Annotated in this window: 96 protein-coding genes, 1 tRNA gene, 1 pseudogene and 2 riboswitches (1 of these 100 running past the window's edge); of the genes and pseudogenes, 54 read left to right on the top strand and 44 right to left on the bottom strand. The window is 69.1% G+C overall.

Annotated features, from left to right (window positions below):
• Positions 1–3 precede the first annotated feature (3 nt).
• Complete coding sequence (gene thiS / locus LVB77_RS17720) at positions 4–204, bottom strand: sulfur carrier protein ThiS (protein ID WP_055903698.1); 201 nt, start codon at positions 202–204, stop codon at positions 4–6.
• A gap of 214 nt (positions 205–418) precedes the next feature.
• Here thiS and LVB77_RS17715 point away from each other — a divergent pair, with 214 nt between their 5' ends.
• From LVB77_RS17715 to LVB77_RS17680, 8 genes are all read left to right on the top strand, one after another.
• Positions 419–2233, top strand: a complete 1815-nt coding sequence (locus LVB77_RS17715) for an autotransporter domain-containing protein (protein WP_232907385.1) — start codon at positions 419–421, stop codon at positions 2231–2233.
• Between the two features lie 85 nt (positions 2234–2318).
• A tRNA-Gly gene (locus tag LVB77_RS17710) sits at positions 2319–2389 on the top strand.
• A 184-nt stretch (positions 2390–2573) separates the two neighbouring features.
• Entirely contained in the window at positions 2574–2927 is a 354-nt protein-coding gene (locus LVB77_RS17705) for a hypothetical protein (protein ID WP_232907384.1), read from the top strand.
• A gap of 963 nt (positions 2928–3890) precedes the next feature.
• Complete coding sequence (locus LVB77_RS17700) at positions 3891–5540, top strand: peptidoglycan-binding protein (protein WP_232907383.1); 1650 nt, start codon at positions 3891–3893, stop codon at positions 5538–5540.
• Positions 5541–5866: 326 nt separating this feature from the next.
• On the top strand, positions 5867–6280 hold the full coding sequence (locus tag LVB77_RS17695; protein WP_232907382.1) for a RimK/LysX family protein: 414 nt from the start codon (positions 5867–5869) through the stop codon (positions 6278–6280).
• On the top strand, positions 6277–7185 hold the full coding sequence (gene rimK / locus LVB77_RS17690; RefSeq protein ID WP_232907381.1) for a 30S ribosomal protein S6--L-glutamate ligase: 909 nt from the start codon (positions 6277–6279) through the stop codon (positions 7183–7185). The genes LVB77_RS17695 and rimK overlap by 4 nt, the downstream gene beginning before the upstream one ends.
• A gap of 490 nt (positions 7186–7675) precedes the next feature.
• Positions 7676–8356: a response regulator transcription factor gene (locus LVB77_RS17685; protein ID WP_056179494.1), complete on the top strand. Its 681-nt coding sequence runs from the start codon at positions 7676–7678 to the stop codon at positions 8354–8356.
• Between the two features lie 4 nt (positions 8357–8360).
• Positions 8361–9707, top strand: a complete 1347-nt coding sequence (locus LVB77_RS17680) for a HAMP domain-containing sensor histidine kinase (RefSeq protein WP_232907380.1) — start codon at positions 8361–8363, stop codon at positions 9705–9707.
• 88 nt (positions 9708–9795) lie between these two features.
• On the opposite strand, the gene LVB77_RS17675 is transcribed toward LVB77_RS17680, so the two are convergent.
• The 3 genes from LVB77_RS17675 to metF all read right to left on the bottom strand — a co-directional run bounded on the left by LVB77_RS17675 (position 9796) and on the right by metF (position 12429).
• Complete coding sequence (locus LVB77_RS17675) at positions 9796–10710, bottom strand: branched-chain amino acid transaminase (protein ID WP_232907379.1); 915 nt, start codon at positions 10708–10710, stop codon at positions 9796–9798.
• A gap of 91 nt (positions 10711–10801) precedes the next feature.
• Positions 10802–11443, bottom strand: coding sequence for a hypothetical protein (locus tag LVB77_RS17670; RefSeq protein WP_232907378.1), 642 nt, complete (start codon positions 11441–11443; stop codon positions 10802–10804).
• Positions 11444–11604: 161 nt separating this feature from the next.
• Entirely contained in the window at positions 11605–12429 is an 825-nt protein-coding gene (gene metF, locus LVB77_RS17665; RefSeq protein ID WP_232910343.1) for a methylenetetrahydrofolate reductase [NAD(P)H], read from the bottom strand.
• Positions 12430–12570: 141 nt separating this feature from the next.
• Between metF and LVB77_RS17660 the strand changes: the two genes are divergently transcribed.
• Positions 12571–13254 (top strand): GNAT family N-acetyltransferase, encoded by a 684-nt coding sequence (locus LVB77_RS17660; protein ID WP_232907377.1) that lies wholly within the window; start codon positions 12571–12573, stop codon positions 13252–13254.
• 348 nt (positions 13255–13602) lie between these two features.
• Here the strand turns inward: LVB77_RS17660 and ahcY are convergent, their stop codons facing one another.
• Positions 13603–15033, bottom strand: coding sequence for an adenosylhomocysteinase (gene ahcY, locus LVB77_RS17655; RefSeq protein ID WP_232907376.1), 1431 nt, complete (start codon positions 15031–15033; stop codon positions 13603–13605).
• A 70-nt stretch (positions 15034–15103) separates the two neighbouring features.
• Positions 15104–15185: riboswitch (S-adenosyl-L-homocysteine riboswitch) on the bottom strand.
• Between the two features lie 159 nt (positions 15186–15344).
• Here ahcY and LVB77_RS17650 point away from each other — a divergent pair.
• Entirely contained in the window at positions 15345–17873 is a 2529-nt protein-coding gene (locus tag LVB77_RS17650) for a prolyl oligopeptidase family serine peptidase (protein WP_232907375.1), read from the top strand.
• Positions 17874–17921: 48 nt separating this feature from the next.
• Here LVB77_RS17650 and bchE read toward each other — a convergent pair whose 3' ends face one another.
• The 3 genes from bchE to metK all read right to left on the bottom strand — a co-directional run bounded on the left by bchE (position 17922) and on the right by metK (position 21253).
• Positions 17922–19475: a magnesium-protoporphyrin IX monomethyl ester anaerobic oxidative cyclase gene (gene bchE, locus LVB77_RS17645; protein ID WP_232907374.1), complete on the bottom strand. Its 1554-nt coding sequence runs from the start codon at positions 19473–19475 to the stop codon at positions 17922–17924.
• Between the two features lie 21 nt (positions 19476–19496).
• On the bottom strand, positions 19497–19727 hold the full coding sequence (locus LVB77_RS17640; RefSeq protein ID WP_232907373.1) for a DUF3955 domain-containing protein: 231 nt from the start codon (positions 19725–19727) through the stop codon (positions 19497–19499).
• Between the two features lie 302 nt (positions 19728–20029).
• Positions 20030–21253, bottom strand: a complete 1224-nt coding sequence (metK, locus tag LVB77_RS17635) for a methionine adenosyltransferase (RefSeq protein ID WP_232907372.1) — start codon at positions 21251–21253, stop codon at positions 20030–20032.
• A 203-nt stretch (positions 21254–21456) separates the two neighbouring features.
• On the opposite strand from metK, the gene LVB77_RS17630 reads away from it, so the two are divergent.
• Together LVB77_RS17630 and LVB77_RS17625 are read left to right on the top strand one after the other, a co-directional pair.
• A complete protein-coding gene (locus tag LVB77_RS17630) occupies positions 21457–23217 on the top strand; it encodes a GNAT family N-acyltransferase (RefSeq protein ID WP_232907371.1) in 1761 nt (586 codons plus the stop codon).
• Positions 23214–24038, top strand: a complete 825-nt coding sequence (locus LVB77_RS17625) for a UDP-2,3-diacylglucosamine diphosphatase (protein ID WP_232907370.1) — start codon at positions 23214–23216, stop codon at positions 24036–24038. The genes LVB77_RS17630 and LVB77_RS17625 overlap by 4 nt, the downstream gene beginning before the upstream one ends.
• Positions 24039–24345: 307 nt before the next feature.
• On the opposite strand, the gene LVB77_RS17620 is transcribed toward LVB77_RS17625, so the two are convergent.
• Entirely contained in the window at positions 24346–24651 is a 306-nt protein-coding gene (locus LVB77_RS17620; RefSeq protein WP_232907369.1) for a hypothetical protein, read from the bottom strand.
• A gap of 560 nt (positions 24652–25211) precedes the next feature.
• Here LVB77_RS17620 and LVB77_RS17615 point away from each other — a divergent pair.
• The 7 genes from LVB77_RS17615 to LVB77_RS17585 all read left to right on the top strand — a co-directional run bounded on the left by LVB77_RS17615 (position 25212) and on the right by LVB77_RS17585 (position 33413).
• The gene (locus LVB77_RS17615) at positions 25212–27137 is read left to right on the top strand and encodes a TonB-dependent receptor (protein WP_232907368.1); all 1926 of its coding nucleotides are present in this window, start codon (positions 25212–25214) and stop codon (positions 27135–27137) included.
• On the top strand, positions 27134–27856 hold the full coding sequence (locus LVB77_RS17610; protein ID WP_232907367.1) for a VTT domain-containing protein: 723 nt from the start codon (positions 27134–27136) through the stop codon (positions 27854–27856). The genes LVB77_RS17615 and LVB77_RS17610 overlap by 4 nt, the downstream gene beginning before the upstream one ends.
• On the top strand, positions 27853–28857 hold the full coding sequence (locus LVB77_RS17605; RefSeq protein WP_232907366.1) for a hypothetical protein: 1005 nt from the start codon (positions 27853–27855) through the stop codon (positions 28855–28857). Before LVB77_RS17610 ends, LVB77_RS17605 begins: the two co-directional genes overlap by 4 nt.
• 64 nt (positions 28858–28921) lie before the next feature.
• The gene (locus LVB77_RS17600) at positions 28922–30862 is read left to right on the top strand and encodes a hypothetical protein (RefSeq protein ID WP_232907365.1); all 1941 of its coding nucleotides are present in this window, start codon (positions 28922–28924) and stop codon (positions 30860–30862) included.
• Complete coding sequence (locus LVB77_RS17595; RefSeq protein ID WP_232907364.1) at positions 30859–31899, top strand: ferritin-like protein; 1041 nt, start codon at positions 30859–30861, stop codon at positions 31897–31899. Before LVB77_RS17600 ends, LVB77_RS17595 begins: the two co-directional genes overlap by 4 nt.
• Positions 31896–32282, top strand: a complete 387-nt coding sequence (locus tag LVB77_RS17590) for a VOC family protein (RefSeq protein WP_232907363.1) — start codon at positions 31896–31898, stop codon at positions 32280–32282. Before LVB77_RS17595 ends, LVB77_RS17590 begins: the two co-directional genes overlap by 4 nt.
• A gap of 78 nt (positions 32283–32360) precedes the next feature.
• The gene (locus LVB77_RS17585) at positions 32361–33413 is read left to right on the top strand and encodes a metal-dependent hydrolase (RefSeq protein ID WP_232907362.1); all 1053 of its coding nucleotides are present in this window, start codon (positions 32361–32363) and stop codon (positions 33411–33413) included.
• 12 nt (positions 33414–33425) lie between these two features.
• Here the strand turns inward: LVB77_RS17585 and dusB are convergent, their stop codons facing one another.
• The 8 genes from dusB to LVB77_RS17545 all read right to left on the bottom strand — a co-directional run bounded on the left by dusB (position 33426) and on the right by LVB77_RS17545 (position 42895).
• The gene (gene dusB, locus LVB77_RS17580) at positions 33426–34424 is read right to left on the bottom strand and encodes a tRNA dihydrouridine synthase DusB (RefSeq protein ID WP_232907361.1); all 999 of its coding nucleotides are present in this window, start codon (positions 34422–34424) and stop codon (positions 33426–33428) included.
• Between the two features lie 88 nt (positions 34425–34512).
• Positions 34513–34848, bottom strand: a complete 336-nt coding sequence (locus LVB77_RS17575) for a YegP family protein (protein WP_232907360.1) — start codon at positions 34846–34848, stop codon at positions 34513–34515.
• A 92-nt stretch (positions 34849–34940) separates the two neighbouring features.
• Positions 34941–36035, bottom strand: coding sequence for a PepSY-associated TM helix domain-containing protein (locus tag LVB77_RS17570; protein WP_232907359.1), 1095 nt, complete (start codon positions 36033–36035; stop codon positions 34941–34943).
• A 27-nt stretch (positions 36036–36062) separates the two neighbouring features.
• A complete protein-coding gene (locus LVB77_RS17565) occupies positions 36063–38186 on the bottom strand; it encodes a TonB-dependent receptor (RefSeq protein WP_232907358.1) in 2124 nt (707 codons plus the stop codon).
• Positions 38187–38678: 492 nt separating this feature from the next.
• Positions 38679–39647: a ribokinase gene (locus LVB77_RS17560; protein WP_232907357.1), complete on the bottom strand. Its 969-nt coding sequence runs from the start codon at positions 39645–39647 to the stop codon at positions 38679–38681.
• A gap of 1 nt (position 39648) precedes the next feature.
• Positions 39649–40947: a nucleoside transporter C-terminal domain-containing protein gene (locus LVB77_RS17555; RefSeq protein WP_232907356.1), complete on the bottom strand. Its 1299-nt coding sequence runs from the start codon at positions 40945–40947 to the stop codon at positions 39649–39651.
• A gap of 138 nt (positions 40948–41085) precedes the next feature.
• Positions 41086–42222, bottom strand: coding sequence for a GGDEF domain-containing protein (locus tag LVB77_RS17550; RefSeq protein WP_232907355.1), 1137 nt, complete (start codon positions 42220–42222; stop codon positions 41086–41088).
• Positions 42223–42304: 82 nt separating this feature from the next.
• Positions 42305–42895, bottom strand: a complete 591-nt coding sequence (locus LVB77_RS17545) for a TMEM165/GDT1 family protein (RefSeq protein ID WP_232907354.1) — start codon at positions 42893–42895, stop codon at positions 42305–42307.
• A gap of 537 nt (positions 42896–43432) precedes the next feature.
• Between LVB77_RS17545 and LVB77_RS17540 the strand changes: the two genes are divergently transcribed.
• The 5 genes and pseudogenes from LVB77_RS17540 (at position 43433) to LVB77_RS17520 (ending at position 48983) form a co-directional block, all read left to right on the top strand.
• The gene (locus LVB77_RS17540; protein ID WP_232907353.1) at positions 43433–44401 is read left to right on the top strand and encodes an aldo/keto reductase; all 969 of its coding nucleotides are present in this window, start codon (positions 43433–43435) and stop codon (positions 44399–44401) included.
• Between the two features lie 319 nt (positions 44402–44720).
• Positions 44721–44825, top strand: a pseudogene (locus LVB77_RS17535) (hemin uptake protein HemP); the annotation flags it as partial.
• 244 nt (positions 44826–45069) lie between these two features.
• A complete protein-coding gene (locus LVB77_RS17530; protein WP_232907352.1) occupies positions 45070–47382 on the top strand; it encodes a TonB-dependent hemoglobin/transferrin/lactoferrin family receptor in 2313 nt (770 codons plus the stop codon).
• A 23-nt stretch (positions 47383–47405) separates the two neighbouring features.
• Positions 47406–48011, top strand: a complete 606-nt coding sequence (locus LVB77_RS17525; RefSeq protein WP_232907351.1) for a Hemin transport protein — start codon at positions 47406–47408, stop codon at positions 48009–48011.
• A 21-nt stretch (positions 48012–48032) separates the two neighbouring features.
• Positions 48033–48983, top strand: a complete 951-nt coding sequence (locus LVB77_RS17520) for a DUF6607 family protein (RefSeq protein ID WP_232907350.1) — start codon at positions 48033–48035, stop codon at positions 48981–48983.
• 85 nt (positions 48984–49068) lie between these two features.
• Here LVB77_RS17520 and LVB77_RS17510 read toward each other — a convergent pair whose 3' ends face one another.
• The 3 genes from LVB77_RS17510 to LVB77_RS17500 are packed head-to-tail and all read right to left on the bottom strand — an operon-like array spanning position 49069 to position 51901.
• Positions 49069–50400 (bottom strand): PDZ domain-containing protein, encoded by a 1332-nt coding sequence (locus LVB77_RS17510; protein ID WP_305068901.1) that lies wholly within the window; start codon positions 50398–50400, stop codon positions 49069–49071.
• Between the two features lie 57 nt (positions 50401–50457).
• Positions 50458–51312 carry a hypothetical protein gene (locus tag LVB77_RS17505; RefSeq protein ID WP_232907349.1) on the bottom strand — a complete coding sequence of 285 codons (855 nt, stop codon included), beginning with the start codon at positions 51310–51312 and terminating at the stop codon, positions 50458–50460.
• Positions 51305–51901 (bottom strand): sigma-70 family RNA polymerase sigma factor, encoded by a 597-nt coding sequence (locus LVB77_RS17500; protein ID WP_232907348.1) that lies wholly within the window; start codon positions 51899–51901, stop codon positions 51305–51307. The genes LVB77_RS17505 and LVB77_RS17500 overlap by 8 nt, the downstream gene beginning before the upstream one ends.
• Positions 51902–51986: 85 nt before the next feature.
• On the opposite strand from LVB77_RS17500, the gene LVB77_RS17495 reads away from it, so the two are divergent.
• The 6 genes from LVB77_RS17495 to gcvH all read left to right on the top strand — a co-directional run bounded on the left by LVB77_RS17495 (position 51987) and on the right by gcvH (position 56464).
• Positions 51987–52940, top strand: a complete 954-nt coding sequence (locus LVB77_RS17495; protein WP_232907347.1) for an SPFH domain-containing protein — start codon at positions 51987–51989, stop codon at positions 52938–52940.
• Positions 52941–52949: 9 nt separating this feature from the next.
• On the top strand, positions 52950–53384 hold the full coding sequence (locus tag LVB77_RS17490) for an NfeD family protein (RefSeq protein WP_232910341.1): 435 nt from the start codon (positions 52950–52952) through the stop codon (positions 53382–53384).
• Between the two features lie 31 nt (positions 53385–53415).
• On the top strand, positions 53416–53988 hold the full coding sequence (locus LVB77_RS17485) for a hypothetical protein (protein WP_232907346.1): 573 nt from the start codon (positions 53416–53418) through the stop codon (positions 53986–53988).
• Between the two features lie 217 nt (positions 53989–54205).
• A complete protein-coding gene (gene gcvT / locus LVB77_RS17480; RefSeq protein WP_232907345.1) occupies positions 54206–55342 on the top strand; it encodes a glycine cleavage system aminomethyltransferase GcvT in 1137 nt (378 codons plus the stop codon).
• An 8-nt stretch (positions 55343–55350) separates the two neighbouring features.
• Entirely contained in the window at positions 55351–55971 is a 621-nt protein-coding gene (locus LVB77_RS17475) for a 2-hydroxychromene-2-carboxylate isomerase (protein WP_232907344.1), read from the top strand.
• A gap of 97 nt (positions 55972–56068) precedes the next feature.
• Entirely contained in the window at positions 56069–56464 is a 396-nt protein-coding gene (gene gcvH / locus LVB77_RS17470) for a glycine cleavage system protein GcvH (RefSeq protein ID WP_232907343.1), read from the top strand.
• 658 nt (positions 56465–57122) lie between these two features.
• On the opposite strand, the gene LVB77_RS17465 is transcribed toward gcvH, so the two are convergent.
• Entirely contained in the window at positions 57123–57692 is a 570-nt protein-coding gene (locus tag LVB77_RS17465; RefSeq protein WP_232907342.1) for a hypothetical protein, read from the bottom strand.
• A 342-nt stretch (positions 57693–58034) separates the two neighbouring features.
• On the opposite strand from LVB77_RS17465, the gene LVB77_RS17460 reads away from it, so the two are divergent.
• Positions 58035–58460, top strand: a complete 426-nt coding sequence (locus tag LVB77_RS17460; protein ID WP_232910433.1) for a hypothetical protein — start codon at positions 58035–58037, stop codon at positions 58458–58460.
• 1060 nt (positions 58461–59520) lie between these two features.
• On the opposite strand, the gene LVB77_RS17455 is transcribed toward LVB77_RS17460, so the two are convergent.
• The gene (locus LVB77_RS17455; protein WP_232907341.1) at positions 59521–60918 is read right to left on the bottom strand and encodes a serine hydrolase domain-containing protein; all 1398 of its coding nucleotides are present in this window, start codon (positions 60916–60918) and stop codon (positions 59521–59523) included.
• A 71-nt stretch (positions 60919–60989) separates the two neighbouring features.
• Here LVB77_RS17455 and LVB77_RS17450 point away from each other — a divergent pair, with 71 nt between their 5' ends.
• The 3 genes from LVB77_RS17450 (at position 60990) to LVB77_RS17440 (ending at position 64717) form a co-directional block, all read left to right on the top strand.
• Positions 60990–61583 carry a LemA family protein gene (locus tag LVB77_RS17450; protein ID WP_232907340.1) on the top strand — a complete coding sequence of 198 codons (594 nt, stop codon included), beginning with the start codon at positions 60990–60992 and terminating at the stop codon, positions 61581–61583.
• Positions 61584–61719: 136 nt separating this feature from the next.
• Positions 61720–63615 (top strand): M48 family metallopeptidase, encoded by a 1896-nt coding sequence (locus tag LVB77_RS17445; protein WP_232907339.1) that lies wholly within the window; start codon positions 61720–61722, stop codon positions 63613–63615.
• A gap of 826 nt (positions 63616–64441) precedes the next feature.
• Entirely contained in the window at positions 64442–64717 is a 276-nt protein-coding gene (locus LVB77_RS17440; RefSeq protein WP_232907338.1) for a hypothetical protein, read from the top strand.
• Between the two features lie 163 nt (positions 64718–64880).
• Here LVB77_RS17440 and LVB77_RS17435 read toward each other — a convergent pair whose 3' ends face one another.
• Positions 64881–66464, bottom strand: a complete 1584-nt coding sequence (locus LVB77_RS17435) for a choline dehydrogenase (RefSeq protein ID WP_232907337.1) — start codon at positions 66462–66464, stop codon at positions 64881–64883.
• A gap of 271 nt (positions 66465–66735) precedes the next feature.
• Between LVB77_RS17435 and LVB77_RS17430 the strand changes: the two genes are divergently transcribed.
• From LVB77_RS17430 to LVB77_RS17415, 4 genes are all read left to right on the top strand, one after another.
• On the top strand, positions 66736–68052 hold the full coding sequence (locus LVB77_RS17430) for an MFS transporter (protein WP_232910339.1): 1317 nt from the start codon (positions 66736–66738) through the stop codon (positions 68050–68052).
• Positions 68049–69191, top strand: coding sequence for an NAD-dependent epimerase/dehydratase family protein (locus LVB77_RS17425; RefSeq protein ID WP_232907336.1), 1143 nt, complete (start codon positions 68049–68051; stop codon positions 69189–69191). The genes LVB77_RS17430 and LVB77_RS17425 overlap by 4 nt, the downstream gene beginning before the upstream one ends.
• A 13-nt stretch (positions 69192–69204) precedes the next feature.
• A complete protein-coding gene (locus LVB77_RS17420; protein ID WP_232907335.1) occupies positions 69205–70092 on the top strand; it encodes a metallophosphoesterase in 888 nt (295 codons plus the stop codon).
• A 90-nt stretch (positions 70093–70182) separates the two neighbouring features.
• Positions 70183–70782 (top strand): DUF922 domain-containing protein, encoded by a 600-nt coding sequence (locus tag LVB77_RS17415; protein WP_232907334.1) that lies wholly within the window; start codon positions 70183–70185, stop codon positions 70780–70782.
• Between the two features lie 87 nt (positions 70783–70869).
• Here LVB77_RS17415 and trmY read toward each other — a convergent pair whose 3' ends face one another.
• Both trmY and LVB77_RS17405 read right to left on the bottom strand, forming a co-directional pair.
• Complete coding sequence (trmY, locus tag LVB77_RS17410) at positions 70870–71580, bottom strand: tRNA (pseudouridine(54)-N(1))-methyltransferase TrmY (protein ID WP_232907333.1); 711 nt, start codon at positions 71578–71580, stop codon at positions 70870–70872.
• Between the two features lie 20 nt (positions 71581–71600).
• Complete coding sequence (locus tag LVB77_RS17405) at positions 71601–71750, bottom strand: hypothetical protein (RefSeq protein ID WP_232907332.1); 150 nt, start codon at positions 71748–71750, stop codon at positions 71601–71603.
• Between the two features lie 96 nt (positions 71751–71846).
• Between LVB77_RS17405 and LVB77_RS17400 the strand changes: the two genes are divergently transcribed.
• A complete protein-coding gene (locus LVB77_RS17400; RefSeq protein ID WP_232907331.1) occupies positions 71847–72200 on the top strand; it encodes a DUF1304 domain-containing protein in 354 nt (117 codons plus the stop codon).
• A gap of 61 nt (positions 72201–72261) precedes the next feature.
• Here LVB77_RS17400 and LVB77_RS17395 read toward each other — a convergent pair whose 3' ends face one another.
• From LVB77_RS17395 to LVB77_RS17385, 3 genes are all read right to left on the bottom strand, one after another.
• A complete protein-coding gene (locus LVB77_RS17395; protein WP_232907330.1) occupies positions 72262–72639 on the bottom strand; it encodes a hypothetical protein in 378 nt (125 codons plus the stop codon).
• A 25-nt stretch (positions 72640–72664) separates the two neighbouring features.
• Complete coding sequence (locus LVB77_RS17390; RefSeq protein WP_232907329.1) at positions 72665–73135, bottom strand: hotdog fold domain-containing protein; 471 nt, start codon at positions 73133–73135, stop codon at positions 72665–72667.
• A 280-nt stretch (positions 73136–73415) separates the two neighbouring features.
• Positions 73416–75896, bottom strand: coding sequence for an acyl-CoA dehydrogenase (locus tag LVB77_RS17385; protein ID WP_232907328.1), 2481 nt, complete (start codon positions 75894–75896; stop codon positions 73416–73418).
• 226 nt (positions 75897–76122) lie between these two features.
• Here LVB77_RS17385 and LVB77_RS17380 point away from each other — a divergent pair, with 226 nt between their 5' ends.
• The 7 genes from LVB77_RS17380 to LVB77_RS17350 are packed head-to-tail and all read left to right on the top strand — an operon-like array spanning position 76123 to position 82816.
• Positions 76123–76713 carry a TetR/AcrR family transcriptional regulator gene (locus LVB77_RS17380; protein WP_232907327.1) on the top strand — a complete coding sequence of 197 codons (591 nt, stop codon included), beginning with the start codon at positions 76123–76125 and terminating at the stop codon, positions 76711–76713.
• A 28-nt stretch (positions 76714–76741) separates the two neighbouring features.
• Positions 76742–78544, top strand: a complete 1803-nt coding sequence (locus LVB77_RS17375) for a phosphoenolpyruvate carboxykinase (GTP) (RefSeq protein ID WP_232907326.1) — start codon at positions 76742–76744, stop codon at positions 78542–78544.
• Between the two features lie 7 nt (positions 78545–78551).
• The gene (locus LVB77_RS17370) at positions 78552–79145 is read left to right on the top strand and encodes a 2OG-Fe(II) oxygenase (protein WP_232907325.1); all 594 of its coding nucleotides are present in this window, start codon (positions 78552–78554) and stop codon (positions 79143–79145) included.
• The gene (locus LVB77_RS17365) at positions 79142–80704 is read left to right on the top strand and encodes a sulfotransferase (protein WP_232907324.1); all 1563 of its coding nucleotides are present in this window, start codon (positions 79142–79144) and stop codon (positions 80702–80704) included. The genes LVB77_RS17370 and LVB77_RS17365 overlap by 4 nt, the downstream gene beginning before the upstream one ends.
• A 60-nt stretch (positions 80705–80764) precedes the next feature.
• A complete protein-coding gene (locus LVB77_RS17360; protein WP_232907323.1) occupies positions 80765–81349 on the top strand; it encodes a sigma-70 family RNA polymerase sigma factor in 585 nt (194 codons plus the stop codon).
• The gene (locus LVB77_RS17355) at positions 81346–81867 is read left to right on the top strand and encodes a hypothetical protein (protein WP_232907322.1); all 522 of its coding nucleotides are present in this window, start codon (positions 81346–81348) and stop codon (positions 81865–81867) included. The genes LVB77_RS17360 and LVB77_RS17355 overlap by 4 nt, the downstream gene beginning before the upstream one ends.
• Before the next feature lie 16 nt (positions 81868–81883).
• Positions 81884–82816, top strand: a complete 933-nt coding sequence (locus LVB77_RS17350) for a DUF4097 family beta strand repeat-containing protein (protein ID WP_232907321.1) — start codon at positions 81884–81886, stop codon at positions 82814–82816.
• A 37-nt stretch (positions 82817–82853) separates the two neighbouring features.
• Here the strand turns inward: LVB77_RS17350 and LVB77_RS17345 are convergent, their stop codons facing one another.
• The 5 genes from LVB77_RS17345 to LVB77_RS17325 form a co-directional block, all read right to left on the bottom strand.
• Positions 82854–83516: a putative 2OG-Fe(II) oxygenase gene (locus LVB77_RS17345; protein ID WP_232907320.1), complete on the bottom strand. Its 663-nt coding sequence runs from the start codon at positions 83514–83516 to the stop codon at positions 82854–82856.
• A 162-nt stretch (positions 83517–83678) separates the two neighbouring features.
• Positions 83679–86666, bottom strand: a complete 2988-nt coding sequence (locus LVB77_RS17340) for a TonB-dependent receptor (protein ID WP_232907319.1) — start codon at positions 86664–86666, stop codon at positions 83679–83681.
• A 277-nt stretch (positions 86667–86943) separates the two neighbouring features.
• A complete protein-coding gene (locus LVB77_RS17335; protein ID WP_232907318.1) occupies positions 86944–89889 on the bottom strand; it encodes a TonB-dependent receptor in 2946 nt (981 codons plus the stop codon).
• Between the two features lie 498 nt (positions 89890–90387).
• On the bottom strand, positions 90388–91206 hold the full coding sequence (locus tag LVB77_RS17330) for a hypothetical protein (protein ID WP_232910338.1): 819 nt from the start codon (positions 91204–91206) through the stop codon (positions 90388–90390).
• A 142-nt stretch (positions 91207–91348) separates the two neighbouring features.
• Entirely contained in the window at positions 91349–92293 is a 945-nt protein-coding gene (locus tag LVB77_RS17325; RefSeq protein ID WP_232907317.1) for an Hsp33 family molecular chaperone HslO, read from the bottom strand.
• Positions 92294–92409: 116 nt separating this feature from the next.
• On the opposite strand from LVB77_RS17325, the gene mtgA reads away from it, so the two are divergent.
• The 3 genes from mtgA (at position 92410) to LVB77_RS17310 (ending at position 94669) form a co-directional block, all read left to right on the top strand.
• Entirely contained in the window at positions 92410–93141 is a 732-nt protein-coding gene (gene mtgA, locus LVB77_RS17320) for a monofunctional biosynthetic peptidoglycan transglycosylase (RefSeq protein WP_232907316.1), read from the top strand.
• A gap of 99 nt (positions 93142–93240) precedes the next feature.
• Positions 93241–94281, top strand: a complete 1041-nt coding sequence (locus LVB77_RS17315) for a glycosyltransferase family 2 protein (protein WP_232907315.1) — start codon at positions 93241–93243, stop codon at positions 94279–94281.
• Positions 94241–94669 carry a CBS domain-containing protein gene (locus tag LVB77_RS17310; protein WP_232907314.1) on the top strand — a complete coding sequence of 143 codons (429 nt, stop codon included), beginning with the start codon at positions 94241–94243 and terminating at the stop codon, positions 94667–94669. The genes LVB77_RS17315 and LVB77_RS17310 overlap by 41 nt, the downstream gene beginning before the upstream one ends.
• A gap of 150 nt (positions 94670–94819) precedes the next feature.
• On the opposite strand, the gene LVB77_RS17305 is transcribed toward LVB77_RS17310, so the two are convergent.
• Both LVB77_RS17305 and LVB77_RS17300 read right to left on the bottom strand, forming a co-directional pair.
• The gene (locus tag LVB77_RS17305; RefSeq protein ID WP_232907313.1) at positions 94820–96823 is read right to left on the bottom strand and encodes an AsmA family protein; all 2004 of its coding nucleotides are present in this window, start codon (positions 96821–96823) and stop codon (positions 94820–94822) included.
• Between the two features lie 151 nt (positions 96824–96974).
• On the bottom strand, positions 96975–97667 hold the full coding sequence (locus LVB77_RS17300) for a hemolysin III family protein (RefSeq protein ID WP_232907312.1): 693 nt from the start codon (positions 97665–97667) through the stop codon (positions 96975–96977).
• A 131-nt stretch (positions 97668–97798) separates the two neighbouring features.
• Here LVB77_RS17300 and LVB77_RS17295 point away from each other — a divergent pair, with 131 nt between their 5' ends.
• Together LVB77_RS17295 and LVB77_RS17290 are read left to right on the top strand one after the other, a co-directional pair.
• Positions 97799–98422: a sulfotransferase family 2 domain-containing protein gene (locus tag LVB77_RS17295; RefSeq protein ID WP_232907311.1), complete on the top strand. Its 624-nt coding sequence runs from the start codon at positions 97799–97801 to the stop codon at positions 98420–98422.
• A gap of 28 nt (positions 98423–98450) precedes the next feature.
• On the top strand, positions 98451–99062 hold the full coding sequence (locus tag LVB77_RS17290) for an aspartyl/asparaginyl beta-hydroxylase domain-containing protein (RefSeq protein WP_232907310.1): 612 nt from the start codon (positions 98451–98453) through the stop codon (positions 99060–99062).
• A 51-nt stretch (positions 99063–99113) separates the two neighbouring features.
• Here LVB77_RS17290 and LVB77_RS17285 read toward each other — a convergent pair whose 3' ends face one another.
• The 5 genes from LVB77_RS17285 to LVB77_RS17265 all read right to left on the bottom strand — a co-directional run bounded on the left by LVB77_RS17285 (position 99114) and on the right by LVB77_RS17265 (position 103851).
• Positions 99114–99362, bottom strand: a complete 249-nt coding sequence (locus LVB77_RS17285) for a hypothetical protein (RefSeq protein WP_232907309.1) — start codon at positions 99360–99362, stop codon at positions 99114–99116.
• A gap of 133 nt (positions 99363–99495) precedes the next feature.
• Positions 99496–99984: a hypothetical protein gene (locus LVB77_RS17280; RefSeq protein WP_232907308.1), complete on the bottom strand. Its 489-nt coding sequence runs from the start codon at positions 99982–99984 to the stop codon at positions 99496–99498.
• The gene (locus LVB77_RS17275; protein ID WP_232907307.1) at positions 99984–101588 is read right to left on the bottom strand and encodes a peptide chain release factor 3; all 1605 of its coding nucleotides are present in this window, start codon (positions 101586–101588) and stop codon (positions 99984–99986) included. The genes LVB77_RS17280 and LVB77_RS17275 overlap by 1 nt, the downstream gene beginning before the upstream one ends.
• Positions 101589–101830: 242 nt before the next feature.
• Positions 101831–102754 (bottom strand): M23 family metallopeptidase, encoded by a 924-nt coding sequence (locus tag LVB77_RS17270; RefSeq protein ID WP_232907306.1) that lies wholly within the window; start codon positions 102752–102754, stop codon positions 101831–101833.
• A gap of 8 nt (positions 102755–102762) precedes the next feature.
• Positions 102763–103851, bottom strand: coding sequence for a phytase (locus LVB77_RS17265; protein ID WP_232907305.1), 1089 nt, complete (start codon positions 103849–103851; stop codon positions 102763–102765).
• A gap of 118 nt (positions 103852–103969) precedes the next feature.
• Positions 103970–104088, top strand: a riboswitch (SAM riboswitch).
• A gap of 65 nt (positions 104089–104153) precedes the next feature.
• Here LVB77_RS17265 and LVB77_RS17260 point away from each other — a divergent pair.
• The 3 genes from LVB77_RS17260 to LVB77_RS17250 are packed head-to-tail and all read left to right on the top strand — an operon-like array spanning position 104154 to position 107544.
• Entirely contained in the window at positions 104154–105209 is a 1056-nt protein-coding gene (locus tag LVB77_RS17260; RefSeq protein WP_232907304.1) for a homoserine O-succinyltransferase, read from the top strand.
• Positions 105206–106435, top strand: a complete 1230-nt coding sequence (locus LVB77_RS17255) for an O-succinylhomoserine (thiol)-lyase (protein WP_232907303.1) — start codon at positions 105206–105208, stop codon at positions 106433–106435. The genes LVB77_RS17260 and LVB77_RS17255 overlap by 4 nt, the downstream gene beginning before the upstream one ends.
• A complete protein-coding gene (locus tag LVB77_RS17250) occupies positions 106432–107544 on the top strand; it encodes a homoserine dehydrogenase (protein ID WP_232907302.1) in 1113 nt (370 codons plus the stop codon). The genes LVB77_RS17255 and LVB77_RS17250 overlap by 4 nt, the downstream gene beginning before the upstream one ends.
• A gap of 547 nt (positions 107545–108091) precedes the next feature.
• Here the strand turns inward: LVB77_RS17250 and LVB77_RS21360 are convergent.
• The 4 genes from LVB77_RS21360 to LVB77_RS17225 all read right to left on the bottom strand — a co-directional run.
• On the bottom strand, positions 108092–110146 hold the full coding sequence (locus LVB77_RS21360) for a glycosyl hydrolase family 18 protein (protein ID WP_343226209.1): 2055 nt from the start codon (positions 110144–110146) through the stop codon (positions 108092–108094).
• Positions 110147–110702: 556 nt separating this feature from the next.
• A complete protein-coding gene (locus LVB77_RS17235) occupies positions 110703–111965 on the bottom strand; it encodes a cytochrome c (RefSeq protein ID WP_232907301.1) in 1263 nt (420 codons plus the stop codon).
• Positions 111962–112519, bottom strand: coding sequence for a (2Fe-2S)-binding protein (locus LVB77_RS17230; RefSeq protein ID WP_232907300.1), 558 nt, complete (start codon positions 112517–112519; stop codon positions 111962–111964). The genes LVB77_RS17235 and LVB77_RS17230 overlap by 4 nt, the downstream gene beginning before the upstream one ends.
• Positions 112516–113546: the 3' end of a molybdopterin cofactor-binding domain-containing protein gene (locus LVB77_RS17225; RefSeq protein ID WP_232907299.1), read on the bottom strand. It continues 1828 nt past the right edge of the window; only the last 1031 of its 2859 coding nucleotides appear in the window; its start codon lies beyond the right edge, outside the window; its stop codon occupies positions 112516–112518. The genes LVB77_RS17230 and LVB77_RS17225 overlap by 4 nt, the downstream gene beginning before the upstream one ends.

Genomic DNA, 113546 nt, shown 5'->3' with positions numbered 1-113546 from the left:
GGCTCACCCACCCCCCAGCGCATGCACTATTTCCACTTTGTCCCCCGCGCCCAGCGCATGCGCGGCGTGGGCGCCGCGCGGGACGATTTCGCCGTTGACCTCGACCGCGACCCGGCGTTCGCCCAGGCCCTCGTCCAGCAGCAGTTGCGCGACCGTGGTCGCGGCCGCGATCGCGCGCGGCTCGCCATTGAGAGTGATGTCCATGCCGTCTATTGTCCCGCGCCGCTACGCGCGCGGCCAGAGCGGGGCGGTCGGCTGTGCCCGGGCTGGCCGCCGGCTGGTGGACTTTTGCCGCACTGCGCCTTGTATGTCGCAGCGCCGCATGGTTCGATGCCGAGCCATCCGCGGGCGTACTGCCGCACTGCGGCAAACGTCTCGCCCCGAACCTTCCGTCCACTCCAGATCTGCAGGGAATCCCATGATCAAACCCGTTCGCACCGTGCTCGCCGCCGCCCTGGCGCTGGCGGCCGCACCGGCTTTCGCCCAGACCTATTCGCAGACCATCTTCTTCGGCGACAGCCTGACCGACTCGGGTCACTTCCGTCCGGCGCTGGTCCAGGCCGTGGGTCCGAACGGCGCCCTGCTGGGCCGCTTCACCACCAACCCGGGCCTGGTCTGGTCGGAGTATCTGGCCGACTACTACGGCACCAACGCCACCAGCGCCAACCAGGGCGGCACCAACTACGCCGTCGGCGGCGCCCGCACCGGCACCAACACCAGCGGCGCGCTGGGCCCGATTCCGTCGCTGGCCACGCAGGCCACCAACTACCTCGCCGCCAACGGCGGCCGCGCCGACTCGCGCGCGCTGTACACCGTCTGGGGCGGCGCCAACGACCTGTTCGCGGTCGCCGGCGGCGCATCGCCGACCACCATCGGCACCGCGGTCGCCTCGCAGATCGGCGTGGTCGGCGCGCTGACCAACGCCGGCGCCAAGTACATCCTGGTCCCGACCATTCCGGACCTGGGCCTGACCCCGCAGTTCCGCGCCGGCGGCGCCGCCAATCAGGCCGCGGGCACGCAGCTGTCGACCACCTACAACAACGCCTTGTTCGGCGGCCTGGCCACGGCCGGCTATCGCGTGATCCCGCTCGACACCTTCAACCTGCTGCGCGAGATCACCGCCAACCCGGCGCCGTACGGCATCACCAATGTCACCGGCACCGCCTGCAACCCGCAGATCACCGCATCCTCGCTGACCTGCAGCCCGCTCAACTACGCCAACCCGAACGCGCCGGACACCTACGCCTTCGCCGACGGCGTGCACCCGTCCTCACGCGCGCACAAGATCCTCGGCGACTACGCGGTGTCGATCCTGGAAGCGCCGCGCCAGATCGCGCTGCTGCCGAACTCCGAATCCATGGTCGGCCGCTCGCGCGCCGACCGCGTCGCCAATCACCTGGGCGCCAAGCCCGAGGACGGCACGCGCTGGTGGGCCGACGCGCGCGGCGACTTCCAGCGCTACGGCAAGGGCGACGTCTACGACGGCAGCGGCCCCAGCATCACCGGCGTCGTCGACTGGACCAGCGGCAGCTGGGTGTTCGGCGCTTTCGCCGGCTTCGGCAAGCAGAGCATGGACTTCGGCCGCAACGGCGGCGAGTTCGACCAGAGCGACGCCACCCTCGGCGGCTTCGCCGCCTGGTACGGCGCCAATGCCTGGGTCAACGGCCAGCTGAGCTGGACCAAGGTCGACTACGACATCGACCGCCGCGTCGTACTCGGCCCGACCAGCCGCGTGCACAGCGGTTCCACCGACGGCCAGAACATCACCGCCGCGATCAACGCCGGTTGGGAGTTCGGCGACGGCGCGCTGCGTCACGGCCCGGTGATCGGCCTGGTCGCGCAGAACATCGACGTCGACGGCTACAAGGAAAGCGACGCCGCCCTGGCGACCTCGCTGGCCTACAACGATCAGAACTTCGATTCGCTGATCGGCAGCGCCGGCTGGCAGGTGAGCTACGCGATCAACGACCACCTCAAGCCCTACGCGCGTCTGACCTACGACCGCGAGTTCGAGGACGCCGACAAGGAAGTGTTCGCGCGCCTGCAGTCGATGCCCAGCACCGCGCCCTACGCCGTGCCCGGCCACGACTTCGACCAGAGCTACGGCACCTTGCTGATCGGCGCGCGCACCCAGCTGTTCGGGCTGGACGCCAACATCGGCAGCAGCGTCACCGTGGGCCAGGCCGGCGGCAACCACGCCACCGTCTTCGCCACCATCGGCGCCGGCTTCTAAGCGCCGCGACCGCACCGCACCGCGCGGGCCCGCCGGGCCCGCGCGGTTTGCCAACCCGCGTAGGCGCGCATAGACTTCGCCGCATGCGGGTGTAGTTCAATGGTAGAACTGCAGCTTCCCAAGCTGCTAGCGTGGGTTCGATTCCCATCACCCGCTCGATTCCGCCGCCGCCGCTGTTTTGACGCGGGCGGGGCGCTGGCCGCGTCGCCGGCCTCGCGAATCGCATCCCTTCACGATCGCATCGGCCTCACGGCCGTTGGCCGGGGCTTTGTGCTTCTATGCCGCGCACGGCATCCATGGCGATAATCGCCATCGGCTTCGTCACCAAGGAAGGATGGACATGAACGATCGCCTTGCACTTGCCGCAGCGCTCGCGTTCGCTGTTCTGCTGCCCGCCGTCGCGCTGGCGACCGAGAGCGTGCCTGAGGCCGCGATAGTCGTGCGGAAGGCCGCGTTCAAGCACGCCTGGCCGCTGCCTTTCGATCGGGCGACGTTGACCTGCCGGCCGAGAGGTTATGCGAACACGATCGCCACGCCGCAGGGCGTGTTCGCGCTCAATCAGGCGGCCACGACGACCGGGATTCCCGAGCTGAAGACGATGCGATTGCCGCCTCCGCATGTCGCGGACGAGGCGGCCTTGACTAAGTTCGCAGCCGCCGCGGATGCGGTCTGCGTCAAACGTTGGTCGCGGTAGGCCGCGCTACGGAAGCGAAGGGCGGGTGCACGCCCACCGCAGTCGATAAGGCGACGTTGCTGGTGCTGGCGCGGTCAGACCATCACCGGGCGAGGGTCTGATGCAGTCGCGAGGTGCGGCTCCAGCGGCTTAGGGTGCGTGAACTTTAGGTCCTGCGCGAGCGTTCGTTCCGCCGTCGGCGGCGCCGGTTCGCCCGGCTTCGATGGTCGGTGCGATATGTGTCAGTTCGGCACATAAAGAAACCAGTGCAGAAGGTAGTGGCCTGTTTTGGCCGGTCGGTGATCGGTGCAGGTGGCCGCTTTGCCTCACGATCGGCGATTTCACTGGAAGTAGGATAGTCAGCTCGAGATAAAGACGAGTCCGACAAGGAGATCGAGATGAGTTCTGGCCGGCGTGGTAGACGCGATATCGGAGTTCTACTTGCCCTGATGGGGGCGATGCTTTCCGGGTGCGGGGCGCATGCCGAGGTCGCCCGTTCTGGCGAGAAGGCAGTGCCTGCGGCGAAGCGCGAGCGGACCATCTTGCCGGATGCGTTGCGCGGCGTCTGGTACGCCGATAGCGCGGAAGGACGAACGGCGTGCCGAGCCTATCTCAGCATCGATGCTGCGACGGTCGAGCGGACGGGTATGGATCCATTAGTGGGCGCAGTAGTCGTTAGCCGGAGCATGGTCCACCGGTACTCGGAATACGGGGAAGGTAACTTCTTTCGCGTGGATCGGGCACGCAAGAATTCCGCTGGCGCATGGGCATTGAGCGGGCAAATGTTCTTCGACTCCGTTCCCAGCGACGGCGAACAAGGGGTCGTGCACTCGGAACGTTTGGAATTGACGGGGAACGGGCAGTCGTTTTCTTCGTCCGAGGCGAGGGGCGTTTTGTACTTCAAGTGCGGCGAGGTAAGGAGCGACTTGTACCGCGCTCAGTAATGTCCGTTTGGAGAAGGCCGAAGGCAGCCAGGAGGTAGCCATGCCGGAAATGCCCAGAGCGTATGTCGTCAAACAATTGGTCTCCGATCATCGCGGCATGCGGAATGAGGAGGCGCAGACTCTCGACGATTTGGTGACTCACCACCCGCATAGCAATCGCAACATCCGGATGCGCGAAGGGCAGATCGTCCAGGCCGAAGACATGCTTCCAGGATACGGTGGAGGCAATCGGTCCTACGCGTTCATCGGCGGCGAGTTCCAGGAAGTCATTGACGCGCAGTCCGACCGGTATCGCAACCTCGGGCCGAATCAGGTTCTGATGTCAAAGGACTTCATTCTCGAGGATCCGCAGCCGCCTGCCGGTCAATCGGCCAGGGCCGTCGATGTGCCGTCGCCATTGAGTGGCTACGTCAACGCAGTCAATCGCAACGCGGGCTTCGTCGAGATCATGGATCGTCAAGGTGGTGAAGTCATCGCCAGGGTCCGGCATATGTCTGCGGTTACGGTCGAGGCGGGGGAGACCGTGATCTACGGACAGTCCTTGGGCACGCAGAACAACTCGGGCTTGAACCTGCCGGCGGGGCGATCTATCCATGTGCACCTGGACATGGATACTCGTTACTACCAGCAGTACCAAAACTACATCAGTGACTTGTCGGAGGGGCGCTTACCTATACAGGCAGAGTTCCGTAGGGGCATCGGACCTAGGCCGACAGTGGACGACGGAGTCGCGCGGATAGGGGAAACGAGCGAGCGCGTTCGCGATGCGCAGGCGGCTTTGGCGGCGGACGGTTATCGAGCCGTCGGAGGACGCCCGATCGAGGCGGACGGGGTGTATCGCCCTGAGATTCAAGCGGCGGTCATCGCATTCCAGCAGGACCATGGGTTGCTGCAAACCGGCGATATCGACCTCGCGACCTGGCAGCAGGCGACCCACATCAATCGCCGCGTGCAAGGTGTCGGCGATGCTCGGCCCGAGGGAGCCGTGATAGCGGAGGGCGTCTTGGGAATGATGCGGGCAGGGCAGGGCGAGCCGCTCGCGCCTGGCGATCCACGGTATGGCCTACGCCCGCCTTCCGACCCTTCCCGCTCCGGAAGAGCGCCCCAGTGGGAGACTCACGCCGGCCACACACAGGAACGCGATCCTGGCGGGCCGCAAGCGGCATTGCCGCCGCAGCCAGGCGCGCCCGTGACGCCCGACGGCGGTGGTCGGGTGGAGCCACCGGACGATCTCGAATTGAACGTGAGGAGAGTGCCGGTTCGGCAAAGGGTGCTGATGCTGGACGATCCGTCGCACCCGAGCCACGACATGTACTTGGCCGCCTTGCGTGCGGTCGGCGAGCGGGACGCGCAACTTGGACGGCTTTCGGACGAGATCAGCCGCCAGTTGGCCGGTGGCTTGGTGGAGAAAGCGCGCGAGCGCGGTCTGGACGCGATCGGTGCGGCACGGTTCACCGCGGACGGAACCAAGGTCGGGATGACGGATACCGGGGACCTCTGCGCACCTTGGGCGAGGAAGGCGATGGGCGATGTGGCTCAGTTGGCCGGTCAGAGCCTGGCTTGCAGCAGCGAGAACGTGGCGGCCATCGATCAACGTCAGGCGCTGGAGCGCAATCACAGGCAGGACGCTCAGGCGCAGGCTACGCGCGGCCTGGAAGACCCCGCGCCGAAAGGGCCGAGGATGGTCTGATTCCCGCAACCTTCGGTTGCCGCCGCCGCAGGGTCTGCGCTAATGTGCGGCCCTTCGACGATCTGGCGCGATGGTGCGGTTTGCAGCGTCGCTGAACTGTTTAAGTGGTTGAACGAAGGGGCGGTGGGTTTGAATCCCCATCACCCGCTCCAATTCCGGCCAGGAGCCCATCGCGGTTCCGACGCCACCAGTGACGGCGGCGCCCCCGAACGGCGGCCGCTGTTTTTTCTTGAGGGCGACCTCGGCGCGGCGGAGACGCGATGGCAGCTCGTATCGTGCTCGGTTGGCGGGAATGGGTGGCGATGCCCGGGTTGGGCGTCGCGGCCTTGCGCGCGAAGATCGACAGCGGCGCGCGCAGTTCGGCGCTGCACGTGGACGCGCAATGGCGCTTCAGCGAGGGCGGCGCGCCCTGGGTCGGCTTCCGGCTCAGCCCCGGCGCGGTCGGCGCGGGCGCGGTGGAATGCTTGGTCCCGGTCCACGACGAGCGCATGGTCACCGACTCCGGCGGCAACCGCGGCGCGCGCGTGTTCGTGCGCACCGGCTTGCGTCTGGCCGGGGTCGAACGCGAAATTGAAATAAATCTCGCGGATCGTCGCGGCATGCGCTTCCCCATGCTGCTCGGCCGCACCGCGATGGCGCGGGTGTTCACGGTCGACCCGGCTCGCTCGTTCCTGCACGGCAAGGCGGGGCCTAATTCCGCCGCCCCGGCCGCCCCCTATTCGGACATCCCCACGCCATGAAGCTCGCGATCCTGTCGCGCAACACCAAGCTCTATTCGACCCGGCGTCTGGTCGAGGCCGCGCGTCAGCACGGTCACACCGTGCGGGTGCTGGACCCGCTGCGCTGTTACATGCGCATCGCCTCGGACGGGTTCGAGATGCACTACAAGGGCCGGGAGATTTCCGGCTACCACGCGGTGATCCCGCGCGTGGGCGCGTCCATCACCCGCTACGGTTCGGCGGTGCTGCGCCAGTTCGAGCTGATGGACACCTACAGCCCGAACTCCTCCGACGCGATCCTGCGCGCGCGCGACAAGCTGCGCAGCCATCAGTTGCTCGCGGCCGAGGGCATCGGCCTGCCGGCGACGGTGTTCGGCGACAACCCCGACGATACCGCCGACCTGTTGTCGATGCTGGGTCCGCCGCCGCACGTGATCAAGCTCAACGAAGGCACCCAGGGCGCGGGCGTGATGCTGACCGAAAAGCTGTCGGCCTCGCGCGGGGTGATCGAGGCGCTGCGCGGGCTGTACGCCAACTTCCTGGTGCAGGAGTTCATCGCCGAAGCCAAGGGCGCGGACCTGCGTTGCTTCGTGGTCGGCGGCAAGGTGGTCGCGGCGATGAAGCGTCAGGCGCCCAAGGGCGACTTCCGCTCCAACCTGCACCGCGGCGGCACCGCCAAGGGCGTTAAAGCGAGCGCGGCCGAGCAGGACGTGGCGATCCGCGCCGCGCGCGTGCTCGGCCTGGGCGTGGCCGGCGTCGATCTGATCCGTTCCGATCGCGGCCCGCTGGTGCTGGAGGTCAACGCTTCGCCGGGCCTGGAGGGCATCGAGGAGGCCAGCGGGGTGGACGTGGCCGGCGAGATCATCGCCTACGTCGCCAGCCGTATGAAGCGGCGTTCGGCCCGACGGGCGGCAGTCAAGAAATAGTGACGGACCGCTCATTTTCGATTTTTGCCGCGATCTGCCGCGAACGCCCTGTAACCGGCTGATTCGTCGGCCAACGCCCCCTGTCGTAGGTCCCGGGCTTTGCCAGCCGGGCCGGCGCGGACCTGAACAAATTGCGATTTCGGGTTGCTATTAACAAATAAATAACATTCGTTTTAACAGCCGTTTAATCGATTTCCGCGTAGCGTGTCCGGACCGCAGCATGCCGCTCTTCCAAGTCAGCGATCTGGTCGAAGCAGGTTACGGTAATCGGGGCAATACCCTTTTGGCCCAGGCGCGGTGGCCCCGCGCTTGGGCCTTTGTTTGCCGGCGATGGTCCGTCACGAGCAGGTGAGAAGCGCATAGCGCGGGCTCTGGCAGAATCGTGGCACTCGCTGCTTCGTCTTCATTCCGCTCCGGCGCGCGGCGCCGCCGCCGAGTTCAGGAACCTTGCCGCGGCCGCCACGGTCGAAGGCACAAACAGGAAGGTCCAATGCGCATACTCGTCATCGAAGACAACCAGGACATCGCCGCCAATCTCGGCGATTTTCTCGAGGACCGCGGCCACACCGTGGACTTCGCCGCCGACGGCATCACCGGATTGCACCTGGCGGTGGTGCACGACTTCGACGCGATCGTGCTCGATCTGAATCTGCCCGGCCTGGACGGCCTGGAGGTCTGCCGCAAGCTGCGCAACGAAGCGCGCAAGCAGACCCCGGTGCTGATGCTGACCGCGCGCGACAGCCTGGACAACAAGCTGGCCGGTTTCGACTCCGGCGCCGACGACTACCTGATCAAGCCCTTCGCGCTGCAGGAAGTGGAAGTGCGCTTGAACGCGCTGTCGCGCCGCGGCCGTGGCGTGCAGACCCGGGTGCTCAACGCCGCCGATCTGGAATACAACCTGGACACGCTGGAAGTGCGTCGCCAGGGCAAGCTGCTGCAGCTCAACCCGACCGCGCTGAAGATCCTGCAGGCGCTGATGGAAGCCTCGCCGGCGGTGGTCACGCGCCAGGAACTGGAAACCCGCGTCTGGGGCGAGGAACTGCCCGACTCCGACAGCCTGCGCGTGCACATCCACGGCCTGCGCGCGGTGGTGGACAAGCCCTTCGATACGCCGCTGATCCAGACCCGTCACGGCATCGGCTACCGCATCGCGGCGCCCGAGAACGGTTGATCGCGTGGCGACAGGGGAATCGCCCGCGCCCGAGCGGCGCAAGAAACGGGTTCGCTACCGGCGGCGCTTGCGCAGCCGCATCATCCTGTCGTTCGTGCTGCTCGGCTTCGGCCTGACCACGCTGTTCGCGTTCGCGACCAACTGGACGCGCACGCGGGTGGAGGAGCAGCTCATCGTCGACCTGATGAGCCGCAACATCGATCAGTACGCGGCGCGTTACGCCAAGAATCCCAAGAACGTCGACGTGCCCGTGCAGCAGATGTACGGGCAGGTGGTGAAGCGCGCCGACTTCGAGGCCTTGCGGGTGTCGCAGCCGGATTGGTACGACCTGCCCGACGGCCTGCACAACATCACCGGCAAGGAGGAGGACGGGGTGCCGTTCTCCTACAAGCTGGCGGTGCGTAAGACGCCCGAGGTGTGGTTCTTCCTCGCCTACGACATGACCCAGGCCACGCGCGGCGAGAAGCAGTTCAACCGCGCGATCTACGGTTCGGTGCTGGTGTTCACGGTGCTGTCGCTGCTGGTGGGCTGGTGGGCGGCCTCGCGCGTGATGAGCCCGGTGTCGGAGCTGGCGCGGCGCCTGCGCCTGTCCGGACGCAGCTCGCAATCCGAAGGCCTGGCCACGCACTTCCCCGACGACGAGGTCGGCGAGCTGGCCAAGGCCCTGGACGATTACGCCGAGCGGCTGACCGACGTGGTCCAGCGCGACCGCGAATTCAACGCCGACGTCAGCCACGAGCTGCGCACGCCGCTGGCGGTGATCCGCGGCGCGGTCGAGCTGCTGCTCACGCGTTCGGACCTGGACGAGAAGACCCGCATCCGCCTGGCCCGCATCCAGCGCGCCGAGCAGCAATGCACCGACCTGATCAGCGCCTTGCTGCTGCTGTCGCGCAACGAACGCGGGCACGGCGCCACCGATATCGCGCGCCTGTCCGAGCAGTTGCTGGACGCGCACCGCGCCCAGCTTGCCGGCAAGCCGCTGGACCTGCGCGTGGAAGGCGAACGCGGCCTGACCGTGGACGCGCCGGAAGCCGCGGTGGCGGTGGCGCTGGGCAACCTGATCGGCAATGCGGTCAAGTACACCACGCAGGGCGAGGTGATCGTGCGCCTGCATTCGCGCTCGGTGGAGGTGATCGACTCCGGCCCCGGCCTCAGCGCCGAGGACGCGGCCAAGCTGTTCGAGCGCGGCTACCGCGGCACCCATGCCGGCCATTCGCAGGGCGGCGGCATCGGCCTGTCGATCGTGCGCCGCCTGTGCGAGCTCTACGGCTGGGACGTGCGGGTCAAACCGGGCGAGGAGAAGGGCGTGGTGGCCACGCTGACCTTCGGGGCCACCGGCGCCCTGGTCTAAGTGCCGCGTCGCGGCGCGGCCGTGCGGCGACGCCATCGCTCGCCGCTTGCGGTCCCCGCCTCATCCGAAGCGGGGACGCGCATTGCGCTCAGTCGACGCGCTCGAGCCAGCCGTACTTGTCCGGCGTCTTGCCGCTGAACAGACCGAAGAACAGTTCCTGCATGCGCTGCGTGACCGGGCCGGGCTTGCCGGCGCCGACCTGGCGGCCGTCGACCGAACGGATCGGCGTGATCTCGGCGGCGGTGCCGCACATGAACAGCTCGTCGCACAGGTACAGGTACTCGCGCGGCAGGTCGCGCTCGACCACCGTGTAACCGGCGTCGCGGGCGAGGGTGATGATGGTGTTGCGGGTGATGCCGTTGAGCAGCGCGGCGCTGACCGGCGTGGTGTGCAGCGCGCCGTCGAAGATCAGGAACAGGTTCTCGCCCGCGCCTTCGGACAGCAGGCCGGTGGAGGCCAGCGCGATGCCCTCGCCGAAGCCCAGGCGACGCGCTTCGCGCGCGACCAACTGGCCGGACAGGTAATTGCCGCCGGCCTTGGCGCCGGCCGGGATGGTGTTGGGCGCGAAGCGCTGCCAGCTGGAGACGCAGGCGTCGATGCCCTGCTCGAGCACGCTGGCGCCCAGGTACTGGCCCATCTTCCAGGTCGCCACGGCCATGTCGGTCGGGGTGTCCGCGGACAGGCCGAAACCGCCCAGGCCGCGATAGGCGACCGGACGCAGGTAGTCGGTGGTGTAGTTGTTGGCCTTGAGCACGTCGCGGCAGGCCTGGTTGACCTGCTCGACCGTGTACGGCATCGGCATGTCGTAGATCTTGGCCGAGGCGAACAGACGCGTGTTGTGCTCGCTCAGGCGGAAGATCATCGGGCCGTTGGGCGTGTCGTAGCTGCGGATGCCTTCGAACACCGACGAGCCGTAATGCAGCGCATGCGACATCACGTGGGTAGTGGCTTCGGCCCAGTGCTTGATCGCGCCGTTGTGCCAGATCCATTCGGGGTAGTTCATGCCGGCTTCCGTGGGGGGAGAAACCGCTATTGTGCCCTGAAGGGGCGGCCGGACCCATCCGCACGTTTCGGCACGCCCGTGCCGCGGCGGATCAGCCCTTGATCCACCAGCAGCCGAAATGGCGGATCAGCCCGAACACGGTGTGCGAGGGCGTGCTGCCGTTGGCCAGGGTCTGCTCGACCCGCAGGGCCACGGGCAGGCGCCGCGACTGGGGCACGTACTCGGGTTCGGGCGTGTCGGGCGCCAGTTCGGAGCCGGGCTCGCCGTCGAGCACGACCGGGCTGGGGCTTTCGACGAAGGCCGGCGGCGCTGGCCGCGCTTCCGGCGCCGGCGCCGCGGGCATCACCGGCACGATATTCACCAGCGGGCGCCTGGCGACGGTCTCCAGGCGTTCCAGCACCGAGTAGCCGGTGCTGCCGGACATGCCGGTCCAGTGGTAGACCGCGGCCAGACGGTTGCCGTCGTGGGCGTCGATCGCCTGGGTCATCTGGAACACCAGGTCCTGCACGCTGCGCGCGCAGCCGCCGCGATAGCCGCCCTTGGCCGCCGCCGCGCCGGCCGGCGCGCGCGGCAGGCTGTCGGCGCTGCCGACGTCCTCGCAGCGGCGGTCGGTGTACACGGCCGCGCCGTCGGGGCCTACGCAGCGCCGGATCTGCGCCTGCGCTGGGCGCGGCCACAGCGACGCGGCGGTCAGCAGCAGGAGGAGGGCGCAAACACGGACGTACCAAGGCATCGCGGCAGCGTAGCGCCGCGGGCGATGGGCGGACAGTGCGGAGGTCGCAGTCCGTTTAGCTGGGTGTTTGCTTGGGTGCTTGAAGCGAAAAGCGAATCCCCCTCGGCCCCCCTCTGCAAAAGGGGGAAGCAGAGCAGAAGGGGACGCGACGCGGAGCGCGATCAGCTCAAGCGCGAGATCACGCTCAGCGTCGGCTTGGACAGGTTCAGCGTGTAGAAGTGCAGGCCCGGGACGCCGTTGTCGATCAGGCGCTGGCACAGCTGCGCGACCACGTCGGCGCCGAACTCGCGCAGGCTGTCGACGTCGTCGCCGTAGGCCAGCATGCGCTGCTGGATCCAGCGCGGGATTTCCGCGCCGCACAGGTCCGAGAAGCGCCGCAGCTGGCTGAAGTTGGCGATCGGCATGATGCCCGGCACGATCGGGATATCGATGCCGGCCGCGCGCACGTCGTCGACGAAACGGAAGTAGGCGTCGGCGTTGTAGAAGTACTGGGTGATCGCACCGTTGGCGCCGGCGCGGACCTTGCGCTTGAAGTTTTCCAGGTCGCTGTGGGCGTCGCGTGCCTGCGGGTGCATTTCCGGGTAGGCGGCGACTTCGATGTGGAAGTGGTCGTCGGTCTCGGCGCGGATGAACTCGACCAGTTCGTTGGCGTAGCGCAGGTCGCCGGCGCTGGCCATGCCTGAGGGCAGGTCGCCGCGCAGCGTGACCAGGCGGCGGCAGCCGATCTGGCGGTACTGGTTCAACAACTGGCGGATCTCGTCGCGGGTGCCGCCGACGCAGGACAGGTGCGGCGCGGCGTCCAGGCCGTGCGTCTCGCGCAGGCGCTGCACCGTGTCCGGCGTGTAGTTCAGGGTCGAACCGCCGGCGCCGAAGGTGCAGGAGACGTAGTGCGGCTTGCGCGCCTTGAGCTTGGCCGCGGTCTTGTCCAGCTGCGCGCGCTGCTCGTCGGTCTTGGGCGGGTAGAACTCGAAACTGATCGGCAGCATGGGCATGGCGGGCGACGGAGTGGCGTCCATGGTATCTCTTCATCGCGATGAAATAAAACGAGAGCCGGCCGGCCCTTGATCGACGGCCCGGCCGGCCCAAACCTGGCCTTAGACCCCGCTACGCGCATACGGTGAACACGCATGTCCGAACAGGTGCTCGACAACCCGATCTGGGAATCCCTGGCCAGCCGCCACCGCGCGCTGGCGCTGCGCGCCGGCGAGGCCGCGCGCTTTCCGGCCCAGGTAGCGCCGTTTCTGGGCGTGCCCGAGGCGGGTGCCGCGGTCGAGGGCGCGCTGGATGAGCTGGTACCGGCCGGCGATACCGCGCTGGTGCTGGGGCGCGCGCCCACCGTGTCCGCGCGCTGGGAACTCAAGCACCTGGCCGAGCTGGCGCAGATGATCTGCGACCGGCCGGTGGAAGCGGTGGACGGGCCCGAGATCGTGGCGCTGGACGAGCGCCGGCGCGAGGACGTGCTGGCGCTGACCGCGCTGGTGTATCCGCATTATTTCCGTCCGCGCACGCCCGAGCTGGGGCGCTACTTCGGCATCTATCAGGACGGCCGCCTGGCGGCGATGATCGGCGAGCGCATGGGCATGGACGCCTACACCGAGATCAGCGCGGTGTGCACGCATCCGGATTTCAACGGACGGGGTTATGCGCGTCGTTTGTTGGTGTTCCTGTCCAACGACAACCATGCGCGCGGACTGACGCCGTTCCTGCACGTGAGCCAGGAGAACCCGCGCGCGGTGGGGCTGTACGAGCAGAACGGTTATCGGCTGCGGCGCGAGATTCCGTTCTGGTCGCTGCGGCGCGCGGACACGTAATCGAACGATGGCGATGCGGCGCGACTTCGGCTTACCGCATCCTACGTAACTGCGGTCTACCGCATCCCACGTGGGCGCGTCGCGACCGCTTTCTGTGGGAGCGGCGTAAGCCGCGATCGCTCTACCTGCGCCGCAACCCATCGCGGCTCACGCCGCTCCCACAGAAAGCCGGGGCGGCCTGCCTCGATGCAGGAATGGCGTACGCCGCCACAACGTGGTTTTTCTGTGGCTTGCGGTCGCGGCTCGCGCCGCTCTTACAGGAAGCGACGCCGGTCGCGCCCCAAAAAAAACGGGCGCCGTAGCGCCCGTTTTCGTCTTGCATCGCAGCGGCCCGCAAGCCGCGAACGATCAGTAGCGGTAGTGATCCGGCTTGTACGGGCCGTCGGCCGACACGCCCAGGTAGGCGGCCTGGTCGTCGGTCAGACGGGTCAGCTTCACGCCGATCTTTTCCAGGTGCAGACGCGCGACTTCCTCGTCCAGCTTCTTGGGCAGGATGTAGACCTTGGCCTCGTAGCTGTCCTTGTTCGCCCACAGGTCGATCTGAGCCAGGGTCTGGTTGGAGAACGAGTTCGACATCACGAAGCTCGGGTGGCCGGTAGCGCAGCCCAGGTTGACCAGGCGGCCTTCGGCCAGCAGGAAGATCGAGTTGCCGTTCTTGAAGGTGTACTTGTCGACCTGCGGCTTGATGTTGAGCTTGGTCGCGCCCGAGGCGTTCAGCGCATCGACCTGGATCTCGTTGTCGAAGTGGCCGATGTTGCAGACGATGGCCTGATCCTTCATCTGCGACATGTGCTCGAGCGTCAGCACGTCCTTGTTGCCGGTGGTGGTGACGTAGATGTCGCCGCGGCCCAGGGTGCTCTCGACGGTGTTGACCTCGAAGCCTTCCATCGCCGCCTGCAGCGCGTTGATCGGGTCGATCTCGGTGACCACGACGCGGGCGCCGTAAGCGCGCAGCGAGTGGGCCGAGCCCTTGCCGACGTCGCCGTAGCCGCAGACCACCGCGACCTTGCCGGCCAGCATCACGTCCATCGCGCGCTTGAGGCCGTCGGCCAGCGACTCGCGGCAGCCGTAGAGGTTGTCGAACTTGGACTTGGTGACCGAGTCGTTGACGTTGATCGCGGGCACCAGCAGGGTGCCGGCTTCGGCCAGCTGGTACAGGCGGTGCACGCCGGTGGTGGTCTCTTCCGAGACGCCCTTCCAGTCCTTGACCACGTTGTGCCAGAAGCCCGGACGCTCCTTGGCGACGCGCTTGAGCAGGTTCTTGATGATCTGCTCTTCGTGCGAGGACGCCGGCTCGTCGACCCAGGTCGAACCGTTTTCGAGCTCATAGCCCTTGTGGATCAGCAGGGTCACGTCGCCGCCGTCGTCGACCACCAGCTCCGGGCCCTTGCCGCCCGGGAAGGTCAGCGCGTCGAGCGTGCAGTCCCAATACTCTTCCAGGGTTTCGCCCTTCCAGGCGAACACCGGGGTGCCGGTTGCCGCGATCGCGGCGGCGGCGTGGTCCTGGGTCGAGAAGATGTTGCACGAGGCCCAGCGCACGTCGGCGCCGAGGTCCTTCAGGGTCTCGATCAGCACCGCGGTCTGGATGGTCATGTGCAGCGAACCGGTCACGCGCACGCCCTTGAGCGACTGCGCGGCGGCGTACTTCTTGCGGATCGACATCAGGCCCGGCATCTCGTGCTCGGCGATATCGAGTTCCTTGCGGCCCCAATCGGCCAGCGAGATGTCGGCGACCTTGTAATCGCCGTCGGTGGAGAAGGTCTTGGCTACTGCGTTCATTGTGAGCTCCGATTATGAGGGTCTGCCGCGTCGAAACCGGAGGTGGAACGGGTTTCGGCGGGTGGACCGCGGACATCGGGCGCCGTTTTGCGTGTGGAATCCGCCAAGCCTGGCCGCGCTCTTGCGTCGCGGTCGCAGCGCCCCTCGGCGAACCGGCAGAATTGTACCGGTAGTCGGCCCCGGAAGCCGCTATTCTCAGCCCGGGGAGGGCTTCGATGCCCGGCCCTGTTCATCGACGGGGCGTCGCCGGTCAGGGGGATTCGGGCCGCGCAAGCTTCCGTTTCCGCCCTCACTGCATACGCGGATCGCCCATGAAGCAGCCCTACCGGCCTCGCAGCGTCGCCCTGGCCCTGATCGCCACCCTCCTGCTACCCGTCGCCGCGTTCGCGGCCGCGCCCGCCAAACCCGCCGCCCAGGCCGACAGCGGCTACCGGCTGCCGCCGCCAGCGCTGCGGGCGCTGGTCGACGCGCCGCGCCCGCCGCAACTGGGCCTGAGCCCGCGCCGCGATCTGGCGGTGATGATGCAGACGCCCAACCTGCCCGGCATCGACGTGGTCGCCCAGCCCGAGCTCAAGCTCGCCGGCGTGCGCATCAATCCGCGCAGCTATTCGCAGAGCCGCTTCAGCTTCGGCAGCGACTTGTGGCTGCTCGACATCGCCCAGCGCAAGGACATCCGCCTGCAGGGCCTGCCGCAGCCGCTGGCGGTGGCCAGCCTGCTGTGGTCGCCGGACCAGAGCCAGCTCGCGTTCAATCACGTCGATCCCAAGAGCGGCGCCAACGAGCTGTGGGTGGTGGACATCGCCACGCGCAGCGCGCGCCGCCTGCTGAGCCAGCCGCTCAACACCGTCAGCGGCCGCGGCTACAGCTGGATGCCCGACAGCCGGCGCCTGCTGGTGCTGCTGCAACCCGAGAACCAGGGCGCGCCGCCGGTGTCCGACGGCATCCCGACCGGGCCGGCCACCCAGCAGACCCAGGGCGGCGGCGCGGTGCGCCAGCTGCGCACCTTCCAGGATCTGCTCAAGAACGAGAACGACGCGCGCCTGTACGCGCATTACCTGCGTTCGCAGCCGGCGCTGGTCGATCTGAGCGGCAAGGTCGCCAAGGTCGGTCTGCCGGACCTGTTCCAGTCCCTGAATCCCTCGCCCGACGGCAAGCTGCTGCTGGCGCAGCGCGTCGAGCGGCCGTTCTCGTACGTGGTGCCGGCGTTCTACTTCCCGCGCCGCATCGAAGTGCTGGACCTGGACGGCCAGCTGGTGCACGAAGTCGCCAAGCTGCCGCTGGTGGAAGGCCTGCCCACCGGCAACGACGCCGTGCCCACCGGCGTGCGCTACACCGACTGGCGCGCCGATGCCCCGGCCACGCTGGTCTGGGTGGAGGCGCAGGACGGCGGCGATCCGTCCAGGCAGGTGGCGATCCGCGACGCGGTGCTGATGCAGGCCGCGCCGTTCGAGAAACCGCCGGTGACCCTGGCGCAGCTGGGCTCGCGCGCGCGCGACCTGGAATGGGGACGCGGCGATCTGGCCCTGATCACCGAGTCGTGGTGGAAGACGCGCCAGACCAAGCGCTGGCGCGTGGCGCCGGACGATGTCGGCCGCGAGCCGCAGCTGGTGTTCGAAGGCTCCTACGAGGACCGCTACGCCGATCCCGGCACGCCGGTCACCGAAACCGACGCGGCCGGCAAGCAGCGCCTGCTGCTGGACGGCGACAGCGTGTACCTGATCGGCGACGGCGCCTCGCCCGAAGGCGACCGTCCGTTCGTCGACAAGCTCAACCTGGCCGACAACACCAAGACCCGTCTGTTCCATTCGCAGGCGCCGTACTACGAGTCGCCGCGCGATCTGCTCGACAGCAGCGGCACGCGCGCGATCACCACCCGCGAGTCGCCGACCGAACCCAGCAACTACTACCTGCGCGACCTGTCGCAGGCCGCGGCCGAGCCGGTCGCGCTGACCCGCTTCCCGCACCCGACGCCGCAGCTCAAGGACGTCAAGAAGGAGCAGATCCGCTACAAGCGCGCCGACGGCGTCGAACTCACCGGCACGCTCTACCTGCCGCCCAAGTACGAACCCAAGCGCGACGGCCCGCTGCCGCTGCTGATGTGGGCCTATCCGCAGGAATTCAAATCCGCCAGCGCCGCCAGCCAGGTCACCGACTCGCCGTACCGCTTCAACGCGGTCGGCTACTGGGGCCCGCAGGCGTTCCTGGCGATGGGCTATGCGGTGCTCGACGACCCCTCGATGCCGATCGTGGGCGAGGGCGACAAGGAACCCAACGACACCTACCTGCAGCAGCTCACCGCCAGCGCCCAGGCCGCGGTCGACGAGGTGGTGCGGCGCGGCGTCGCCGACCGCGAGCGGATCGCGATCGGCGGCCATTCCTACGGCGCCTTCATGACCGCCAACCTGCTCGCGCACACGCGCCTGTTCAAGGCCGGCATCGCGCGCAGCGGCGCCTACAACCGCACCCTGACGCCGTTCGGTTTCCAGGCCGAGGAGCGCAACTACTGGCAGGCGCAGGACACCTACGAGACCATGTCGCCGTTCAACTTCGCCGACAAGATCAAGGATCCGATCCTGCTGATCCACGGCGAGCAGGACAACAATTCCGGCACCTTCCCGATCCAGAGCGAACGCATGTACGCCGCGATCAAGGGCCTGGGCGGCAACGCGCGCCTGGTGATGCTGCCCAACGAATCGCACGGCTACCGCGCGCGCGAATCGATCCTGCACATGCTGGCCGAGTCGAACGACTGGCTGGAGCGCTACGTCAAGAACGGCAAGGCAGAGACCACGGCGGCCCAGGCCGAGGGTAAGGGCGGCAAGAGCAAGGCCGGCAAGTAAGCGCGCCGGCAACCGCACGGAAAGGGGCGCTTCGGCGCTCCTTTTTTTTCAAGACGAGGGCGTAAGGGTGCGGATCGGAATCCGCTTGCGCTGCGGCTTCGCCAGCGCGTACTCCTGCGCCGACAGCGAGGCGCCCCAGAACTCCTCGACGCTGGGCCCCTTGCGCGTGCGTCCACCGGCGAAGAAGAACTCGAACAGTTCGCGCAGCCATACCCGTCGGCCCATGCGCACGTACCAGCGCATGCCCTTGAGCACGTCGCGGTCGGGGTGCATCAGACTGCGGTAGAGCGCGCGCGGCCGCAGCTGCACGATCGCCTCGATCGCCTTCACCCACAGCAGCACCCGCCACGGCGGCACCCGTGTGGTCGCCAGCACCTGGTGCTTGTAGTCCCACTTGCGCGCATCGGTCTGGATCACGCGCCGGTCGGCGACGCTGTCGTAGTAGGGCGTCCAGCGATGCGGGGTGACGTAAAGCAATTGGATCTGGTCGGGGTCGTAACGCAGCAGGTGGCGCAGCGAGTTCCAGTAATCGCGATCGCGTTCCTCGTCGAAGCCCACCACATAGGTCGCCATAGAGATGATCCCGTGCGCGCGCAGCAGGCGAATCGCCTCGCGGTCCTCGCTGACGCTGGCGCCCTTGCGGATCTTGCTCAGGGTGGCTTCGGAATAGCTCTCGATGCCGAGCAGGAAGCGGATCACGCCCGCGCGCTTGTACAGGTGCAGGATGTCGGCGTCGCGCACGATGTCGCCGGCGCGGGTCGAGCCGACCAGGGTCAGGTCGACGTTCTCCGCGATCAGCGCTTCCAGGAAGGCCTGCCAGGCCTTGCGCGAGCCGGTCGGCAGCTCGTCGGCGAAGTTGATCAGGCGCACGCCGTGTTCGCGGTGCAGGCGGGCCAGCTCGCGCGCGAACTTGACCGGATCGCGATGGCGCCAACGGCTCCAGAAGCCGCGCTGGCCGCAGTAGCTGCACAGGTAGGGGCAGCCGCGCGAGAACTGCACCACCACCGCCTTCATGCCGCCCCAGTAGGAGTAGCGGTCGTGATCGATCAGCTCCCAGCCGACCCGGCACTGGTCCAGGTCCAGAATCATCTCGGCCTGGCCGGTCTCCATGATGCGGCCGTCGTCGCGGCGGTAGGCCAGGCCGGGCACGCCGGCCAGGTCTTCGCCGCGCGCCAGCGCCTGCGCGAGCAGGGGCGCGGTGCGCTCGCCTTCGCCGCGCACCACGACGTCCACTGCGGGCTCGCGCTCCAGCACGTCACGCCAGTGATACGTCGGATAGACCCCGCCGTAGACGATGCGCAGCTGTGGACGCTCGTGTTTGAGACGCGCGGCGATGCGGGCGATGGTCGGGTGCGCCGAGGTCGAGCCGGAGTGGCCGACCATCAACAGGTCGGGCGCGGCCGCGAGCGCGCGCCGCACGGTCTCGTCGATCGTCAACGGGCCGAACTCGGCGTCCAGCAGTTCGACCGCGAAGCCGGCGTCGATCAGCGGCCCGCCGATGCTGAGCAGGCCCAGCGGCGGCAGCTGCTCGCGCGGGATGCGGCTGCCGATCGCGGTGTGCGGCGGGTTCAGCAGCAGGATGCGGAAATCGCAGGGGTTCATGCCGGCCGCTCCTGGCTGCGATCAGCGGCGACGGCGGGCGAGGGTGCGTAGCGCGGCGCGGGCCAGGGCGACCGCGCCGACCACCGCGCCGCTGGCGATCAGGGTCAGGCCGATCGGGATCAGCGCGAACGGTTCGTGCAGTACGCTGCTGCCGTCGATGCTGGCGCCGATCAGGCGGAACGCGATCAGGCACAAGCTGCCCAGACACAACAGCGATACGGCGACTTGCGAGGCGAGGGACGGACTGGACACGGCGGCGGGCTCCTGTGCGGCGATGGCATCAGGCTGGCCCCGGCGGGTGCGCGCAGGATGAGGCGTTTGTGAAGCGAGCGTGGCGCGTTGACAAGACGTGCGGCCCCAAGACAAGGCTCTGCTTCCTCCTTTGGAAAAAGGCGAAGACGCGCGTTTACGAACCGCAGGTTCGTGCGCGACTGAACGCCAGCGGGCTGTGCCCGCTGGCCGGAGGGATCGAGGGGGGCTTTTCATCCCCACAAACAAAAACGGAGCGCCGAAGCGCTCCGTTTTCGTGGCGACGCCCGAAGGCGCGGCGCGACTTACTTCTTGAGGCCGGCGTCCTTGCGCAGATCGTCGGCCTTGTCGGTCTTTTCCCACGAGAACGCGGTCGCGGTGTGCTTCTTGCCGGCGGCGTCGACGTAGCTGACTTCCTTGGGCTTGCGGCCGAAGTGGCCGTAGGCCGCGGTCAGCTGGTAGACCGGGTGGATCAGGTCCAGCATCTTGACGATGCCGTACGGGCGCAGGTCGAAGTGCTTGCGGATCAGCTTCTCGATCTTGTCGTCGCTGATCTTGCCGGTGCCGAAGGTGGTGACCGAGATCGAGGTCGGCTCGGCCACGCCGATGGCGTAGGAGACCTGCACTTCGCAACGGTCGGCCAGGCCGGCGGCGACGATGTTCTTGGCCACGTAGCGCGCGGCGTAGGCGGCCGAGCGGTCGACCTTGGACGGATCCTTACCCGAGAACGCGCCGCCGCCGTGACGGGCCATGCCGCCGTAGCTGTCGACGATGATCTTGCGGCCGGTCAGGCCGCAGTCGCCCACCGGGCCGCCGATCACGAAGATGCCGGTCGGGTTGATGTGGACCTTGCTCTTGGGCAGCTTTTCCAGCCACGCCTTGGGCAGCACCGGCTTGAGGATGTGCTCGTACACGCCCTCGACCAGATCCTTCTGCTTGATGCCCGGATCGTGCTGGGTCGACAGGACCACGGCGTCGAGGCCGACGACCTGGTGCTTGTCGTCGTAGCGCAGGGTGACCTGCGACTTGGCGTCCGGACGCAGCCAGGGCAGCTTGGAGTTCTTCTGCTTGCGGATCTTGGCCTGCTGCTCGACCAGACGGTGCGAGTAGTAGATCGGCGCCGGCATGAATTCCGGGGCCTCGTTGCAGGCGTAGCCGAACATCAGGCCCTGGTCGCCAGCGCCCTGTTCTTCCGGCTTCTTGCGGTCCACGCCGGCGGCGATGTCCGGCGACTGCTTGCCGAGCATGTTGATGATCGCGCAGGTGTGGCCGTCGAAGCCGACGTTGGAGTTGTTGTAGCCGATGTCGTTGATCACCTTGCGCGCCAGCGACTCGATGTCGACCCAGGCCGAGGTGGTGACTTCGCCGGCGACGATGGCCGCGCCGGTCTTGACCATGGTTTCGCAGGCCACGCGGGCGCGCTTGTCCTGGGCCAGGATGGCGTCCAGCACCGCATCGGAAATCTGGTCGGCGATCTTGTCCGGATGACCTTCGGACACGGACTCGGAGGTGAACAGGTAGCTGGACATCAGGCGAATATCCTTCGATTCGGATAAAAAGATGGCCGCCTATGATACAGGCTGGGGCGGTTCGGCGCATTGTGCCCATTTTCGGCGTTGACGGGTCGTTAAGCGGTTCCCGACGGCTGTCACATGGCTGAAGCCCCGGCGCCATCGGACTGTCGCCGGCGCCGCGCAGGCTGCGCGGCATACCGCCGCCACCGCGACGTGCCATGCTGCAACTCGAACGCCGCCTGCAAGAACGCTTCCCGCAATGGTTCCGCGGCCGCCGCGAGCGGCTGGCCCGGCCGCTGCTGCGCACCCTGGGCCGCTGGTCCAAGTTCGACGCGGTCGACGGCTTCCTGGCCGAGAACGGCCACCTGCGCGGTTTCGCCTTCGTCGGCGCCGCCCTGGAGTTCCTGCAGGCGCGCTACACGGTCGATGCGGCCGAAAAACAGCGCATCCCCGCCAGCGGCCGCCTGCTGGTGGTCGCCAACCACCCCTCCGGCGCCATCGACGCCCTGGCCCTGCTGGACCTGGTCGGCAGCGTGCGCAGCGACGTGCGCATCGTCGCCAACGACCTGCTGCAGGCGCTGGACGGCCTGGACGGGCTGCTGCTGCCGGTGCGGATCCTCGGCGGCCGGCCCAGCGCCGACAGCCTGCAGGCGATCGAGGCGGCGCTGGAGGCCGAGCAGTGCGTGATCGTGTTCCCGGCCGGCGAGGTCGCGCGGCTGGGCCTGCGCGGGGTCACCGACGGGCGCTGGCGGCGCGGGTTCCTGCGCTTCGCGCGCAAGACCGGCGCGCCGGTGCTGCCGGTACGCATCGAGGCGCGCAACTCGGCCCTGTTCTACGGCGCCTCGGCCTTGTTCAAGCCGGCTGGCACCGCCTTGCTGGCGCGCGAGATGTTCGCGCGCGGCTCGCGCCGGATCGCGCTGCGCATCGGCCGTCCGCTGCAGCTGCCCGCCGACGCCGATCCCGCCCGTCTGCTGCGCGAGGTGCGACGCGAGTTGCATGCCATCGGCACCGTGCGCGAGCGCGCGGCGCCCGAGGGGCCGGAGCCCTTGATCGAGGCGGTCGACCCGACTGCGCTGCAGATCGAGGTGGCGGCGCTGACCTCGCTGGGCCAGACCTTCGACGGCAAGCAGATCCGGGTCGGCCGGCTGCAGCCGGGCTCCAAGCTGCTGCGCGAGATCGGCCGCCTGCGCGAACTGACCTTCCGCGCGGTCGGCGAGGGCACCGGCCGGCGCCTGGACGTGGATCTGTACGACAGCTGGTACGAGCACATCGTGCTGTGGGACGCGACAGCGGCGAAGATCGCCGGCGCCTATCGGATCGCGCGCGGCGCCCAGGTGCTGGCCGAGCGCGGACTGGCCGGGCTCTACACCGCGTCCCTGTTCCGCTACGCCGACGACACCGTGCCGCGCCTGGCCCAGGGCATGGAGCTGGGCCGCAGCTTCGTCGCGCCCGACTACTGGGGCAGCCGCAGCATCGACTACCTGTGGCAGGGCATCGGCGCCTACCTGGCCCGCCACCGCAACGTGCGCTACCTCTACGGTCCGGTCTCGATCAGCGCCGCGCTGCCGCCGGCGGCACGCGAGCAGATCGTCGCCTACTACGCACGCTACTACGGCGCCGACGCGGGCGCGGCGGTGTCGCGCCAGCCGTTCGCCTACCGCGCCGCGCCGCCGCAGTTCGACGAACTCGACGCCGGCACCGCGTTCCGCGTGTTGCGCGGCAACCTGGACGCGCTGGGCGCGACCCTGCCCATGCTCTACAAGCAGTACACCGAATTGTGCGAGCCGGGCGGGGCGCGGTTTCTCGCCTTCGGCGTGGACCCGGCCTTCAGCGACGCGGTCGACGGCCTGATCGAGGTCGATCTGGAGCGCGTGCGGCCGAAGAAGCGCGAACGCTATCTGAGCGTGGTCGACCCCATGGCCGAAGCGGCCGCAGCGCGCCACGACGATGCTTCCGTCGCCAGCGAGAGCCGCGTATGAATCCGCCGATCGCGCAACTGCCGCCACGCCGCCGCGCCGTGTTCGTGTCCGACGTGCACCTGGGCGCCAAGCATTGCCACGCCGCCGAACTGGCGGAATTCCTGGGCAACCTGCGCTGCGACCGCCTCTATCTGGTCGGCGACATCGTCGATCTGTGGTGGATGGCGCAGCGGCGCATGAGCTGGGGCGCGGCGCAGTACCGGGTGATCGAGGCGCTGCACGCGTTGCGGCGCGCCGGCACCGAGCTGATCTACGTGCCGGGCAACCACGACCGCCCGATCCGTCGCTTCTGCGGTCTGGCCCTGCCGCGCATGTCGATCCGCCGCCGCAGCATCCACGTCACCGCCGACGGCCGCCGCCTGCTGGTGACGCACGGCGACGACTACGACGGCGTGACCCATTTCGGCGGATTGCAGGAGCGATTCGGCGACTGGCTGTACTACCGCATCCTGACCGGCAACCAGATGCTCAACCGGGTGCGGCGCCGTTTCGGCCTGCGCTACTGGTCGCTGTCGGAATTCCTCAAGCGCCAGAGCGGCGCGGCGGAGCGCTACATCGCGCGCTTCGTACAGGCCGGCATGGACGACGCGCGCCGGCGCGGCCTGGACGGCGTGATCTGCGGCCATATCCATCGCCCGGGCCTGATCGAGCGCGACGGCTGCGTCTACGCCAACGACGGCGATTGGGTCGAAAGCCTGACCGCGCTGGCCGAGGATCCCGACGGCACCCTGCGCCTGCTGTCGCACCACGGCGACACGCTGGCGATGCTGCCGGCGCGCGAGCCGCGCCGGCCGGACGCGCAGCTGCCGCAGGCGGCGTGAGCGCGGCCCGCGCTTCCAGACTCTCCATTCAAAGACGCAACGCCCTTGGCCTCCCCCCTTTGAAAAAGGGGGATTGAGGGGGATTTGCTCTTGCCTCCGCCTTCCAGAAACAACAGCAACAGCAAATCCTCCGCCGCCCGCTGCGCGGTCGCCCGCCCCTTTTTTCAAAGGGGGCTAAAGCCACGAGTCGTCGCCTGGTCCTCTGGCCTCAGCAGCCGGACGGCGCAACCCAAGTGGCCTCGCGCATCCGCCCACCGCCCGCCGAACCGAAGGGGAGGGAGGCCGGCGGTGGCGGATGCGTCGCGGCTTACTTGGCGGCGAGGTCGCGTTCCTGCATGCCGCTCAGCGCGAGGTGACGATCGCCTACCTGGATCGCCTTGCCGGCCATGAGGCGCTCGTAGCGCTCATCGCCGAGCGCGCGCTTGAACTTCTCCAGCGAGCGGTCGTAGCTGCGCGTGTACTCGGCGAAGGCGGTGCGGTTGCCGACGATCATCTGCACCTTGCGTTCGCTCAGGCCGGTTTCCTGCGACAGCGTGCTCACCACTTCATTGGCGTAGACCGGTGCAGCTGCGGCCATCGCGACGACGACGAACAATGCGGTTCTTGCGTTCATGACGTTCTCCGGTCGGGCCTCCTGGCCCTGTGGCTGCGACGTCGCCGCAGGCCGGTGTGGGGACTCCGGCGTTGTCATGATTCGTGTTCGCGCGCACGCGCACGAGTGCCGGAACGGCCTATGACTGACGTCACGTAGAACGCGAAACCGACGAACGGCGGCAACCTTCGCGCACACGACGGCATCGATAAGGGGATCGCTCGCCGCCACGCCGCAGCGGTCTTCGCGCGCATCGCTGCGTCCATGCGCCGCGCTTGCGAATTCGCGCGGCGCATCGCGAAGACCGCGTCGCACTGGCGGGTTCCGCAGCCTGTCCGCGCGCGAAGTCGCCGGCCGACACCCCGATCGCGGGGCCCGGCCCGCGCCTGCCGGCGCGCGCTAGGCGACATTGGCGTGTCAGCGAATTCTGTGCCAACCTCGGCTCCGCGGGAGGGTTCGCGCGCCGTAAGGCGGCGGACACGGCCATCGGGGAGCGATGACCGCCGCACAGGCAGCCAGGGGTGGCAGGAGGGCGCACAGCGCCGCCTGCGTATCGGCCAAGCGACCAAGGACGGCAGGCGATGGTTCGGAAGGATCCGGATGTCCCGACGTGTTTCGCCCGTGGCGCGCAGGCCGCGGCGACGCTGGCGCTGATGATGGCGTGCGGTCCGCTGCAGGCGGCCACCGATCCCACCGACGACATCCACACCCTGCAACGCGAGCGGGTCAGCGCGAGCGCCTTGCCGATCACCGCCGCGGCGGCCAGCCAGCACGTCACCGTATTGGAGCGCGCCGAGCTCGACGCCCTGCAAGGTTTGAGCGTCGCCGACATCCTGGCGCGTCAGGCCGGCGTGGTGGTGGATCGCGGCGCGGGCAGCGGCGGCTACGGCGCGCTGTACCTGCGCGGCGCCGATCCCAGCCATGTGGCGGTGCTGATCGATCACGTACGCCAGAACGATCCGCTGTCCTCGCGCGGCAGCGCGGTCGATCTCAATACCTTGTCCAGCGACGACATCGAGCGCATCGAGATCGTGCGCGGCAACGTCAGTGCGGTCCATGCCGAAGCGATCGCGGGACTGATCCACATCTTCACCCGGCGCGCCACGCCTGGCGCCTCGGTCGGCTTCGGCGCGGGCGGCGATGGCCTGCGCAGCGCCCGAGCGTCATGGTCCGGTGCCGCCCTGCGCGCCAGCGCCACCCAGCGCGAAGAAGAAGGCGAAGGCGGCGCGCGCAATCGCGTGCGCGCCGCCAATCTGGGTTGGGACCGCGTGCTGGGCGACCGCGTGTTGCTGCACGCGGCCGCGCGCTACAGCGACAGCGCCAACCTGGGATTTCCCGACGACAGCGGCGGCGATGCCTATGCGGCGATCCGCAGCCTGGAGAGCCGCCACAGCCGCAGCCGTCAGCTGTCGCTGCGCGGCGAATACCGTCCACACGCCGGCGGCACGGTCGATGCGCAATTGCTCGCGTTGGCGCGCGAGGGCGAGGACGATACGCCCGGGGTCGCGCCGGGTCTGCGCGATCCGTTCGGCCTGCCGCCGATGCGCAGCGTCGGCGACTATCGCCGCGACGAGGCGCAGTTGAATTGGCTGTTGCCGGCCAGTGAGCGTCTGATGCTGACCGTGGGTGCGCAGTACCGGCGCGAACGCGGCGATCTCGACAGCCGCATCGACTTCGGCGGCTTCGTGCTGCCGGCCGGCTTCGCCTTGCGCCGCGCCACGGCCAGCGCCTATGCGGAGGCGCGCTGGCAAACCGGCGCCTGGACCGCGCAGGGCGGCCTGCGCTACGAGCATCCCGATCGCGGCGATGCCGCCACCCACCCCATGGTGTCGCTGCAGCGCGCGCTGGGCGGCGACCGCGGCGAATGGGGCCTGTCGCTGGCCCGTTCCTCGAAGTTGCCCAGCTTCTATGCGCTCGCGCATCCGCTGGTCGGCAACCCCGCGCTCAAGCCCGAACGCGCCCTGCATCGCGAGCTCTACTATGCGACCGTCGCCGATGCGCCCTGGCGCCTGCGCCTGACCCTGTTCGACGCGCGCTACCGCGACCTGATCGATTTCGACGCCGGCCCGCCGCCGCAACTGGTGAACCGGGCCAGCATCCGCACGCAGGGAGTGGAATGGCGCGCGGGCCGCCGCTTCGACAACGACTGGCGGCTGGACTTCGAAGGCAGCTGGATGCGCGTGACCACGCCCGGCGACGACGACACGCGCCTGCGCTTCCGCCCGCGCGCGCAGTGGAGCGCGCAACTGGGCCTGCCCGCGGGCGAGCGTCGCGAGCTGTCGCTGGCGCTGCGCCACCTGGGCCGCCGCTACGACTCGTCCATCCCCACCGGCGAACGTGCGCTGGACGCGGTCACCACCCTGGATCTGAGTCTGCGCCAGCAATGGGGGGCGGCGCAGCTGCTGCTGGCGATCGACAACCTCGGCGACGCGCGCGGCGAGGAGACCATCGGCACCGACATGCCGGGACGCAGGCTGCGCGTGACCCTGCACTGGACGCTGCAATGAACCGCGACCTCTCGATGCCGGTACAGCGCGCGCAATGGCTGCGGCTGGGTCTGTTCGCGACTGCGTTGCTGGCCTGCGTGCTGGTGCCGTTCGCGCTGTGGGGCGACGCGCTGGATCGCGCCGCGCCGGCCTGGCTGGCCGCGCAGGATGCGCGACTGTGGCTGGCGGCGCTGGGCATCGCCTTGCTGATGGCCGACGTGGTCTTGCCCTTGCCCAGCAGCGTGATCGGCGTGCTGCTGTGTTGGACGCTGGGCCCGGTCTGGGGCGCGGTCACGGTCGCCGTCGGCGGCTGGTTGGCGTTCGCGCTGGGTTATGTGCTCGGACACGTGCTGCCCGAGGCGCGCCTGCGCCGCTGGGTCGGGGCCGCGTTGTGGGATCGCGCGCGCGGCTTGGCGCGACAGCGCGCCCTGTGGTGGATCGTGGCCGCGCGACCGCTGCCGGTGCTGGCCGAGCTCAGCGCGCTGCTGGCCGGCGTCTGGCGGGTGCCGCCGCTGGCCGCGTTCGCACACGCGGCCTGGTCGTCGTGCGTGGTCGGCGCCTTGTACGGCGCCAGCGCCTGGTTGGGCCTGGGCGAGCCGCACCCGGCCGCGATGCTGCCGGCGATGCTGGCGCTGCCGACCGCCATGTGGCTGGTCCATCGCATTCTCCTGCGCCGGCTGCTCGCCGACGCAGGCTCCGCTGTACCCCGTGAGCACGATCAAGGAGGAGTAGCGCCATGAGCAGGATCTCCGCAAGCGCAGTGTCCAGGAGCAGGACCAAGACCGGCACCGGCTTGGCCCGCATCGTCATCGCCGCCGCATCGTTCGCGGTCGTGCTGACCTTGGTGGCCGGTTCGGCGGCGGCGTCCGGTCGCAGGATCGATGCCGCGGCGAAGAAATCGCAGACGCCGGCGCAGCGCCACACCTACTACACCGGCGGCGTCCACAACGACGAGGGCTGCGTGCCGGCCTCGCGCTGCATCTACCCGCGCAAGCCGGGCGAGCCCAGCGATCCGCTGTACCCGAAGTGGTGGACCAGCGGCTGGACCATGTACCGCGTGTTCGCCAACTACGACCGGTACCCGCCGCCGTACACCTCGCCGCCGGCGGGGCTGACCGCGGCCGACTATCAGGTCTCCTACGGCGCGACCTACTACGACTCCACCTACGTGCCCGCCGACAAGGACGGCGAGGGCGCGATGATGGAGTACTACGACAAGCAGTGTTTGCCGATCTTCCCCTCGGCCAACAACTACACCTGCGCTTTCGTCTCGCTGGGCAACAAGGCCTATTTCCTGCGCTATGCCGACCGTCCGGCCGGCACGCCGCAGTGCTGCAAGTTCTCGCCCAAGAACCATCCGCCGCGTCTGGATTTCATCAAGCACCTGCCGTACGACGCCCAGCGCAGCACCCATCTGAACGGCAGCATCCAGGCCTATGCGCGCGAGGTCGGGCCGCAGAAGATCCTGTTCGGCTACGCGTTCTGGCGCGAGCCGACGTCCGACCATCCGATGGACGCGAACGCGCCGGTGTATCGCCACCCGCAGTCGTTCTATTTCTCCGGCTATCCGCTGGATCCGCCCAACGCGCCGATCGTGAGCCAGAACTACAGCAGCTTCCGCGACCAGCGCCCGGACCCGGCCACGACCTGGGACCAGGTCGCGCAGATGTGTCCGGTCGAACCGGAGTGGTGCTGCCTGTTCGAGGGCGATTGTCCGGACCAGGACGCCAAACAGAAGTAACCGTAGCCAGATCCCAGCAAGGAGCCGGCCCCGCGCGCGGGGCCGCATAGCCAGGAGCACCACCATGAGCTACCTAGACGCGCCGCGCCTGCATTTTCGCGGTTGGTTCCAGGCCGACGTCTCCACCATCAACAACGACGTCCGCACCTTCCAGAACGAATCCTTCGTGCCGGAGTACCAGCAGTACAACCAGAACGGCAGCTGGAATCCCGAAGGCACCGGCATTTTCCGCTTCCTCGATTGCGCGGTGACCGGTGGCGCCCTGGACGGCCGCGCCTTGCGCACGCCGGCCGACGATCCGGCGATCGGCATGCTGGTGGAGAACGCCGACCAGCGCGCGCCGGGCAAGCTGGTCGATCTGGACCCGCAGCAGCAGATGGTCTCGCAGATCTGGGGCATGCAGGTGCGGCTGCTGGACGCGGCGCGCAAGCAGGCGCTGAGCGGCGAGTTCAAGCCGGCGCCGTTCTGCAATCTGTGGCAGCGGCAGCAGAGCGGCGTGGCCATGGACCAGAAGCTGGCGGCCAACTACCAATCGGTGCTGGAGGCGATCGGCTGGGACGAGGCGCTGGATTCGCCGCTGTTGCGTGCGTTGCGCGACGCCACCCAGGACGGCTTGCTGTCGATCGCCTTCAATGTGTATGGCTACGGCCGCGATGCGACGATTCCGCGCTACACCCTGGGCCACGTGGTCGGCAGCATCGGCCCCTACCTACGCGGCGAGCCCAAGCATTTCGTGCTGGGCCGGCAGATGGTGGCGGTGCCCTCCAAGCAATCGCCGCTGGCGCCGCTCAACGGCGTCTACGACGCGCAAGGCAAGTTCGACGGCGCCTCGTTGACGCTGGACCTGGGCAATACCCTGCCGATCAAGAGCGCCGACACCGGCTTCGAGGACCTGGGGCCGCTGCTGATCGGCGTGGCCACGACCAATCCGACCACGGAGCTGACCGACGTGCCCGCGTCCGCGGTGACGGTGATCGGCGAGGTGCCTTATCAGACGCCGCACTGGTACGCGCAGACCGCCGGCGTGCAGAGCTACGACCTCAGCGGCAATGCGCAGGCGCGGTCGCTGCTGCCGGGCTGTCCCGTGCTGCTGCTGTCGCCGCAGGCGGACGGCAGCTACAAGGTGTTGCTGCAGGAATCGCTGGACGGCCAGTACCTGCGCGCCGACAACTTCGTGTTCCGCCTGGACGCGGGCGAGCGCGCCGACATCGAGCTGTACGCCAGCCGCTTCGGCACGCCCCTGGCCGGCGCCGCGGTCGCGCTCAGCGCCACCGAGGGCTTCATGGGCGGCTCCGGCGGCGGCGACAAGATGACGCCGCCCACGCGTCCGCATGCGGCGATTCCGGACATCGCCACGCCCGCCGACGGCGTCGCCTACGCCGCCAGCGCCAGCACCGACGGCGACGGCCGCGCGCGCGTGGAACTGAGTGCGGCGGCGGACGGGCCCGGGCGGCCGCGCGGCTACATCGCCGGCCAGCTCTACGGCATCGGCTACCAGCTCAGCGCGCAACCGGCCGGCTACGTGTCCAATCCGCTGAATTACATCAGCGTGCTGGCCTACACCAAGAGCGAGCCGCCGCCGCAGCCGACCTGGTACGAGCACATCCAACCGCTGTTCACCCAGTACGGCAACCTGTATCCGATCATGAGCCGCTACGTGGTCGACCTGCGCAGCTACAACTCGGTGTGCACCCGGCTCAAGGCCCTGCGCCTGGCGTTCTCGCTGCCGCTGCACGATCCCAACCACATGCCGGTGACGCGCGACCTCAGCGCCGGCGACCGCGCCACCATCCTGCGCTGGCTGGACACGCCCGGCCCGGACGGCCTGCCGCTGCTGGGCCATCCGCCGATGGCCGAGCCCGCGCCCAAGGCCGTCTCGTCCGCGGCGCCGGAGCCGCCCGAGATCGAACTGGCGCCGCTGCAAAGCGCCGGCAAGACCGCCTTCGTCCTGCAGTACCTCGCGCGCCGCGAGCGCGCGGGCCAAGAGCCGGGAGAGTCCTCATGATCCGCCTGCGTCCCGAGATCATCAGCGCCATCCATGCGGTCGAAGACCCGATCGACCTGCACCGCTACCTGCAATGTGCGGTGGAGCTGGAGCACAGCACCATTCCGCCCTACCTGACCGCGATGCTGTCGCTGCGCCCAGGCACCAACCTGCGCATCGCCGCGTTGATCCGCAGCATCATCGTGCAGGAGATGCTGCACATGAGCATCGCCGCCAATATCCTGATCGCCATCGGCGGCCATCCGCAGATCGACAAGCGCGGCTTCGTGCCCGATTACCCCGGCCCGCTGCCGATGGACATCGGCAACGGCCTGATCGTGGGCATCGAGGCGTTCTCCATGCCGCTGGTCAAGAACGTATTCATGGCCATCGAGGAACCGGAGCAGGAGATTCCGATCAAGCTCAGCGCGGCCGAGCAGGGCTACGCCACCATCGGCCAGTTCTACGACGCCATCCAGGAGCGCATCCGCGCGTTGGGCCCGTCGATCTTCGTGCACAAGGATGCGCCGCCGCAGGTGATCGCGCCGCGCTGGTTCGCGCCGGACAAGCTGTTCCCCATCGTCGATCCGGACTCGGCCTGCCACGCCATCGACATCATCAAGCTCGAAGGCGAGGGCACCGCGCTGGATCCCTTCCAGGCCCCGGGCGAGCCTGCGCATTTCTATACCTTCGGCTCCATCGTCGCCGGCCGCGAGCTGGTGGTCACCGCCGACGGCTACGCCTATGCCGGCACCCCGATCGAATTCGACCCGTCCGCGGTCTGGCCGCTGCGCGCCAACTGCAAGATCGCCGACTTCGCCGTCGGCAGCCAGGCGCGCACGCGCATCGAGCAGTTCGCTTACAACTACAGCGCCCTGCTCAACGCGCTGCACACGACCTTCAACGGCCATCCCGAGACGCTGGATCGCGCCATCGGCCTGATGTACGACCTGCGCGTGCTGGCGGTGGCGATGATGCAGACCGTGGCCGACGAGGCCAGCGGCCAGACCGTGGGCCCGAGCTTCGAGTACGTGAAGACCCAGGGAGGCATGCCATGAGCGATGCGGGCGTGGCCAACCGTCACCCGGTGGCGATGTTCGAGATCATCGCCCGCGACCAGGCGGCAATGCAGGCCTTCTACAGCCGTGTGTTCGGCTGGCAGTACCAGGTCGGCGACGCCGGATTCGCCTACGTGCACTTCCCCGTGCGCATGCAGCCGCTGTTGGGCGGCATCGGCCAGGCCGATGCGCGCACGCCCGGTTTCGAACCCGGCCACAACTTCTATCTGCTGGTGGACGATCTGCAGGCGACCATCGCCGCGGCGGTGGCGGCCGGTGGTCGCCAGTACATGGCGCCGGCCGATGCCGACGGTTATAGCTTCGCGATGATCCAGGATCCGGAAGGCAATCCGGTCGGGCTGATCCGGCCGTTCCAGCGCTAGCCGCCGCGGCTGGCGCAGCGCTGAATCGCGGTGCGGCGGCGCGCTCGACCGCCGCGCCGCGCGCGCTAGCATGCGCGCATGGATTCCCTCACCCAGATCGTACTCGGCGCCGCGCTCAGCGCCGCCATCGCCCCCGCCGGCCATCGCCGCGCCGCACTGCTCGCCGGCGCCGCGCTGGGCACCTTGCCGGACCTGGACGTGATTCCGGTGAACCTGCTCACCGACGATCCGGTCGCACGCATGACCTGGCACCGCAGCCTCAGCCACTCGCTGCTGGTGCTGCCGCTAGTAGCCTGGGCGCTGTGGGCCTGGTTGCGCACGCGCGGCGGTCGCGTGGCGCAGGCGCCCACGCGCTGGTTCTGGGCGATGCAGGCCGCGTTGCTCACCCATCCTATCCTCGACGCGTTCACCGTTTACGGTACCCAGCTGCTGTGGCCGCTGAGCGTGCGGCCGGTAATGTGGTCCAGCATCTTCATCATCGACCCGCTCTACACCGTGTGGCTGCTGGCCGCCTGCGTCTGGGCCTGGTTCGCGCGCGAGCGCCGCAGCGCGCAACCGGCGCTGCTGCTGGGCCTGGCATTGAGCTCGCTGTATCTGGGCGGTTCGCTGTGGGCCAAGCAGCGCGTGGACAGCGCCGCGCAGCCGGCGCTGGCGGCGATGGGCCTGGGCGACGCGCCGCGTTTCTCGGTGCCGATGCCGTTCAACATCCTGCTGTGGCGGGTGGTGGCGATGACGCCGACCGGTTACGTCGAAGGCGAGCGTTCGCTGTACGCCGACCGCGGGCCGATGCGTTTCAACGCCTATCCGTCCGACCTGGACGCCTATCGCCAGGTCGCCGCGTATCCGGCGGTCGCACGGCTGGCGTGGTTCAACCACGGCTTCATGAAGGCCGAGCAGCGCGACGGCCGGCTGGTGCTCAGCGATCTGCGCATGGGGCTGGAACCGGATTACAACTTCCGCTTCGTCGTCGCCCAACGCGGCGACGGCGGTTGGAGCGAGGTGCCCGCGCAACAGCTGCAATGGCCGTGGCAGGCGGCCGACCGACTGCCGGCGATGTGGACGCGGATCTGGCACGAACCGGCGGCACCGGCCGGCAACAGCGACGCCGCTGGCGCGACGACTGCGCCCTAGCGCATCGCAGCCTCAGGCCGCCGCGGGCAGTTCCGGCGTCACGCCTGCGATCAGGGCGTCGAAGTAGTCGCGGGTCAGGCGCAACTGCGCGTCGGCGCTTTCGGCGCGGTTGACCACAGCGCGGAAGGCCGCGTTCTCGGGCCGGTCCTTGGCGTACCAGCCCAGGTGCTTGCGCGCGATGCGCACGCCCGAGAGCTCGCCGTAGAACGCGTGCAAGTGTTCGAGATGGCCCAGCAGCCAGTCGCGGATTTCGCGCAGCGACGGTTCCGCCAGCAGCTCGCCGTGGGCGAGGTAATGGGCGATCTCGCGGAAGATCCACGGCCGCCCCTGCGCCGCGCGGCCGATCATCACCGCGTCGCAGCCGGTGCGCGCCAGCACCGCGGCGGCCTTGTGCGGCGAGTCGATGTCGCCGTTGGCCAGCACCGGGATGCGCAGCTCGGCCTTGACCGCGGCGATGGTGTCGTACTCGGCCTGGCCGGTGTACTGCTGGTCGCGGGTGCGCCCGTGCACGGCCAGGGCCTGGATGCCCGCGGCCTCGGCGATGCGCGCGATGCGCAAGGCGTTGCGCTGGTCGTGGTCCCAGCCGGTGCGGATCTTGAGCGTGACCGGCACGTCCACCGCGGCCACCACCGCCTCCAGAATGCGGCCCACCAGGGCCTCGTCGCGCATCAGCGCCGAGCCGGCCCAGGCGTTGCAGACCTTCTTGGCCGGGCAGCCCATGTTGATGTCGACGATCTGGGCGCCGTGGTCGACGTTGTGCCGCGCCGCCTCGGCCATGATCTCGGGCACCGTGCCGGCGATCTGCACGCTGATCGGCGCCGGCTCGCCGCTGTGGTCCATGCGGTGGCGCGACTTGGCGGTGGTCCAGAAACGCGCGTCGCTGGTGGTCATCTCCGACACGCACAGACCCGCGCCCAGGCGCTTGCACAGCACCCGGAACGGCTTGTCGGTGACGCCCGCCATCGGCGCGAGCACCACGCGGGGGTCGATCTGATGGGGGCCGATGCGCATGCGCGCATTGTAGCAACCGCGGATTCCGCGGCCGGCAACGCAGGGCGCCGCGGCCCGCCCGTCACGCGACGGGCCGCCGGCGCGGCGCTCAATCGGTGGTGTCGTCGACCGTCGCGCCCGGTGCGTTCAAGGTCACCGAGGCGATGCCGTTCTCGCGGCCGCTTTCGTCGGCGTACATCTGGCTGGTGCCGATCACCTGGCCGTTGGTGGCGGTGAGGTTGAAGTAGAGCTTGCCGTTGCTGGCGGTCTTGCGGTCGTAGCGCTTGGGGTCCTGGCTGTTCTTGCGCACCGACTCGATGCCGGCGGTGCACGAGGCCTTGGCCGCATAGCCTTCGCTGGTCAGGATCACCTGGCCGTTGCCGGCCTTGAGTACGAACTGGAATTCGCCGTTGGAGCGCTTGCTGATCTCGAACTTGCCGGCCATCGGGTTTCCTCCTTGGAAGGGCGGGTGCCCAGTCCAACACACTAGCCCCGACTTTGTTACCGGTCCATCGGCAGGCCGCGGCCCAGGGCGGCTCAGCGGCGCGCGGTGCGCCGGCGCCAGAACAGGAAGCCGGTGACCAGCAGGAACGCCGGGACCAGGCCGGTGAAGGCCACCAACCATTGCCAGAGGCGGCCGCCGACGAAGCCGCCGTGCAGCGGATACAGCGCTTCGCTGACGCGCGCGCCGGTGTCCTGGGCGGTGGCGTCGTGCACGCCCAGCACGGCGACGCGGTAAGGATCCAGCCAGACCACGCTGCGGCCGACCGGGTGCCATTCGCCGGCCGCGCGCATGCGGATCGAGACCAGGCCGCTGTCGGCCTTGGGCAGGCCGATGCGGCGCAACTGCGCGCCGGGCAGGCGGCCGTCGGCGGCGCGCAGCACCGCCGGCCAGTCGATCGCCGCCTCGCGCGCGGCCAGTTTCGGCGGCTTGCGCGCATCGGCGCCGTCGCCGAACGCGAACCGCAGGCTGCTGCGCGTGGCGCCGTCGTACACCATGCCCACGCCGGTCAGTACCGCCAGCAGGGTCAGCGGCAGCCACAGTACGCCGGCGCCGCGGTGCCAGCTGAACCAGCGCCGCGTCGGCGGGCCGCGGTACCAGCGCAGGCTCGCGCCCAGCGCGGCCAGCCGCGGCCACCACAGGTACAGACCGGTCAGCAGCAGGAACAGGGCGATCAGGCCGACCACGCCCAGCACCTGCTCGCCGGCCTTGCCGGTCAGCAGATGGGTGTGCCAGTCGCGCAGCCACAGCACCCAGTCGTTGCCCTTGTTGCGCACCAGCAGCAGCTCGCCGCTGGCGCCGTCGAAGTAGCGCCGTTCGCCGTTCGGGAAGTAGCCCTGCCAGACCGGCAGCTGCGCGGTCGGCAGATCGAGCGAACTCATGCCCTGCGGCTGCCAGTCGGCGACGATGCGCGCCAGCGCGGCCTCGCGCTGCGCGGACGACGGCGGCGCGCGCTCGACCAGCTCCGGCTGCGACCACGCCAGCAGCTCGCGCTGGAACGCCAGCACCGTGCCCGACAGCGCGACCAGCGCGAACACCAGGCCCACGCTCAGGCCCAGCCATAGATGCAGCCACTTCAACGCCGCGCGGACGCGGCGCTTGATCGGGTGCGGTGCCTGGCGTGACGTCATGCTGGGCTCGATGAAGGTGGCTGCGGTTTAGAAGCGGTGCGACCAGCTCGCGCTGAACACGCGCCCGCGACCGGCGACATAGGTGTCGGCGCGCGGCGTGCTCTGCGAGTAGTAAGTGACGTACTGCTCGTCGAACAGGTTCTCGATGCCCAGGCTGAGGCTGCCCACCGGCAGGGCGAAACGCGCCTGCAGGTCGACGGTGGTGGTGCCGTCGGCGCTGGCGACCTGCGCGCCGCGCAGGTCGAAGTCGCGATCCAGCGAGCGGCTGCCCTGCAGGCGCGTGGAGATCGTCGGCGTCCAGGTCTGGTCCCAGAACGCGGTCACGCGGTCGGGGCTGATATTGATGCCGGGCAGGTCGCTGTCGACGCGGTCGTCGCCGTTGCTGTCGTAGCGGCCCTTGGCGCCGGCGTAGCCCAGGCCGACGCGACCGGCTTCGGAGAACTGGAACGCCACGTTGCCTTCGATGCCGCGGATTTCGGTGCGCTCGCGCACCACGTTGTAGCTCTGAGTGGCGTTGTCGAAGGCCAGGCGCGAACCCAGGTCGCTGTCCGACCAGTACGCGGCCAGGTGCGCCAGCCAGCGGCCGTTGTCGAAATCCAGGCCGATCTCGCGGTTGTCCGACACCACCGGCGACAGATCGACCAGGTTGTCGACGCGCTGGTTGGGCGCGGTGATGCCGCGCAGCACGCGGCCGATGTCGGCGACGGTGTAGCCCTCGGAGTACGAGGCATAGAACTTCAGGGCCTCGGTCGCCTCGAACACCACACCGAAGTTCGGCAGGGTCTCGCTGGTCTTGGGAGTGCCGCCCTCGACGAAGCGGCTGCCGCCGGCGTTGGCGGGGATGGTGGTGAAGTCGTCGACCTTGAGCTTGCCGCGCTCGTAGCGCAGGCCGCCGGTCAGCATGACCTTGTCGCTGATCCACCACTCGGCCTGCACGAACGGCGACCAGGATTCGTACTGGGTTTCCGGCACCCAGTTCATGCGCGCGACCACCAGCTCCTGATAGGTCGTGTCGCGTCCCCAATCCAGGCCCAGGGTCATGCGCAGGCGCTGGTCGAACAAATTGTCGCGCGACCAGCTGAACTTGCCGCCGAGCTTTTCCGACACGTTCTGCGACTGGTCCCACCAGTGCAGATCGCGGCCGTCGCGCCAGAAATCGCCCCAGTCGGAGGCGCCGTACAAGCCGTTGAAATCGACCCAGTACAGCTGCGCCCGGAAGTAGCCGCCGGCCAGCGACTTGTCGCTGTAGTCCAGCGCCAGCGAGGTCGAGCGGTTGCGCGCGCCTTCGCCCTCGCGGCTGCCGCGCGCCGAAGTCGCGAGCTGGCCGGTGGCGAGGTTGCCGTTGACGGTGATGTAGTCGTTGTTGCCCTGCAGCTCGTAGCGGCTGGCGGTGAGCTGCAGACGGCGCTCGTCGTCGAGTTCCCAGCCCAGCTTGGCGAACAGGTTGTGGCTGCGCGCGTCCATCAGGTCGCCCTGGATGTCGTTGACCGCGATCGCGTCGCCGTTGCCGTCGTAGTACAGGCCCTCGCTGGCGTAGGAGACGCCGCCGACGAAATCGAACGCGCCGCTGCGGGTGCCGAACAGGTAGGATGCGCGGTAGCCGACGCTGTCGCTCTGGTTGGGCAGCGCGGTGCTGGCGCCGATGCTGACGTCCTGGAAGGTCTCGCCGTCCTGGCGTGGGGCGCGCTTGGTGATGATGTTGATGATGCCGCCGGACGCGCCCAGGCCCTGCAGCGCGTTGGCGCCGTGGATGACCTCGATGCGCTCGATCATGGCCGGATCGACGGTGTGGCCGTCGCGGCCGCCTTCGCGCAGCGGCGTGGACTGCGGCACGCCGTCCACCAGGTACAGCGGCTTGCGCCCGCGCAGGGTCTCGCCGCCGTTGGTGAGCTTCTGGCGCGAGGGCGAGAACGAGGGGATCAGGTTGGCCAGCACCTGCGAGATGTCCTGGGTCACCGCGAGCTGCTGGCGCAGCTGCGCCTGATCGATCACGGTGATGGTGTTGGGCAGCGCGGCCTCGGAGTTCGGCATGCGGCTGGTGCTGGCCGAGACGGTGACGCGGTCGAGGTCGGTGGCCTCGTCGGCGGCGTGGGCGACAGGCGCGGCGAGGACGGCCAGCAGGGCGCTGGCGAGCAGGTGGCGAGGGGGCATTACCGGTTCCGGGAACTGCAGGGGACCGTCATGATAATGCGAGTTATTCTCATTTAACAGCCGGGAGTGGTTCGACCAGCCAGCTTGGAGTTGGGGATGACGGTCCGGCGCTCTGCGCCGATCCGGCGGATCGCCGCCAATCCGACCCCGTCATTCCGGCGAAAGCCGGAACCCATTTTGCTTTTGAGCGCATGAAACGGCGCACTTGGCCGGCGGCAAATCGAGATGGGTTCCGGCTTTCGCCGGAATGACGGAACTGGGAGATCCAGGCGGGAGGTGGGAGATCGATCCGATCCGATCCGAGGTGTGCGCATGGGCCTCGTAGGATGCGGTGAGCCGCAGGCGAAGCGCATCGCTACGCCGGGCACCACATCGCATCGCCACGGCGTGTTGAAGCGATGGTGCGGTTGTCACCGCACCCTACGGCCGACGCGGATGTTTCCGGTCGGCCGGGTGGCGGAGCGCATTGTCGCGCCCGCAACGGATCCGCGCTCAATCCGCGCCGAAGCGCGCGCGCAGTTCGTGATCGCGCGGCATCGCCAAGGCGGCGCCGGCGCGTTCGGTGGACAGGCCGGCGTAGCGGGTGGCGTAGGCGACGTGGCCGGCGAACGCGGCGTCCGGATCGCGCGCCAGCGACGCGGCCAGGGCGCCGTTGAAGGCGTCGCCGGCGCCGGTGGTATCGAGCGCGCGCACCGGCGCGGCCGCGACCCGGTAGTACGCATCCTGGTCGCCGTGCAGGCGGCCCGGCGCATGCGAAACGAAGCAACCGGCCGAACCCAGCGTGATCACCACGCTGCCGTGCGGCAGCAGGCGCCGGCAGTCGGCGTGCAGCTCGTCGTCGGCCAGCGCGGCGAGCTTGTCGGGATCGATCACCGCGCCGGTGTGGCGCTTGAGCTGGGCGCAGAACTCGGTCTCGTTGGGCGTGACGATCTCGGCCAGCGCCCACAGTTCCGGCGTCGCCACGGCATCGGCCGGGGCGGGATTGAGCAGTGCGAGCGCGCCGGCGCCGCGCGCGTGCGCGAACGCGGCCGCGACCGAGGCCGGCGGCGATTCCAATTGCCCCAGCACCACCCGCGCCTGGGCGATGGCCTCGCGCTGTAGATCGACGAACGCGGTCGACAGCTCGGCGTTGGCGCCGGGCCCGATCACGATGGAGTTGCGGCCGTCGCGGTCGACGTAGATGCCGGCCGTGCCAGTGGGCGCGTCGCTGCGCAGGTCGCGCAGGTCGATGCCGTCGGCGGTGGCCAGCGCGCGTGCGAGCTGGCCGCCGGCGTCCTCGCCCAGCGCGCACACGAAGCTGGTGCTGGCGCCGGCGCGCGCCGAGGCGGTGGCCTGGTTGAAGCCCTTGCCGCCGGGGCCGGTGTGGTACTGGCCGGCCAGGGTCTCGCCCGGCCGCGGCAGGGCCGCGACCGACCAGACGTGGTCGACATTGAATGAACCGACGACGACGACGCGGCTCAACTCAAGCCCCGAAGTGGGTCAGCACGCCGGCGATGGTCGCGGTCATGAAGGTCGCGATCGAACCGCCAAGCACCGCGCGCAGGCCGAAGCGGGCCAGGTCGGCGCGACGTTCGGGGGCCAGGCCGCCGATGCCGCCGATCTGGATCGCGATCGAGCTGAAGTTGGCGAAGCCGCACAGCGCGTAGGTCGCGATCAGGCGGCCCTGGTCGGTAAGCACCACGCCGGCGACCTTGCCGTTGACGATATCGGCCAGGTGCGCGTACGCGACGAACTCGTTCAGCACCACCTTCTCGCCGATCAGGCCGCCGACCGTGGTGGCGTCCACCCAAGGCGTGCCGATCACCCAGGCGATCGGCGCCAGCAGGTAGCCGAACAGGGTCGACAGGTCGGTGGGCTTGCCGATCGCGGCGGCCAGGCCGGTGACGTCGCCCAGCCAGATCAGCGGATGGTTGACCAGCGCGATCAGGGCGATGAAGGCCAGCAGCATCGCGCCGATGTTCAGCGCCAGGCGCAGGCCGTCGCCGGCGCCGGCCGCGGCCGCGTCGATGACGTTGGCGGTGGTCTTCTCGACCTCCATCTTGACCGTGCCGCGGGTCAGCGGCTCGCCGACCTCGGGCACCAGAATCTTGGCGATCACCAGGGTCGCGGGTGCGGCCATGATCGAGGCCGCGAGCAGGTGCTTGGCGTAGAACGCCTGCTGCTCCGGATCGCCGCCGCCGAGCATGCCGACGTAGGCCGCCAGCACGCCGCCGGCGATGTGGGCCATGCCGCCGATCATCATCGTGATCAGCTCGGACTCGGTCATCTTCGGGATGTAGGGGCGCACGGTCAGCGGCGCCTCGGTCTGGCCGATGAACACGCTGGCGCAGACGCTGGTGGTCTCGGCGCCGGACACGCGCATGACCTTGGTGATCACCCAGGCCATGCCGCGCACGATCGCCTGCATCACGCCCAGGTGGTAGAGCACGCCCATCAGCGCGGCGAAGAAGATGATGGTCGGCAGCACCTGAAAGGCGAAGATGAAGCCGAACTTGGAGGTGTCCATCAGGCTGCCGAAGATGAACTCCGAGCCCTTGCCGACGAAGCTCAACACCTTGACGAAGCCGTGGCCGATCGAGTCGAACACGTCCTTGCCGCCGGGCACCAGCAGCACCAGGGCCGCGAATGCGATCTGCAGCGACACGCCGGTGACCACCAGCTTCCAGTCGACGCGACGCTTGTTGTTGGAGAACAGCCACGCGATGCCGACCAGCACCGCCAAGCCGAACAGGCCGAATAACACTCGGACGATAGAATCCACTCAGTTCTCCCCGTGCCTCCGGGGCACCGGCGGCTGATTATCGTTATTGGACCGCGCCGGACGCGGCCGCCGGCCTTTTGGTGGCCGGAGGCGCAGCCTAGTCCACCGGTCCGCGCCGCGGCAAGCCGCGGTGCCGGTTCAGGTATCGCGCGCGACCACGCGGTTGCGGCCCTGCTGCTTGGCCTGCTGCAGGCGGCGGTCGGCGCGGCGCAGCAGCCGCGACAGGTCCGAGCCCTCCTGCGGGTAGCCGGCCAGGCCGGCACTGAAGGTCAGGCGCAGCGGCTCGGCGCCGCGACCGGGCTCGAACGGGCGTTCGGCCAGGACCTGGCGGATCGCGTCGACCTGCTCCCAGGCCGTGCCCAGGGGCTTGCGCAGCAGCAGCACGAACTCCTCGCCGCCCAGCCGCACCAGCCATTCGGTCGAGCCGGTCTGCTCGCGCAGCACCGTGACCACGTGGCGCAGGGCGCGGTCGCCGGCGTGGTGGCCGTTGTCGTCGTTGATGCGCTTGAAATGGTCCAGGTCGATCAGGGCCAGGGTCAGGCTGCCGCCGTCGTGGCGCACCGCGTCGAACAGGCGCTGGATGCGGTGCACCAGCCAGGTCCGGTTCGGCAGCCGGGTCAGGCCGTCGGTGCCGGACATCTCGATCAGGCGCTGCATGCGGTACACGACCATGGCGGTGATCAGCGCCACCATCACCAGCAGCACCACGCGCTGGCCCTGGCCGCCGGGGGTGACCGCGCCGTAGTCGCTGGAGATCAATTGCTCGGGCGAGGACGCCAGCGCGAACACCGCCAGCACCAGCGCGCTGTACTGCACGATCGCCAGCCCGCCGGCGAACAGGGTCACGCGGCCGTCGCTGCGCAAGGCGGTGAGAATGATGGACAGCACGTAGCCGCACCACACGATCAGGCTGTTGAGCCCGGCCGGCAGGTGTTGCAGCGCCAGCGCGGTCAGCACCAGGGTAGTGGCGGTGACGTCGAAACCGGCGGTGGCGAACGGCAGCCAGCGGTAGCGCCGCGGCCGCCGCGCCAGCGCCAGCCACAACTGCGCGAACACATTGACGAAGATCGCCCCGCCCAGGCCGATCAGGGTTTCCTGGATGGTGCCGCCGCCGATCGCGTTGAGCGGCGGCAACAGCAGCAGCATCGCCGCCAGCACGGCGCGCAGCCGCGCCACCGTCAGCTCGCCGCCGGCGCCGATCTCGAGCATGATCTCGTCGGGTCGCGACAACAGCGATACCGCGATGTCGCGCAGGCGTGAGCCCGTGGCGTGCATGGTGTCTCCCCGATGAGCCCGCCGAGCATAGCGCGCGTGCGGCGGCGAGGGCAGGGCGCCCGCCGCCGCCACGCGGCCGCGCTTAGATCCCGCGCACCGCCACCCACAGCGCCAGCGCCGCGAACACCGCCGCGGCGACCATGCGCGCGGCCTTCAGCGGCAGGCGGTCGGCGAAGCGGCTGCCCAGCAGCACCACCGGCACGTTGGCCAGCAGCATGCCCAGCGTGGTGCCGGCCACCACTTCCCACAGCGGCGAATAGCGCGCCGCCAGCAGCACGGTCGCCACCTGGGTCTTGTCGCCGATCTCGGCCACGAAGAAGGCGATGGTGGTGGCGATGAAGGCGCCGCGCGCGGGCAGGCGCTCGCCTTCGCCATCGAGCTTGTCGGGCTTGAGCGTCCACAGCGCCACCGCCAGGAAGCTGCCGGCGACGATCCAGCGCAGGGTCGCCGGCTGCAGCCATTGCGCGACCAGCGCGCCCAGCCAGGCGGCCAGGGCGTGATTAAGCAGGGTCGCGACCAGGATGCCGGCGACGATGGGCCAGGGCCGGCGGAAGCGCGCGGCCAGCAACAGGGCCAGCAGCTGGGTCTTGTCGCCGATTTCCGCCAGCGCGACCGTGCCGGTCGAAAGCGCGGCGGTGGCCAGGGGCAGCGTGCCTAGCGAGGACATATCCATCAGGAACTCCGGGGCCGGGCTTCGCGCGAATGGCGAAGGCAAACGCTGCACGGCCCGACCCGGCTTTCGCCTGAGTAATCGCGCAACGCCTGCCTTCGGTCTTGCCCGTGGTCGCTGGCGCGGACGCGAGGTCGCGCGCTGGCTGCCGCTCCTGCGCCATGGCCGGTGGGCCAAGTGTGTTGACGCAGGTCCCCGCGTGCCGGGCGACCGGCGGCGGAGGGGCTACTCCCCGGAGGAGGAAGTGCGCGCATTGTACCCGCTCCGCCGCCGCGCCGCATTCGGCCCGATCCGCCCGTCTGTGGTTGCGTCATGGCCGTCTGTAGGAGCGGCGTAAGCCGCGATTGAAACTCAGTCGCGACGTGACCGCCGTCTGTGGGAGCGGCGTAAGCCGCGATTGAGACCCAGTTGCGACGCGCAGCCATCTTGGCTACGCCGCTCCCACAGACAGCGGTCACGCGGCTGACGGCCAGCCCGACCCCTCGACCACGGGCCAGCGAGTAGCATGCGAATTCGATCCGCCCCCATTCGGAGCACCTCATGCAATACCGTCGCCTGGGATCCTCGGGCCTGCAGCTGTCGGCGCTGTCGTTCGGCGCCTGGGTCACCTTCGGCACCCAGATCGGCCGCGGCGCGGCGCGCGAGCTGATCGCCACCGCCTGGGACCACGGGGTCAATTTCTTCGACAACGCCGAGGGCTACGCCAACGGCGAGGCCGAACGCGTGATGGGCGACGTGATCGCCGACCTGCGCCTGCCGCGCGACGGCTACTGCGTGTCCAGCAAGGTGATGTTCGGTTCCGCCGCCGATCCCCTGCCGACCCAGAAGGGCCTGTCGCGCAAGCACGTCACCGAGGCCTGCCACGGCGCGTTGCGCCGGCTGCGCGTCGACCATCTGGACCTGTACTACTGCCATCGCCCCGATCCCGAAGTGCCGATCGAGGAAACCGTGTGGGCGATGGACGCGCTGATCCGTCAGGGCAAGGTGCTGTATTGGGGCACCTCGGAATGGTCGGCCGCGCAGATCCGCGAAGCGCACAAGATCGCGCGCGCCCAGCACCTGCATGCGCCGACCATGGAGCAGCCGCAGTACAACCTGTTCCACCGCGAGCGCGTCGAGCTGGAATACGCGCCGCTGTACGCCGAACTCGGCCTGGGCACCACGATCTGGTCGCCGCTGGCCTCGGGCCTGCTGACCGGCAAGTACAACGACGGCGTGCCCGAGGATTCGCGCCTGAACCACGAGGACTACCGTTGGCTGCAGCGCAGCGTGCTCAGCCCCGAGCAGCGCCGGATCGAGCGCGCGCGCGCCTACACCGCGGTCGCGCGCGAGCTGGGCGCCGAGCCGGCGCCGCTGGCGATCGCGTGGTGCCTGCGTAACCCGCACGTGTCCAGCGTGATCCTGGGCGCGACCCGTCCCGAGCAGCTGCGCCAGAACCTGCAGGCGCTGGAGCTGGTCGACCGCTATGCCGAGCCGGACTGGGACCGGGTCGAGAAAGCCACTGCCTGAGCCCGAGCGGGCATCCCGCAGGGCGGGGGCGGACCAATGTATTGGGACCGAAACGCGCAGCAGCGCGGCGCGGCAGGGCAGCGCCTGCGCGTCGCCGGCGTTTCCGTCGGGCAGCGATGTAAACAGGTGTTGACTGGCAAATGAGAATCATTATCATCAAACTCGAACCCCGACCGAGTCACCTGCCATGTCCCTGCGCCAGCCGGTGTTGCAGCTCAAACCTCGTACCGATCGCTCCCTCCCCCCGGTGGTCAGCGTTGCCGTCGCCGCCGTAGCCGCCGCCCCCGCGGCGAGCGCCGCCAGCACGCTGCTGGTCGAAAGCGGCTCGCTGCTGCGCGGCGCGCGCGAAGTCCTGATCCGCCACGGCGGCGAGGTCTATCGCCTGCGCCACACCCGCAACGACAAGCTGATCCTGACCAAGTAAGGCCCGCAAGGCCGTTGCGCGACTGCGTTACGGCATGGCCGCGCCGCGTTCCCAAGGATGGGAGGCGGTGCGGCGGTGCCATGCCGGTCGCGGAGCTTTCGCATTCCGATCCAGCGCGACGCGTCAGTCGCGATGCGATGGCTCGGATGCAGCGCCAGGGACGGCGCGACACCCACACAGGTAGCCAGCTCCGCCGCACCGCGGCATGCCAGCCAGCCCGAATCCACTATTCGAGTCTGACTCCATGCATCGCGTCCACCGCACCACCGGCCTGCGCCCGTCCGTTCGCCCCTTCGTCCCCAACACCCTGGCCCTGGCGCTGTTGCTGGCCCTGCCTGCCGTCGCGCTGGCCGCGCCCGCCGACGGCGCCGCCGAATCGCCGGACGGTTCCGGCGCCGGCGCGCGCGAACTCGAGCGCATCGTCGTCACCGCCACCCGCACCGAGCGCGAACTGCAGGACGTGCCGGCGGTGGTCACCGCGATCGACCGCGAGCGCATGGACCAGGAGATGGTGCGCGACCTCAAGGATCTGTTCCGCTACGAGCCCGGCATCGGCGTGAGCAACGTGGTCGGCCGCTTCGGCATCGGCGACATCCGCATCCGCGGCCTGGGCGGCAACCGCGTGCGCGTGGAAGCCGACGGCATCTCGGTGTCCGACAGCTTCAACATCGGCAGCTTCTCCAACGCCAACCGCAACTTCGTCGACCTCGACACCCTCAAGCGCGTCGAGATCGTGCGCGGTCCGAGCAGCGCGCTGTACGGCTCCGACGCATTGGGCGGCGTGGTCTCGTTCGTGACCAAGGATCCGTCCGACTATCTGCTCGACGGCCAGGACAGCTACTTCGGTTTCAAGCTCGGCTACCAGGGCGAGAACCGCGGCCTGTTCGGCGGCGCCACCGCGGCCTTCGGCGGCGAGCGCTGGTCGGGTCTGGTCGCGGTCGGCCACCGCCAGGGCAAGGAGACCGAGAGCATGGGCACGCGCCGCAGCGAGGACGCCAGCCGCACCGCCGCCAACCCGCAGGACAGCGACGGCCGCAGCTTGCTGGCCAAGCTGGTGTTCGCGCCCAGCGAGCACCAACGTTTCAAGCTGACCGTGGAAGGCAACGAGGACCAGACCGACACCGACGTGCTCAGTTCGCGCGGCAACGCCCTGACCGTGCCCGGCGCGCCGCAGGTGCGCACGCTGTCGCTGCTGGGCGACGACCACCAGACCCGCGCGCGGGTGTCGTTCGCGCACGAGGTCGACGCGCTGGACGCGGCCTTCGCCGACTCGCTGCAGTGGCAGCTCTACCGCCAGGACAGCGAGACCACCCAGCGCACCACCGAGGAGCGCGTGACGATCGTCGGCGGCCGCCCCACCAGCCCGACCCGACGCGAGCGCGAGTTCAACTTCGACCAGCGCACGGTCGGCGCCGAGGCGACGCTGCACAAGGAATTCGCCACCGGTGCGGTCGCGCACACCCTGACCTACGGCTTCGAGTACAGCCGCAGCGACATCCGCCAGAAGCGCGACGGCCAGGCCACCAACCTGACCACCGGCGTGGTCACCAAGACCATCTCGCCGGACGTGTTCCCGGTGCGCGATTTCCCGGTCAGCCGCACCACCACCGCGGCGCTGTTCGTGCAGGACGAGATGCAGTTCGCCGACGGCGCGTTCCGCCTGGTGCCGGCGCTGCGCGTGGACCGCTACGAACTCAAGCCGGAGCTGGACCCGATCTTCGCCGGTGACAACCCGGGCGCGGCGGTGAGCCAGCTCACGGAAACCGCGGTCTCGCCGAAGCTGGGCGCGGTGTGGCATTTCGCCCAGGACTGGTCGCTGTTCGGCGGCTATCAGCACGGTTTCCGTGCGCCGCCCTACAACGACGTCAACCTGGGCTTCACCAACCTGCAGTTCGGCTACACCGCGATTCCCAATCCCAACCTCAAACCCGAGACCAGCGACGGCATCGAACTGGGCCTGCGCTACTCGGGTGAGGCGGTCTACGTGGAGGCCTCGGCCTACTACAACCGCTACGAGGACTTCATCGAGTCGCAGCGCTTCATCGGCACCAATGCGCAGGGCCTGATGGTGTTCCAGTCGCAGAACGTGTCCGAGGCGGAAATCCGCGGCGTGGAAGTGCGCGGCGGCGTCGACTTCGGCGCGCTGTCGGCCTCGCTGAGCGGCTGGTCGCTGCGCGGCGCCGCGGCCTGGTCGAAGGGCGAGGATCGCAGCACCGGCGCGGCCCTGTCCTCGATCGATCCGCTGCGCGCCTCGCTGGGCCTGGCCTACGACCGCGACAGCTGGGGCGTCGAACTCGCCGGCCGTTTCGCGCGCCGCAAGAGCGATCTGCCGCAGCCGGGCCTGTTCGCGGCGCCGGGTTACGGCGTGCTGGATCTGCTGGCGCATTTCAGCTTCGCGCCGGGCGCCACGGTCAACCTGGGCGTGTTCAATCTCGGCGACAAGAAGTACTGGGACGGCGGCGATCTGCCCAGCACCCTGGCCGGCAGCAGCATCACCCTGGACCGCTACACCGCCTCGGGCCGCAACCTGGGCGTGAGCCTGGCGGTGAACTGGTAAACATGCGCGCTGCACGACCGCCGATGCTGTCGCTCGCGGACGCGGGCCTGCCCGCGCCCGAGCGGCTGGCCGCGGTCGCGACCGTGCTGTGTCTGTACCCGAGCCGACAGCGCGACGCGCTGGCCGGCTGGTCGAACAGCGCCAGCGCGCAACGGCTGTTCGGCGAGGGGTCTGACGTGGCGCGCGAAGGCCTGCTGTTTCGCGACGCGCAGGGACGCGCGTGCTGGCGCCTGTACCTGCTGCCCGACAGCGATTTCCTGGCCTGGGACTTGGCCGTGGGCCACCTGCCGGCGGCCGCGCGCCGCGACGACGCCGGTGGCTGGGCGCGCATGCGCGGTCGCGTGCGGCGCTGGCTGCGAGGCGGCTGGACCGCGCAGGCGCTGCGGTTGCAGCTGACCTGCGACGAAGCCGGCCGCCGCATCCTGATCGCCGACGGCGCGGCGCTGTCGCCCTTGGGCCGCGAACACGCGCGCCGCATCGCCGCCTCCGAGCGCGCGCCGCTGCGCACCACGCCCGACACCTGCTGCTGCATGGCGCGCCGCGCCGCGGCGGTAGCGCACGCGCGTGCGGCCCAGTCGCTCGCCTCCCACCGACCGGGCATTCCGCTCCCGACTTCTTCAATCCGCTAGACCCACAAGAGAAACGCAACCATGAAGCACCGCCTGCTAGCCCTCGGCCTGACGCTCTCCTGCGCGGCTGCGCCAGCCTTCGCCCTCACCCCCGCCGCCGCCGACACCGCGCGCGACCGCGCCTCGATCCTGGCCATGCAGGGCGAGTACATCGTCGATTTCGCGTTCGACGAAACCGTGTTGCTGCAGCCCGGCTACGAGCGCGCGCCGGCCATGCGCAGCGGCGGCAACGAGACGGTGATCGTGGTCGAGGACACGCCGACCAAGATCGTCCTGCAGCACATCCTGGTCGACGAGAAGAGCGGCCACGTGACAAAGCACTGGCGCCAGGACTGGACCTTCGAGGCGCCGACGCGTTTCGAGTTCAGCGCCGACCAGACCTGGCAGGTGCGCGCGGTCCCGGCCGAACTCAATCGCGGCGCCTGGACGCAGTGCGTGTTCGAGGTCAGCGACGCGCCGCGCTACTGCGGCACCGGCCGCTGGGAGTACCGCAACAACGTCGCCACCTGGACCAGCGACCTGAGCTGGCGCCCGCTGCCGCGCCGCGAGTACACCAAACGCAGCGATTACAACGCGGTCGCGGCGATCAACCGCCACACCCTCACGCCCGGCGGCTGGACCCACGAACAGTTCAACACCAAGGTGCTGCGCAAGCCCGACGGCAGTCAGGTCGAGCTGGCGCGCGAGTTCGGTTTCAACGATTACCAGAAGACCAAGGACGTGGACTTCAAGCCGGCCTATACCTATTGGCAGGCCACGCGCGGTTACTGGGGCAAGGTGCGCCAGCGCTGGGATGCGTTCCTGGGCAAGGCGCCGGGCGTGCACCTGAAGACCAAGGTCGACGGCATGGCGATGATCATTCCGCTGTTCGAGCAGGCCGGCGAGCTGGAGCAGGGCAAGCCGGTCGCCGACGGCGCGATCGATGCGGTGTTCGAAAAGTGGGTGGAGGCGGCGCCGCAGGAAAAGCGCTGAGTCGCCGCGCCACGCGACGCGATTCGTCGTCGCGCGAAACGACGAACGGCGCCTCAGGGGCGCCGTTCGTTTGTGCGCATCGCGCTCAGACCAGGACCGGCGCGCTCGGCGGCTTGGGTGGGCTGGGCGGTGCGGGCGGCGGTGCGGGCGGGCTCGGCGGCGCGGGCGGTGCCGGTGCCGCGACGGGAGGCGCTGCGGGTGCCGCCGGCGGGCGCGGTGCGGCGGGTGCGCGTGGCACGGCCGGTGCGCGCGGCGCGGCCGGTGCGGCCGGCGGCGCCGGCGGCGTCGGCAGCAGCAGGCGCACGGTCTTGGGCACTTTGATGCGGGTGCTGGCTTCCTTGCGATCGCGCAGGTACGCCACCGACACCTCGCTGCCGTCGGGACGCGCGCGCAGCGCTTCCATGGTTTCGCGCGGCGTGCCGACCGGTTTGCCGTCGATGCTGCGGATCACGTCGCCGGGTTCCAGCCCGTCCAGATCGGCGCCGGCGCTGAGCACCAGCACGCCGCGTTCGGCGCCGAAGTAGCGGCCCAGGCCCGGATCGACCGTGGCCAGGTTGAGGCCGTTCCAGCGGAACGCCTCGACCAGGGTCGGCAGCGGGCAGTCCTCGTCGTGGCGACCCTGGCAGGCAGGGGAGCGCAGGCGTGCCAGATCGGTCCGGATGTGTTCGCGGATGCCGGCCATCGCCTCGTTGGCGGCGCGCGGATCGGCGTTCGCGGCGTCGATACGGAAGCGGCGCATGACCGCGTCGCGACCCGCCATCGAAACCGGACCGTCGGGACCGTCGAACATCACCACGTGCTCGCCCAGTTGCGGCGTGACCTTGACCGTGGCCTTGCGGCCGTCGCGCTCGTAGTCGATCGCCACCGCCTTCTTCACGTCCAAATCGTCGAGCGCGGCGCGGGTCGCGTCCAGGCGTGCTTCCTGGTCTCCGGCGCGCATCGTACGCCCGTCGATGGCGAGGATGCGATCGCCGCTACGCAGGCCGGCCTTGGCCGCGGCGCTGTCGGGCGTGACCGCGACGATGCGCGCGCCGGCTTCGGGGTCGGAGTCCAACACCACACCGAGCAGCGGACGGCGTTCGCTGCGGTTGATCACGAAGGTGCGTTGCGCGTCGAGCGCCGACAGGCGCGCGAGTTCGGCGGTATCGCGCGCCAGTTCGGCGTCGCCGCGATCATCCAAGGCTTGGCCGCGCGCGCCTTCCGCGCGCAGGCGCGCCAGTTCGCCGACCCTGCGCTGGGCCTGGCGCAGTTCGTCGAGCGCGGCCTTCATTTCGGCGTCGGTCTTGGCATCGGTGGCGGCGTCGCCGCGGACCACCACGGTACGGGTGCGTGCCGGTTCGTCCTGGGCGATCGCCACCGTGGCGACGGTCGCGGCGATCGCGAACGCGAGTGCGGTGATGCGGAGCTGGGCTGACATACGGACCTCTGTGGGTGACATGTGCTTGGGAATGAGGCGGAAAGCGGGGATGAGGGATCAGTCGACGCGCACCAGCGCGCCGTCGTAACGCTCGCCGTGGGCGGCGAACCAGCGTTGGGTGCTTTCGACGCCGGCCAGGTCGCGCAGCGTCTGCACGCGTTGCTCCCATAGCGAGGCGCGCTGCGCCAGCGGCAGGGCGTCCTCGCGCAGGGCGGCGTCGATCACGCCGATCCGGCTGTCCAGATCGGCGCTGATCACCGTGGTACTGGCGTTGCCGACGCGCTCGTCGCGCGCCAGCGCCACCAGCGCTTCCAACTGCGCCGACTCGCTCTGCCAGCGCGAGATCGCGGCGGCGTCGGCATCGGCCAGTGCGATGTCGTCGGTCACGACCGCCGGGGCCGGGCGGTCGATCGCGGGCTTGGCGTTGCGGCGCGCGCCCGGGCGTGAGCGGCGCGTGTCCTGGGCGAGCTTGCGCGGCGGCGCGGCCTGGCCGCGGTCCGGCGTGGCGCTGGCAAGGGAGGTCTTGGGCGCGGTCGCGAGCGGGACGGCGTCGACGCGGCGCGGCGCGTCCTTCGATGCCGGGGCATCGGTACGCGGCGCCGCGGCGACCGGCGGCTTCGTCGTTGCGACCGAGGCGACGTCCGGCGTCGCGCGGTCGCTGTCGCCCAATCGCGCGATCGGCAGCAGCGCGATCAGACCGAACACCGTGGCCGCCGCGGCCCACAGCGGCCAGCGACGACGTCGCGCGCGCTGGGCGTGGGGCGATGCCGTGCCGGCGCCGCCGCGCGCATCCAACCTCGCCGACACGCGCGACCAGCCGTCGGCGGGCGGCGTTTCGGACGGCAGCGCGGCGAACGCGGCCGACCAATCCTGTGGCGGGCGAGGGCCCTGACCGGAGCTGGCGTCAGGCATGGGTGGTCTCCGTGGTCGGTTCCAGCAGGTCGCGCAGGCGGCGGCCGCCGCGCGCTAGCTGGGATTTGGAAAAACTCGGCGTGCGCTGCATCAGCGCCGCGATCTCGTCGTGGGTATAGCCCTCGGCGTGGTACAGCCACAGCACGCTGCGGGTGGCGGCCGGCAGCTGCGCCAGCGCGCGCGCCAGCGCCGATGCGTCGGCCGCGGCCGGCGGCGGCGGCGCGACCTCGTCGGCGAGGCGATCGTCCTCCAGCACCAGGGCGTGCTCGTGGCGGCGTTGGCTGCGCAGGCGCATCAACGCCTCGTTGATCGCGATCTGGCGCAGCCAGCCCCAGAACGGGCTGTCGCCGCCGCCGCCCTGGCCGCGGAAGTCGCCGATGCGCGCCAGTACCTTGAGCATGGTGTCCTGCAGCACTTCGGCCGCCTCCTCGCGATCGCCGCCGCTGCCGCCCAGGATCCGCAGCGCCAGGGTGTAGACCGGGCGCTCGAACCAGCGGTAGATCTGTTCGAACGCGGCCCGCTCCCCGGCGCGCGCGCGGGCGAGCAGGGTGTCGGGCACATCGATCGCGAAGCTGGAGGTGGCGGGCATGTAGAGGTCTGGATGCGGCCGGGCGGCAAACCGTCGCAGCCCCCGGCTGGCCCTATACTCCGCCTATCTACAAGGAGGGGACACCATGGGACCGATTCTGGCCGTCGTGCTGCTGGTAGCCGGCGTGATCATCCTGTTCAAGACCGTGCGCATGGTGCCGCAGGGCTACGAATGGACCGTCGAGCGCTTCGGCAAATACACCCACACCATGACCCCGGGCCTGCACTTCCTGATCCCGGTGGTCTACGGCGTCGGCCGCAAGATCAACATGATGGAGCAGGTGCTGGACGTGCCGTCGCAGGACGTCATCACCAAGGACAACGCCGTGGTCAAGGTCGACGGCGTGGTGTACTTCCAGGTGCTGGACGCGGCCAAGGCCGCCTACGAGGTCGCCCAGCTCGAGGTGGCGACGCTGAACCTGGTCATGACCAACATCCGTACCTCGATCGGTTCGATGGACCTGGACGAATCGCTGTCGCGCCGCGACGAGATCAACGCCAAGGTGCTGGTCGCCGTGGACCAGGCCACCCATCCCTGGGGCCTGAAGGTCAACCGCATCGAGCTCAAGGACATCCAGCCGCCGCGCGACCTGGTCGATTCGATGGCGCGGCAGATGAAGGCCGAGCGCGAGAAGCGCGCCAACATCCTCGAAGCCGAGGGCCACCGCCAGTCCGAGATCCTGCGCGCCGAGGGCGACAAGCAGGCCGCGATCCTGGAGGCCGAAGGCAAGCGCGAGGCCGCCTACCGCGAGGCCGAGGCGCGCGAGCGACTGGCCGAGGCCGAAGCCAAGGCGACCGAGATGGTGTCCAACGCGATCGCGCAGGGCAACGTGCAGGCGATCAACTACTTCGTCGCGCAGAAGTACATCGAGGCCTTCAAGGCCCTGGCCGAGGCGCCGAACCAGAAGTTCGTGATGATGCCGATGGAATCGGCCGGCGTGATCGGTTCGCTGGGCGGCATCGCCGAGCTGGCCAAGGAAGCGATGGACCGTCAGGGCGGCCGCGCCGCGCCGCCGGTACCGCCGCGCGCGGGAGGCTGAGCGATGCGCCTGGACTGGCAGATGGTGACCTGGGCCGCGGTGGCCCTGCTGTTGTTCGCGGCCGAAGCGTTGGCGCCGGGAGCGTTCATGCTCTGGCTGGGCTTCGCGGCGGTCGCGGTGTTCGTCGGCGTGCTGGTGTTTCCGGGCATGCCGGTGCTGGCGCAGGTGGCGGCGTTCGTGGTGCTGAGCTTTCTGTCGATCCAGGTCTACCGCACCTGGTTCCGCGGCCGCGAGCGCAGCAGCGATCAGCCGGCGCTCAACCGTCGCGGCGAGCAACTGGTCGGCCGCGTGGTCGCCTTGGACCGCGGCATCGTCCAGGGCCGCGGCCGGGTGCAGATCGCCGACGCGTACTGGGAAGTGATCGGCCCGGAACTGCCGGCCGGCGCCTCGGTGCGCGTGGTCGCCAGCGAAGGCATGAGCCTGCGGGTCGAAGCGGTCGAGTAAGGCGGTCCGGCTAAGGCGGGAAGGGGATGCGATGAAGCGGCATGAAGCCCAGGGGTGGATCATCGGTCTGGCCGCGTTGGCGGCCTGGGCCTGCGCATGCCCGGCGTCGGCCACGCCGCCACCGGCAGCGGCGGCGACGCCCGCGCCCGCGCCGGCGACGGTCTGGATCGGACGCGTGGTGCCGCCGTATCCGGACGGTTTGAAGTCCAACACCGGCAGCTGCGTGGGCTCGGGCAGCGCGCCGGAACAGATCTGCGCGCGTTCGATCGGCACCCTGGACGACGCCCAGGACCGTTCGCTGAAGTTCTACGCCGGCGAGTTCGCCGGCCGCGAAGGCAACGAGCCGCGCTGGAAGATCACCGACGTGGTGCCCTATCCCAAGCTCAAGCGCGGCGAGTACGTCTCGGTGGCGACCTGCCAGCGCGACGGCGTCGACGACCCGGGGCTGATCGCGATCGTCGACACCGCGGTGGACAACGCCGCCGAGCAGGAAACCTTCGAGGCGCGGCGCTGGGCGATGCGCCTGGACCGCGACACCGGCAAGTTCGTCGAGGTGCCGCCGGCCAGCGTGCGCTGCTACAACGAAGGCTTCGGCGCCGAGTAAGGCGCCCGTCGCGCGGCCTGCTTCCTGTGGGAGCGGCGTGAGCCGCGATAGGGTTCCGCCCACGACGACAACCACAACGCGCATCGCGACCCGCGCCCGCATCGTTGGCGCGGCGTACGCAGGCATCCATGCGCCGCCGTACCGTGAGCCGGGCCGCATCGCGGCCGATCTCCATGGGATAATCCCGGGCTCCCCCTCCGTCCAGGCCCCGCAGCTCATGACCCAGAAGACCATCCTCAACGACGCCCACCGCGCACTCGGCGCCAAGATGGTCGACTTCGGCGGCTGGGATATGCCGATCAGCTACGGCTCGCAGATCGAAGAGCACCATCAGGTGCGTCGCGACGCCGGCATGTTCGACGTCAGCCACATGACCGTGGTCGATCTGCGCGGCGCGCGCACGCGCGAGTTCCTGCGCCACCTGGTCGCCAATTCGGTCGACAAGCTGCTCAAGTCCGGCAAGGCGCTGTACACCTGCATGCTCAATCCGCAGGGCGGCGTGATCGACGATCTGATCGTCTACTTCCTGGCCGAGGATTTCTTCCGCCTGGTGGTCAACGCCGCCACGCGCGAGAAGGACCTGGCCTGGATCGGCGAGCAGGCGCGCGCGTTCGACGTGCAGGTCAGCGAGCGTCCGGACTACGCGATGATCGCCGTGCAGGGCCCCAACGCGCGCGACAAGGTGTTGGGCCTGCTGCGCGAAGAAGACCGCGCGCGCATCGGCAAGCTCGGCAAGTTCGTCGCCGGCGAGGCGCAGACTCTCGACGGTACCGCCTTGTTCGTGGCCCGTACCGGTTACACCGGTGAAGACGGCTTCGAAGTGGTGGTGCCGGAGACCGGCGCGGTCGCGCTGTGGGACGCGCTGCTGGCCGCGGGCGTCAAGGCCGCCGGTCTGGGCGCCCGCGACACCCTGCGCCTGGAAGCGGGCATGAACCTGTACGGCCAGGACATGGACGACACCGTGTCTCCTTATGAGGCGGCGCTGGCCTGGACGGTCGCGCTGGACGCGGCCGCCGACGGCGCCGCGCGCGACTTCATCGGCCGTGCCGCGCTGGAGCAGCAGAAGGCCGCCGGCGCGCCGCGCCAGATGATCGGCCTGGTGATGGACGAGAAGGGCGTGCTGCGCCACGGCCAGAAGGTGCTGACCGCGCACGGCGACGGCGAGATCCTGTCGGGCACGTTCTCGCCGACGCTCAACAAGTCGATCGCGTTCGCGCGCGTGCCGGCCGGCGACATCCCGCTGGGCGCGGACGGCCAGGTGCGCGTCGATATCCGCGGCAAGGAAGTGCCGGTGCGGGTGGTCAAGTTCCCGTTCGTGCGCGACGGCCAGCCGCAGGACGGCGTGCTGGGCTGAGCACGACCATGGCCGCGCGCGTCGACTACTACTTCAGTCTGATCTCGCCCTACGCCTATCTGGGCCACGCCGCGTTCCTGGACGCGGCGCGCGCCGCCGGCGCCGAGGTGGTCTATCGGCCGCTGCGCATCTTCGAGCTGTTCGCGGCCAACGGCGGCCTGCCCCTGGGGCAGCGCGCGCCGGCGCGGCAGCGCTACCGCCTGCTCGAACTGCAGCGCTGGCGCGACAAGCGCGGGCTGCCGTTGAACCTGGCGCCCAAGCACTTCCCGCTGGACCCCGGCCTGGCCGACCGCTGCGCGATCGCGCTGGTCGCGGCCGGCGCCGAACCGTCCGACTACATGCAGGCCGCGTTCGCCGCCTTGTGGGCGCAAGACGCCGACATCGCCGATCCGGCGGTGCTGGCGGAACTGCTAACGCGTCACGGTTTCGACGCGGCCGCGGTGCTTGCCGCCGCCGATGGCGCCGACAGCGGCGCGACCTACGAGCGCAATACGCGCGACGCGATCGCCGCCGACCTGCCGGGCCTGCCCGGCTACGTGCTCGACGGCGAGCCGTTCTGGGGTCAGGACCGCATCGACGACTTGCGCGACGCCCTGCTCAGCGGCCGCGCACCCTTCCGGGTAGCGTAGGACCGCCATGTCCGCACGCACCCTCTCGCATGTTGCGTCCGCGCCGCTAAACTAGGCGCCAATCCCCCAGCCGCCCCCGCAGAGTTCGAGGCCAGCCATGAGTGAAATCCCCGGCGATCTGAAGTTCATGAAATCCCACGAGTGGGCCCGCGTCGAAGGCGACGGCAAGGTCACGGTCGGTATTTCCGACCATGCCCAAGGCCTGCTCGGCGACCTGGTCTACGTAGAGCTGCCCAACGTCGGCGACCGCGTCGAGGCCGGCACCGCCTGCGCCGTGGTCGAGTCGGTGAAGGCCGCCTCGGACGTCTACGCGCCGATCAGCGGCACCGTCACCGCGGTCAACACCGCCCTGGCCGACAAGCCGGAGACGATCAACGAAGACGCGTACGGCGAGGGCTGGATCTTCACCGTCGAGGTCGAGGAACCCGATCAGCTCAACGAGCTGCTGGCGCCGGACGATTACGCCGAGCTGCTCGAAGACGACGATCACTGATCACCGGCGTCGCCGGACCCGCGCGGTCCGCGACTCCGACGGCCGGACCCGCTGCGCGGATCCGGCTGCCCGCAACGGCCGCCTCGTGCGGCCGTTCGCTTTTCTGGCGCCGGCGCCTGAGCCTGCCTGCGGCGCGCCGCGCCGCCGCGCTAGAGCCCGCCCGCGCTGCCGCGAATCGCGGGCGCAGCCGGCGCGGCGCAGCGTCTCGAGTGCGGCGGCAGCTCGTCGTGGCCGCCGGTTCGGATGCGCGTTTCCTGCCGTCGCACCGCCGTCGTCGATGCGCGGACCGGCGACTGGCGTAGCCGGACGCGGTGCGAGACCTGGCGCCGCTGCGTCGAACATGCGGCGCGACGCCGCCGTCGTGCGCCGCGGATCGCGACCGACGGCCGACGGCCGACGACGCGCCGCTCTGTCGCCGCCGATCGCCGCTTCACCCGCTCCTCACGCGTTCAACGTCGTAGCGTCGCCGCTCCGGCCGCGCCGGCGGCGGCGCCGATGGCGGTCGGGCGCGTCGACGCGTGGTCGGACCGCGACCGACCCGACGACCGCTCGGCGGGGAAGCGGCGGCGCGCTCGCCGCGATCCGGCGCGCGAACGCGCGGGCGACCGCCGTCGTCGTCGCGGCCGTCGCCGCGCGCCTCCCGCCCATCGAAGGAAAATCACTTGTTTTCAGCCGTCGCGTGCATGCGATGCGCGCAACGGTCGCGGGCGATGCCGGTACGCGCGGGCGTGGCGGGCGACCGCATGCGACGCGAGTTCGTCTGCCGCGATCGGACCGGCGCGACGCCGTCGCGCGCGCGGTTCGCGACGCGTCGGCGGTCGCCGGCGGCGTCTGCGGCGGCGGAAAAAGTTCGCGCACTTTTGCGCAAATCGGCTTGTGCGGCGCGAAACGCGGCGCCTTCCGGCGCCGCCGCCGACGGGCGCGAACGGACGCTCGGAACGCGTTCGGGAACGCGTCGCCGCGATGCGCGCAACGCGATGCGCACGCGCGATAAAAAAAAAGAGATGCGCTGAAAGCCGCGCCAGATATAGCTTTCAGCGTGTTCGAAAAATTTTCGTGCGATGTGCGACGCGCGATCGTCGCGCGCCGTCGTCGGCGGCGACGACGATTTCCGGCGGGGGCGGCGGACGCCGCCCCGGAAAAATTTTTGCCGGAGTTGTTGACAGTGCGAAAAAGCGTGATTAGGTTTCGCCCAGCAGACGTTTCCTGCGGAAGAGAGTGAGTACAACGAACGCGACAACGCGCAGCAAAAAACGAACCTCCGCCCGGACAGTCAAAACGGTGGACGCAGGATTCGTTTCCCTCGCGAAAACGCAATCGTTCTCCTCGGCCCCGTCGGCGTCGCTCCCAATACGACCCGGTTCGCCCTGTGCGGATCGGGTTTTTGTTTGGCCGCCGTATGCGGCCGCACGCGTCCCCGCCCCCGGCGGACGCGACGAATCCGTACCGGCGCGCTCCGCGCGGCGGCGGCTGCTCGCGGGTCCGACTCCCGCGGCTCTGGTTCAACTGGGCTTTAAACCGGCAATACCCCTGATCAATCGCTGATCAACCACTGACGAGGAGCCATCACATGGCCATGAAGAAAGCTGCGAAGAAGAAACCCGCCGCCAAGAAGGCTGCCAAGAAGGTCGCCAAGAAGCCGGCCGCCAAGAAGGCTGCGAAGAAGGTAGCCAAGAAGGCCGCTAAGAAGGTCGCCAAGAAGCCGGCCAAGAAGGTCGCCAAGAAGGCCGCCAAGAAGGTCGCTAAGAAGCCGGCTAAGAAGGCCGCCAAGAAGGCTGCTAAGAAGGTAGCCAAGAAGCCGGCTAAGAAGGCCGCCAAGAAGGCGACCAAGAAGGCCGCCAAGAAGGTAGCCAAGAAGCCCGCTAAGAAGGCTGCGAAGAAGGCTGCCAAGAAGGCTGCCAAGAAGCCTGCGAAGAAGGCGAAGAAGGCCTCGAAGAAGTCGGCTCGCAAGCCGGCCGCGACGGCCCTGCCGGCAACCCCGGCTCCGCTGATCTAATAAAGTCCCGATAGCCGTAATCCCGCTCTCTCCCCGCAGCCCAGGCGGGGGGAGAGTTTTTTATTTGGGGCACCGGAATCTTCGGCCCGCGGCCGATAGGCGGCTGCGGCCGTGGGCCGGCGGCACCCGGAATGGTCCGCGCTTCGATCGACGCAGGGCCGGCATCGCGCTGTCGTCCCTATGAGCCTCGCCTCATGGGTGGGTCGGCAGGGTCGGTCCCTGGCCTGAGCATCGCGATGCAGCGACCGTGGCGCCGCCCGCCGTCGAGCGTGCGCCGATGCGGTTGTCACCGCATCCTACGAAGCCCGATCCCGCCGCCGTGCGCCCGCCGTAGGGTGTGGTGAGCCGCGGGCGAACCGCACCAACGCGTCGCTGCGGCGCCGCGCGCCGATGCGGTTGTCACCGCATCCTACGAAGCCCGATTCCGTCGCCGTGCGCCTGCCGTAGGGTGTGGTGAGCCGCGGGCGAACCGCATCAACGCGTCGCTGCGGCGCCGCGCGCCGATGCGGTTGTCACCGCATCCTACGAAGCCCGATTCCGTCGCCGTGTGCCCGCCGTAGGGGGTGGTGAGCCGCGGGCGAACCGCACCAACGCGTCGCTGCGGCGCCGCGCGCCGATGCGGTTGTCACCGCATCCTACGAAGCCCGATTCCGTCGCCGTGCGCCCGCCGTAGGGTGTGGTGAGCCGCGGGCGAACCACACCAGCGCGTCGCTGCGGCGCCGCGCGCCGATGCGGTTGTCACCGCATCCTACGAAGCCCGATTCCGTCGCCGTGTGCCCGCCGTAGGGTGTGGTGAGCCGCGGGCGAACCGCACCAACGCGTCGCTGCGGCGCCGCGCGCCGATGCGGTTGTCACCGCATCCTACGAAGCCCGATTCCGCCGCCGTGCGCCCGCCGTAGGGTGTGGTGAGCCGCGGGCGAACCGCACCAGCGCGTCGCTGCGGCGCCGCGCGCCGATGCGGTTGACACCGCATCCTACGAAGCCCGATTCCACCGCGATGCGCGCCGCGCGCCTGGGGCGCGCGGCGAGTCGGGTAAGGATTGGGAGCGCTGCGCGTCGCTTAGTGCGGCGCGGCGGTCGCGGTGGAGGCTTCGCTGCCGGGCGGATTGGCCGGATTGCGGCCGTTGTTGCCCGCGTCCACGTAGAGCGTGGGGTCGTCGAAGTCGACGTCGAGCCAGCGCTCCGGCGACAGGCCGATGGCGCGGTCGAGGATGGTCGGCAGCAGGCCGGAGGGCAGGGCGCTCTCGCTGTTCCAGAGCACGGCGATGCCGAGGTCGCGTTCGGGCAGCAGCGCGACCAGGCCGCGGTAGCCCTGCACGGCGCCGCCATGGAACACCAACTGATGGCCCGAGTAGTCGTACACGCGCCAACCCAGCGCGTAACCGGCCGAGCTCACGCGCGAACGGCGCCAGGCCGAGCCGCGGGTTTCGCCGGGCGTGTCGACCAGCGGCTGATGCAGGGTCGCCAGCAGCGGCGCCGGCAGCACGTCGGGGCGATGCCCGGTCTGCGCGAGCAGCCATTGCGCCATGTCGCTGGCGCTGGCGTTGACGCCCGCGGCCGGCGGCAGCTGGTAGTAGGTCGGCTTGGGCGTGACCGAGGTCCAGCCGCCGCGCGCGCGCACATGCGGACGCGCCCAGCGCGCGCTGGCGGTGATGCCTTCCAAGCCCAGGCTGGCGTCGTTCATGCCCAGCGGCTTGAACAAACGGCGCTGCACTTCCTGGCTGTAGAAATCGCCGGTGGCCGCGAACACCACGTCGCCGATCAGGCTGAAGGCGATGTTCTGGTAGCCGTAGCAGGTGCCCGGCTGGCAGGACATCGGCGCGTACGCGAGCTTCTGCGTGAGCGTGCGGTAATCGGTGTAGTTCTCGAGGTCGCGGTCGTAGGTGTTGTGGGTCAGGCCGACGCGGTGGCTGAGCAGGTCGGCGACGGTGATCTGTTGCGCCGCGTAGGGATCGACCATCTGGAAGCCGGGCATGTAGTCGACCAGCTTGCTGTCCCAACGCAGGGTGCCGTCGTTGACCAGCACGCCGGCCATGGTCGCGGCCACACCCTTGGACAGCGAGGCCAGGCGGAACACGGTGTGCGCATCGACCGGCTCGGCCGCGCGCACGTCGGTGATGCCGTAGCCGCGCGCGCTGAGGATGCGGCCGTTGTGCACGATCGCCATCGCCAGACCGGGCACGCGCTGATTGGCGACCAACTGTTGGGCCATGCCTTCGAACTGCTGCACGTCGAAGCCCGCGGCCAGCGGCATCACGTTGCCGCGTTGGGTGACGTAGGTCGATACCGGTTGCGGCAGGCCGTGCGCGGCTTGCGGGTTAGCCTGCGCGCCCGACGGCGGCGGGTTCCAGCGCAGCGACGTCTGCGCGGCGGAACCGAGGGTGAGGGTGAGCAATCCGGCGAGGCTGGCCACGCGCCAGAAGGTGCGTCGCGACCGTGGGTTCGGCTCGTCTTTCATCGGTCGCAGCGCCTGCGTATGCTGGGTTGCGTTCGATCATAGCGCCGATCTAAGGGGATTGGGGAACAACCATGTTCAGCATTCTGATTTTGTTGGCTTTAGTGGTGATCGTCGCAGTTTGGATCGTGGGCATTTACAACGCCCTGGTGACGTCCCGCAACGCCTATAAAAACGCCTTCGCGCAGATCGACGTGCAGCTGCAGCGGCGCTTCGACCTGATCCCCAACCTGGTCGAGACCGTCAAAGGCTATCTGGGTCATGAACGCGAGACGCTGGAAGCGGTGATCGCGGCCCGTGGCGCAGCGGTATCGGGCCTGGCTGCAGCCAAGGCCAGCCCCGGCGATCCGGCGGCGATGGAGCAGTTGGCGGCCAGCCAGGGGCAGCTGAATGGGGCGCTGGGCCGTTTGCTCGCGGTCTCCGAGGCCTATCCGGACCTCAAGGCCAACCAGAACATGATGCAGCTCACCGAGGAGCTGACCAGCACCGAGAACAAGGTCGCGTTCGCGCGTCAGGCCTACAACGACTCGGTCATGGCCTACAACAACCGGCGCGAGATCTTCCCGTCCAGCGTGATCGCCGGCCTATTCGATTTCCGCGCCGCCGCGCTGCTGGAAATTCCCGCCGACCGCGCGCAGATGCGCGAGGCGCCGAAGGTGCAGTTCTAAGGCGCGGAGATTCGGGGCGGGGAACTCGGATCGGCCGTGGCGGCGCCGGCGCGACCGGCGCGTGCGCGTGCCTCCGAATGCCGCCCGGACCTGCTGCGACGCCGACCCCGCTTTCCAATTCGGACGCCATCGACCGATGAACTTCTTCGAACACCAGGCGCAGGCCCGGCGCAGCTCGACCCGTCTGATGCTGCTGTTCGGCTTGGCCGTGCTGGGCATCGTGCTGGCCGTGGACCTGGCGGTGCTGGTGGTCGCCGGCGCGCATCCGGGCCTGCTGACCTTGGCGACGCTGGGCACGATCGCGGTGATCGTGCTGGGCTCGCTGTACCGCATCGCCAGCCTGCGCGGCGGCGGCGAATCGGTGGCGCTGCAGCTGGGCGGCGTGCCGGTACCCGAGGACACGCGCGACGCCGGCCTGCGCCGCCTGCGCAACGTGGTCGAGGAAATCGCGATCGCGTCCGGCGTGCCGGTGCCCAAGCTGTACGTGCTAGAACACGAAGCCGCGATCAACGCCTTCGCGGCGGGTTACTCGCCCTCCGACGCGGTGGTCGCGGTGACCCGCGGCGCGCTGGACCGGCTCAATCGCGACGAACTGCAAGGCGTGATCGCGCACGAGTTCAGCCACATCCTCAACGGCGACATGCGTCTGAACATCCGCCTGATCGGCGTGCTGTTCGGGATCCTGATGCTGGCCATCATCGGCCGCAAGATCCTCGAGGGCGGGCGCGGCGGCGGACGCCTGGGCAAGAGCGTGAGCGTGATCCTGATCGCGGCGCTGGTGGCGATGGTGGTGGGCTACGTCGGCATGTTCTTCGCCCGCATGATCAAGGCCAGCGTGAGCCGCAGCCGCGAGCGCCTGGCCGATGCGTCGGCGGTGCAGTTCACCCGCCAGACCGCGGGCCTGGCCGGTGCCTTGAAGAAGATCGGCGGCCTGCACGAGGGCGCCAAGCTCAACGACCGCGCCGATGCCGAGGAAGTCAGCCATATGCTATTCGGCGACGGCGTGGGCTTCGACGGCTTGTTCGCGACCCATCCGCCGCTGCTGGAGCGCATCCGCGCGCTGGAGCCGTCGTTCCGCGCCGACCAGCTCGAAGGCCTGAGCCGACGTTGGGCGATCGAACCGCCGCACGGACTGGACGAGGATCGCGCCATGGGCCTGGCCGGCCCGACGCAACCGCCGCCGTTGCCGGAGCCCGACAGCCGGCAGGCGCTGACGCCGCCGATGGTGGCGGCGCAGGTCGCGCATCCGGGCGTCGACGACTACCGCCGCGCCGACAGCATCGTCGCCACGCTGCCCGACGCGTTGCGCGCGCTGGCCGCGCAGCGCGAGGCGGTGGTGCCGCTGCTGCTGGCATTGCTGCTGGACGACGATGCGCAGATCGCCGCGCGCCAGCATTACGAGATCGCCGCGCGCCTGGGGCCGGAACTGGCCGACGAGGCGCGGCGCCTGCGCGCGCAGGCGCTGGCGGATCTGCATCCGATGCTGCGCCTGCCACTGGCTTCGCTGGCCTTCCCGGTGCTGCGCCTGCGCCCGCGTCCGCAGTTGAACGTGTTCATGGACGCGGTGCAGGCGGCGGTCAATGCCGATGGCAGGGTCTCGTTGTTCGAGTACTGTCTGGCGCGCTTGTTGACGGTGCAGGTGACCGAGTCGCTGGACCCTTCCCGGCATGCGCGTTTCGGCCGCCGCAAGCCGCAGGCGGTGGCGGCGGAGATCGCGACGTTGCTGGCGGTGGTGGCGCAGGGCGGTCATGCCGATGCGGCCACGGCGCAACGCGCGTATCTGGCCGGTCTGCAGCGGGTGCTGCCGCAGGAGCATCGGCCCTACGCGCCGCCGGCGGACGGGGTGTTGGCGTTGGATCGGGTGTGGGAGGCGTTGGACGCGTTGGATCCTCTGGCCAAGCAGCTGCTGGTGGAGGCGGTGACGGCGGCGATCAGTCACGATCAGCGGGTGGCGGTGGCCGAGGCCGAGTTGCTGCGCACGATTTGCGCGGCGCTGCATTGTCCGTTGCCGGCGATGTTGGCCAAGGCCTGAGCCTTCGCGGCCGCTCGTAGTCGCGCACGCGGTGCGTTGCTTCAGATGCTCCCTGTAGGAGCGGCGTCCCACAGGGATTTCCTTCGGTCATAAGCCGCGACCGCGAATTCCGGCTATTGCGCTTCTCCGGTTCTGATGGCCTCCAAACTACGGCGTCGCGCTTTTAGCTTCCTCTTTTTAACAAAGGAGGGCTGGGGAGGATTTGCCTTTGCTGTTGTTTCGCTTCTTCTGACCGAACGTCAAAGGCTTCCGCCTGCTGCGCATGCGGGTTACTTTCTCTTGCTGACCCAAGAGAAAGTAACCAAAGAGAAGGGTCTGAGCCCAGAGCTCCCGTGTGGCTTCGGTTCTGGCGCGGGGATTTTTCGATAGGACATCCCTGTCCTATCGAAAAACGGCGCGCGTCCTGCGCGCCGCCCTCCGGGTCTGGGGTGGTTCGTGTGGCTTCGGCTCAATGGATTTGAATGCCGGAGCAAACTCAACGGCAACGGCAACGGCAACGGCAACGGCAACGGCAGCGGCAGATGCGCTGCGTCGTGGCGCTTGTGGCTTTCTGTGGGAGCGGCGTGAGCCGCGATCGCGTCAATGCGCGGGCTGGCGCAGCAGCCATTGCGCCGAGAATCTATCCCTTGCCGCCGTAGGATGCGGTGAGCCCTGGGCGAACCGCATCGCGTTGAGCTGGCCCTTATTGCGTCGCAGCATCTGCTAGCTTGCTCGCAAGCTAGCCTGCGGAGGCCGCCGCTGCCTCCCAAAGTGGTTCGCCTTACGAAATGCATATCGGAACGGCGGGCGCTTCGTTACCGCGCAGGGACGAATCCAGCGGCTTTCAATGGAGGAGATCGCAATGAAGCGAAAGGCTAAAGCGGCGGTGCTGGCGGTGTTCGTCGGGGCGATCGGCTTGGCGGCTCCGGTTGCCGCCGAACCGACGTATGCGTGCACGGCGGAAACGGAAGGGCATATGTTCCTGGTGGCCTACGACCATCCGGTCGATCCGGGCTACTACTATCAGTGCCGTGGCGGTGCATGGCGGTTGGTCGGCATCTGCACGCCCAGCACGGGCTGTCCGTCGCCACCGGACCCGAACGGGCCGATCGTGGAGATGTAGCGGCGCGGGCCGTGGGCCGTATGGCGCAGGGCTTGGGGCACCGTATTTCCCGGTCTCTCTCCCGCGGTGGGAGAGAGACCGTGGGGCGCGCAGCGATGCGGCGGCGTGCGATCGCGCCAAGCCGCCGCTCAGTGCGATAGCGACAGCGACCCGGCTGCGGCCCTCAAATCCGCCCGCGGATCAGGTCGGCCGCGCGCTCGGCGATCATCATCGTCGGCGCGTTGGTGTTGCCGCCGATCAGGGTCGGCATCACCGAGGCGTCGACCACGCGCAGGCCTTCGACGCCGCGCACGCGCAGTTGGGGATCGACCACGGAGGCGTCGTCGCTGCCCATGCGGCAGGTGCCGACCGGGTGGTAGACGGTCTCGGCTTTTTCGCGGACGAACTCGATCAGCTCGGCGTCGCTGTAGTCGCTGCGCGGCGGGAAGATCGGCGCGCCGCGGTAGGCGTCGAACGCCTTCTGCGCGAACAGCTCGCGCGAGAGCTTGGCGCACTCCAGCATCATCTTCAGGTCGAAGCCTTCCGGATCGCTGAGGTAGCGCGCCTCGATGCGCGCCTTGTCCGAGGCGCTGGCGCTGGCCAGGGTGATGCGGCCGCGGCTGCGCGGACGCAGGAAGCAGGCGTGCAGGGTGTAGCCGTCGCCGGCCAGACGGCGGCGGCCGTGGTCGTCGAGCATGGCCGGCACGAAATGCAGCTGGATGTCGGCGCGCTCGTCCGGCGCCAGCGCCGAGCGTACGAACGCGCCGGCCTCGGCGATGTTGCTGCTGCCCGGGCCGCTGTGGCCGCGCAGGTAGTAGTCGAAGGCGATGCGCAGGTCGCTGACGCGGTCGTAGGTGACGCGCTGGGTGGAATGCTGCAGGGTGCAGATGTCCAGATGGTCCTGCAGGTTCTCGCCGACCTGGTCGCGGTCGGCGACCACGTCGATGCCGAGCTTGCGCAGCTGCGCGGCCGGGCCGATGCCGGACAGCATCAGCAGCTGCGGCGAATTGATCGCGCCGCCGCTGAGCAGGATTTCGCGCGAGACGTCCTGGTGGAAGGAGCGGCCGCCGGCGGTGTAGATCACGCCGTTGGCGCGGCCCCGCTCGAACGTGATGCGGTTGACCTGGGCGCCAGTGACGATGGTCAGATTGTGGCGTTCGCGCGCCGGGTCCAGGTAGGCGACCGCGCTGGAGCAGCGCGCGCCGTTCTTCTGGGTGACCTGGTAGTAGCCGAAGCCTTGCTGGGCGGGGCCGTTGAAGTCGCGGTTGACCGCGTAGCCGGCCTCGCGGCCGGCCTCGATGAACACCTGCGACAGCGGGTTGGTATAGCGCAGGTCGGACACGTAGAGCGGGCCGTTGGCGCCGTGCAGGGCATCGTCGCCGCGGCTGTTGCGCTCGGAGCGGCGGAAGTAGGGCAGCACCGACTTCCAATCCCAGCCGCTCGCGCCCTGCGTGGACCAGTCGTCGTAGTCGCCGGCCACGCCGCGGATGTAGCACATGGCGTTGATCGAACTCGACCCGCCCAGCACCTTGCCGCGCGGCCACCACAGGGTGCGGTCGTTGAGCTCGCGCTCGGGCGCGGTGTCGTAGTCCCAGTTCACGCCCTTCTTGCCGACCAGCTTGGCCAGGCCGGCGGGCATGTGGATGAAGGGGTGGCGATCGCGCGGACCGGCTTCGAGCAGCAACACCTTGGTATCGGGGTCTTCGCTGAGGCGATTGGCGAGCACGCAGCCGGCCGAGCCGGCACCGATGATGATGTAGTCGTACACGCCCGCACCTTGTCTGTGACCGGGCGACCGTAAGCCCGGCGATTAGAGCAAATGCTCCCAATCGATCCGGTCCGGCGCGCTGGCGGGGTGCGGCGGCATCGGCTAACGTTCCGCCAGCACGTGCCGGCCAGCGCGCACGGGAGCCAGGACATGACGCGCGACGCCCGCCAGCCGATGCCCGGACGCCTGCGATCGCGGGGCCGCGTCCGTGGCTGATCCGGTCCGCACCGATAGCACCGCGCCAGCCGCCGCGCCCGGCCGCGGCTGGGACGTGTTCCGCAGCGAGGTCGCCGAGTCGCCGCCGCTGCTGTGGTCCCTGCTGTACTTCTTCAGCCTGCTCTGCGGCTACTACGTGCTGCGCCCGGTGCGCGACGCGATGGGGGCCTCGGGCGATATCGAGACCGTGTTCCCGCCGGGGTTGATCGCCTGGGCCGCCGGCCACGGCGTGTCGCTGAAGGAGTTCACCCTGCAGGTGCTGTTCACCTGCACCTTCCTGGCCATGCTGGCGCTGCAGCCGATCTACGGCGCGCTGGTGTCGCGTTTCCCGCGACGGGTGTTCCTGCCGGTGGTGTACCTGATCTTCATCGCCTGCCTGATCGGCTTCTACTGGGCGTTCCACCGCGAACTGCCGGGGCGCGGCGCGCTGTTCTTCGTCTGGACGGCGGTGTTCAACCTGTTCGCGGTGACGGTGTTCTGGAGCTTCATGGCCGACGTGTTCGACAACGAACACGCCAAGCACGTCTACGGCTACATCGGCGCCGGCGGCACGGTCGGCGCGCTGGTCGGGCCGGTGCTGACCAGCGTGCTGGTGGGGCCGCTGGGCGTGGCCAATCTGCTGCTGGTGTCGGCCTGTTTTCTCGGCCTGTGCCTGCTGTGCATCCTCAAGCTGCGGGTGTGGGCGATCCGCCGCGAACGCGCCAGCGGCGGCGGCAGCGGCGAGGTCGCGATGGGCGGCTCCGTGATCGCCGGCCTCAAGCTGGTCTGGCAGCGGCCGATGCTGCGCGCGCTGGCGATCGTGATGTTCTTCGGCGTCGGCGTGGGCACCCTGCTGTACAACGAGCAGGCCGCGATCGTGAAGGCGTTCTATCCGGGCGCGAAGGAAGCCACGCGCTATTACTCCACCATCGACAGCGCGGTGAACTTCACCACCATCCTGGTGCAGCTGTTCCTCACGCGATTCCTGCTGCGGCGCTGGGGCGTGGCCCCGACCCTGCTGGTGCCGGCGTTCGCGATCCTGTTCGGCTATGCGCTGCTGGCGCTGTCGCCGCTGCCGTTGCTGGTGGCGATCGTGCAGGTGGCCACGCGCGCGGGCGAGTTCTCGCTGGCCAAGCCCGGCCGTGAAACCCTGTACACGCGGGTGGATCGCGAATCGCGCTACAAGGCCAAGGCGGTGGTCGACACGGTGATCTACCGCGGCGGCGATCTGACCTTCGTCTGGCTGCACAAGGCGCTGGCGTTGTTCGGTTCGCGCGTGGTGTTCTTGGCCGGCATCGGCGTCGCCCTGGGCATGACCTTCGGCGCATGGCGGGTGATCCGCGCCCAGCGCACGCTGCCCCTCGACGCCACCACGCCGGGGAACGACCGATGACGCACCGCCGCGACTTTCTTGCCGCCGGCCTCGCCGGCGCCAGCCTGCTGGCCCTGCCCGGGTTCGCCACCAGCCGCCTGCGGCCGAAGCCCAAGAAGATCCTGGTCATGGGCGGCACCGGCTTTCTCGGCCCGCACTTCGTCGAGGCCGCGCGCAAGGCCGGGCACACGCTGACCCTGTTCAACCGCGGCAAGACCAACCCGGAGCGTTTTTCCGGCGAGGACTTCCGCGACATCGAGCAGCTGCACGGCGACCGCAAGACCGACATGAAGGCGCTGGAAGGCGACCGGCGCTGGGACGCGGTGCTGGACACCTCCGCCTATCTGCCGGCCGACGTCACCCGTTCGACGAAACTGCTGGGCGGCCGCGTCGGCCAGTACCTGCTGGTGTCGACGATCTCGGTCTACGCCAAAACCGACACGCCCAACCAGGACGAGACCGCGCCGCTTGCGCAGCTGGCCGATCCCAACGTCAGTGAGATCACCGGCGAAACCTACGGCGGCCTCAAGGCGCTGTGCGAGCGCGCGGCCGAAAAGGAAATGCCGGGCCGGGTGACGGTGGTGCGGCCGGGCCTGATCGTCGGCCCCGGCGACACCACCGACCGCTTCACCTACTGGCCGGCGCGCGCCGACCGCGGCGGCGAGATCCTGGCGCCGGGCGGCGCGCAGGATCCGACCCAGTTCATCGATGTGCGCGACCTGGCCGCGTTCCTGCTGCGCACGCTGGAACAGCGCAGCCTGGGCATTTACAACGCCGACGCCCCGGCCGGCAAGCTCAGCATGGGCGAGCTGCTGGGCAGCTGCCAGCAAGTCGCCGCAACGATGGGCGCGCCGAAATCCAGCGTGACCTGGGTGCCCGCGGCGTTTCTGGAAGCCAACAAGGTCGGCCCCTGGCAGGACATGCCGGTGTGGATCCCGCCGGTCGGCGACTACGCCGGCTTCGGCCGCATCAGCAGCGCCAAGGCGCAGGCGGCCGGGCTGCGTTACCGCCCGCTGCAGGACACGGTGCGCGACACCCTCGCGTATTGGCGCGGTCTGCCCGCCGAACGCCGCGCCAAGCCCAAGGCCGGGCTCAGTCCCGCGCGCGAGAGCGAAGTGCTGGCGGCGTGGCATGCGCAGGCCAAGGCCAAGGCGGGATGACGAGCGCGCCGGCATGAAGCGACCGCGCTGGCGGTGGACGCGGCGGCGCAGTTGGAGCGCGCGCATCCTCGCCCTGCTGGTGCTGAGCTTCGCGGTCTGGGGCTGCGTGATCGAGCCCGGATCGCTGACCCAACGCGACTACGCCTTCGCCCTGCCGAACTGGCCGCGCGAGTGCGATGGGCTGCGCGTGGACCTGGTGTCCGACCTGCACGTGGGCTCGCCGCGCAACGGCGTCGAGCAGTTCGATCGCCTGGTCGCGCGGCTGACGGCCAGCGATGCGCAGGCGGTGCTGATGGCCGGCGACTACGTGATCCTCAGCGTGTTCCTGGGCACCTACATCCCCGCCGAGACCGTGGCCGAGCACCTCAAGCCGCTGACCGCGCGCAAGCCGGTCTACGCCGTGCTGGGCAACCACGATTGGTGGAAGGACGGCCAGCGCGTGCGGCGCGCGCTGGAATCGGCCGGCGTGGTGGTGCTGGAGGACCAGGCGCGCGAGGTCGAGCTGGGACGCTGCCGGCTGTGGATGGTCGGCGTGGGCGATCTGCTGGAGGCGCCGCACGACGTAGCGCGCGCGTTTTCCGCAATCTCGGATCAGGCGCCGGCGCTGGCGATCACGCACAATCCGCTGGTGTTCCGGCGCATGCCCGCGCGCGCGTCGCTGGTGGTGGCCGGGCATACCCACGGCGGGCAGATCGCGTTTCCGCTGCTGGGCCGGCCGGGTTTGTGGAAGGAAGCCGACGGCGCGTATCCGGTCGGACGCTTCGAGGAAGGCGGACGCCAGCTGTTCGTGACCCAGGGCATCGGCACCAGCATCCTGCCGATCCGGTTCGGCGTGCCGCCGGAGATTTCGCGCCTGCACTTGTGCGGGCAGGGGCCTGGACGCGATCTGGCCTGTCGTTGAGTGCGCTCGTAGTGGCAGACGCGTAGTTCAGACGGGCCGTCGCAGGCCCGCCGTTGCAAGACCGGTCGTTGGCGATGGGAGCATCGGAACATGGCCGCAAGCTGGCGTGCGTGGCGATGGGCGATCCCGTTATGGGCGTCGGCGCTGACCTGCGCGGCCGCGCAGGCGCCCACCGCCGAGGTCGTGATCGAGGAGCGCGTGAACCCGTACCGCATCTTCGGCCGCAGCGCGCTGGAGCTGGCCGGGCAGATGCGCGAGTACGGCCCGCAGCACGCCTACGGCGATCGCCGCCTGGCCGGCAGCACCGACTGGCATGTGACCTGGACCTATCAGTCGCTGCCGCGGCGCGACCGTTGCGAGTTGATCTCGGTGACGGTGGGCGCCGAGATCGTGACCACCCTGCCGTCGTGGAGCGGCGCGCGCGTCGACAGCGACCTGGCGCGCGAGTGGAAGCGCTTCTACGCCAGCCTGGAGGCGCACGAGGCCGGCCATGTCCAGCACGGCCGCGAAGCGGCGATCGCGGTGCGCGACGCGATGCTGGCGATTCCCACGGCACCGGACTGCAAGCTGCTGCGGCGCGCGCTGGACAACGCGGCACGCGCGCAGCTGCGCCGCTATACCGGCATCACCCGCCGCTACGACGCCGACACCGAGTACGGCCTGCGCCAGGGCGTGCAGCTGCGGCCGTGAGCGCGGCGACGTTCCGGCGCTGGAGTGTGTCGTGTCGACGCGCGCTTGGCAGGCAATCCCTTGCGAAGCGACCGCCTTGAATCCGCCCTACGACCGTTGATCCAGTTCGTGGTGGATCAGCGTCACGCACTGCGAAGCGAACAGCATGGTCGGTCCCAGGGCGATCAGCTTCGTGCCCATGCGTTCGAGGCTGGGGATGGTCTTCTTCGGCATGGGGATGTGGTCGGTCAGCAGGAAGCAGGGCCGGTCTGCGAATGCCTGTTCGCGGATCGGCGTGCCCTTGCGGTCCATGAGGAACAGCTGGTGGTCTTGGGACAGCGCCAGCACCAGCTTCTCGAAGCTGATCGTGCGTACTTCGACGCCGGGTTCCACCGGGCGCGATTCCTCCTTGGCCATGCCGCGCGATGCGTCGAGCGCCTTGGCGACCTTGGTCAGCAGCGAACGTTCGTCGAAGCCGCCGATGTCGCGCATGGCATTGATGTCGAACCGAATGGTGCGAGAGAAGTCGTGGGTGCTTTCCAGCACCAGGTAGACCACGACATCGGGACGATGCGACTGGGCCACGAACATGGCGTTCATCAGCGTGTGCGCCAGAATCTCGGTGTGCGCGGCCCCGCCCACCGATGCCCACAACGCCTGGCTGTCGGTCGGTGCCGCGCGTGCTCTGAGTACGAAGGTTCGCATGGGGGTGTCGCTGGATCCCTCCCGGCACCGAGCGTGCCAGGGCCATTCTCGCGTGAAACCGGGATGGCGGCCATCGCGGCGATCGACGGAGCATTCCAGCGACAGGTCGTGCACGATGGAGTCGATCTGCCTTGTCACCGGTAGATGTCGGTGTCGTAGTGGGTCTTGTTATCGCCGCTAGCGCCGGTGTGTTCGCGCGCCTTGATCTTGCTTTTGCCTGCGGCGGTTGTGCCGATCTTGCCGTGGAGGACCAAGGCACCGGCGTCGCCGCCGTCACGACGCACCGAATTCGGCTTGCGTTGGGGCGTGTGGCTGCGGCCGTGAGCGCGGCGGCGCTTCCGGCCCTAGACTAGGCCGGACCGAACCTGTCCGGAGTCGCCATGTCGCTGCTCGCCGTTTGCCTGATCCTGCTGGTCGCCGCCTTGCATGCCGGCTTCCTGGTGCTGGAAATGTTCCTGTGGACCAAGCCTTACGGCATGAAGGTGTTCCGCCAGTCGCGCGAGAAGGCCGAGCAATCCAAGGTGCTGGCGGCCAATCAGGGCCTGTACAACGGCTTCCTCGCCGCCGGCCTGATCTGGGCCGCCGCCGGCGGACGCCGCGACGTGGCGCTGTTCTTCCTGGGCTGCGTGGTGGTGGCGGGCGCCTACGGCGCGGCCACGGTCAATCGCCGCATCTTCTTCGTCCAGGCCGTGCCGGCGCTGGCGGCGATCGCGGCGCTGTATCTGGCGGGTTGATCGCCGCGGCCGCAGCGGCCCCCGTCGATCGCGCATCGTACTCGTACGATGCGATGAACCGTCATCCCAGCAACGGCATCGCGAACAGCACCGCGCCCAGCACGAACAGCGCCGTCAGCACATGCACCAACGGCCGGTTGATGCGCAGGAACACGAACTGCTCGATCGTGCGGCCGACCCAGAACAGCGACATGCCGGCCAGCAAAGCGTGGCCGAGCGCGCTGCCGTGAAGTTCGTCGGTGTACGCGAAGCACAGCGCGGCCATGCCCAGGAACACGTAGATCAGGCGCAGGTTGAGGATCTGCAGAATGGCGCGGTCGGCCACGGTCGCGGTCTTGAGCGTGTCGCGCCAGCGGAACAGCTTCCAGAACGCCAGGTGGAAGCCGGCGAAGGCGAGGCTGTGCAGGCCTCCCAACACGATCCAGGTATGTGCGCTCATGGCGGCACTCTAGCGCAGGCGCGCCTCAGGCCTTGCGCGGCGATACCCACATCGCGATGCGCGCGCGGAACACCGCCTCGCCGCCGTCGTCGCTGACCACCACGCTGACCGGCAGCTCGTAGCCGCTGTCGGCCGCGACCACCGGGATGTCGGGCGTGGCCACGCCATGCATGGTGCCGACGGCCTTCTTCAGGTACTCCACGGTCATGCCCTTGGGAATCCAGCGCATCTCGCGCGGGATCGTGGCGTCGGTCATCACGCCGGCGGTGAGCTCGGCCAGGTTGCATAGCGCGATCGCGTGCACCGTGCCCAGGTGGTTGGTGACGCGGCGGCGGTGGCGCAGGGTGGCCTCGCAGCGGCCGGGCTCCAGCGACACGAAGCGCGGCGAGATGCTGGCGAAGTAGGGCGCCTTGAGGCAGACCGCGCGCGAGAACAGCCAGCGCCCGGCGGGCATGCGTTCGAACTTTCGGTACAGGGCGAGGACGTTGGCGCTCATGGCGGGTGGCGGGTCCGTAGGTCGGTGGGTCGGTGGGGCTGTGCGTTGGTCGATCGGTGAGACGCTGGATCGGTGGGGTGAGGCGATGGAGGCATGGGTCGATGGAGTGATGAAGCGACGGCGGTGTGCGTAGCGCCGCTTTGGCTCGTCATCCGCACTTTCGCGGAGATGACGGCTATGAAGCCACGCAGCAAGGCCGTGGGGCCCATACCGAAACGGCGGACCCGAAGGCCCGCCGTTTGCGATCAAGCGTCGTGGCGAACCATGCCGCCGCCGCGCATCACGCCGCCGCGCGGGCGTCGTCGTGGCCGCGGTCGCGCAGGTTGCGGTAGCCGGCCGAACGCAGCTCCTCGGTGTCGAAGTCGTCGACGCTGATCGCGTCGATCGTCATCTCGCGCAGTTCTTCCAGCTGCTTGCGTTCCTCGGCGGTGATCCAGCCCTCGCGCACGCCCTCGTCGAGCTGGCTGGCGAAGTCCAGCGCTTCGATGTCGCTGTTCTTCAGCGCCTTGAGGAACTTGCGCTCCACCGGCTCGGCCAGGATCACCTTCTGCAGGTAGCTGTTGACGCGGCCGGCCGGGTTGTTCGCGCAAGGCGTGGTGAACACGCCCTCGGCGAGACGGTCGCGGGCGTCGTTGGGCGACATCAGCAACGCGGCGGCGCGGTGGCCCAGGCGGTCGCTGGGCGCCTGCGCGCGGCGGCCCCAGGGGAAGATCAGCGCCCACAGCAGCCAGCCCACCGGACGGATCGGGAAGTTGCGCAGCGCGCCCGACAGCGCCAGCTCGATCTTGTGCACGGCGTCGTGGAAGGCCCAGGCCAGCAACGGCTGGTCGCCGACCGGACGGCCTTCGTCCTCGTAACGCTTGAGCATGCTGCTGGCGATGTAGAGCTGGCTGAGCACGTCGCCCAGGCGTCCGGACAGCGACTCCTTGAACTTGAGCTTGCCGCCCAGCAGCAGCATCGAGGTGTCGGCCATCACCGCCAGCGTCGCCGAGTAGCGGTTGAGCTTGCGGTAGTAGCGGCGGGTGTAGGTGTCGCCGGGGGCGGCGCCGATGCGCGCGCCGGTCAGGCCGTACCACCAGCTGCGCACCGCGTTGGAGATCGCGAAGCCGATGTGGCCGAACAGGTTCTTGTCGAACTCGCGCAGCGCTTCCTTCTTGTCCGGCAGCATCGCCGCCTTCATTTCCTTCAGCACCCACGGATGGCACAGGATCGCGCCCTGGCCGAAGATCATCAGCGAGCGCGTCATGATGTTGGCGCCCTCGACCGTGATCATGATCGGCAGCGCCTGCCAGTTACGGCCGGCGTAGTTCTTCGGCCCCAGGATGATGCCCTTGCCGCCGTGGATGTCCATCACGTCCTTGGCCACTTCGCGCGCCATCTCGGTGCAGTGGTACTTGGCGATGGTGGACGGCACGGCCGGGTTCTCGCCGCGCGCGACCGCGGCGGCGGTGGCCTGCGACAACGCGCTGACCGCGTAGGCATGGCCGGCGATGCGCGCCAGCGCTTCCTCGACGCCCTCGAAGCGGCCGACCGACAGGCCGAACTGCTTGCGGATGCGCGCGTAGGCGCCGGTGACGATCGCGCCCATCTTGGCGCCGCCGCTGCCGGTGGAGGGCAGGGTGATCGAGCGGCCGATCGACAGGCACTCGACCAGCATCTGCCAGCCCTTGCCGGCGTAGGCTTCGCCACCGATCAGCTGGCTGAGCGGGATGAAGACTTCCTTGCCGTGGATCGGGCCGTTCTGGAAGGTGCTGTTGAGCGGGAAGTGGCGGCGGCCGACTTCGACGCCGGCGGTGTCGCGCGGCAGCAGCGCCAGGGTGATGCCGATGTCGCGCTTGTCGCCGATCAGGCCGTCCGGGTCGTACATGCGGAAGGCCAGGCCGATCAGGGTCGCGACCGGCGCCAGGGTGATGTAGCGCTTGTCGAAGGTCAGCTTGACGCCGACCACGCGCGCGCCGTTCCAGTCGCCCATGGTGACGATGCCGTAATCCGGAATCGAGGTGGCGTCCGAACCGGCCCAGGGGCCGGTGAGGCCGAAGCAGGGCACTTCGCGGCCGTCGGCCAGGCGCGGCAGGTAGTGTTCCTTCTGTTCCTGGGTGCCGTAGTGCATCAGCAGCTCGGCCGGGCCCAGCGAGTTGGGCACGCCGACGGTGGAGCTGACCACGCTGGAGACCGAGGCCAGCTTCTGGATCACCTTGTGGTTGGCCAGCGCGCTGAAGCCCAGGCCGCCGAACTCCTTGGGAATGTTGAGACCGAAGAACTTGTTCTTCTTGATGTAGTCCCACAGCTCCGGCTGCAGATCGGCGTGGACGTGGGTGATCTCCCAGTCGTTGGTCATCTTGCACAGCTCTTCGACCGGACCGTCGAGGAAGGCCTGTTCCTCGGCGCTGAGTTCGGGCTTGGGCTGCGACAGCAGCGCATCCCAGTCCGGCTTGCCGGAGAACAGTTCGCCCTCGAAGCCGACCGTGCCGGCTTCCAGCGCGGTGCGCTCGGTCTCCGACAGCGGCGGCAGGATCTTGGTGTAGAAGCCCAGCAGCGGCTTGGTGATCAGCGGCAGGCGGATTTGCGGGATCAGCAGCGGCACCGCGATCAGCGCCACGATCGCCGCGGCGACGATGGTCGCGGTCGGGTTGGCGCCGAACAGCCAGCAGCCGACCAGCACGGTGGCGGTCAGTGCGGCCCAGACCGGCAGACGCAGCCGGTGGTAGGCGGAGATCGCACCAATAAGGAGGAAAGCGAGGAAGGGAATGGCGATGCTCATGGCGACGCTCCAGCGGCGTTACGACGTGTTGGCTAGGCTCAGGCTAGTCGGGCGGGCGTGATGCGGACGCGGTAATGCAGGGCTTGTGGGCCGACACGCATTCAAACGCCAGCATCAAACGCTCAACATACGCACGAGTATGGTAAGGTTTCCCTGCCGCTGTCAACTCACCGATGTTGCGCTGCATACTGTTCCCGTCGGTGGCGTATGGTTACACTTGTCATCCATGAGCCAGCCCGCCCCGACCAAGCAAGAACGCAACGGCCGCCTGAGTGCCGACGACTGGGCGCAGGCCGCCCTGGACCTGATCGCCGAACAGGGCGTGGCCGCGGTCGCGGTCGAACCCCTGGCGCGCCGACTGGGCGTCACCAAAGGCAGCTTCTATTGGCATTTCCCTTCGCGCGACGCGCTGCTGGTCGCCGCGCTGGAGCGTTGGGAAAAGGTCGAACAGGAGACTGTATTCGGCCAGCTCGAACCGATCCCGGATCCGCGCCAGCGCCTGCGCTCGCTGTTCCACCTCGTCGCCCACGAGGTCAAGTCGCACATCATCTATTCCGAGCTGCTCAAGGCGCTGGATCATCCGGCGGTGCAGCCGGTGATCGGCCGCGTGTCCGAGCGGCGTCTGGACTACCTCACCGCTTCCTTCCGCCAGGCCGGGCTCAGCCGCACCGACGCGCAACACCGCGCGCGACTGCTGTACGCCGCCTACGTCGGTTTCCTGCAGCTCAATCTGCAGTTGCACCAGACGCGGATGCAGCACGACGAATTCGAGGCCTATGTCGAGCACATGATGGCCACGCTCATTCCTAACTCTTGAACAGTCCCCCCGGCTGGAGGCCCTTGCCGTGAACGCAATTTCGAAAGACGTACCGACCGCTGCCGCGCCGGGGAGCGCGGGCAGCCGTTTGGCCGCATTGAACGACTGGGTCGCGCAGGTCGCGGCCCTGACCCGTCCCGACCATATCCAATGGTGCGACGGCAGCGACGCCGAGAACGCCGCGCTGATCCAGCGCATGCTCGCCGACGGCACGCTGGAAACGCTCAACGAGCAGACCCATCCGGGCAGCTACCTGCACCGTTCGCATCCGGACGACGTGGCCCGCGTCGAGCACCTGACCTTCGTGTGCACGCGCGAGCGCGAGGACGCCGGCCCGAACAACCATTGGATGGCGCCGGCCGAGGCGCACGCCAAGATGGACGCGCTGTACGACGGCTGCATGCGCGGCCGCACCCTGTACGTGATTCCGTACTGCATGGGTCCGATCGACTCGCCGCTGTCGCGTTGCGGCGTGGAGATCACCGACAGCCCGTACGTGGTCGCCAACATGCGCATCATGACGCGCATGGGCGCGCCGGCGCTGGCGCGCATCGAGCGTGAGGGAACCTTCGTGCGCGGCCTGCATTCGATCGGCGAGCTCGATCCGGAGCGCCGTTTCATCATGCATTTCCCCGAGGAACTGACGATCAAGTCGTTCGGTTCCGGCTACGGCGGCAACGCCCTGCTGGGCAAGAAGTGCCACGCCCTGCGCATCGCCTCGCACCAGGCGCGCAGCGAGGGCTGGCTGGCCGAGCACATGCTGATCCTGGGCATCGAGAACCCGCAGGGCGAGACGCACTACGTCGCCGCGGCGTTCCCCTCGGCCTGCGGCAAGACCAACCTGGCGATGCTGATTCCGCCGCAGGGCTATCGCGACGCCGGCTGGAAGGTCTGGACCGTCGGCGACGACATCTGCTGGATGCGCCCGGGCGCCGACGGCCGCCTGTACGCGATCAATCCCGAGGCCGGCTTCTTCGGCGTCGCGCCGGGCACCTCGACCAAGTCGAACCCCAACGCGCTGGCGACGATCCAGAAGAACACCATCTTCACCAACGTCGGCGTCACCGCCGACGACCAGCCGTGGTGGGAAGGCCTGGACAACGGCCAGACCCCGGTCACCGACTGGCGCGGCAACGCCTACGACCCGGCCAAGGGCCCGGCCGCGCATCCGAATTCGCGCTTCACCGTGTCGGCCAAGCAGTGCCCGAGCTACTCGGACAAGGCCGAGGACGCGCAGGGCGTGCCGATCTCGGCGATCGTGTTCGGCGGCCGCCGCGCCTCGCTGGTGCCGCTGGTGTTCGAGGCGCGCGACTGGACCCACGGCGTGCTGGTCGGCGCCGCGATGGGCTCGGAAACCACCGCCGCCGCGACCGGCGCGGTCGGCGTGATGCGCCGCGATCCGATGGCGATGAAGCCGTTCTGCGGCTACAACTTCGCCGATTACTTCAGCCACTGGCTGTCGTTCGACGGCGCGCAGGCGCAGCTGCCTAAGGTCTTCCACGTCAACTGGTTCCGTAAGGGCGACGACGGCAAGTTCCTGTGGCCGGGCTTCGGCGACAACCTGCGCGTGCTGGAGTGGATGATCGGACGCGTGAAGGGCGAGGCCGGTGCGGTGGAAACGCCGATCGGCCATCTGCCGGCCGCGACCGATCTCAATCTGGACGGCGTCAGCCTGTCGGACGAGGCGCAGGCCAAGCTGTTCGGCTTCGACCACGCCGGCTGGAGCGCCGAGTTCGACAGCATCGGCGGTTACCTGGACGAGTACGGTCCGCGCATGCCGCAGGCGCTGAAGGACGAACAGCAACGCATCGCTGCCGCCTTGGCCCGCTGAGATCCGCATGGCCGCCGTGAACCCCGCCGCGCTCGCGGCCAGTCGTGAACTGCTGATCGACGGCCGCCCGCTGCGGGTGTACGACGGCCTGCTGTCCAATGTCGGCGAGTACGTGCGCGGCCTAGCGCGCGCGCCGTTCACGCGCACCGAGGTCGCGCGGCCGGAGACCAACGACTACAAGCACTGGGCCACCGAGGTGAAACTCGAGGCCCTGGTGCAGCAGCCGATCTTCGACCTGACCCGGCGCGCGGTGCTGGGCTTCACCGGCCAGGGCTACGGCTACAAGCCGTATCGCGCCTACACCAACGTCGCCAGCTTCGGCGACATGCTGTTCACCCACACCGACTGCCTGCCCGAACAGCAGGATCTGACCGCGCTGTGGTACCTGTGCGAGCACTGGGATCTGGAGTGGGGTGGCGAGACCATGTTCTACGACGCCGCCGACGAGGTCGCCTGCGCGCTCACGCCGCGTCCGGGCCGGCTGGTGATCTTCGACGGCGCGATCAAGCACGCCGGTCGCCCGCCGAACCGGATCTGCTACGCGCCGCGCTACACCTTCGCGATCAAGTTCGAACGCGTCGCCCTGGGTCCGGCCGCATGAGCCAGGCCCAGGTGCAGAAGCTCTGGCGACAGGGCGAGGATCACGCGCGGCAGGGCCAGGCCAACGCCGCGCTGGAGGCTTTCGAGAATCTGCTGGCGGTCGATCCCGACCACGTCCAGGCGCTGCTGCGTGCGTCGCGGCTGGCGCTGATGGTGGGCCGTTACCGGCTCGGCCACGACTACGCCATGCGCGCGCTGGCGCGGCGGCCGAGCGCGGACGAGGCGGTGCTGACCCTGGCGCGCGCGCTGCGCATGTACAACGAACCCGGCGCGCTGCTGGAATGCGTGGAGCATTCGCGCTGGCGCGAACGGCGCTCGGTCGAATGGCTGACCGAGCTGGCGACGCTGGTCAGCACCATCGGCGACAACGCGCTTGCGCTGGAAATCCTCGACGTGGCGGCGATCCGCGATCCGCGCCACGCGCCGATGCGTTACTTCCGCGGCGTGGTGCAGATGTTCTTCGGCGACATGGACGCGGCCGAGCGCGAGCTGGAACTGGCGATCGCGCGGCAGCCGAATCTGGCGCAGGCGCACTGGGTGCTGTCGCGTCTGCGCAAGCAGACCGCCGAATCCAACCATGTCGAACGCATGCGCACGCAGCTGCGCGCGGTGCCGGCGATGAGCGAGAGCGAGGCCTACCTGGCCTTCGCCCTGCACAACGAACTGCACGACCTGGGCCGCTATGAAGAGTCCTGGAATGCGCTGGAGCGCGGTTGCTGGATCAAGCGCCAGCTGACCCCGCACGACCGTCTGGACGCGCGCCGCATGTTCGAGGGCCTGACCCGCCTGTGCGACGCGGACTTCGTGCGCCCGGTGAGCCAGGAGCCCGGCGCCTACGTGCCGGTGTTCATCCTGGGCATGCACCGTTCCGGCAGCACGCTGCTGGAACAGTTGCTGGGCGGGCACCCGATGGTGTCCGACGGCGGCGAGACCTACGCCTTCACCACCCAGATGCGCTACGGCGCCGACTACCGCAACAAGGCGGTGCTGGACGCCGAGCTGGTGCGGCGCGCGGCCAAAGTCGATTTCGCCCAGGTCGGCCAACGCTTCCTGGACCGCAGCGCCTGGCGCGCCAAGGGCCGGCCGTACCTGACCGAGAAGCTGCCCTCGAACTTCCTCAACGTCGGCTTCATCGGCCGCGCCCTGCCGCAGGCCAAGGTGCTGCATATGGTGCGCGACCCGATCGACACCTGCTTCTCCAATCTGCGCACCATGTTCTCGGACGTGAACACCTTCTCCTACGACCAGCACGAGATGGTGGAGTGGTTCGGCCAGTACCAGCGCCTGATGGCGCATTGGCACGCGGTGATGCCCGACCGGATCATGGACGTGCGCTACGACGCCCTGGTCGCCGACCCCGAGGGCGTGATGCGTCAGGTGCTGGCGTTCCTGGGCCTGCCCTGGGACGCGGCCGCCACCACCCTGGACCGTGCCGGCGCCGTGGCCACCGCCAGCAGCCCGCAGATGCGTGGCGGCATCATCAAGAACCGCGCCTCCGCCTGGTCGCCCTACGAGGCCCAGCTGCAGCCGCTGATCCAGGGGCTGGCCACGCTGGGCTGAGCGGCCGCGCGCCCGCAGACGGGCGTCGGCTTAAACCTTCCGCCGCGGCCGGGCATCGGAATGACTATGCTGACCGCCGTGACCGAACCCACCACCGACGAAGCGACCACGGCCGACGACCGCGATCTGGTCGGGGCGGCGGCACGCGGCGAGACCGCGGCCTTCGAAACCCTGTACCGCCGCCACGCCGGCCGCGTCCATGGCGTGATCGCGCGGCTGGTCGGTCACCACGGCGCCCGCGCCGAGGACCTCACCCAGGAGGCCTTCGTGCGCGCCTGGCAGGCGCTGCCGGCGTTCCGGTTCGAGTCCGCCTTCAGCACCTGGCTGCACCGGCTGGCGGTCAACACCGCGCTGATGGAACTGCGCAGCCGGCGCAGCAAGCCGCTGGAAGAGGGCGACGAGGACGTCTTCGAGCTGGTCGGCAGCGCCGATTCGGCCGGGCACGTCACCGCGCTGTCGATGGACCTGGAGCGTGCGGTCGCCAGCCTGCCGCCCCGCGCGCGCGCGGTGCTGGTGCTGTACGACGTGGAAGGCTGGAAGCACGAGGAGATCGCCGCCGAACTCGGCATGGCGGTCGGTAGCAGCAAGGCGCAATTGCATCGGGCGCGCGGATTGCTGCGCGAGCGGCTAGGAGGACAGGCATGAATACCGAACATCGAGAGCTCGGACCGGACGGCGAACTGCCCGACGCCCTGCGCTGGCAGTTGCGCGCGCTGCGCCGCGACCAGGCGCCGGCCAACGACCTGTGGCCCGGCATCGCCGCGCGCCTGCAGCCGCAGACGGCCGCGCCGGTGCGCGCGCCGCGGCCGCGCTGGCTGGCGCCGTTCGCGGTCGCCGCGACCCTGGCGCTGGCGATCGGTTTCACCGGCGTCTGGCGCGAGCCGGCCGCCAACGACGCGCCGCAGGCGCAGGCGGAGTCGCTGCTGCAGCGCGAGGCCGCCGGCATGACCCTGCAGTACCAGGCCGCGATGCAGGAAGTGCAGCGCGCCGCGCCGGCCCAGAACGCGACCGCCATGCAGCCCGCGTTCGACGAACTGGACCGCAACGCCGCGCTGATCCTGGATGCGCTGGCCCACGATCCCGATTCGCGCCTGTTGCTGGAGCAACTGCGCCGCACCTACGCACGACGCCTCGCGCTGACCCAGCGCGTGGCCTACACCTGATACCCGGAGGACGACCATGACCCGCGCAACCCACACCGCAAGCCCGCTCGGACTCGCCCTCGGACTGGCCCTCCTGGCCGCCGCTCCGGCGTTCGCCGCCACGCCCATCAACCAGACCCGCCCGCTGGATCCGCGCGGACGCGTCGAGATCGAGAACGTCAAAGGCCGCATCGACGTGCGCGCCTGGGACCGCCCGGAAGTGAAGATCGAGGGCAGCCTCGGCAACGGCGTGGAGAAGCTGGAGATCGAGGGCGACAGCAGCCGCCTGTCGATCAAGGTCAAGTACCCCAACCGCGGCAGCGGCATGGGCTTTCTGATGGGCGGCGACAAGAGCGAGCCGACCGACCTCAAAGTGACCTTGCCCTTGCGCGCCGACGTCGAGATCGACGGCGTGTCGGCCGACATCGACGTCACCGGCGTGGCCTCCTCGATGCTGTCCATCGACAGCGTCAGCGGCGACGTGACCGTGGCCGCGGCCCCGCGCGAGGCCAGCATCGACAGCGTCAGCGGCGATCTCACCCTGACCCTCAACAGCGGCAAGGTCAGCGCCGAGACGGTCAGCGGCGATCTGCAGCTGCGCGGCCGCCTGGACGGCGACGTCGAGGTCGAGACGGTCTCGGGCCGCATCGACGTGACGGTGCGCGAGTCGGCGCTGCACCGCTTCGACGGCAACTCGGTGTCCGGCGACATCCGCCTCACCGGCGCGCTGGCCGCCAACGGCGACATCTCGGCCGAAACGGTCAGCGGCGACATCCACCTGGCCTTGCCGCGCAGCCTGTCGGCGACCGTGCACGGGCAGAGCTTCAGCGGCGACCTGTCGGCGCCGGGCGCGCAGATCGTCAAGCCCAAGCACGGCCCGGGCTCGAACTTCGAACACCGCTACGGCAGCGGCAGCGGCGAGATCCGCATCGAGACGTTCTCGGGCGACGCGACGCTGCAGCTCGACTGAGCCGGCGTGAAGCTCCAGGCCCTGAAGACGCCGTCGCTCAGGCGGCGTCCTTCATCGAGAACCAACAGTTGAACGCGATGGTGATGCGCTCGTCGCGGCCGTAGAACGGCAGCACCTCGTGCGGCAGCCACGACGGGAACAGGATCAGCTGGCCGGGCGAGAAGCGGATGTTCCAACTGCCGTGGTGGAACGGCATCTGCATGCGCTGGTTGCCGGCGTCGACGAACTGGTTGCTGTACTGGTGCGGGTTGTGGAAACGCAGCACCCCCGATTCCGGCCGGTCCTCGGGCGTTTCGCCCGGATCCACGCAGTACACCCCCGACCACGACGCCATCGGATGGGTGTGGGTGATGGTGAAGCCGCCGTGGCGGGTGATGTGGTACCAGGTATGCGAAAAGATCTGCAGGCGCGCCATCTCGGCGGCGCCGTAACCGTTGAGCTCCTGGATGGTCCGGCCCAGCGTGGCCCAGCAGAACTGGCGCAGCATCTGCACGCAGGTTTCCGGCCACGAGAACAGCACGAACTCGCTTTCGAACACGCCTTGCTGCAGGGTCAGCGACGGGTTCGGATTCGCGTAGCGCGCCCCCTGCGCCTCGCGCGCCAGCAGCAGCGACTTGAGCTCGGCGTTGATCGCCTGATGGTTGGGCAGGACGTCCTGCGCGAACGGGACCGAAAAGGCGGGGTAGAGCTCGAAGGACATGGGACGGTTCCGGAATCGGAGGCCGCGCGCGCGGCCGCGTTCGGAGTGTAGCCCGGCCGGCGCCGCGGCGGCGCGTGTCGGCGATCGCCGCGGCGGCGGCCGCTCCACAAAAAACTACGGCCCCTTTCGGGGCCGTAGCGGGTGCTGCGTGTTGCGGGTCGATCAGAACTTCTGCGCGTAGCGGAAGTACACGAAGCGGCCCGGGACTTCGTACTGCGGATCGAACGAGTTGGCGAACGTGGTCACCGACACCGGCGGGTTCTTGTCGAAGATGTTGTTCACGCCGATCGTGATCTTGGCGTTCCACGGTGCGTTCCAGTAGAAGCTCGCATCGTGGTAGGTGGTCGCGCCGATGTGACGCTCCGCCGCGTTGCGCTGCGTGAAGCTGTCGCCGCCAGCCGCGCCGTCCCAAACACCGTTGTTGTTGGAGTCGGTCGGGATGGCCACGACGCGGTCGGCGTCGGTGCAGAGGAACGCGTAGCCGTAGTCTTCCAGCGCCTGGCAGTTTTCGGTCTGCGAGGAGTAGTAACGGATGTTCCAGGTCGCGCCGATGTCGCCCTTCTCCCAGCGCGTGGCCAGGTTGGAGCGGATACGCCAGGCGTTGGACTGGTTCGGGCCGTCGTACTCGCCGACCTGGTTGCCACCCTCGTTGAAGTGCAGCGGCTGGCCGATGGCCGGCACGTCCTGCTCGTCTTCGCCGTAGATGCCGTTGCCGTTGAGATCGTCTTCCTGGCTGGCCAGATAGGTCGTATCCCAGATGAAGCTGAAGCGGCCCCACGAGGTTTCCGGCAGACGGTAGTTGACCGTCAGGTCGTAGCCTTCGACTTCCGTACCACCGATGTTGGTGGTGGTGTTGAGCAGGGTCTGGATGTTGCCGTCGGCACGACGGGTGTACAGGGCGCAGGTCGCACCGGTACCGCCGCTATCCAAGCACTGCTGGATGATGCCGGCGCCGCCGATGGTGGTGATCGCGTCCTCGATCTTGATGTTCCACCAGTCCAGATTGATGTCCAGACCTTCGATCCAGCTCGGGCTGTAGACCAGACCCAGGGTCTTGGTCTCGGCGCGTTCCGGCTTCAGGTTCGGATTGCCGCCGACCGTGATGCGGATCTGCTGGTTGTCCTGCTGGTAGCCGCCGTTCGGCACGCCTTCGGCGATGCAGCGCGCCTGGCCGGCCGGATTCTGGTTACCGAAGTTGGCGTTGTTGCAGGGATCGCTGAGGGTCGGGAACGAGTCGGCCTGACCGGCGAACAGCTCGGAGATCGACGGAGCGCGGAAGCCCTCGGACCAGTTGCCGCGGATCATCAGGTCGTCGATCGGCTTCCAGCGGAAACCGAACTTGCTGTTCAGCGTGTCGCCGAAGTTGCTGTAGTCGGAGTAGCGGGTAGCGACCGAGAAGTCGAGCAGCTTGGCGAACGGCACGTCGGCCAGCACCGGGATCGCGAGTTCGAGGTAGGCCTCGTCCAGCGAGTAGGAGCCGTTGGTGGCGGTACGCGCGTTACCGGTGGTGTTGCCCGAGTTGATCAACGCGTCCGGCGAGTCGTAGCCGGACTCGGTGCGGTGCTCGAGACCGAACGAGAAGCCCAGCGGGCCGCCCGGCAGGTTGAACAGGTCGCCGCCGATGTTGGCGTAGTAGCTGTTCTGGACGTAGTTGTACTCGTCGTGCGCAGTGAACGACACGAAGTTCATCATGTCCTGGGTGATGCTGCCGACGCCGCCGAGCAGGTTCAGCGGCACGCAGCCGGCGATCACCGCGGTCGCGGTGCCGCAACGGGCCACGCCCTGGGCGTCGCGGAACGACGGGCCCAGCGCCTGCTGCAGGGCGATCATGTTGAACAGGCCGTAGGTGGTGTTGTTGGCCTTGTTCTCGCCGCGGAAGTAGCCGGCTTCCCAGTCGTAGTACTTCTCGCCGAAGGTCAGCGTGCCTTCCAGGCCGGCGTTCATCGCGAACGTGCGCACGTCCTGGTTGAAGCTACGGCCGCCGGACTCGGTGATGCGGCGGTTGATGCGCGAGATGTCCTGGCCGAACGGGTTGTAGATGCTGTTGCGGCTGATGAAGATCTGCTGACCGGCCGGGGTTGCGCCCGGAGCGGTGCCCAGCACCACCGGCATCGAGGCGAGCAGCTGCTCGGACTCGCGCTGGTTATAGGTGATGGTGGTCTTGAAGCGCAGGCTGTCGGTGATGTCGACGGTACCGGCGGCGAAGACCGAACGGCGCTCCTGCGGGGTCAGCAGGTAGTTCTCGGGCGCGAAGTTGTAGACATCGCCCGGGGCCACGTACGGACGCGGGGCGCTGTTGCCGCCGGCATCGTAGGTAAAGGTGCCGGGGCCGCCGTTGAAGTTGGTCTGCGCGCCGGTGCAGGCGCCGTTGACGTAGCCACCCGGGCACAGGGCGAAGCGGCCGCCCGGGCTGGTGCCCGAACCGAACGCGTTGCCGGTGCCGACGATCGGCTCCTTGGAGATCTTGCGATCGCCGGCCATGACCGGCTCTTCCTTCACGTAGCCGAAGCCCAGCATGGCGCTGAAGCGGTCGGAGGTCGTGCCGATGGTGAAGTCGTAAGCCGAACGGAAACCGTCGCCCTTGTCGAAGGAACCGACGTAGGCATTGGCCTCGGCGCCTTCGAAGTTCTGGCGCAGGATGACGTTGACCACGCCGGCGATGGCGTCGGAGCCGTAAATCGTCGAGGCGCCGTCCTTCAGGACTTCGATGCGCTCGACCGCGGCGGTCGGGATGGTGTTCAGGTCGACCGCGCCACCGAGACCGGTGCCGCCGACCCAACGACGGCCGTTGACCAGCACCAGGGTGCGGTTCGAGCCGAGGTTACGCAGGCTGACGCGGGTTTCGCCGTTGCCGCCGTTGTTGAACGAGCTGTTGAGGGTCGAGCCGTTGGCCGTGATGTTCTGGATCACGTCGCCGACCGAGGTCAGGCCCTGCGCGGTGATGTCTTCGCGGCTGAGCGAGAAGATCGGCTGCGAGGTTTCGATGTCGGCGCGCTTGATGCGCGAACCGGTAACCTCGATGCGGTCGAGGGTGGTGGCTTCTTTTTCGGTTTCCTGAGCAAAGGCGACACCGGTGCCTGCGGCAGCGGTCGCGCCCACTGCGAGGGCGAAGGTAATCGCCTCGCGGAGCTGGGTGGTCTTCAAGGTCATCTCTCTCTCCAAGTCAGTCTTGGTGTCCCATGGGAGCCTGCCGGGTGGCGCAAAACGAACGGCCTAAATCGGCAAGGCTGGCGCCGATACTAGCCGGCCCGGGAAACTAATTAAAGTGTCGTTAACTGACTGGGGGCGGTCTCCGCTTCCGGTGAGACGCCGTACAAAAAGCTACGGCCCCGTATGGGGCCGTAGCAGGGTGCAGCGGCTGTATTGGAAAGTCTGTACAGGGAAGTACAGGCTCTTGCGGACGGATCCGCCTACAGCTTGGAACCGATCAGAACTTCTGCGCGTAGCGGAAGTACACGAAGCGGCCCGGGACTTCGTACTGCGGGTCGAACGAGTTGGCGAACGAGTTCAGGACCGTCGGCGGGTTCTTGTCGAACACGTTGTTGACGCCGATGGTGATGCGGGCGTTCCACGGCGCGTTGAAGAAGACGCTGGCGTCGTGGTAGGTGGTGCCGCCGATGCGGTGCTGCGATTCCTTCACCACGTTGATGCGGTCGCCGCCGGCCACGCCGTCCCAGACGCCGTTGCGGTTGAAGTCGGACGGAACACCGATGAAGCGGGTGGTGTCCGAGCACTTGCCCAGGCCCTCGAACTGCGCGTTGCACAGTTCCATCTGCGACGAGAAGTAGCGCATGTTCCAGGACGCGCCGAAGTCGCCCTTCTCCCAGCGCACGGCCAGGTTGGAGCGGATGCGCCAGCGGTTGTTGTTCTGCGCGTAGTCGCCGACCAGGTTGCCGCCTTCGTTGAAGTTCAGCGGCTGGCCGATCGCCGGCTCCAGCTGACGGTCTTCGCCGTACTTGCCGTCGCCGTCGATGTCCTGAAGGCTCTTGGCCAGGTAGGTGGTGTCCCAGGTGAAGGCGAACTTGCCCCACGAGGTTTCCGGCAGACGGTAGTTGACCGTCAGGTCGTAACCCTCGACTTCCTGGCCGCCGATGTTGACGGTGGTGTTGAGCAGGGTGTTGATCGCACCGCCGACGCTACGCGTGTAGAGCGCGCAGGACGGGCCGGTGCCGCCGGAGTCGACGCACTGCTGGATGATGTTGGTGCCGCCGATCGTGGTGATGGCGTCTTCCAGCTTGATGTTCCACCAGTCCAGGGCCAGATCCAGGCCTTCGACCCAGCTCGGGCTGTAGACCAGACCCAGGGTCTTGGTCTCGGCCTTTTCCGGCTTCAGGTTCGGATTGCCGCCGACCGTGATGCGGATCTGGGTGTTGGGCTGCACGTAGCCGCCGTTGGGCACGCCCTCGGCGACGCAGCGCGCCTGGCCGACCGTGGTCTGCTGGCCGAACTGGGCCGTGTTGCAGGGATCGGTGACGGTCGGGAACGAGTCGGCCTGACCCGAGAACAGCTCGGAGATCGACGGAGCGCGGAAGCCCTCGGACCAGTTGCCGCGGACCATCAGGTCGTCGATCGGCTTCCAGCGGAAACCGAACTTGCTGTTCAGCGTGTCGCCGAAGTTGCTGTAGTCGGAGTAGCGGGTCGCCAGCGAGAAGTCGAGCAGCTTGGCGAACGGCACGTCGGCCAGCACCGGGATCGCGAGTTCCAGGTACGCCTCGTCGACCTTGTAGCTGCCGGCGGTGGCGGTACGCGCGTTACCGGTGGTGTTGCCCGAGTTGATCAGCGCGTCCGGCGAGTCGTAGCCGGATTCGGTGCGGTGCTCGAGGCCGAACGAGAAGCCCAGCGGGCCGCCCGGCAGGTCGAACAGGTCGCCGCCGATGTTGGCGTAGTACGTGTTCTGCTCGTACTTGAACTCGTCGTGCGCGGTGAAGGTCACGTAGTTCAGCATGTCCTGCGTCATCGAGCCCGGCGCGCCGAGCAGATTCAGCGGCACGCAGCCGGCGATGACCGCGGTGGCGGTGCCGCAGCGGGCCACGCCCTGGGCGTCGCGGAACGACGGGCCCAGCGCCTGCTGCAGCGCGATCAGGTTGAACAGGCCGGTGGTGGTGTTGTTGGCCTTGTTCTCGCCGCGGAAGTAGCCGGCCTGCCAGTCGTAGTACTTGTCGCCGAAGGTCAGCGTGCCTTCCAGCATCGCGTCCATGGCGAAGGTGCGCACGTCCTGATTGAACGAGCGGCCGCCGGTTTCGCGGGCGCGGCGCTGGATCGAGGTCACCGCCTGGCCGAACGGGTTGTAGATGCTCTGCGCGCTGATGGTGATCGCGCGCTGTGCCGGGGTGGTGTTCGGCGCGTTGCCCAGACCGATCGGCATCGAGGCGAGCAGCTGCTCGGACTCACGCTGGTTGTAGGTGATCGTGGTCTTGAAGCGCAGGTTGTCGGTGATGTCCACCGAGCCGTTGGCGAACACCGAACGGCGCTCCTGCGGGGTCAGCAGGTAGTTCTCGGGCGCGAAGTTGTACAGGTCGGCCGGGGTGTTGAACGGACGCCAGTTGGCGCCGCTTGCACCCGGGTTGTAGGTGAACGAGCCGGTGGTGCCGTCGGGACGGCGGTTGTTGGCCAGGGTGAAGTTGCCGAAGATCGTGTTGGTGCTGCCGCGGGCGTTGCCCGTGCCGACCGTCGGTTCCTTGGAGATGTAACGGTCGCCGGCCATGACCGGCTCTTCCTTCACGTAGCCGAAGCCCAGCATGGCGCTGAAGCGGTCGGAGGTCGTGCCGATAGTGAAGTCGTAGGCCTGGCGCTCGCCGTCGCCCTTGTCGAAGGCGCCGATGTAGGCGTTGGCTTCCGCGCCTTCGAAGTTCTGGCGCAGGATGACGTTGACCACGCCGGCGATGGCGTCGGAGCCGTAAATCGTCGAGGCGCCGTCCTTCAGGACTTCGATGCGCTCGACCGCGGCGGTCGGGATGGTGTTCAGGTCGACCGCGCCACCGAGACCGGTGCCGCCGACCCAACGCTTGCCGTTGACCAGCACCAGAGTGCGGTTCGAGCCGAGGTTGCGCAGGCTGACGCGGGTTTCGCCGTTGCCGCCGTTGTTGAACGTGCTGTTGAGCGTCGAACCGTTGGCCGTGATGTTCTGGATCACGTCGCCGACCGAGGTCAGGCCCTGCGCGGTGATGTCTTCGCGGCTGAGCGAGAAGATCGGCTGCGAGGTTTCGATGTCGGCGCGCTTGATGCGCGAACCGGTCACTTCGATGCGGTCGAGGGTGGTGGTTTCCTTGCTCTCTTCCTGAGCAAAGGCCACGCCCGTGCCGGCAGCGGCAGTGGCGCCCACGGCGAGCGCGAAGGTAATCGCGTCGCGGAGCTGGGTGGTCTTGAAGGTCATCTCTCTCTCCAGAAAATCGGAATTGGTGGTACCCATGGGACCAAGCTGGCGGAGTCAAATAAGACGCCAAATCCTGCAAGGTGGGCCGGATCGTAGCCGATTGCGGAGAGAAAATTAAAGTGTCGTTAAACGTCGCCTTTTGACAATTCCTTCACATCATTCAGCTGGCATTACAGCTGCCCTCACCAGCGATGTGCCGAAGTTGCTAAGTACTTAACCGTACGGAGCTTTTTCCCCCGTTCCTGCAAGCTCGTCTGCGCCAGGACGGTGCTGGCACCGGTTCGGCGCATGTGGGCACACGGGCTGTGACTAGAGCCGCGAAACGTGCATGTCGGGGCCGGAGTGCGACGCGGGTTGTGCGCCGCATCAGGCGGGCATCGGCAGCACGAAGGCGGTCGTCCCCGGCGTGCCGGTGCGGCGCACAGGGGCCACGCGGTATCGCCGCGTCGAGACTGCCGGAAGTGGGGTGCGCGCGTGGACGCGCGAGGCGCGACCTGCTTAGAGGTCTTGCTCGTAGCGGACGTAGGGCACGGTGCCTTCGTCCTTGTCGGTGTTGCCAGGCGCGAACGGGTTCTTGCCGCGCGTGATCACGTTCTCGGCGCCGACGGTGAGCTGGCCGCTCCACGGGGTGCGCCAGGTCAGGCCGACGCCCAGGCCTTCCCATTGGCCCGGCTGGCCAGGGGTGTCGACCACGCGGCCGACGATGTTGGCGCCGAAGTTGCCGTAGCCGGCGCCGATGGTGAGGCTCTTGCTGTTCCAGCGGTCGGCGATGGTCGGCATCTCGCCGGCCGGAATCAGGCGCGCGCGCGCCCAGGTGCCGCCGATCGAGACCGTGGCCTCGCGGCCGATGTTCTTCTGGCCGTAGACGGTCAGGGTGTTCTGGTCGAGCTTGCTGTTGCGGCCGTTCGGGCTCAGCCAGGCCGGCAGGGTGTCCTTGCCGCTGCCGATCGACAGGCCGATCTTGCCGCCCGGACGGCTGAGCGCGGCGCCCGCCGAGACCTGGCGCGAACCGCCGCGGTCGTCTTCGTCCAGCGCGGCCAGCATGCAGTGGTTGGCGAGGTTGCCGATCGCGCCGGCCAGGCCGGTCTTGCGGTCGCAGACCAGGCCCAGGGTGTCGCCGGCGTCGAGGCCGAACGCGGCATCCAGCGAATTGCTGCCCACGCGCCAGCGCGCACCGGCGACCGGGGCGTTGGTGGGTTCGAGCTGCAACAGGTATTCGACCTTGCCGTTGGACTGGTTCCAGACCGGCAGGTACGTGGTATCGGGGCGCTTGGCGGATTGCGCATGCGCAGCCGATGCCGCGCCGAAGGCGAGCATCAAGGCGAACGACAGACGTAGCGCGCGTGCGTGCATGGTGACGGTACGACCGGCGTGGACCGGTCAAGTTCCCCTAGAACCTGGGCATCAACTATAGACGGTTTATGTTTATTTAACAAACCGAGATGACGGTGTGAAGACCTTATTGCAGCCGGTCCGGCGCCGCCAGCTCGGTGGCCGCGGTGGCGAACAGGCGGGCGATCTGTTCGGCCCCGAAACGATAGCTCTGGCCGCAGAATTCGCAACGGATATGCGCCTCCCCGTCGGCCGCGGCGGCGGCCGCCTCGGCCTCGTCCTGGCCCAGCGAGACCAGCATGGCCTCGACCCGCTCGCGCGAGCAGGAGCAGGCGAAGCTCAGCGGCTTGCCGCCCAGGACCTGCACGCCGTCCTCGTGGTACAGCCGGGTCAGCAGGGTGGCGGTGTCCCAGGCCAGCAGCTCGGCCGGCTGCAGGGTATCGAACAAGGCGCCGGCGCGGGTCCAGCCGTCCTCGTCGCCGCCGTCGCCGGGCAGCTTCTGCAGCATCAGGCCGGCCGCGCGCTCGCCGTCGGCGGCCAGCAGCAGCCGGGTCGGCAGCTGCTCGGACTGACGGAAATAGTCTTCGAAGGCGCCGCTGAGCGAGTCCGAGTCCAGCGCCACCAGGCCTTGGTAGCGGGCCGGGTCGCGGTCGTCGCCGGCGCGGCCGCCGATCGGCGGGTTCTCGATGGTGATCGCCAGCACCGCGTCCGGGCCGAGCTGGCGCAGGTCGCGCGAGACCTCGCCGCCGTCGTCGGACAGCTGGACGATGCCGCGCAGGGTGCCGGCAGCGGTGCATTCGGCGAACAAGGTGCGCAGGGCGCCGTCGCCGCGCAGCTGTACCGACAGACGGCCCTCGACCTTGGCGTGGCCGGTGAACAGGGCGGCCGCCGCGGCGGCCTCGCCCAGCAGTTCGGCCGCCGCGGCCGGGTACTCGGCGCGCTCGCGGATCTGGCGCCAGGCCTGATCCAGATGCACGTGCACGCCGCGCACGCCGGCGCCCTCGATCAGGAAGCGGGTCAGGCGGTCGCCGTCGGAACGGGCGGCGTCGGGGGTGGGGCTGGCATCGTTCATCGGTGGACTCGTGCGGCGGCGGCGCGCTGGATTGCGTTTCTATCGCGGATAATGCGCGCGACCGCGTGAAAGGGGAGACCGGCCAAGATGGGGATGGAGCGCAGACAGTGCAAGTCGTGAACGAGACCTTCGCCGCGCCGCCGCCGCGTCGCCGCCGCCGTTGGCTGCGCTGGCTGCTGGCGCTGCCGTTCCTGTTCGCGGCCGCCACGATCCTGCAGGTGGCGGTGCTGCGCTTCGTCGATCCGCCGTTCAGCGCCTTCATGGCCGTGCGCCAGTTCGAGGCCTGGGGCAGCGGCGATGTCGGTTTCCGCGTCGCCTACGATTGGCGCGACCTGGACGAGATCTCGTCGAACGTGCCGGTGGCGCTGGTGGCCTCGGAAGACCAGAACTTCGCCGAGCATTTCGGCTTCGATCTCAAGGCCATCGAGAAGGCGCGCAAGAACAACGCGCGCGGCCGCAAGGTCCGCGGCGGCAGCACGATCAGCCAGCAGACCGCCAAAAACCTGTTCCTGTGGAGCGGCCGCAGCTGGGTGCGCAAGGGCATCGAGGCCTGGTACACCTTATTGATCGAACTGATGTGGCCCAAGCACCGCATCATCGAGGTCTACGCCAACATCGCCGAGTTCGGCGACGGCGTGTACGGCGCGCAGGCCGCCGCGCGCACCTACTACCGCAAGGACGCCTCGCGCCTGGGCCCGGCCGAGGCCGCGCGCATGGCCGCGGTGCTGCCCAACCCCAAGCGCTACAGCATCGCCCGGCCCGGCCCCTACGTGCAGCGTCGCGCCAACGCGATCCAGCGCCAGATGCGTTATATCGGCGGCAGCGGTTACCTCAAGCAGATCGACTGAGTGCGGCCGGCGCACGGGCCGAATCGACGGCCCGCGGCGGCCGCGAGACTGCGAAACGCTTCGGAGCCGCCGGCGTCCGCGCCGGCTATGATTGAAGGCATGAATCGCGATCTGCTGACCGTCGTCGTCGCCGCCTACAACGAGGCCGAAAGCCTGCCGCTGCTGCAGCCGCGCATCGCCGCGGCCCTGGACGCGGTCGCCGCCGACGGCGTCGACGGGCGCGTGCTGTATGTGGACGACGGCAGCCGCGACGACACCTGGGCCGTGCTGCAGCGGCTGGCCGCGGCCGATCCGCGCATCGCGCTGCTGCGCCTGTCGCGCAACTTCGGCAAGGAACTGGCGCTGACCGCCGGCCTGGACCGGGTCGAGCGCGGCGCGGCGCTGATCCTGGACGCCGACGGCCAGGATCCGCCGGAACTGATCGCCGCGTTCGTGGCGAAGTGGCGCGAAGGCTACGACGACGTCTACGGCACCCGCATCGAACGCGAGGGCGAAAGCTGGCTCAAGCGCAGCACCGCGCACGCGTTCTACCGCGTGATCGGGCGCCTGTCGAAGACGCCGATTCCCGCCGACACCGGCGATTTCCGCCTGCTGTCCGAGCGCGCGTTGGCCGGTTTGCGCCAGCTGCGCGAGCGCCATCGCTTCATGAAGGGCCTGTTCGGCTGGGTCGGCTACAGCCGCGTCGCCTTGCCCTACCACCGCGAGGCGCGCGTGGCGGGCGCCAGCAAGTTCAATTTCTGGCGGCTGTGGAACCTGGCCCTGGAAGGCATCACCAGTTTCTCGACCGCGCCGCTGCGGCTGGCGACCTACCTTGGCCTGGCGACCGCGCTGTTCGCGTTCGGCTTCGGCGTGTGGGTGGTGGCCAAGGCCCTGCTGTGGGGCGACCCGGTCGCCGGCTGGCCGACCATGATGGCGGTGATCCTGTTCCTGGGCGGCGTGCAGCTGATCGCGCTGGGCCTGATCGGGGAATACCTGGGCCGCCTGTACGAGGAATCCAAGCAGCGCCCGCTGTACCTCGTCGACACCTGGCGCGCGGCGGCAGGAGTATCCTCGGGCCAGGGCTCGCTGCCCCCGACCCGGATCGCGGAAGGAGAAGGCCATGCGCACCGTTCGGCAACTGCTAGAGGCGAAAGCATCTGAAGTGTTCGCGATCGGCCCCGACGCGCCGGTCATCGACGCGATCCGGCTGATGGCCGAGAAACGCATCGGCGCGGTACTGGTGATGGAAGGATCGCGCCTGGCCGGGATCCTGTCCGAGCGCGATTACGCGCGCAAGGTCGTGCTGCAGGGCCGCTCCTCGGCCGACACCCCGGTGCGCGACATCATGACCGCCGACGTGGTCAGCGTCGGCCTGGACGACAGCGCCGAACGCTGCATGCAGATCGTCACCGACCGCCGCATCCGCCACCTGCCGGTGCTGCAGGGCGGCCAGGTGCAGGGCGTGGTGTCGATCGGCGATCTGGTCAAGGCTGTGATCGAGGATCAGCAGCTCGAGCTGGATCAGCTGCAGCGGTATATCGCCAGTTGAGCGAGGCGGTGCGGCCACTCGTCAGGGCACCGTACTCTCGTCAGCCCACCAATGGGCGTTGATGCGGTTGTCGCCGCATCCTGCGGCGATGCGTAGGGTGGAGTGAGGCGAAGGCGAACCGCATCGTCGCGGCGCTTATTGCCTCATCCCTCAACGCGCATACGTGCCGCCGCAGGCGGCGTCCTTGCCCGGACCCAATTCGATCGTCGCCAACAACGCCGCCGGCGGCGCGATCGTGCCCAGCGCCACCGCGGCGGCGCCGCGCAGGCCCAGGCGCGCGTAGTCGGGCTTGGCCTTGGGATGTTTGAACGTGCCCGTCACCTTCAGCGGCGAGCGCAGGGTGAGCAGGCTGCGGTCCTTCGGCCGCGCGCGGATGTCCAGGTCCAGGGTCTCGTCGCCCAGGTCGATTTGGCCCTTGCCGACCAGCAGCGTATCGCTGGTGTCGAAAGCCAGCGCGCGCGTGCGCATCACGCCTTCGCGCACCTGGAAATCGCCGAACGCGCAGCGGATCGGGATCTGGCGGTCGTGGCCGAGTTTGAACTTGAGGATCTCGGCGATATCGATGCCGGTGAACTCCATCAGCAGGTTGCTGATCCGCCCCTGACCCATGCCGACGGCGATGTCGCCGTCGCTGCTGGCGAGCATGTCGGCGATGGAATTGCCGTGCCCGTCCAGCGCGATGCGGCCGCCGACCTTGCCGACCGCGTCGCGCGCCAGCTGCACCGTCGGCAGCAGCTTGGCCAGGGTCAGCCCGCGTGCGTCGATCTCGGCGCGGGTGGCGATGGTCGGCTTGCGCGCGTCCATGCGCACGTTGGAGCGGATGCGCCCGTCGGCGACGCCGAAGTCCAGCGGCTGCAGGCGCAGCACGCCGCCTTCCAGCAGCAGGTGCGCGTCCATGTCGTCGATCGGCCAGCCCGGCGCATTGATGCGCTGCGCCTTCAAGCGCACGTCGGCGTCCATCGCGCGCAGCTTGTCGAGGCGGTAGGGCGTGTCGGGCAGCACGCGCGCGCTGGCGTCCTCGCGCGCGGCCAATGCGGTCAGCTCGGCATTGCTGGATTCGCCGCGGCCGGTCTGCGGCGCCGCGCCGACGAAGCCGCCGAGGTCGTCGAAATCCAGGCGGCGCGAATGCAGGTCGGCGCGCAGGTAGGGGCGCGCGCCGCCGGTTTCGACGCTGGCGCGGCCGGACAGATCGCTGTCGCCGACCTTGCCGGTGAAACCGTCGTAATGCCACGTGGTGCGCGCACCGGCGATGTCGCGGGTGAGGCGGCCGTCCAGCGCGTACGGCGGCGTCGGCGGCGTGGCCACGCCGATCAGCGGATACAGGTCGGCCAGATCCTGGCCCGACAACGCCAGGCGCAGGTCGAAATCGCGCAGGCGCAGCGGATCGACCAGGCTGCCGCGCGCGTGCGCGCGGGTGGCGCCGGCGATGGCGCGCACGTCCAGGCGGTAGGGGCGTTCGCTGTCGCGCAATTCCAGCGGCGAGTCGGCACGGCCCTGCAGGCTGAAGCGGTTGCCTTTCCAACGCCCGCCGCCGCGCGCGGCGATCGGCGCGGCGGCATCGTCGGCGCCGGCGGGCAGGCTGGCGACACGGAACCTCATGTCGCTGCGGCTGACCGGATCGAGGAAGCTCAGCTCGCCGTCGTCGATCCACACCCGGTTGAACTTCGGACCTTCGCCGCCGCTGCTGCCGAACACCCAGTTGCCGCCGCGCTTGGCGTCGTTTTGCAGATGCAGGCGCGGGCGTTGCAAGCGCAGGTCGGGAATGCGGATTTCGCCGCGCAGCAGCGGCCACACTTCGATATCGAACTGCAGGCGGTCGGCGACCGCCATGTCGCGGCGACGCGACCAGTCGGCGTCGCCGAAGCGCAGCGCGTCGGCGCGTATGCGCGTGGTGCGGCCCAGATCGACGTCGAGGTCGCCGCCGATGTCGAACGCGCGACCGGTGCGCGCCTGCACCTGGCGCTCGATCGGGCCGCGCAACCAGTTCCAGTCCCACAGCGCGATCAGCGCCAGGATCGCCAGCAGCGCCAAGGCGCCGGCGCTGCGCCAGGGATGGCCGCGCAGGCTGCGCGCAACGCGCGCGGGAGCGGCGCCGATCCGGGAGGGCGGATCGTTCGGATCGGACGGGCTGGCCTGGGGTTCGCGCTCGCGCATGCTCGTGGGCGGTGCCGGTGAGCCGGATAGCGCATTCGCGTGAGCGCGCCGTCGCCGCCTTCCTTCGTGGGAGTGGCCCCACCATCCCCAGGCAGCGGTCAAGCGCAGGTGAATGCGTTGTGCGGCGTTCAGGCGAACGCCGCCGCGCGGTTCAGGCCGCCGGAATCACCTGCGCCATCACCGAGATGTAATGGCAGACGCTGCCGCCGACGACGAACAGGTGCCAGATTGCGTGCGAGTACGGCAGCTGCGGGCGGTGATAGAACACCGTGCCCAGGGTGTAGCAGAGCCCGCCGGCGAGCAGCCAGCCCAAGGTCCAGGTATCCAGTGCGCCGAGCAGCGGCTTGATCGCCACGATTACCAGCCAACCCATGGCGATGTAGATCGCGGTCGACAGCAGCTTGAAGCGGCCGGTGTAGAACAGTTTGAACACGATGCCGGCGAAGGCCAGGATCCAGATCGCCGCGAACAGGCCCCAGCCCCACGGCCCACGCAGCCCGATCAGGGTGAACGGGGTGTAGGTGCCGGCGATCAGCAGATAGATCGCGCAGTGGTCGAACACCTTGAGCCGCGCCTTGGCGATCGGATGCTGGATCGCGTGATACAGCGTGGAGGCCACATAGAGCAGCAACAGGCTGATGCCGAACACGATCGCGCCGGCCAACTGCCAGCCGTCGCCGTACAGCGCCGCCAACGTGATCAGGACCGCGCCGCCGGCCAGTGCGGCGGTCGCGCCCAGGCCGTGGGTGAGCGCGTTGGCGATCTCCTCGCGCACCTGCGCGGCGTGCAGGGCGGGCGCGAGCGCGCGGTCGGGAAATTCGCTGCCAGGGCGTGCGCTGTCCATCGTTGCAGCATCCTCGGGGGGAAAGGAGCAAATGCTCGGAACCGGAGCTAGTGCGGATGGCGAGGCGCGCGCGGACCGTGTCCGGCGCGCCTGGAGCTGGCTTAGGATAGGCCGATTCCAAGGCCATACGCATGATCATCTCCCACCAGCACCGTTTCGTTTTTGCCGCGATTCCCAAAACCGGCACCCATTCGGTCCGTCAGGCCCTGCGCGAGCACCTGAGCGCGGAGGACATCGAGCAGGTCGGCCTGTTCGTCAACAAGCGCTTCCCCTACGAGGAACTGGCGGCGATCAAGCACGGCCACCTCAGCCTGCAGCAGGTGCGTCCGCATCTGGGCGAGGAGGCGTTCGCGGACTATTTCAAGTTCGCCTTCGTGCGCAATCCGTACGACCGCTTCATTTCCTACTGCGCGTTCATGACCCGCGCCGACGGCGCCTTCCTGCAGCGTCCGCAGGCGGTGATGCGCCACATTCTGTTCGAGGCGCGGCCGCTGCAGCACGTGCTGTTCCAGCCCCAGCACAGCCTGATCACCGGCGCCGACGGCGAGCTGTTGGCCGACGACGTGGGCCGGGTCGAGGAGATGCAGGCGTCCTACGACCGCATCTGCGCCCGCATCGGCATCCCCAGTGCCACGCTGGGCCAGGTCAACAGTTCGCGCCGCGGCAGCTATCGGGACTACTATGACCAGGACTTGATCGACGCGGTGGGCGAGCTGTATCGGCGCGATCTGGACCTGTTCGGCTATTCGTTCTGACCGGTGCCTGGCTATGAACGCGACTCCCATGAATGCGACCCCCGCTAACGTGCCCCAGCCCAACCCGCGCAAGACCACCTCGATCCGCCGGCTCGGCCGGGTCGACATCGCCGCGCTGCGCGAGGCGGTGCTGGCGCTGCCCGAGGCGGTGTGGGACGCGGAGAACGCCGACAAGCCCAACCGCTTCGAGGCCCTGGACAAGACCCGTCACGTGGTATTCCGCTTCGTCAGCAATTTCCAGGACTGGCGCGATTCCTACGACCGTCCGCTCTGGGCGCAGTGGCGCGAACTGCTGGAACCGGTGCTGGCGCAGGCGGTGCGGCCGTACGGCTACGCCAACGCGGCCTTTCCGCGGGTGATGCTGGCGCGGATGGCGCCGGGCGGGGTGATCAAGCCGCACCGCGATGCCAACCCGGCGGCGAAATGGCCGCACAAGGTGCACGTGCCGCTGCTCACCAACGAGCGGGTGACCTTCTTCGTCGACGGGGTCGGTTACCACCTCGAAGAGGGCGAGGCGGTGGAAGTCAGCAACATGGCGGTGCACGCGGTGGAGAACGCCGGCGACAGCGACCGCATCCATCTGATCTTCGAGTACTACGACCGCGACCAGCCCGAACCGGAGTGGCTGTCGCGGCGTTGACGGATCCGGCGCGGCGCGCGCGCCGGACCCGCGGTTTTCTTCAAGCCCGCGTCATGCGGCCGAGGCGTTGGCCGCGGCGCCGAGTTCCGCCATCGACGGCATGCCCACGGCGATCAGCACCGCGCCGATCAGGCACAGCAGCAGCGGGATCTTGTTGGCGGAGAAATTCATCAGGCCGAAGATCAGCGCGACGAATGGGATCAGCAGCGAACCCAAGCCCCACAGCACGCTTTCGCGAAACGCATTGACGACGATCCACAGCACCCCGATCGCGCTCAGCGCGAACCCCAGTAGATACATTGCATTCCCCTTGCGATGGTTGGCCGCGGCCCCCGCCGCGGTAGGGCGATGCTAGCCGATCCTGGTCGAAAGTGTGATGGGCTTGGGGTTTTCAGGGGTGGGCGCCCGCGCGCAGGCAGGCGTCGCGCGGGACTTATTCCAGCGTGTTGAGCCGGCGCACCCGCCGCAGCCGGCGCTGGATCTTCTGCGGGTGCGGGAAGCGGTATTCCTCGACCTCGACCAGCAGCGCGCAGTCCTCGCCGAAGGCCTCGCGCATCGCGTACAGGCGGCCGTTGCCCTCGAACGCGAGCCAGCGCTCGCCGTCGCGCACGACCTTGATCTGCGAGACCGAGGGGATGATCTGGTTCAGCGCCGCCAGGTCGAGGCGGCCGTGCGCCAGCAGTTCCTCGCGCCGTGCCGCCAGCGCCTGCGCACGCGCCTGGGTGGCCTGCAGCGCGGACTCGCGATCGATGCGGTGGATCGGCTGCAGCGCATGCAGCGGCACCATCGCCTGCGCCTTGTCGCCGCGCAGGCGGTGGATGTCCATGATCACCTTGGCCATGTAGGCGTCCTTGTAGTCCAGCGCGGCGACTTCGCTGCGCTTGCTCAACAGGTACAGCCACCATTGGCGCAGGCGCGACATCAGTCCAGGGCCACCGCGTGCGCGTGCTCGCGCGTGGCCAGGAACTCCACGCCCGGCGCGCGCTCCTGCGCCAGCTGCAGGTTGACCCGGGTCGGCGCCAGATAGACCAGCTGGCCGGCGGCGTCCAGGGCCAGGTTCATCGCGTTCTTGTCGCGGAACTCTTCCAATTTCTTGGCGTCGTTGCAGCGGATCCAGCGCGCGGTCGCCACCGACACCTGCTCGAAGCTGGCGTCCACGCCGTATTCGTCCTTGAGGCGGTAGGCGACCACGTCGAACTGCAGCACGCCGACCGCGCCCAGGATCAGGTCGTTGCTCATCAGCGGGCGGAAGAACTGGGTGGCGCCTTCCTCGGACAACTGGGCCAGGCCCTTCTGCAACTGCTTGAGCTTGAGCGGATCGCGCAGGCGCGCGCGGCGGAACAGTTCCGGCGCGAAGTTGGGAATGCCGGTGAACGACAGCGCCTCGCCTTCGCTGAAGCTGTCGCCGATCGAGATCGTGCCGTGGTTGTGGATGCCGATCACGTCGCCGGGGTAGGCGCTCTCGGCGATCTCGCGGTCGGAGGCCATGAAGGTCAGCGCGTTGGCCAGCTTCAGTTCCTTGCCGGTACGCGGATGGAAGGCCTTCATGCCGGCTTCGAACTTGCCCGAGCACACGCGCATGAACGCCACGCGGTCGCGGTGCATGGGGTCCATGTTGGCCTGGATCTTGAACACGAAGCCGCTCAGCTTGTTCTCGCTGGGCTGCACCTCGCGCGTGGTGGTGGCGCGCGCGCGCGGCGAGGGCGCGTGCTCGACGAAGAAGTCCAGCAGCGGCTGCACGCCGAAGTTGTTGACGCCGGAGCCGAAGAACACCGGCGACTGGCGGCCGGCCAGATAGGCCTCGCGATCGAACGGATGGCTGGCGCCCTGCACCAGTTCCAGCTGATCGCGCAGTTCGGCCAGCATGTTCGCGCCGATGCGCTCCTCGACGCCGGGCGCGTCCAGCGAGGGGAAGATGGTCGAATCCTGGCGGGTGAAATTGCGGCCGGGCTCGTACAGGTGCACCTCGCCGCTGACCAGATGCACCACGCCCTTCAGGCGCTGGCCCATGCCGATCGGCCAGGTCACCGGCGCGCATTGGATGCCGAGCACGGATTCGATCTCGTCCAGCAGATCGATCGGGTCTTTGCCTTCGCGGTCGAGCTTGTTGACGAAGGTCATGATCGGCGTGTCGCGCAGGCGGCAGACCTCCATCAGCTTGATGGTGCGTTCCTCCACGCCCTTGGCGACGTCGATCACCATCAGCGCCGAGTCCACCGCGGTCAGCACGCGGTAGGTGTCCTCGCCGAAGTCGGCGTGGCCGGGCGTGTCCAGCAGGTTGACGATGCGGCCCTCGTAGGGGAACTGCATCACCGACGAGGTCACCGAGATGCCGCGCTCCTTTTCCAGCGCCATCCAGTCCGAGGTGGCATGGCGCGCGGCCTTGCGGCCCTTGACCGAGCCGGCCATCTGGATCGCGCCGCCGAACAGCAGCAGCTTTTCGGTGAGGGTGGTCTTGCCGGCGTCGGGATGCGAAATGATCGCGAAGGTACGGCGGCGGAGGGCTTCTAGGGAAACGTCGGACATGGCGACGGCGCGCACCGGGCGCGCCGGGAGGTAAGGAGGTGGGCGCGATTATAGCCGGTAGCGGGGCGGGGGCCTGGAGAAGCGCGGGCAGGCGGAAAGCAAATCCCCCTCAATCCCCCTTTTTCAAAGGAGGAGGCAAAACGCCAGGCGGCGGGGGCAATAGCGGGCCCATGCTATGGCCCTCTTTGACAAAGGGGCGGGCGCCCGCGCAGCGGGCGACGGGGATTTGCTCCTGCCCTTGGTTAAAGCCCGCCGGAAATCCGCAGCGGCCCCGCCGGTCCGTTCATGCGGAACGGAATCGACTCCAAGCGCATGCCGCGGTTGACCTGGATCGCGAAGTGCAGGTGCGGCCCGGTGGTGAAGCCGGTGTTGCCCGACAGGCCGATCTGCTGGCCGGCGCGCACGCGCTGGCCGACCCGGACCAGGGCGCCGTCGGCCTTTAGGTGGGCGTACAGGGCCATGCTGCCGTCGTCGTGGACGATGCGCACGAAGTTGGCGCGGCCGCCGTACTTCTCGCGGTTGAGGCCGGCCTTGTCGAAGTCCGACTCGACCTGCATCACCACGCCCTCGCGTGCGGCCAGCACCGGCGTGCCGATTTCGGCGGCGAAGTCGACGGCGTAGCGGTTCTCCGGGTCGGAGTGGCTGAACTGCCCGCCGTAGCCCTGGTCGATGCGGAAATTGTTCTGCCGCAGCGGCAGCACGTAGTCGACGTTGCGCGGCTGTGCCTGCGGATCGCCGGGCAGGCTTTCCATCTGCAGTTCGATGCCGCGGCCGGAGTCCTCCGGGCTCAGCACCGCGACCAGCGCGCTCGCGCGCGCGGCCACCGTCGCCCGCGCCGGCAGGGTGGAGGTGCCGCCCACGCCGCCGCCGTAGCTCTGGCTGTAGTCGACCTTGACCTCGATCGGGCCGGACAGGTTGTTGTCGGCCCAGGCCAGGTAGCGGCTGCCGTCGGATTCGATGCGCAGACGCGCGATCGCGCCGGGCTCGCTGTGCACCGGGATCACCTTGACCTCGGACGGCGGCGCCGCCTCGGGCACGTGGTCGCCGTAGTGGGTGATGCCGCTGCGGTCGGTCCAGCGGTAGATCTTGCCGGCATGCGCCTGCGGCGCGGCGGCCAAAGCCGCCACGCACAGCGATACGGCCAAGGCGCGCGGCCCCCAAACCATGCCAGTTCCTATTCGGTGCAGCCCGGCTTCAAGTTTAACGCGCGCGTCACGTCGGCGAGGTCGAACGCGGTCACGGCTTTGTCGTCGTGCACGGCGAACAGCGCGCCGCTGGGGAAGGCGCGGGTGGCGGCGGCGTGCAGGGCGACGCCGTCGGTATGCGCGGTGACCTTGCCCTCGAAGCTGCCGACCGGCGCCAGCGTGACGCGGTCGAACAGATGGAACACGGTCAGCGGCGCGAGCTGGTCGACCGCGATCCAGTAGCCGCCGCCGTCCGGACAGGTCCACAGCGCCACGCCCTCGGCTTCGGCGCCGAAGCTGCGGTCGGGCAGGCTGCGGCCGGTGTACTTGCCGCCGAAGGTGTACTCGCGCAGCGTCGATTCGTGGCGGCGGTCCTCGTCGGCGATCAGCATGCGGTCGTTGGCCGGGTCGCCGGCGATCGACTCGACCATGCGCAAGCCCGCGGCCTCGCTGGTGTCGCCGAAGGCGCCGCCGTAGTTGGCGCGCATGCGCCCGTCCTGGTCGAACTGGATGCGGTAGCGGCGCACGCGCTGGTCGAGTTCGGCCCACGGCGGCACCTGGTCGAACTTCTTGCCGTACATGAAGCTGTCGGTGACGTAGACCTCCAGCTCGCCCGGCTCGGTCTCGGTCAGCCAGATGCCATAGGGGCTGCGCAGTTCCTTCTCGCCGAAGCTGCCCAGCGGAGTGAAGTCGGGCAGGGCGAACACCTGCACGCGGTGGTTGTCGCGCTCGACCACGAAGGCATGGTCTGCATAGACGGCGATGCCGTTGGGGCGGTCGAACTGGCCGATCGCCTGGCCTTCGCCGCCGACCGTGCGCAGCGCTTCGCCGGTGTCGGCGTCGTAAACGTCCAGGCGATGGGTCGACTTGGCGGTCGCGATCAGCCAGGTCTTGCCGTCCTCGGTGGGCCAGGTCGCCAGCGAATCCAGCTCTTCCTTCGGCGTTTCGGCCGACACGTAACGCTCGGCGATCGAGGTGACGCCAGGCGTGCCGGCGGCCGGAGCGGTAGCGGGCTGCGTGGTCGCGCAGGCGGTGAGGAGGGCGGCGAGCGTCGCTGCGGCTAGGAGGCGTGGGGTCATGGAGGCAAAGTGTATGCGGGGGGCGGGCACTTTTGTGATGCCGGTCGCGAGCTTATAATTAATCGCTATATGCGGATGAAGCGATTGACACGCGTCCGGGGCGCGGGCAGACTGGCCGCATCCATCGAGACCGGCTGAGGGACAGGCCCTTAGAAGCCGGGGCAACCCAACGCGACGCAAGTCGCGTGAAGGTGCCAATTCCTGCGGCCCGCCTAGGCGTTGGTCGGAAGATGGTTGCGACGTGCGCTGCCGCGCACGAGCGACTTGCAAGCTCGATGGCCCCGTCACTTCGGATGCCCGCCATGAGCTTCGCCCCCGCTACCGCCTTCGCCGAATCCCCCACGACCCACGCGCCGGTCGCGTTCGAACGCGTCGACGATTACGTCGCCGCCGTCGAGCGCGACGCCGTGCGCGGCGAGCTGCGGATCGAACTCGAGCTGCGCCACGCCGGCCGCCGCAGCGTGACGCTGCGTTACGAGATCCAGGGCGACGCCGCGCTGCCCGCGCTGTTCGTGGCCGGCGGCATCTCCGCGCACCGCCACCTCGCGCCCAGCCGCGCGTTTGCCGAAGGCGGCTGGTGGGAGACCCAGGTCGGCCGCGGCCGCGCGCTGGATCCCAGCCGCCACCGTCTGGTCGCGTTCGACTGGCTGGGCGCCGACGGCACGCTGGATGCCGCGCTGGATCCGTCCGATCAGGCCGACGCGATCGCGGCCTTGCTGGACGCGCTGAAGATCGAGCGCCTGGACGCCTTCGTCGGCTATTCCTACGGCGCCATGGTCGGCCTGCAGTTCGCCGCCCGTCATCCGCAGCGCGTCGGCGCGCTGGTCTCGATCAGCGGCACCCACCGCGCGCATCCGTATGCCGCCGCCTGGCGCGCGCTGCAGCGCCGTGCGGTCGCGCTGGGCGCGCTGCAATGCGACGAGAGCCAGGGCCTGGCGCTGGCGCGCGAGCTGGCGGTGCTGAGTTACCGCACGCCGGAGGAATTCGCCGAGCGCTTCGGTCCGGCGCAGGTGCGCGACGGCCGCGTGCGCGTCGACGCCGAGGACTACCTCGACCATTGCGGCGCCAAGTACGTGGCGCGCACGCCGACCACCGCGTTCCTGCGCCTGTCCGAGTCGATCGACCTGCAACAGGTCGATCCGGGCCTGATCCGCGCGCCGGTGACCGTGGTCGCGGTCAGCGAGGACCGCCTGATTCCGCTGTCCGAATCCTACGACCTGGTCGAGCGCCTGCGCGGCGAAACCCGCCTGCGCGTGCTGCGCTCGATCTACGGACACGACGCCTGCCTCAAGGAGGCCGGCGACATCGACACCATCCTGCGCGAAGCGCTGGCCGACTGTACCCAGGCGGCGGCATGAGCACCCATAACGAAGGAACGACCGCCGTGACCCAGATCCGCACCCGCAATGCCTGCACCGCCGCCGTCCGTGCCGGCATCGACCGCGACACGGCCTACGGTGCGGTCACGCCGCCGATCGTGCTGTCGTCCAATTTCAGCTTCGCCGGCTACAACGACAAGCGCCAGTACGACTACACCCGCAGCGGCAATCCCACCCGCGACCTGCTCGGCGAAGCGCTGGCCGAACTCGAGGGCGGCGCCGGCGGCGTGATCACCAGCACCGGCATGGCCGCGATCACCCTGGTGCTGCATGCCTTCCTCAAGCCCGGCGACCGCATCGTGGTGCCGCACGACGGCTACGGCGGCAGCTGGCGCCTGTTCAACGCGCTGGCCGCGAAGGGCGCGTTCGAACTGATCACCGCCGACCTCACCGATCCGCGCTCGCTGACCCAGGCGCTGGCGACCAAGCCGGCCGTGGTCTGGATCGAAACCCCGTCCAACCCGCTGCTGCGCGTGACCGACCTGCGCTTCGTGATCGAAGCCGCGCATGCGCAGGGCGCGCTGACCGTGGTCGACAACACCTTCCTGTCGCCGGCGCTGCAGCGCCCGATCGAATTCGGCGCCGATCTGGTCGTGCACTCGACCACCAAGTACGTCAACGGCCACAGCGACGTGGTCGGCGGCGCGGTGGTGGCCAAGAGCGCCGAGCACCACCAGCAGCTGACCTGGTGGGCCAACGCGCTGGGCCTGACCGGTTCGCCGTTCGACGCCTTCCTGACCCTGCGCGGCCTGCGCACGCTGGACGCGCGCCTGCGCGTGCACCAGGAAAACACCCGGGCGATCGCGGCGTTGCTTGACGCGCATCCGGCGGTGCGCGTGGTCCATTACCCGGGCCTGGAATCGCATCCGGGCCATGCGTTGGCGGCGCGCCAGCAGCGCGGCTTCGGCGCCATGCTCAGCGTCGAGATCGACGGCGGCGAGGCGGCGGTGCGCGCCTTCCTCGACGGTCTGCAGTGTTTCACCCTGGCCGAGTCGCTGGGCGGCGTGGAAAGCCTGATCGCTCATCCGGCCACCATGACCCATGCGGCGATGTCGCCCGAAGCGCGCGCCGCCGCCGGTATCGGCGACGGGCTGCTGCGTCTGTCGGTCGGCATCGAGCATGCCGACGATCTGATCGCCGACCTCGAGGCCGCGCTGGAACGTGCCGCCGACGCGGTGGCCACGGCGGCGCGCGCGAAACGATGAGCGCCGCGGCCGACGTCCTGCACGCGCAGGCTCCGCAGGCGCTCGCGCCGCATCCTTATCGCGCCGCGGCACCGGCGCGGCTGGCCTTGCTGGGCACCGGCACGGTCGGCGGCGCGGTGCTGCAACGGCTGCAGGCGTGGCAGGGTTCGCCGCTGGGCGAACGCCTGACGCTGGTGCACGTGGCCAATTCGCGGCGTGCGCTCGCCGACAGCGACGGTCTGGCGCCTGCGCAAGCCGCGTCGGCGCTGGAAGCGGCCAGCCAGACCAGTTCGCTGGACGACGTCGCCGGCAGCCTGGGCGCGCACGGCGCGCGCGTGGTGGTCGACGCCACCGCCAGCACCGCGGTCGCCGAGCGCCATGCGCAGTGGCTGGCGCAGGGCATCCATGTCGTCACCGCCTGCAAGATCGGGCAGGGCACCTCGCTGGCGCGCTGGCGCGCGATCCGCGGCGCCTGCGCGGTCGGCGGCAGCGGATACGGCGACAGCGCGACGGTCGGCGCGGGCCTGCCGCTGCTGCGCAGCTTGCGCGACCTGCAGGTCGGCGGCGACCGCATCCATGCGATCGCCGGCGTGCTGTCGGGTTCGCTGGCCTGGTTGTTCAATCATTACGACGGCATGCGCCCGTTCTCGTCGCTGGTGCGGCAGGCGCGCGACGCCGGCTACACCGAGCCCGACCCGCGCGACGATCTGTCCGGCGAGGACGTGCGCCGCAAACTGCTGATCCTGGCGCGCGCCGCGGGCGTGGCCTTGGAAGCCAGCGACGTGGACGTGGCCTCGCTGGTGCCGCCGGAACTGGCGATCCTGTCGCGCGAGGGCGTGGACGCTGCGCTGCCGGCCCTGGACGTGTCGCTGCGCGAGCGTTACGCGGCCGCCTACAAGAACGGCGAACGCCTGCGTTTCATCGCCCGCCTGCAGGACGGCGTGGCGCGCGTCGGCCTGGAGTCGTTGCCGTCCGATCATCCGCTGGCCGGTGGCGCCGGCACCGACAACAAGGTCGCGATCTGGTCGGATCGTTATCGGCAACAGCCGCTGGTGATCCAGGGGCCGGGTGCGGGCGCTGAAGTCACCGCCGCGGGGTTGCTCGACGACGTGCTGCGCCTGGTGCATTGAGCCCGCAGGGCTACGCCCAAAGGGTAGGAGCGGCGCAAGCCGCGACCGCGTCAGTCGCTCTCCGTCTCCCGTTCGCGATCGCGACGCCTCTTGCTCTCTGTGGGAGCGGCGTAAGCCGCGATGGGCTTTACCCTCGCGCCCGGCCTGCGCTTCGTTCCAGCGCCCATGACGACATCGATGCGGCTGCCGATGCGCGATCGGGCTTCGATTCCTATCGAGCCCGGAGTTGCGCGGTCGCGGCTTGCGTCGCTCCTACCCGGCGATTCGCGGCAACAACCTAGTTCGCAGCAAATCGCGGCTTACGCCGCTCCCACAGAAAGCAAGGGGGCGGCCACTGCCTGATGCGGATTTGCATCGCGTTCGATGGTGCGCGGTCGCGGCTCGCATCGCTCCTACGGAAGACGGTTGCGCGAACGAAACGGCCGCCTGCTGGCAGGCGGCCGATATGGGTTGCGATGCGGTTCGATAAATCCGGGGCGCCGGCCCGAGGGGAGGCCGGCGCCCCGAGGCAAGCGCCGGACCGCGAGCGGTCCGGCGCTGCGCAAGCTCACTGCAGGCCGTCGCGGATCGCGGTGGCCAGGCTGCCTTGCGGGTCGTCGCCGCTGAACTCCCAGAAGAACGCGCCGCCCAGGTTCTGCGCCTTCACGTAGCCCATCTTCTCGATGATCATGGCCGGCGTGTCGTAGCTCCAGAACGTGCTGCCGTCGTACTTCCAGGTCGCGCGCGCATTGGCGTCGGTGTAGATCGTGCCCGGCCGGTTCTTGAGCACCTTGTAGTCCTCGTTGCCGGCCTCGTAGGTGCCCGGCGCCGCGCTACCGCTCTGGTACAGGCCGTTGTTGACGTTGGCCACGCCGGTCCAGCCGCGGCCGTAGAAACCGATGCCCAGATTGAGCTTGGACGCCGGCACGCCGCGCGACAGGAAGGCTTCCAGCGCGTCGTTGGTGTTGTAGAACTTCTGATCGCCGGTGGACGGATCGTTGGGCGAGTCGAACAGCGCCGAGTGATGGTTGGTCTTCGAATCCCAGGTGCCGTGGAAGTCGTAGGTCATCACGTTGATGTAATCGAGGTACTGGTGGTACGCGGCCGGATTGGTCACGCGCACCTTGTCCACGCCCGCGCCGGCGGCGATGGTCAGCAACAGGCCCGGACGCACCGCGTTGAGCTGGCTGCGGAACTCGGCCAGCAGGGCGGTGAAGTTGGCGCTTTCCTCCGGCGTGCCGCAGGTCAGGCCGCAGGCGGCGGGGTATTCCCAATCCAGGTCGATGCCGTCGAACACGCCGGCCGCCGCGCCCACGCCGCCGGCGCCGTCGGTCACCGGCAGGTTGCCGCGGATGTAGGCGTCGATGCAGGAGGCGACGAACGCCTGACGGTTTTCCGGACGCGCCGCGCTGGCGAAGCCGCGCGACCAGGTCCAGCCGCCCAGCGAGATCAGCACCTTCAGGCCCGGGTACTTGGCCTTGAGCTGCTTGAGCTGGTTCCAGTTGCCGCGCAGCGGCTGATCCCAGGTGTCGGCCGCGCCGCTCACGCTTTCGCCCGCGCCGAAGGACTTGCTGTAGTCGGCGAACGCGTCGCCGCCGGCGCCGGTGTTCGGGTCGGAGGGCTGGATCACGCCGACTTCGCAGCGGTTGTTGCGCACGTTGCCGAAGGCGTAGTTGATGTGGGTCAGCTTGGAGGCCGAGCCGCTGGTGTCGATGTTCTTGACCCGGTAGTTGCGGCCGTAGATGCCCCACTGGGTGAAGTAGCCGATCACGCGCTTGTTGCCGCCGCCGCCGCCGTCGGTGGTGCTGGCGCTGATCTGCGCGCTTTGCGCGGAGGCGTTGCCGGCGTTGTCGCGTGCGCGCACGCGGAAGGTGTAGGCGGTGTTCGCGGTCAGGCCGCTGCTGGTGTAGCTGGTCGCGGTGGGCGAGCCGACCAGGCTGCCGTCGCGATAGACGTCGTAGCCGGCCACGCCGCTGCCGCCGGCGTTGTCGGTGGAGGCGCCCCAGCTCAGCGAGATGCTGCTGGACGTCTGCGAGGGCGAGCTCAAGCCCGCCGGCACGCTAGGCGGCGTGGTGTCGGTGGACGGCACGGTCACGGTGATCGTCGCGGTGGCCGAGGTGGTGCTGGCGCCCTGGTTGTCGGTGGCCACCGCCTTGAAGGCGTGGCTGCCGGCGCTGGCGTTGCTCCAGGTCACGCCGTAGGGCGCGCTGGTGTCCACGCCCAGCGACACGGTGCCGCGGAAGAATTCGACCTGGGCGACGCTGCCGTCGCTGTCGGAGGCGTTGGCGCTGACGGCGATGTTGGCGCCGGTGCTGTAGCTGCCGCCGTTGGCGGGCGAGGTCAGGCTGACGCTGGGCGGCTGATTGGTGCCGACGCCGCAGGCGCCCAGATCCTGGTACCAGCCGCAGCTGGGGCAATGCGTGGGCGGTGCGTTCCAGATCTGGATGTTGGCCTGGTACAGCCGGTTCTGATAGACCAGCTTGTCGCCGGGGTTGTAGATGGTCGCCTGGTTCCAGGCCGGGATATTGGCGCAGCTGGCGCTTTGCGCGACTGCGTTGCCGCCCCACGACGCTGCCAGCAGGCAGGTCCATAAGGCCAGTGTGGTCGATCGTGCGTGCTTCATGAGCGTCCTCTCCCTTGCGATTCCGTTGCGAGATCCCGATCCGTCGCCGGCCGGTGCTGTCCCTCTGTGTTTGGAAAGGAGGCAGGGCGCCTCGGTGTTGCGCGGGAGGTTCGGACCTCCTCGTAGGTCGCCGCGGAGCGGCGCGTGAGCGGTGCGGTCGTGGCCGCGTGTGCGTGCTGGATCCCTCCCCGGAGCCGGTGGTGATGGCGCGGGGCGGGTTCGACCCGTCTGCGTGCCTGTGTCGGGGACTGAGGCTGTTTTTCGCTGACAACGTTGTCAACGCCGAAAATATGGGTTTGCGGTGCAGTTCACAGATTCATATGACAACGTCGGTCAGTAGAAGGCGTGAATGTTGCATTGCAGCGCGGTGAAAATGACCGACAGACAATCGCGCCGTGCATTGCGACGGCACGTGGCGGTTGCGGGCTGTGCCGGGCTTTGGGGTAGGAGCGGCGTAAGCCGCGACCGGGCATTGCCGCTCATCGGTGCGGGCGCGACCGTGCGCACTGGCGCGGTCGCGGCTGACGCCGCTGCTACCCCAAGGCAGGGGCAGTGGTCAGTGCGCGGGCTTGCCCTTGCGCAGCTCCGCGACCGCGCCGGCGTCGACCGCCGATGCCTTGGTCGGCGCACGCAGCCAATTGGCGAGCGCGGCGACTTCGGCGTCGCTCAGGTCTTGGGCGAAGCCCGGCATCGGCTGCATGCGTTCCAGTCCGACCAAGTCGTGTTCCGGCAGGCCGTCGAGGATGGCGACGATCAGGTTGTGCGGATCGCGGTCGCGCACGCTGCTGTTGTCGCGCAAGCCCGGCGCGACGTGCGGCACGCCTTCGCGTTCGCGGCCGTGGCAGCCCGCGCACAGGTTCAGGTAATGCCGGCCTGCGCCATCGGATAGGGGCGCCGCGGTTTGCGTCAGCGTCTGCGGCGCGGGCGGCGCGTCGCCGAGCAGGTAGGCCGTCATCGCGTCCAGATCGGCCGGTTTCAGGCGGCTGGTCGACAGGCGCACCACGGTCAGCATTTCGTCGGAGGCCACCGCGCGCGGATTGAGGCCGGTGGCGAGATAGCTGCGCAATTGCGGCGCGTCCCAGCCGCGCGCAGCCAGGCCCTGCGGGGTGATGTCGGGCGCGGCGAAGCGGCCTAGCGCGTTGTTGCCGGCCAGCGGCTGCGCGCGCTTGAGCTGTCCGGCCCAGCCGCGCGGGGTATGGCATTCGCCGCAATGGCCCAGCGTATCGACCAGGTAACGTCCGCGCTGCCAGGCCGGCGTGGCGCCCTGCGAGGCCGGCTTGGCCTGGGCGCCGGCGAAGGCCAGGTTCCACAGTGCGATGCCGCTGCGGATGTTGAACGGGAAGCTCACGCCGTTCTTGCGGTTGGGCTGAGCCACTGCCGGCTGATGCATCAGGTAGGCGTAGATCGCGTCGGAATCGGCACGTGAGATATCGCGGTACGACACGTAAGGCATGGCCGGATACAACTGATGGCCGTCGCGCGCTTCGCCGCGGGTCAGCGCGTGGTGGAAATCGTCGGCGCTGTAGCGGCCGATGCCGTGCTCAGGATCGGGGGTGATGTTGGTGCCGTGGATGGTGCCGAACGGCGAGGCCAGCGGCACGCCGCCCGCAAACGGCGCACCGCCGGGCGCGGTGTGGCAGGCGGCGCAATCGGCGGCGTCGGTCAGATAACGGCCGAGCACGAGTTGTTGCGCGCTGGCCTCGACGCGCTGTGTCGGGCCGCGTGCGGACCACCACCGCAGCAGCCAGCACGCGAGCCACCAGATCGCGAGCAGCAGCACCGCCCAGGCCAGGATGCGCCGCCAGCCGACCCGGGTCATGGCGCGCGCTCCCGCACCAGTCCGGGCGTGGCCAGCACCAGCGCCTTCACCGCCTGGTAGTAGCGCACGTAGCCGGTGCAGCGGCACAGGTGCGGATCCAGCGCCTCGGTGACCGTCGTCTCGACCTCGCTCGCCGCGATCGGCGCTTTCGCCAGCCGCTCCAGCAGCACGGTGGCGGCGTTGACGAAGCCGGGCGTGCAGTAACCGCATTGGAAACTGAAGTGATCGAGGAAGGCCTGCTGCACCGGCGACAGTTCGACGATGGCGCCGGCCTCGTCGCGTCGGGCGTGGCCTTCGACGGTGCGGATGCGCTTGCCGGCGAAGTAATGCGCGCCGGTGATGCAACTGCGTACTTCACGCGGGCCGTGCTCGTCGTCGACGATCACCGTGCAGGCGCGGCACACGCCTTGGCCGCAGCCGAAGCGGGTGCCGGTCAGGCCCAGGTACTCGTGCAGCACATCGACCAGCATCATGTCCTCGGGCACGTCGACCGGGCCGTGGGCGCGGCCGTTGACGTGCAGGGCCAGTGGCCGTTTGACGATGGGTGCGCTCATGCGGCGCTCTCCTTAGCGATGCTTTGCGCGGCCGGCGCTGCGAGCGCGGTCAGCACCTTGTCCGGCGTGATCGGCAGTTCGCGCAAGCGCCGGCCGGTGGCGTGCGCGACCGCGTTGGCGATCGCCGGCACCACCGCGATCATCACCACTTCGGCCATGCCCTTGGGCGGATCGGTGTCGGACAGCGGCGGCAGCACTTCGCCGCTTTGCTTCCATACCGCGACGTCGCGCGCGCGCGGCAGGGTGTAGCGGTTGAAGTTCCAGGTGCCGTTGCCGGGCCCGTCTTCGTACAGGGGCAGGAATTCGTGCAGGGCATGGCCGATGCCCATCGCCAGGCCGCCCTGCAACTGGCCGGAGACCAGCTCAGGCACGATCTGGTTGCCGCATTCGAGTATCGAGTGATGGTTCAGCAGTTCGACCGCGCCGCTGGCGGTGTCGACCGCGACCTCGGCCAGGGTGCCGATCGCGCTGTAGTAGACGACGCCGGCGTTGTTGCGCTGGGTCGGCGGGTAGTGGACGCGCGTGCGTTCGATCATGCGGTAGCCGTTGGCGGTCGGCGTGCCGGCGCCGGTCGCGCTGCCGTCGCCCCAGCGCAGGGCGATGCCGTCCAACGGCAGACGCGCGTCGTCGCCGTCCAGCGGGAACTCGGCCTCGGCCCACTGCCAGCGATTGAAGGTATGCACGATCGCGCCGGTGGCCAGGCCCAGTTCGTGCGCCTTGGCGGCGAGCTGCCTCAGCGTCAGCGGCACCATGCCGGCGGCGGTGAGCCTGCCGTCGATCCAGCGCGCGTCCTCGCGCCGCACCACCAGCGGCGCGAGTTGGCCGCCGCCGTAGCCATGGCCCCACATCGCCAGCGCGGCCGGCCACAGGCCCTGGGTGAACACCAGGCGCGCGGCTTCGCGCGTGGCGTGGCCGAAGAAATACGCCGAGTTGCTGGCGCTGCTCGGAATCACCCGGTTCGGCGTCCAGCGCGGATCGCCCTGATGGCGGTCCTGATCGGCCTGCGACATCAGCCAGGGGTCGCCGG

Origin of the sequence: Lysobacter sp. 5GHs7-4 (assembly GCF_021284765.1) — a bacterium.
Lineage (GTDB): Bacteria > Pseudomonadota > Gammaproteobacteria > Xanthomonadales > Xanthomonadaceae > Lysobacter.
The sequence above is the reverse complement of the archived record's forward strand: the minus strand, read 5'-3'. Positions and strand labels throughout refer to the sequence as shown.

What these genes read in the sequence shown, in the direction of transcription:
- LVB77_RS17285 (WP_232907309.1), bottom strand. Translation starts at nt 99,362, where the DNA reads ATGTATCTACTGGGGTTCGCGCTGAGCGCGATCGGGGTGCTGTGGATC.
- gcvH (WP_232907343.1), top strand. Translation starts at nt 56,069, where the DNA reads ATGAGTGAAATCCCCGGCGATCTGAAGTTCATGAAATCCCACGAGTGG.
- LVB77_RS17525 (WP_232907351.1), top strand. Translation starts at nt 47,406, where the DNA reads ATGCTGTCGCTCGCGGACGCGGGCCTGCCCGCGCCCGAGCGGCTGGCC.
- LVB77_RS17500 (WP_232907348.1), bottom strand. Translation starts at nt 51,901, where the DNA reads ATGCCCGCCACCTCCAGCTTCGCGATCGATGTGCCCGACACCCTGCTC.
- LVB77_RS17670 (WP_232907378.1), bottom strand. Translation starts at nt 11,443, where the DNA reads ATGCCTTGGTACGTCCGTGTTTGCGCCCTCCTCCTGCTGCTGACCGCC.
- thiS (WP_055903698.1), bottom strand. Translation starts at nt 204, where the DNA reads ATGGACATCACTCTCAATGGCGAGCCGCGCGCGATCGCGGCCGCGACC.
- LVB77_RS17370 (WP_232907325.1), top strand. Translation starts at nt 78,552, where the DNA reads ATGGCCGCCGTGAACCCCGCCGCGCTCGCGGCCAGTCGTGAACTGCTG.
- LVB77_RS17275 (WP_232907307.1), bottom strand. Translation starts at nt 101,588, where the DNA reads ATGTCCGACGTTTCCCTAGAAGCCCTCCGCCGCCGTACCTTCGCGATC.
- LVB77_RS17385 (WP_232907328.1), bottom strand. Translation starts at nt 75,896, where the DNA reads ATGAGCATCGCCATTCCCTTCCTCGCTTTCCTCCTTATTGGTGCGATC.
- LVB77_RS17520 (WP_232907350.1), top strand. Translation starts at nt 48,033, where the DNA reads ATGAAGCACCGCCTGCTAGCCCTCGGCCTGACGCTCTCCTGCGCGGCT.
- LVB77_RS17565 (WP_232907358.1), bottom strand. Translation starts at nt 38,186, where the DNA reads ATGCCCCCTCGCCACCTGCTCGCCAGCGCCCTGCTGGCCGTCCTCGCC.
- LVB77_RS17295 (WP_232907311.1), top strand. Translation starts at nt 97,799, where the DNA reads ATGATCATCTCCCACCAGCACCGTTTCGTTTTTGCCGCGATTCCCAAA.
- rimK (WP_232907381.1), top strand. Translation starts at nt 6,277, where the DNA reads ATGAAGCTCGCGATCCTGTCGCGCAACACCAAGCTCTATTCGACCCGG.
- LVB77_RS17415 (WP_232907334.1), top strand. Translation starts at nt 70,183, where the DNA reads ATGGCCGCAAGCTGGCGTGCGTGGCGATGGGCGATCCCGTTATGGGCG.
- LVB77_RS17455 (WP_232907341.1), bottom strand. Translation starts at nt 60,918, where the DNA reads ATGAAAGACGAGCCGAACCCACGGTCGCGACGCACCTTCTGGCGCGTG.
- LVB77_RS17270 (WP_232907306.1), bottom strand. Translation starts at nt 102,754, where the DNA reads ATGGTTTGGGGGCCGCGCGCCTTGGCCGTATCGCTGTGCGTGGCGGCT.
- LVB77_RS17610 (WP_232907367.1), top strand. Translation starts at nt 27,134, where the DNA reads ATGAACCGCGACCTCTCGATGCCGGTACAGCGCGCGCAATGGCTGCGG.
- LVB77_RS17650 (WP_232907375.1), top strand. Translation starts at nt 15,345, where the DNA reads ATGAAGCAGCCCTACCGGCCTCGCAGCGTCGCCCTGGCCCTGATCGCC.
- gcvT (WP_232907345.1), top strand. Translation starts at nt 54,206, where the DNA reads ATGACCCAGAAGACCATCCTCAACGACGCCCACCGCGCACTCGGCGCC.
- LVB77_RS17280 (WP_232907308.1), bottom strand. Translation starts at nt 99,984, where the DNA reads ATGTCGCGCCTGCGCCAATGGTGGCTGTACCTGTTGAGCAAGCGCAGC.
- LVB77_RS17365 (WP_232907324.1), top strand. Translation starts at nt 79,142, where the DNA reads ATGAGCCAGGCCCAGGTGCAGAAGCTCTGGCGACAGGGCGAGGATCAC.
- LVB77_RS17600 (WP_232907365.1), top strand. Translation starts at nt 28,922, where the DNA reads ATGAGCTACCTAGACGCGCCGCGCCTGCATTTTCGCGGTTGGTTCCAG.
- metF (WP_232910343.1), bottom strand. Translation starts at nt 12,429, where the DNA reads ATGCTGCCGATCAGTTTCGAGTTCTACCCGCCCAAGACCGACGAGCAG.
- LVB77_RS17595 (WP_232907364.1), top strand. Translation starts at nt 30,859, where the DNA reads ATGATCCGCCTGCGTCCCGAGATCATCAGCGCCATCCATGCGGTCGAA.
- LVB77_RS17715 (WP_232907385.1), top strand. Translation starts at nt 419, where the DNA reads ATGATCAAACCCGTTCGCACCGTGCTCGCCGCCGCCCTGGCGCTGGCG.
- ahcY (WP_232907376.1), bottom strand. Translation starts at nt 15,033, where the DNA reads ATGAACGCAGTAGCCAAGACCTTCTCCACCGACGGCGATTACAAGGTC.
- bchE (WP_232907374.1), bottom strand. Translation starts at nt 19,475, where the DNA reads ATGAACCCCTGCGATTTCCGCATCCTGCTGCTGAACCCGCCGCACACC.
- LVB77_RS17340 (WP_232907319.1), bottom strand. Translation starts at nt 86,666, where the DNA reads ATGACCTTGAAGACCACCCAGCTCCGCGAGGCGATTACCTTCGCCCTC.
- LVB77_RS17630 (WP_232907371.1), top strand. Translation starts at nt 21,457, where the DNA reads ATGCTGCAACTCGAACGCCGCCTGCAAGAACGCTTCCCGCAATGGTTC.
- LVB77_RS17570 (WP_232907359.1), bottom strand. Translation starts at nt 36,035, where the DNA reads ATGACGTCACGCCAGGCACCGCACCCGATCAAGCGCCGCGTCCGCGCG.
- metK (WP_232907372.1), bottom strand. Translation starts at nt 21,253, where the DNA reads ATGTCCAGCTACCTGTTCACCTCCGAGTCCGTGTCCGAAGGTCATCCG.
- LVB77_RS17315 (WP_232907315.1), top strand. Translation starts at nt 93,241, where the DNA reads ATGAATCGCGATCTGCTGACCGTCGTCGTCGCCGCCTACAACGAGGCC.
- LVB77_RS17685 (WP_056179494.1), top strand. Translation starts at nt 7,676, where the DNA reads ATGCGCATACTCGTCATCGAAGACAACCAGGACATCGCCGCCAATCTC.
- LVB77_RS17575 (WP_232907360.1), bottom strand. Translation starts at nt 34,848, where the DNA reads ATGGCCGGCAAGTTCGAGATCAGCAAGCGCTCCAACGGCGAATTCCAG.
- LVB77_RS17675 (WP_232907379.1), bottom strand. Translation starts at nt 10,710, where the DNA reads ATGAACTACCCCGAATGGATCTGGCACAACGGCGCGATCAAGCACTGG.
- LVB77_RS17260 (WP_232907304.1), top strand. Translation starts at nt 104,154, where the DNA reads ATGAGCTTCGCCCCCGCTACCGCCTTCGCCGAATCCCCCACGACCCAC.
- LVB77_RS17505 (WP_232907349.1), bottom strand. Translation starts at nt 51,312, where the DNA reads ATGCCTGACGCCAGCTCCGGTCAGGGCCCTCGCCCGCCACAGGATTGG.
- LVB77_RS17250 (WP_232907302.1), top strand. Translation starts at nt 106,432, where the DNA reads ATGAGCGCCGCGGCCGACGTCCTGCACGCGCAGGCTCCGCAGGCGCTC.
- LVB77_RS17450 (WP_232907340.1), top strand. Translation starts at nt 60,990, where the DNA reads ATGTTCAGCATTCTGATTTTGTTGGCTTTAGTGGTGATCGTCGCAGTT.
- LVB77_RS17590 (WP_232907363.1), top strand. Translation starts at nt 31,896, where the DNA reads ATGAGCGATGCGGGCGTGGCCAACCGTCACCCGGTGGCGATGTTCGAG.
- LVB77_RS17510 (WP_305068901.1), bottom strand. Translation starts at nt 50,400, where the DNA reads ATGTCAGCCCAGCTCCGCATCACCGCACTCGCGTTCGCGATCGCCGCG.
- LVB77_RS17330 (WP_232910338.1), bottom strand. Translation starts at nt 91,206, where the DNA reads ATGCTCGCCTTCGGCGCGGCATCGGCTGCGCATGCGCAATCCGCCAAG.
- LVB77_RS21360 (WP_343226209.1), bottom strand. Translation starts at nt 110,146, where the DNA reads ATGAAGCACGCACGATCGACCACACTGGCCTTATGGACCTGCCTGCTG.
- LVB77_RS17350 (WP_232907321.1), top strand. Translation starts at nt 81,884, where the DNA reads ATGACCCGCGCAACCCACACCGCAAGCCCGCTCGGACTCGCCCTCGGA.
- LVB77_RS17230 (WP_232907300.1), bottom strand. Translation starts at nt 112,519, where the DNA reads ATGAGCGCACCCATCGTCAAACGGCCACTGGCCCTGCACGTCAACGGC.
- LVB77_RS17360 (WP_232907323.1), top strand. Translation starts at nt 80,765, where the DNA reads ATGACTATGCTGACCGCCGTGACCGAACCCACCACCGACGAAGCGACC.
- LVB77_RS17325 (WP_232907317.1), bottom strand. Translation starts at nt 92,293, where the DNA reads ATGAACGATGCCAGCCCCACCCCCGACGCCGCCCGTTCCGACGGCGAC.
- LVB77_RS17460 (WP_232910433.1), top strand. Translation starts at nt 58,035, where the DNA reads ATGGCCATGAAGAAAGCTGCGAAGAAGAAACCCGCCGCCAAGAAGGCT.
- LVB77_RS17545 (WP_232907354.1), bottom strand. Translation starts at nt 42,895, where the DNA reads ATGGATATGTCCTCGCTAGGCACGCTGCCCCTGGCCACCGCCGCGCTT.
- LVB77_RS17305 (WP_232907313.1), bottom strand. Translation starts at nt 96,823, where the DNA reads ATGCGCGAGCGCGAACCCCAGGCCAGCCCGTCCGATCCGAACGATCCG.
- LVB77_RS17345 (WP_232907320.1), bottom strand. Translation starts at nt 83,516, where the DNA reads ATGTCCTTCGAGCTCTACCCCGCCTTTTCGGTCCCGTTCGCGCAGGAC.
- LVB77_RS17475 (WP_232907344.1), top strand. Translation starts at nt 55,351, where the DNA reads ATGGCCGCGCGCGTCGACTACTACTTCAGTCTGATCTCGCCCTACGCC.
- LVB77_RS17395 (WP_232907330.1), bottom strand. Translation starts at nt 72,639, where the DNA reads ATGAGCGCACATACCTGGATCGTGTTGGGAGGCCTGCACAGCCTCGCC.
- LVB77_RS17335 (WP_232907318.1), bottom strand. Translation starts at nt 89,889, where the DNA reads ATGACCTTCAAGACCACCCAGCTCCGCGACGCGATTACCTTCGCGCTC.
- LVB77_RS17585 (WP_232907362.1), top strand. Translation starts at nt 32,361, where the DNA reads ATGGATTCCCTCACCCAGATCGTACTCGGCGCCGCGCTCAGCGCCGCC.
- LVB77_RS17400 (WP_232907331.1), top strand. Translation starts at nt 71,847, where the DNA reads ATGTCGCTGCTCGCCGTTTGCCTGATCCTGCTGGTCGCCGCCTTGCAT.
- LVB77_RS17235 (WP_232907301.1), bottom strand. Translation starts at nt 111,965, where the DNA reads ATGACCCGGGTCGGCTGGCGGCGCATCCTGGCCTGGGCGGTGCTGCTG.
- LVB77_RS17530 (WP_232907352.1), top strand. Translation starts at nt 45,070, where the DNA reads ATGCATCGCGTCCACCGCACCACCGGCCTGCGCCCGTCCGTTCGCCCC.
- LVB77_RS17355 (WP_232907322.1), top strand. Translation starts at nt 81,346, where the DNA reads ATGAATACCGAACATCGAGAGCTCGGACCGGACGGCGAACTGCCCGAC.
- LVB77_RS17265 (WP_232907305.1), bottom strand. Translation starts at nt 103,851, where the DNA reads ATGACCCCACGCCTCCTAGCCGCAGCGACGCTCGCCGCCCTCCTCACC.
- dusB (WP_232907361.1), bottom strand. Translation starts at nt 34,424, where the DNA reads ATGCGCATCGGCCCCCATCAGATCGACCCCCGCGTGGTGCTCGCGCCG.
- LVB77_RS17620 (WP_232907369.1), bottom strand. Translation starts at nt 24,651, where the DNA reads ATGAACGCAAGAACCGCATTGTTCGTCGTCGTCGCGATGGCCGCAGCT.
- LVB77_RS17700 (WP_232907383.1), top strand. Translation starts at nt 3,891, where the DNA reads ATGCCGGAAATGCCCAGAGCGTATGTCGTCAAACAATTGGTCTCCGAT.
- LVB77_RS17420 (WP_232907335.1), top strand. Translation starts at nt 69,205, where the DNA reads ATGAAGCGACCGCGCTGGCGGTGGACGCGGCGGCGCAGTTGGAGCGCG.
- LVB77_RS17705 (WP_232907384.1), top strand. Translation starts at nt 2,574, where the DNA reads ATGAACGATCGCCTTGCACTTGCCGCAGCGCTCGCGTTCGCTGTTCTG.
- LVB77_RS17300 (WP_232907312.1), bottom strand. Translation starts at nt 97,667, where the DNA reads ATGGACAGCGCACGCCCTGGCAGCGAATTTCCCGACCGCGCGCTCGCG.
- LVB77_RS17485 (WP_232907346.1), top strand. Translation starts at nt 53,416, where the DNA reads ATGAAGCGGCATGAAGCCCAGGGGTGGATCATCGGTCTGGCCGCGTTG.
- LVB77_RS17445 (WP_232907339.1), top strand. Translation starts at nt 61,720, where the DNA reads ATGAACTTCTTCGAACACCAGGCGCAGGCCCGGCGCAGCTCGACCCGT.
- LVB77_RS17495 (WP_232907347.1), top strand. Translation starts at nt 51,987, where the DNA reads ATGGGACCGATTCTGGCCGTCGTGCTGCTGGTAGCCGGCGTGATCATC.
- LVB77_RS17550 (WP_232907355.1), bottom strand. Translation starts at nt 42,222, where the DNA reads ATGCACGCCACGGGCTCACGCCTGCGCGACATCGCGGTATCGCTGTTG.
- LVB77_RS17660 (WP_232907377.1), top strand. Translation starts at nt 12,571, where the DNA reads ATGTCCGAACAGGTGCTCGACAACCCGATCTGGGAATCCCTGGCCAGC.
- LVB77_RS17380 (WP_232907327.1), top strand. Translation starts at nt 76,123, where the DNA reads ATGAGCCAGCCCGCCCCGACCAAGCAAGAACGCAACGGCCGCCTGAGT.
- LVB77_RS17615 (WP_232907368.1), top strand. Translation starts at nt 25,212, where the DNA reads ATGGTTCGGAAGGATCCGGATGTCCCGACGTGTTTCGCCCGTGGCGCG.
- LVB77_RS17440 (WP_232907338.1), top strand. Translation starts at nt 64,442, where the DNA reads ATGGAGGAGATCGCAATGAAGCGAAAGGCTAAAGCGGCGGTGCTGGCG.
- LVB77_RS17605 (WP_232907366.1), top strand. Translation starts at nt 27,853, where the DNA reads ATGAGCAGGATCTCCGCAAGCGCAGTGTCCAGGAGCAGGACCAAGACC.
- LVB77_RS17310 (WP_232907314.1), top strand. Translation starts at nt 94,241, where the DNA reads ATGCGCACCGTTCGGCAACTGCTAGAGGCGAAAGCATCTGAAGTGTTC.
- LVB77_RS17255 (WP_232907303.1), top strand. Translation starts at nt 105,206, where the DNA reads ATGAGCACCCATAACGAAGGAACGACCGCCGTGACCCAGATCCGCACC.
- LVB77_RS17390 (WP_232907329.1), bottom strand. Translation starts at nt 73,135, where the DNA reads ATGAGCGCCAACGTCCTCGCCCTGTACCGAAAGTTCGAACGCATGCCC.
- LVB77_RS17625 (WP_232907370.1), top strand. Translation starts at nt 23,214, where the DNA reads ATGAATCCGCCGATCGCGCAACTGCCGCCACGCCGCCGCGCCGTGTTC.
- LVB77_RS17425 (WP_232907336.1), top strand. Translation starts at nt 68,049, where the DNA reads ATGACGCACCGCCGCGACTTTCTTGCCGCCGGCCTCGCCGGCGCCAGC.
- LVB77_RS17540 (WP_232907353.1), top strand. Translation starts at nt 43,433, where the DNA reads ATGCAATACCGTCGCCTGGGATCCTCGGGCCTGCAGCTGTCGGCGCTG.
- LVB77_RS17290 (WP_232907310.1), top strand. Translation starts at nt 98,451, where the DNA reads ATGAATGCGACCCCCGCTAACGTGCCCCAGCCCAACCCGCGCAAGACC.